Below are 115,343 nucleotides of genomic sequence, written 5' to 3' on the forward strand. Positions count from 1 at the left end.
TGGGCCGTGTCTCAGTCCCAGTGTGGCTGATCTTCCTCTCAGAACAGCTAGAGATCGTCGCCTTGGTGAGCCTTTACCTCACCAACTAGCTAATCTCGCTTGGGTTGCTCTTTGCGCGAGAGCCGAAGCCCCCTTTGGTCCGTAAACATTATGCGGTATTAGCTATCGTTTCCAATAGTTATCCCCCACGCAAAGGCACATCCCCAAGTATTACTCACCCGTCCGCCACTCGTCATCTTCTAGCAAGCTAGAAATGTTACCGTTCGACTTGCATGTGTTAGGCCTGCCGCCAGCGTTCAATCTGAGCCATGATCAAACTCTTCAATTGAATACTAATCGTGCTCTCAATCTCTTACGAGAAATCAAGCTAAATAAATTTTTGTCGTAGACACTCATAATGAGTACCTACACAGATTGTCTTGCTACTAATTGTTAAAGAACATTGCTAACCTGCGGTTAGCTGCTTTAGGCTACTGCCTGAAGCGGGATGCGAATAATACGCTGTTCACATCGTAAGTCAAGAAGTTTTTGATAAAAGTTGTAATTAATTTCTAAAACTAAACACAACATATATTTTGAACTTTTTCACGATACATTTCTCTAATTGAGGTTGTTACCATGAATTTCTTAACCCCTCTTTTCAGAGGAGGGCGCATTGTAAAGTTTAATACCGAAAGGTCAAGACAAATAAATACATTTTATTGTTATTTTTTTATAAAGCGCGTATGTTTATGTTTGAAGTTTATATAAACACTTAAATTTACCATTTATAGAAAACACGTTTAGGCCGATAACAAAAATATTAGTCTAATTAATCCTTAAGAGGATAAAGGCAAAACCATATGAAAATACAAAAACTTGTAGGTATTAGTATTGGCTTAACAGCCTTAATCTACGGGCAATCATTATTTGCAATTCAAAACACTGTAAATTTAGATGATAAACCTCCATTCACTCCAAGTGAACAAACGGTAAAATTCTTCAAGACACAAGTAGAAAGAGGTAGCAGTGTTCCTTCTGCGCTAAATAGTTTGTTAAATCGGTATCCGCAAAAAACAGCTGACTTTGTAGCCGTTGCATTAAGTGCGTACCCTGAAAAATATAAAGAAGTCATATCAACTAGTGTTTCAGCACAGCCCATGTTTGTTGATGAAATTATAATGGTTGCCTTGGAATACAAAGTAGCTAGTTCAGTAGAAATTGTTGAAATAGCAGTAAGCGCTGAACCTAGTTATGCTGGAATGGCTACAAGTGCTGCATGTAAATACAACCCAGAACAATTTATTGAGATTGTTAAAAGTGCCGTCACTGCAGAACCTGACTCAGCTGACCAAATCGCTCAGAAACTAGTAACTGCATACCCAACTAAAACCATGGAAATACTTATTACTACAATAAAGGAAGTCCCTTATGTAGGAAAATACGTTTTAGATGCTTTGTTAGCGACCGTTTCTGATGACCCAAGTAAGTCTGAAGACATGATTGTTATTACTGTAGAGCAGCTTGCGCAATATCCGGATGCAATGGATAGATTAGTACAGCTAGCGCAGCAACGTAATATTGCATCAGACAAAATTAGAGAAAGCGCTTTGAAAGGCGGCTTAAGTGAAGACGCTGTAGCGACAGTGCTTAGTGAACACTATAAAGACTAACTCTACAGGTAAAATAAAAAATACGTCTTATTTATAAGGCGTTTTTTTTTGCTTTAAATTTATTGAACAGCCCTTATCAAAAAGCAGGCATAAAAAAACCCGAGACTAAGCTCGGGTTTTTCAGTTTTTACCAATTACTCTTCTACAGTTTCAATTTCTTCAGCTGTTTCTTCAGTAACAGGGCGGCCAACTAATTCAACGTATGCCATTGGAGCATTGTCGCCAGCACGAAATCCACATTTAAGGATACGGCTGTAACCACCTGGACGTGCGTCGTAACGCGGACCAAGTTCATTGAATAATTTACCTACCACTTCTTTATCACCTGTACGTGCCATAGCTAGACGACGGTTTGCAACGCTGTCTTGCTTAGCTAGTGTGATTAATGGCTCTATAACTCGACGCAGTTCTTTCGCTTTTGGCAACGTAGTTTTAATAACTTCGTGTTTAACCAAAGAACTAGCCATGTTCTTAAACATAGCGGTTCTGTGGCTGCTGTTACGATTTAACTGTCTACCACTCTTACGATGGCGCATAGCTCTATCCTTCTTTACAAATCAGTTTGTGACAACCTGATTAATCTTTTTCAGCGATTGACTCTGGTGGCCAGTTCTCTAGGCGCATGCCCAAAGATAAACCACGAGAAGCAAGTACATCTTTAATTTCTGTAAGTGACTTCTTACCCAAGTTAGGGGTTTTAAGAAGTTCAACTTCAGTACGCTGTACCAGGTCACCAATATATTGGATAGCCTCGGCTTTCAAACAGTTAGCTGAACGAACCGTTAATTCTAAATCGTCAACTGGACGAAGTAGGATTGGATCAAATTCAGGCTTCTCTTCTTTTGCTTCCGGAACAGAAATGTCACGCAATTCTACGAATGCATCCATTTGTTCCACAAGAATAGTAGCCGAGCGACGAATGGCTTCTTCTGGATCTAAAGTTCCATTAGTTTCCATATCGATTATTAACTTATCTAAATCTGTGCGTTGTTCAACACGAGCAGACTCAACAGCATAAGAAATACGCTCTACTGGACTGAATGAAGCGTCAACTAATAAACGACCAATTGGTCGATCATCGTCTTCAGAGGTACGACGGGTAGATGCCGGAACGTATCCACGACCCATTTCTACCTTGATGCGCATACTTAATTCGGCTTCGCCGGTTAAAGTACAGATCACGTGCTCAGGATTAACGATTTCTACGTCGCCATCATGCTGGATGTCGCCGGCAAGAACTGGACCTGCACCAGACTTAACTAACGTTAAGGTAGCTTCGGTTTTGTTTTCTAAACTTACCGCTAAACCTTTAAGGTTAAGCAATATTTCTAGAACATCTTCTTGCACGCCTTCTTTAGCAGTGTACTCGTGTAACACGCCGTCAATCTCAACTTCTGTTACGGCACAACCCGGCATAGAAGATAATAAGATACGACGAAGTGCGTTGCCTAGAGTATGGCCAAAACCACGCTCTAACGGCTCTAGTGTTACTTTTGCACGAGTAGATGAAACGTTTTCAATTTCAACTAATCTTGGCTTTAGGAATTCGGTCACTGAACCCACAATGTATCCTCTTTAGTTAGTCTTTACTTAGAGTAAAGTTCGACAATCAACTGTTCGTTTATTTCCGCAGACAAATCAGTTCTTTCTGGAAGACGTTTAAACGTACCTTCCATTTTAGTGTTGTCAACTTCCAACCAGGTTGGCTTCTCGCGTTGTTCTGCTAATTCTAGTGCAGCTACAATACGAGCCTGTTTTTTCGCTTTTTCACGAACAGCAACCACATCTTCAGCTTTTACGTTGAAAGATGGAATGTTAACTACTTTACCGTTAACAACAATTGCTTTATGGCTTACAAGTTGACGCGCTTCAGCACGAGTACTTGCAAAACCCATACGGTAAACAACGTTATCAAGACGTTGTTCAAGAAGTTGCAACAAGTTTTCACCTGTATTGCCTTTAAGGCGAGCTGCTTCTTTGTAGTAGTTTCTAAATTGTTTTTCTAATACGCCATACATACGACGTACTTTTTGCTTTTCACGCAATTGAACACCGTAATCAGACAAACGGCCACGACGGGCACCATGCTGACCAGGAGCTGTTTCAATTTTACATTTTGTATCAATTGCTCTTACGCCGCTTTTAAGGAACAAGTCGGTTCCTTCACGACGACTAAGTTTGAGTTTGGGACCCAAATATCTTGCCATGATCTTTCTCCAACTGCTCGCTTATACGCGACGCTTTTTAGGTGGACGACAACCGTTGTGCGGTATAGGCGTCACGTCGGTAATGTTTGTGATTTTGTATCCAGTAGCATTTAATGCACGAATAGCAGATTCACGACCTGGACCTGGACCTTTAACGAACACTTCAATGTTCTTCAAGCCATAATCCTGTGCCGCTACGCCTGCTCTCTCTGCTGCAACCTGAGCTGCAAACGGAGTAGACTTACGTGAGCCACGGAAACCTGATCCACCAGAAGTAGCCCATGCTAGAGCGTTACCTTGACGGTCGGTAATAGTCACAATCGTATTGTTGAAAGATGCATGGATATGAGCCATACCATCAGCAACTTGACGTTTGGCGCGCTTACGCGCTTTAGTAGGTGTTTTAGCCATAACTTAACTGCCTCGCTTACTTTTTAATCGGTTTACGAGGACCTTTACGGGTACGCGCATTAGTTTTAGTGCGCTGACCACGTAGAGGTAAGCTGCGACGGTGGCGTATGCCACGGAAACAACCTAGGTCCATCAAACGTTTAATACTCATCGAAACTTCACGGCGAAGATCACCTTCAACCATAAATTTCGCAACTTCATCACGAAGTTTGTCGATTGTTGTCTCATCCAATTCTTTAATCTTGGTAGACTCTGACACACCTGCATTTACACAGATTTCTTTTGCACGGGTTGCCCCGATGCCATAAATGGCTTGCAATGCGATAACTGTATGCTTGTGCTCAGGAATGTTAATGCCAGCGATACGGGCCATTAACAGCACTCCTCTTAATTAGTGTTACTAGCCTAAAAAGCCCGATAGGATACTTACCCAGTAACAAAATTGCAAATAAAGGTTTTAGAGCTCGGGTGCTAGTACAGCTACCCGATATTAAAAACCATGTTCTAATCTCTTATTTCTAAGAGCGATTAACCTTGCCTTTGCTTATGCTTAGGCTCTGCTGAACAGATCACTCGAACAACACCGTTGCGCTTAATGATCTTACAGTTACGGCAAATCGTTTTAACGGATGCACGAACTTTCATAACATCACTCCGTAGTATGCTAAAAGAAGGGACTAGCCCTTCAGATTAGCCTTTTTAAGAACATCGCCATATTGATGTGACATCAAATGGGTCTGCACCTGAGCCATGAAATCCATAACCACTACACATATAATGAGCAGTGATGTACCACCAAAGTAAAACGGAACGTTAAACCATAATAGTAGGAATTCAGGCACTAAACAAACAAAGGTAATATAGAGAGCACCAGCTAGCGTTAACCTTGTCATCACCTTATCAATGTAACGTGATGTTTGTTCGCCAGGACGAATCCCAGGAACAAAAGCGCCAGATTTCTTCAAATTATCAGCTGTTTCGCGCGGATTAAATTGCAGTGCAGTATAGAAAAAGCAAAAGAATATAATCGTTACGGCGTAAAGCATTACGTATAAAGGTTGTCCAGGCGATAGCATCAGCGAGATATCAGTCAAAAATGAGAAAGTCTCATTTTGACCAACTAAGCCCGCTAATGTGCTTGGAAACAGAATAATACTTGATGCAAAGATAGGTGGAATAACACCCGCCATGTTTACCTTAAGAGGTAAATGTGAACTTTGCGCAGCAAATACTTTCCTGCCTTGTTGACGTTTTGCGTAGTTTACCACAATACGGCGCTGAGCGCGCTCAACAAATACTACCAAATACGTTAATCCAATAATAATGGCACCTAAAGCAAACAAGAAGAATATATTTACATCGCCTTGTCTGGCTTGTTCGGCTGTTTGCCCGATTGCTGTAGGTAAACCTGCAACAATACCAGCAAAAATCAGAATAGAAATACCATTACCAATTCCACGCTCGGTAATTTGTTCACCTAACCACATTAAAAACATGGTACCGGTGACCAAACTTACCACAGCTGTAAATGTGAAAGCTAAGCCAGGGTCAATCACTAAACCAGGGATCATGTTAGGTAAGCCAGTTGCAATTCCAATAGATTGGAAGGTTGCTAGTACTAGCGTTAAATAACGCGTGTACTGACTGATCTTACGCTGGCCAGACTGGCCTTCTTTTTTCAATTCCTTGAACGGCTCGTGTACAGCAGCCAACAATTGCATAATAATTGAAGCTGTAATGTAAGGCATAATGCCCAATGCTAGTACTGATGCACGTTCTAGTGCTCCACCAGAGAACATGTTAAACATGCCCACAATGGTTCCTGTTTGTTGTTCAAAAATTTGAGACAACACATTAGAATCAATACCTGGAATTGGCACATATGACCCAAGCCTAAACACAATGATTGCGCCAAGTACAAATAACAAGCGTGAACGTAATTCGCTCAAACCGCCACCTGCTCCTGGTCCCTGTCCTGGTTTCGCCATTTAGCTTATTCCTCTATTTTACCGCCAGCAGCGTTAATTGCTTCTAGTGCACCTTTGGTTACACGAAGGCCGCTAATAGTAACTGCACGGTCAATTGATCCGCTTAAAATTACTTTAACGTTTTGCATTTCTTTCTTAATAAGACCTGCTGCCTTTAAAGTTTCAAGTGATACTACATCACCTTCCACTTTAGCAATTTCGCTAAGAGTTACTTGGTCAGTCACAAAAGATGAACGCGACGTAAAACCGAACTTCGGTAAACGACGTTGAAGTGGCATTTGACCACCTTCAAATCCTGGCTTCACAGAACCGCCTGAACGACTCTTCTGACCTTTATGACCACGACCACCAGTTTTGCCTAAGCCTGAACCGATACCGCGACCAACACGTTTTCCTGAATTTTTAGCTCCAGGTGCAGGAGCAATAGTATTTAATTTCATTTCTTACTCCTCCACTATCTCAACCATGTAAAATACACGGTTGATCATGCCGCGAACGGCTGGTGTATCTTCAAGTTCACGAACATGACCGATTTTACGTAAACCTAAGCCTATAAGCGTTGCTTTGTGCTTTGGTAAACGACCAATCGAGCTTTTAGTCTGCTTTACTTTAATTGTTTTAGCCATGTCCAATTACCCCAAAATCTCGTTAACCGGCAATCCACGTTTAGCAGCAACTTTCTCCGGAGAGTTCATTTCTACTAGCGCGTTTATAGTTGCGCGAACAACATTGATTGGGTTGGTTGAGCCATAGCATTTTGAAAGAACGTTTTGTACACCAGCTACTTCAAGTACTGCACGCATCGCACCACCAGCAATAATACCGGTACCTTCTGATGCAGGCTGCATATATACTTTAGAACCTGAATGACGCCCTTTAATTGGGTGCTGTAGCGTATTACCGTTAAGGTCTACGTTAACTAGGTTGCGACGAGCTTTTTCCATTGCTTTTTGAATCGCAGCTGGAACTTCGCGCGCTTTACCATAGCCAAAACCTACACGGCCGTTGCCATCACCTACCACTGTTAATGCAGTAAAGCTAAAGATACGACCACCTTTAACTACTTTAGAAACACGGTTTACAGCGATTAGCTTTTCTAACAGGTCGCCCTGTTGTTGAACTTCTACTTTAGCCATTTTAAACTCCTAGAACTGAAGGCCCGCTTCACGAGCGGCATCAGCCAGTGCTTTCACACGACCGTGATATTTAAATCCACTTCTATCGAAAGCAACGGTGGTTACACCTTTTTCGATAGCACGTTCTGCGATCGCTTTACCAACTGCCGCGGCTGCTTCAACGTTACCTGAATATTTCAAAGAACCGTTAAGGTCTTTTTCAAGCGTTGATGCAGAAGCCAATACTTCAGAACCGCTTGGAGCGATTAACTGTGCGTATATGTGGCGCGGTGTACGGTTTACTACTAAGCGAGTTGCTTCTAGTTCACTGATCTTCTTACGAACGCGCGTTGCGCGACGTAAGCGAGCTGATTTCTTATCCATTACACCCACCTACTTTTTCTTAGCTTCTTTACGACGAACAGCTTCATCAGCGTAACGAACACCCTTACCTTTATAAGGCTCTGGCGGACGATATGCGCGAATATTTGCTGCAACCTGTCCTACAACCTGTTTATCAGAGCCAGTGACAATGATTTCAGTTTGAGTAGGAGTCTGTACGGTTATGCCTGCAGGCATTTCGTATACGACAGGGTGAGAAAAGCCCAACGTAAGGTTAAGTTTGCTACCTTGTGCTTGCGCACGGTAACCAACACCTAGTAGTTGTAGTTTCTTTTCAAAACCTTCACTAACACCTTTAACCATTGAGTTTAACAATGAGTTAGCTGTTCCCGCCTGAGCCCAACCATTAGCTGCACCTTCTTTCGGAGATGTAGTTAATGTGCCGTCTTCTTGTGCGATTGCAACTGCGTCGTTGAAAACACGAGTCAAAGTGCCGTTTTTACCTTTTACTGTAACTTCTTGTCCGGCAATAGATACTTCTACGCCTGATGCAATGGTTACAGCTGATTTTGCTATACGTGACATATTATATTCTCCGTTATGCTACATAACCGATGATCTCACCACCCATGCCTGCGTTACGCGCAGCACGGTCAGTCATCACACCTTTAGAGGTCGACACGATAGCAATACCAAGTCCGCCAAGTACCTTAGGTAACTCATCTTTTTTCTTATAGATGCGTAAACCAGGACGGCTAACTCTTTCGATTGTATCAATTACTTTTTTACCGTCGAAATATTTCAAAGTTACAGAAAGAACAGGTTTTGTGCCTTCTTCAACTGAGAAACCTTCTACATAACCTTCCGCTTGAAGTAAGTTTGCAATTGCAACTCTTAACTTAGACGAAGGCATAGAAACCGTAACTTTAGAAGCCTGTTGGCCGTTACGAATTCGGGTAAACATATCCGCGATAGGATCTTGCATGCTCATATGTGCTACTCCTTACCAGCTGGCTTTTTTAAGGCCAGGGACTTCACCACGCATTGCAGCTTCACGAAGCTTAATACGAGAAAGACCAAATTTGCGTAGGAAACCATGTGGACGGCCCGTTACACGACAGCGATTTTGCTTACGTGAACGTGACGAATCACGTGGAAGTTGTTGTAGCTTAAGAACAGCGTCCCAACGCTCTTCTTCAGAAGCATTAACATCACTGATGATTGCTTTTAATGCATCACGCTTTGCTGAATACTTCTTAACCAGCTTGGCACGTTTTACTTCGCGCGCCTTCATTGATTCTTTTGCCATAACCCTACACCCTATTTTCTAAACGGGAAGCTAAACGCGCTCAAAAGAGCATGTGCTTCGTCGTTAGTTTCAGCACTGGTAGTGATAGTAATATCCATACCGCGCACTTTATCCACTTTATCGAAATCGATTTCAGGGAAGATGATTTGCTCACGTACACCCATGCTATAGTTGCCTTTACCGTCAAATGATTTCGGGTTAAGACCACGGAAGTCACGGATACGAGGAATTGTAATTGAGATTAAACGCTCAAGGAATTCCCACATACGTTCGCCACGTAGGGTTACTTTACAGCCAATCGGATAACCTTCACGGATTTTAAAACCCGCTACTGATTTTCTAGCAACAGTGACAACTGGCTTTTGACCAGCGATAGCCGCCATGTCAGCTTGCGCTGACTCTAGCACTTTCTTGTCTGCTACTGCTTCACCTAAACCCATGTTTAAGGTGATTTTTTCAATCCGAGGGACTTGCATGACACTTTTGTATCCGAACTGCTTCGCAAGATCGGCTACTACGGTCTCTTTATAGAACTCATGCAGTTTCGCCATCGTACTCTCCAATAGTTAAACTAGGTCGCCGTTAGACTTAAAGAAACGTACTTTCTTTTCGTCTTCAACGCGGAAACCTACGCGATCTGCTTTACCCGTTGCTGGGTTAACAATCGCTATATTTGAAACATGAATAGAAGCTTCTTTATCAATGATGCCACCAGGCTCGCCCGCTTGAGGGTTTGGCTTTTGGTGTTTCTTGATAATATTTACGCCTTCTACATATACACGGTCTTCAGATGAAAGAACACGCAAAACTTTGCCTTGCTTGCCTTTGTCTTTACCCGCTAATACGACTACTTCATCATCACGACGAATTTTTCTAGCCATTATCGTGACTCCTTATAGTACTTCTGGGGCCAATGAGATAATCTTCATGAATGAATCACCACGAAGTTCTCTTGTCACCGGGCCAAAAATACGCGTGCCTATAGGTTGCTTGTTTGCATTAAGCAAAACAGCTGCGTTGTTATCAAAACGAATGGTTGAACCATCTGCTCTGCGAACGCCTTTCCTAGTACGCACCACCACTGCATTCAAAACGTCACCTTTTTTAACTTTACCGCGAGGAATTGCTTCTTTCACAGTAACTTTAATGATGTCGCCTATGTGTGCATAACGGCGATGCGAGCCACCTAGAACCTTAATACACTGAACCCTGCGAGCGCCCGAGTTATCGGCTACGTCCAGGTTAGTTTGCATTTGGATCATGTTAGTGCTCCGCTGTTAAATATTAATAACTCTTCCGAGTCGCTAAGCTGCTATTTTCTCAAGGCTTTTTATTTTAGCCGCTGAAAAAATAGACCATACCCCCACAAAAAGGGCGCGAAACTATAACAGAAAAGTAAGCTTAAGCATAGTCTAATTTAGATAAAAATTGATTATTTGTTGTGCAACACACTTTTCATCTTAAAAGCGTTATACGCGCGATGGCGTCTAATACGCGCAGGTATCTGTAAATCAATATAAATAGGGGATTCTAATTTATTACAGAGGAATAATTACACGAATAAAAAAGGGCAAGTTTACACCTGCCCCATTACTACTTTCTTTTCTGTTAGCTAACGATTATTCGTCATCTGTACCTGAAATTTGGTCTACAGAGCGTAAAGCGTATCCACTACTATTCACGTCAGAATGTTCAAGTATCAAAAACTGATCCGTACTGTCTTCATCCAATGTTAAGCTTAGCTCATCAAGAATAATCTCGTTGTTATCGATAGAGGCAACTACAAATACTTGGTAAGTATTGTTAAGTAAAATTAAACTAGACGCGTTTCCTTGGATCACATTTCTTGAGTTTTCAGCCGTCTCAATTATTTCGTCAGACTTAACAAAATAGAAGCTGACCACAGAGAAGTCATCGGAATTTACAAGGTTTAACAATAACAGTTCTTTGTCATACAAACGTGAACGATCACTGTTATCAACAACTAAGCTGGTAATGACAGGTCTAATCTCGTCTACAATACCGTCTTCGTCTTCATCAACAATACCGTCGTTGTCATCATCCACTTCTTCTTCTGTCCAGTAAAGGAATAAAGTTCTGTTGGTGTTTTGCGGCAAACTTAAGATTCTATTTTCTAAAAATATCTCATCGTTTGTATCATTTGCAACGCTGAAACGATAATCACCGCTATCTACCACATACGCTTCACTAAACGCTCCGTACTCTAAAGCGTCAATGTCAGGAATTGCCGTTACACCGTTTATAGTAATATCAATTTTTGCATCATAATCGGCCACTAAATCGTTGCTATTTAAGCCATTAAATATAGATACGTTCGCGGTTGATTCCAGTGCGTCATACTGCGTAATACTGCTATTTGAAATATTATCAACAACAAACGGAGAGCCGCCCACGCCTTGGTTTTCTCTAACGGCTAATAGATATTGACCTCCGAACGCGTAATTGATTTCATCCGAGGTAAACAATACTTCACTACTACCTGATAATGTAATGTAGATTTTATATTGGTCTTCATCAATTCTGAAGTTATCAGACAAACTATTCGTTTGTAAGCTATCTAGCAGTGTCGCTTCATTAAAGGTTTCATCACTTTCTGACATATATACATCAATGTCATTGATTGTAGGATGCAGGTTCACTAAACGTAAGTTGAAAATATCATCTTCACTATCTTCATCTTGTTGGTCTTCATCAAAGTTTGGAATGTCAAAAATGGTAACCGTTGGCGATTGAACTGAGTCACTCATTACTACCCAGTGAGTCACGTCTGACTCTACTTTGAACTGATCTTCATATACTATTTCTAAATCGCTGCGTACGCTTGATTCTTCGTCTTGCCATGCTAGCTCTATAAAGTAGTCTTGTGATTCCACCGATATACGACTACTTGCATTAGCATAAGCAATAGCAGAAAAAGTTTGCTCAAATTCATCATCGTCATCATTATCTAAATCTTCATCTAGCGTCATGTAAATGCTTGGTGAATCGTAAGATGCGTTGTAGAACTTTACGTAACCAACATCATCATCATCACTGCCGCTTCCGCCACAACCAGCAAGCACAGCTACACTCATCGCGATAAGGCTTAATTTGCTAAAGGCTTGCTTTTTTATTACTTCAACCACTTGTTTCTCCCAGTAAACACATTTTTCTCGTTCTTTTGAAGGCCAAACGAAAAGCCACTTGTTAGGCGTATTATGTAAGTAAGATTAAACATTCGTTCACGGTCTTTACATTGCTTTACAAAGCTTTACATAATCCTTGCAGTACCTTTGCTGATCTTTACCTAAATAAGGAGAAACAGTGCAATTTACGCTAATTTATACACCATATATTCACATTTGTGCATGTAGTATTCGCGTTAGTAGTTGGCTTACATGCTTGTTAACAGGCACAAAAAAAGGCCATTATTAAATGGCCTTTTTTATTCTATCGTTAGTTTACTACTTGCGGTCTTTTGAAGTGTTATTATTGGCTTCGCTGCCTTACAACATCAAATAAGCAAATGCCACTGGCAACTGATACATTCAAACTTGATACCGCCCCCGCCATTGGGAGTTTAACGAGTTCATCGCAGGTTTCCCGCGTCAAACGCCTCATGCCTTTGCCTTCGGCTCCCATAACTATCGCAACATTGCCTTTAAGGTCGCATTCGTAGATTAACTGTTCTGCTTCACCAGCGGTTCCTACCACCCACACACCTTCTTGCTGAATGTGCTTCAGTGTGCGTGATAAGTTTGTGACTTGAATCAAAGGTACCGTTTCAGCTGCACCCACAGCTACTTTTCGAACTACTGGGGTTAAGCCAGCTGAGTTGTCTTTGGGTACAATTACCGCATGCACACCCGCGGCGTCGGCATTGCGCAAGCAAGCACCTAAGTTATGTGGATCGGTTACACCGTCGAGTACCAAAAAGAACGGATGTTTTTGCTTAGCGAGAATCAAATCTAAATCAGCTTCATCAAGCACACGAGCTGGCTTGGCTCTGGCGATTATTCCTTGATTTTGTTCACCTTTGCTTTTTTCATCAAGGGTTTTTCGCAGCACGAACTGCACTGCAATATTATGTTTACGTGCCGCACTTACCAAGCTGTTCATGCGCTCGTCGTTACGGCCTTTAGCCACCATTATCTCTAATATTCGCTCAGGCTCATTATCAAGAGCCGAAGCAATTGAGTGAATGCCGTAAATAAATTCTGCTTGTGCCATATTTCTCAGCTTGTCCTATTGGCGCTTACTTGCCGCGCCGGGGTTTATTTCTTGAAGATTTTGTACGCTTAGACCCAGGTCCCGATTTACGTTTGCCTGTGTTTTGAGCATCTTTATTTTCTTTGGTTTGGGCTCGAGCACCACCTTTAGCTTTTCCATCTGATTTACCAGCGGCGCGTTGAGCAGGCCCATTCGATTTTTTAGATCGAGGCTTTTTACGGCTAGCTCTGTTCATTTGCTCTTGACCATCTATCATTAGATCAATTTTTCTATCGTCTAAATTCACCGCAACAACTTTAATATTGACTGGGTCACCTAGGCGATAACTTACACCAGATGCTTCACCTACTAAACATTGCTTGAGTTCATCATACCGATAATAGTCATTTCCTAACGAGGTTATGTGGACAAGGCCGTCAATTTGATATTCATTAATACGCACGAACAAGCCAAAATTAGTTACCGAAGCCACTACGCCCTCAAACACATCGCCTACGTGGTCTTGCATAAATTCACATTTAAGCCAATCTGACACATCACGAGTTGCGTCATCTGCGCGCCTTTCCGCCATGGAACATTGTTCACCAAGCTGCTCTATTTCCTGCTCACTGTAAAACTTAGCGCCTTTACAAATTTTTTGCCGCATCTGTTTATTGATTATCGCTTTGATAACACGATGTACCACTAAATCAGGATAACGCCTAATAGGAGAGGTAAAATGTGCATAAGCCTCAAGGGCCAGGCCGAAATGTCCAACATTAGCACCATCATAAACGGCTTGCTTCATAGACCGTAACAGCATTGTTTGAATCAGTTCTTTATCAACGCGATTTTGAATTTTGCTTGCTACCTGCGCAAAATCTTGTGGGCTAGGTGTATTAGACGCAGTAAATGGAATACCAACCTCTGATAAATACGACCTAAAGGTTAACAAGCGATCTTCATCAGGCTTATCATGCACCCTGAATAAAGCTTCAGCATCGTTTCCTTCAATATACTGAGCTGCACAAACGTTGGCCATGATCATGCATTCTTCAATGAGTTTATGCGCATCATTTCTGACCAAAGGTACAATATGTTCTATTTTACGCTGCGCGTTAAAAACAAAACGTGTTTCTTGAGATTCAAATTCAATAGCACCTCTGTTTTGACGCGCCTTTTTTAACACCTTGTACAGATCATATAGGTGGTTTAAATCATCAACTCTAGATTGATACCTTTCGATATGGGCTTCATCACCACTTAATATTTGCCAAACTTTGCTGTAAGTGAAGCGGGCATGAGAACGCATTACCGCCTCATAAAACTGATATTCATCAAGCTTGCCCTGCTTATCAATGGTCATTTCACATACCATACATAAGCGGTCAACATCAGGATTGAGTGAGCATAATCCGTTCGAAAGCGCTTCCGGTAGCATGGGGATCACTTGTTCTGGAAAGTACACCGATGTTGCTCTATTTTGTGCTTCAGCATCTAAAGCCGTGCCTAATTTAACATAAGAGCTTACATCAGCAATGGCTACCCACAATCGCCACCCGCCATTTTCCTCAGGCTGGCAATAAACGGCATCATCAAAATCTCGAGCATCTTCGCCATCAATCGTAACAAGGGGGAGCTGGCGTAAATCTACGCGTCCATTACTCGCCTCTTCTGGCACAGTCTCACTTAATGATGATAAACCTTTAGTAACGGATTGAGGCCATACATGAGGAATATCAAAATTGCGCAAGGCAGTTTCAATTTCCATCCCTGGTGCCATATGTTCGCCAAGTACTTCGGTAATTTTACCAATTGGATTCACTTTTCTTCGTGGACGCTGAGTAATCTCAACCACAACCACGTTGCCTTGACGAGCACCATTAACGTACTCTTTGGGAATTAAAATTTCATGGCAGATTCTATTGTCATCAGGAATAACTAAACTATTCCCCTGCTCTGAGAAAAAGCGGCCTACTATGGCGTCTTTACGGGGTTCTAGCACACGGTTTACTCTAAACTCGGTGCGCCCTTTGCGATCAGTTTGTCCTAAGGTTCCTTCAACAATATCATCGTGGATTAAAGTCGACATTTGACCAATAGTAATAAAGAGATCTTTTTCAGTTGGCGAATGTTTCAAGAAACCGAATCCATCCCGATGACCAATTACGCGCCCCTGAATCAATTCATCTTGTTTTTGAATTTCGTACTTTTTGTCTCGATTAAATAAGAGTTGGCCTTCACGTTCCATTGCTCTTAATCGGCGTTGAATGCCTATTCGGGCATCTTCATCTGTGGCATCAAGAATATGGCAAAACTCTATAAAAGAGAGCGCTTTTCCTTGTTCAGACAATATAGAGAGAAGATATTCGCGGCTTGCGACTGGATTTTCGTATTTGTTTTGTTCACGCTCAAAATGCGGGTCGTTACTCATATTAGTAACATAGTCTTTTTTTCATTTTCATAATCACTAGTATAAATGAATAAGAGCAACATAACACCCATTTGAATGAAAATTAATCTAATACAGTGTGTCGCTTTAATTAAGCTTTTACCTTTATAAGCATATTTACTAACTTGTGCACAAAAGGAGCGACTACAAAAATAATGGGAAAAGCGAAGGTAAATGCTACGCACCATGCCTTCAACCAAATAAAAAACAAGTCACTCACCATCCCAATGTTAAAAATAGTAATTAGTAGTGACATTATCCCTGACATGAACATACTCATGAATAAAGCGAAAACAACAGGACGATATTTCTCATCTATCATATTAAAAGCCTTGTGAAGATTAACTATAATTCAGTTTGTAAACTGGCTGCCATATATAAACCTTTTTCCATCGCGACTTCTAATGAGTCGTCACAAGCTAGGGCAACACCCATTCGCCGTTTTCCTTTTACTTCTGGTTTACCAAATAATCGTAAATCAGTGTTTGGTAAGCTCAATACTTCGTGTAAATTTTTGAAGCGTATATCGTTTGATTCACCTTCGACTAAAAGTGCAACTGATACGGATGGTAAGCGAAAACTTATAGCCGGAATAGGTAAGCCAAGAAAAGCTCTTACGTGTAAAGCAAACTCTGATAAATCTTGAGACATAAGCGTTACCATGCCCGTATCGTGCGGCCTAGGTGAAACTTCACTAAAGATCACATCGTCGCCTTTGATAAATAGCTCAACGCCAAAAAGACCAAAACCACCTAGTTCGTTAACGACTTTTTCTGCAATGTTTTGAGCGCGATGTAGTGCCAATCCAGACATTACTTGTGGCTGCCATGATTCCTGATAATCACCATTTTCTTGACGGTGCCCTATAGGTTCGCAGAAACTTATCCCGCCGCAATGTTGAACCGTCAATAAGGTAATTTCATAATCAAAGTCTACAAAACCTTCAACAATAACTTTACCTCCACCGGCACGGCCGCCCTCTTGCGCATAATTCCAAGCATTATTTAGATCAGTTGAACTTTTTACTAAGCTCTGCCCCTTACCAGAGGAACTCATGATAGGTTTGACCAAACAAGGATAAGCAATTTCCTCAACGGCTTGTTCAAATTCTTGCTTGGTTTGCGCGAATGCGTAAGAAGATGTGGGTAATGCTAATTTTTCAGCGACTAAGCGACGAATTCCCTCGCGGTTCATAGTTAAATGTGCCGCTCGTGCACTAGGAACAACCGTAAAACCCTCGGTCTCTAGTTCAATCAGACAATCTGTAGCAATAGCCTCTATTTCAGGCACAATAAAATTGGGTTTTTCTTTTACAGCGAGCTCACGCAGTGCATCTGCATCAAGCATCGAAATTACATAACTGCGATCTGCAATTTGCATTGCAGGTGCATTTTCGTAGCGGTCTAAGGCTATTACTTCACAACCTAAACGCTTGAGTTCAATGGCAACCTCTTTGCCTAATTCACCAGAACCAAGCAACATAACTTTGCATGCACCTGAAGAAAACGGAGTACCTAATTGAGACACAGCTGAGCTTCCTGTTTTGTTACGAAAGCCCACAGTATATTGAAGAGTTGCTTAATCTACCAATGGTTTTCGTGCATTGCGAACCGCACGAGGATGCATTAGAGATTCTAATTCCCCCATATAAATCGCAATTTTTTGATGCATGTTTTTGTCACTTGAAATGGCGTTGTACAGCCAGTGATATAGATCTTCAAAATCATACGGGCTGCCGTAACCATCTATAAATAATTCAGCAAGCTGAAGCTGCGCCTTTAAGTTTCCAAGTGCTGAAGCTTCGCGCAGGTACATCACGGCTCGTTTTTTGTCTTGTTGTACTAATTTCCCAGTAGCGTGATAGCGACCAAGTTGTTCAAGTGCCGCTGGCAATCCTTGATTTGCCGCTTGGCGCATGTAAAAAATACCCTGTACAGCGTTGCTTTCAACGCAAACTCCCCAAGCTAGCATATCTCCCCAAAGGAACTGGTAAGCTGGTATGCGCATGATGTCGGCGCGCGCTTCAATATCTTGTACTAATTGGCAGCGGTCTTCGACTACTCGCTCAAGATGCTGATTATTGTTGATCATCCTAATCAATTCGTCTTGCGAATAGAGTTGAACAGCCTCAAGTTCCTGCGCTTTAATATGCAAAGACGGTAGTATTGAGCAAAGAAAAACGAAGAATAATCCGTAATATCTCATGGTTGCCTAGCCTTATAGTTTGGTATATCGAAGAATAATTTCTATAAAGATATCGGCTATGAGAATATTTTATTGAGACCTGATTATATTTGTTTGTCAGAATCAAGTGCTAGGAATTATCTATCAAGTTAATCTCAATCAGCGATTTTACTGTATGATAGTATTCATAGAATAACAGTATTGATCACCCTCTTTTATAAGGTTCGCTCACACATATGAAGTACAACGACCTGCGCGATTTTATTGCTCAACTTGAAAAAATGGGACAGCTAAAACGTGTGTCACAAGAAATTGACACCGATTTAGAGATGACAGAAATTGCAGATAGAACCCTGAGAGCTGGGGGACCTGCAATTTTGTTCGAAAACCCTAAAGGGCATAGTATGCCGGTGCTAGCTAATTTATTTGGCACACCAGAGCGCGTTGCTTTAGGTATGGGGCAACCTTCGGTATCGGCTTTGCGTGAGGTTGGCAAATTATTAGCATTTTTAAAAGAACCTGAGCCGCCAAAAGGCTTAAAAGACTTGATGAGTAAAATACCTGTGTTTAAGCAGGTTTTAAACATGCCCGCTAAGGTAGTAAAACGAGCTGTTTGCCAACAGAACGTTATTGAGGGTGATGACGTAGACTTAAGCAAGCTGCCTATTCAGCGTTGTTGGCCCGGTGATGCAGCCCCTCTTATTACGTGGGGGTTAACAGTGACTAAAGGCCCACACAAGAAACGCCAAAATTTAGGTATTTATCGACAGCAAGTCATAGGTAAAAATAAAATCATTATGCGTTGGTTATCACATCGCGGTGGCGCACTTGATTTTCGAGAGTGGTGTCAGACCAACCCTGGCGAACCTTATCCGGTTTCAGTTGCCTTAGGAGCCGACCCTGCTACCATATTAGGTGCAGTTACTCCGGTGCCTGATACGCTATCGGAATATGCCTTTGCTGGTTTGTTACGTGGTGATAAAACCGAGGTGGTCAAGTCTATATCAAATGATTTACAAGTACCTGCAAGTGCTGAAATTATATTAGAAGGTTATATTGCACAGGATGAAATGGCACCAGAAGGTCCATACGGTGACCATACGGGGTATTACAATGAAGTTGATGACTTCCCCGTTATGACGGTTACCCATATCACGCATCGTGATAATCCTATTTATCATTCAACTTACACTGGCCGCCCACCTGATGAACCCGCTATTTTAGGCGTTGCGTTAAACGAAGTATTTGTGCCTATTTTACAAAAACAATTCCCTGAAATAGTCGATTTTTATTTACCGCCTGAAGGTTGCTCATACCGCATGGCAGTAGTCACTATGAAGAAACAATATCCTGGCCATGCTAAGCGCGTGATGATGGGAGTTTGGTCGTTCTTACGCCAATTTATGTACACAAAATTTGTGATAGTATGTGATGATGATGTAAATGCCCGTGATTGGAACGACGTTATTTGGGCTATAACGACACGAATGGATCCCGCACGTGACACAACGCTAATCGAAAATACGCCTATAGATTATTTAGATTTCGCTTCACCAGTTTCTGGCTTAGGTTCCAAAATGGGCCTGGATGCGACAAATAAAATGCCTGGTGAAACAGACCGTGAATGGGGAACTCCTATTGTAATGGATGAGGACGTTGTGAAAAAAGTAGATGATATTTGGGACGAATTAGGCCTACTTAAATAGCCAATGTAATATTACAAAATTAAACAAATAAGCACTTTTAGGATAATAATGACAAGCGTAGACACCAAAGTAGTTAGTATAGACTCACTTACCCCATATGTATTAAAAATAGTGCTTGATGCCGGAACCCCTGTAGCTTTTAAAGCGGGCCAATATTTACAAGTAGTAATGGGTGAAAAAGATAAACGCCCGTTTTCTATTGCAAATATGCCTGGAGATGATGGCTTAATTGAGCTACATGTTGGCGCAACGCCTGAAAACCCTTACGCATATGAAGTTGTGCAAAAAGCTAAAACTGAATCAGTATTGAAAGTTGAACTTGGATTAGGTGAAGCATACCTAAGGGAAAGCGACATGCCACTTATATTGATTGCAGGCGGCACAGGATACTCGTATACCAAATCCATTTTATTCGCATGTTTGCAGCACCAAGCTACACGTAAAGTTCACTTATATTGGGGAGCGAAATCCTCGGCCGATTTGTATGAAGCAGATATCCTTAGCCAACTAGCACGCGTACATGAAAACTTTTCATTTACCCCAGTTATTGAAAACTCTGAAAGTGAATGGATGGGCAAAAAAGGCCTAGTACATGAAGTACTTTTAGCTGAAATGTCAGATTTTAGCGCAGTTGAAGTGTATGTTGCAGGACGATTCGAAATGGCCGCGGTTGTGAGAGATGCATTAACACCACTTGGTTTACCCAAAGGACAATTGTTTGGCGACGCTTTTGCGTTTATTTAAAGTCTAAATGCGAGCCTGTAGAGTATAAAAACAAAAATATAAAAAGGTATAAATAGCAATGTTGACAGTAAAAGTAGCAAACAAAGCTTCTAAACTAATTGGTGCGTCAGTGCTAGCTTGGGGCGCTTTAGGCGCGGTGAGTTTCGCTCAGGATGAGAGCCAAGCGCAGTCATCTTCGCAAATGTCACATTTACATGACATTGCACAGCAAGTATCCCCCACTCGCATTGAACAAGATATTCAAACATTAGTGAACTTTGGTACTCGCCATACGTTGTCTGAAACTGAATCTGATACCCGCGGTATTGGTGCGGCTCGGCGCTGGATTAAATCAGAATTTGATAAAATTTCAGCCCAGTGCTCAGGATGCCTTGAGGTGTTTTATCAAACAGAAGTTATATCAGGTGAAAAACGTATTCCCAATGCTACCGAAGTGGTGAGTGTGATTGCTATTCAAAAAGGGACAAGTGATCCTAATAGATACGTTTTAATGAGCGGTGATATAGATTCACGCGTAACTGACGTAATGGATTTCACTTCTGACTCACCTGGTGCAAATGATAACGCTTCTGGTGTTGCAGGTACCTTAGAGGCAGCTAGAGTGTTAAGCAAGCACAAGTTTCATGGCAGTATTGTTTACGCTGCGTTAGCTGGAGAAGAGCAAGGCTTATTTGGCGGGCGCATACTAGCTGAATATGCTAAAGCTCAAAATTGGCAACTAAAAGCAGTATTAAACAATGACATGATTGGTAATATTGAAGGTGTAAATGGCGTTATAAACAACACCACTGCCCGTATATTTGCAGAAGGCACCCGCCAAATGGAAACAAGCGAGGAAGCGAGTTGGCGAAGATTTACTGGCGGTGAAGTTGACTCCCCCAGTCGAAACTTAGCACGCTATATTGACAAAATTGCCGACAACTACATCGAAAATCTCGACACAATGGTAATTTATCGGCTCGACCGTTTTCGTCGAGGCGGTCACCACCGCCCATTTAATGATTTAGGTTTTGCAGGTGTTCGTATTATGGAAACCAACGAAAACTATAATCGCCAGCATCAAGATTTACGCACTGAAAATGGTGTTGAGTATGGTGACACAATTGACGGTGTTGATTTTGACTATGCCGCTAAGCTCACCGCACTTAACGCGGTTTCGTTAGCAAGCATGAGCTGGGCACCTAAACCTCCTACCGATGTAAGTATAAGTGGTGCGGTTCAACCTTCTACTACACTTAAGTGGCTTGCTCTTGATGCTGACGAAAATCCGCAGCTAGCGGGCTACAAAATCTACTGGCGCTACACCGATGCTCCGCAGTGGCAATACAGCAGATACGTGGGCAATGTAAATGAATTTACACTGAAAAATGTTGTTATAGACAACTACTTTTTCGGCGTTGCTAGTGTAAGCAAATCAGGTATTGAAAGCCCTGTAGTGTTCCCAGGTCCAGCGGGTTCATTTAACCCATAATTCGCAATTTGGTGTGTCAACTAACAACAATGAATGTTAATTAAGAGGCTATAAATGAATCGAGCAGTTACCGTGATTTACAATTACTGCGTAATAGCAATTGTTTTATTAGGTGTTAGTAACATTACACATGCACAAACGAAACCAATTAGCTTAGCGGGTAATAAAGTCGCCAGCCTTATTGACGGGCCGGAGTCACCTGCACTTGCTATAGATATTGTTAAGGCAGTATTTAAAAGCCAAGATGTGACAGTTCAAGCGACCACGCAGGCATGGTTAGGTAGTGGCTTACGCAGTGGCAAATATATTGGCTTTATTGACCATTATTCTCTAAATGAGCCTAAAAATGGATATGTATATTCAAAGCCTTATTTGCAATTAAACCTGCACATAGCAGGGCGTGAAGCCAACGTGGTAAATATTACTCGCTTAGATAAAATTTATCGCCAACGCTTAGGGGTCGAAAACAGATTTGCCAACACCGATATGTTGCGCACTGAGCGCTCAGTTAGCTGGGCTAGGTCGCCTAGCTTTATTAGCAATATTCAGCAGCTTGCAGAGCAACGTGTTCGCTATATTATTGCTGATAAATACATGCTTGATGAATTTAACAAGCTGCTTATTGCAAATGGTGAAGCGCCACTGTACCTATCAGGCGCCTCTATTTATTCACCGTCACTGAGTGTCGCGTTGAGAAATGATGCTGACAATGCAAATACACTTATTGAGCAGTTTGATGCAAATTTAAGTGCTATGAAAGAAAGCGGCGAATATAGCAAATTGGTATCACTCGCAAGCGAACAACCCTCGGTTTTGGATGAAGCCTTGTACGCTGAAATTATTAGAAAATGGTAGCGTAAGCTAACAATAATAAATTGCGCATTGCTGAAATATTTTGTCATAACTCGAGGTCTAGTAAGATAAGGATCTTACAAAGAATTATCGGATAAAATGAACAAGTTGATTAAAAATGTTATTGCCATTGCTGCCATTGTGGCCATTGTTTTTTTTACAAACAAAGGCGTACAAAGCTATTTAGGTGAACAAGCTCTAGAGGATTTAGCCTTTGAGGTACATGAGTTTGATGCAGCAATGGAACTGGCTGAAAGTGAAGGAAAACTCGTCTTGGCTGACTATTCCGCTATTTGGTGCCCTAGTTGCCGTAAATTGGATAAAGAAGTCTTCGCCAACCCTGATGTAGCTAACTACATAAAGAATAATTATGTGTTTACTAGAGTAGATCACGATACTGCAAGCGGCGCTGAATTTGCGAGAAAGTATGCTGTAGTAGGATTTCCTCGGGTTTTGATTCTTAATGCCAAAGGTGACAAGCTAAGCGAGCTCCCCTTGAGCTTTGAATCAACGCAGTATAAGGCCAACTTAAGCAAAGCTTTTCATGCTTTCAGTTCTCGTAGTTATTAGTTGCTACACTCGAAAAATTCAGATTGTGCTAGTTCAAGAATACTGAGCTTTGGCTAAGCAGAATGCGCCATATCTGGCATTTTGCTTAGCCTCAAACATTGTTTTGTTTAACGCCTTTTGAAGCCTTTCCTTATAAATAAACGCTATGCCACCACCCAAGAATACCGGCAAATCAAATGCTTTTTGGGTGAGTATTTCCTGTAAATAGACACTACCTTCTTGAAGCCATGCGGCGACTTGCTTGCTAGATTCGGCATTCGCCAGTATACGAGGAGTTAAGCTCGCGAATTGTTTTGGACTTGCTTTCCCCCATTCAGTAATGACTTGATTAGTATCTGCTCCTAGCACGTCAAACATGCTTTCAAATAACGAAGCCTCGTTACTAATTCTGCCCACTGACAAGTCAAGCGCATGTAAATACCAGCGAATGGCTTTTTGCCCTAACCATGCGCCTGAAGCAGTATCGCCTAATAAAAAACCTTGCCCGCCATACTGCTGCATTTCTTTATGGCGATATTCTGCAACGCAAGAGCCCGTACCTAAGACCACAAAAGCACAATCTTCTCCCTCATTTGCGCCATAACATGCGGTTTCTAAATCAGTGAAAAGAAACGTGCGGTAGAATGAATGCTGCCAAGCAGTAAACCTCGCTTGTACACTTTCTATACCAGCTCCCGCGGCACCAATACTCACAATACAATCACTAGGCTTTATTTTGTTCTCAAGCGCTAGGCTGTGCGATAAAAGCCCTGTAATTCCTTGTTCAATTGACTGCATTGCCCCGGTGAAGTGGGTAAACAGATTACTTGATCCTGTTTGAACTTGCGCCATTTCATTACCCTTTTGGTCAAAAAGGCTTGCGCTACATTTGCTACCACCGGCATCAATCCCAATTATCCATTGCCGCATTATTTGTTTCCCTTGTTTTCAGGCGAGCCTGGATAAATATAATGCCGCGGTATTCGTTTAGAGACTCTTGTCATCAGTTCATAACCAATTGTTCCAATGTGTTCAGCCACATCGTTAATGGCAAGCTTATTTCCCCACAACTCAACAAGATCACCAATTTGAGGATCGTCTAAGCCACTTACATCGAAAGTCAGCATATCCATTGACACTCTGCCAACTAGAGGAATTATTTGATTGTTACACCAAGCTGGCGTGCCGGTAGGTGCATGCCTTGGGTAGCCATCTCCATAGCCTATCGCTACAGTAGCGATCACTGATTCTTTTGGTGCACGCCATGTACCGCCATACCCTACCGTATCGCCTTTTGGGATAGTACGAAGCGCTATAATCTGGGAGTGCAAACTCATTACGGGTGTTAGCTCAATAGGATTATCTGCAGCTTCAAACGGCGTAGAACCATACATAGCAATGCCTAAACGTACATAATTTTTATGCGCATGAGGAAAGCGAATACTGGTAGCAGAATTGGCAATACAAAGAGGGAATTCAGTTTTTTCTATCGCTTTTAAGAAAGATGCGATTTGCATGTTAACGTGGCTTTGATCAGGTTCATCTGACCTCGCTAAATGAGTAACGATAGCTGAATTTTCGTCAATTATGTCGCCATAATCATCAATTACGCGATTAAAATCGTTAATTGGAAAACCTAAGCGATGCATACCCGTATCAAATTTGATCCAAGCGCAGGGGGGCATTTTCGATCTTGAAAGGTACTCTCTGTATGCATCAAGTTGCCAATACGAATGCATTATCCATATAAATTGGTTATTTTCACCCTGGTCAAAATCATCTGCATGGTGAGCACCTTGAAGAATAAGTATAGTTTTATTAATACCGGCATTTCTTAGCGCTAAGGCTTCATCTAAAAATGCTACGGCAAGTAGGTCAACCTTATCTTCAAGAAGCTTTGCGACTTCAACAGCACCATTGCCATAAGCATCTGCTTTAACAACGGCAATTATTTTTGCGCCATTAGTCAAGGCAATGAGTTTTTGCAAATTGCTCTGTACAGATGATAAATTAATAATGGCATGGCTCGAACGGCTCAAAGTATCAATTCCTTTGGTATTTTATGGCATAAGTGTATGCTAGAAAAAACGCATTTTCACCTATATCGCTATAAATAATTGCGTCTAAGTCGTAAACTATATCGTGATTCTAATAATATGACACAATAACAATAAAAAGGTATGTTGTATGAAGCTTTTACGTAACACTCTGAGAACGTATGATTGATCAATTCTCATTTCTTGATTGGTCTTTTTTTGCCGCTTATTTACTGATACTTGTTGTTTCGGGGTTTTGGTTTAATACCAAGTCGCAATCAAGTAAAGATTACTTTTTGGCAGGTAATCAAATGCCTATTTGGTTAGTGGGTATTTCCGTATTGGCTACCTCGCAATCTGCTGCAACATTTTTGGGCGGCCCAGACCAAGGCTATAGAGGTGACCTAAGCTACCTAGCAACTAATTTAGCCGGATTTATAGCCGCTATATTTGTAGCTTATTTTTTGATGCCTAAGTTTTATAAGCAAAAAGTATTTACGGTTTATGAGTTATTAGAGCAACGATTTGGTGAACGTGCAAAATATCAAGCCGGAACGGTTTATTTAATTGGTCGCTTGTTCGCAAGTGGAGCAAGGCTATATATGGCGGCAATTGCAGTAGCCATGATCTTATTTGGAGACATACAAGCCAATCATGTTTTACTGTCAATAGCGCTAATTGCTAGCATTGGATTTGCTTATACTATGTACGGTGGCATTAAAAGCGTTATCTACAGTGATGCCATCCAAGCTTTAGTTTATATTTCGGCAGCTTTATTAGTACTAGGCTATTTACTCACCAGTATCCCTGCTGATTTATCCCAAATTGTAGCCACCTTGCAATCACCCGGAAATGACCAAGCATCCAAGCTTACCCTCTTTAACTTTGACTTAGACTTTACTGGCGCAGGAGTATTTAGCTTTTGGTCAGTGGTTACTGGTTTTGTACTACTTAATATAGCTGCATTTGGCCTAGATCAAGACGTTACCCAGCGTATGCTTACCTGCAAAGATGCAAAAAGTGCCAGTAAGGCACTGCTCAGCTCCATAATTATGGGAATTCCTGTAGTACTTATATTCGTGTGCATAGGTTTACTGTTGTATGTGTATTATCAACATCCTGAATTGATGCACAATGGCCTTGATGGCGCCCCTATTCCGGAGTTTTCTGGGCAAACTGTGACTATTTTTATGTACTATGTACTCACTGACTTACCAAATGGCATTAAAGCTATTGTAACCATTGGCATTATTGCGGCGGCTTTATCAACACTTAACTCGGGCTTAAATAGTATGTCATCAGTAGCGGTACAAGATTTATACCGTGGATTTTACTGCGGTATTATTAAGAAGCAGGAAGCAACAGAGCAGCAACTTATTATTGCTGGGCGAATAAGTATGGGGCTAGTGGCTATTTTATTAAGCGCAATGGCAGGTTTATGTTATTACTGGCAGCAGTATACCGATACACCCTTACTCGCCTTTGCCTTAAGTGTTATGGTTTTTTCCTATAGCGGCTTGCTTGGCGTCTATTTTACTGCTTTATTTACGAAACGAGGTTCACCCACTTCAATTGTTTGCGCGTTGTTAGTAGGCTTTAGTATTCCCGTGCTTATGCAGCCTTATATACAAACTTTGTATTTAGCTGAATCTATGCAGTTTGATCTTAATTTTTCATATCAATTACTAATTGCAACGACCGTGGCAACCTTAATTTGTTTAATGGGCAATACTAAAATACAGAGTGAGCAAACTACATGAGCAACACAAAACAGCTTCTTCAGCAGTTAGACACCATGGTATCTGAGGGGCGAAATCCAAACACAATGCGTTTAGATACTTTAAGTAATCATGAACTGCTGGCATGTATTAATAGTGAAGATCAAAAAGTGGCTGGCGCTGTTAGAGATGCCATTCCAAGTATTGCAGAGGCTTTAAAGTTTGCGCTAGAAAGCCTACAAACAGGTGGGCGCTTAATTTATATAGGCGCAGGCACAAGCGGCAGATTAGGTGTGTTGGATGCAGTTGAATGCCGCCCTACTTTTTCTGTGCCAGATGATTTAGTCATAGGTATCATTGCAGGGGGTGAAAGCGCACTTACCAACGCGGTTGAGGGAGCGGAAGATAACAGTGAACAAGGCAAGAATGACTTAACAGATATTGGCTTGTCATCTAAAGATACCCTTGTAGGTATTGCGGCTAGTGGCCGCACACCATATGTAATTGGCGCATTAAACTACGCGAATTCTATAGGCTGTAATACAGTGAGCGTGGTATGTAACCCCAACTCACCTATGTTAAGCCTTGCTAAAACCGGAATTTGTGCACACGTAGGGCCTGAATGTTTAAGCGGTTCAACTCGCATGAAATCAGGTACTGCACAAAAACTCATATTAAACATGCTGAGTACCGCAGTTATGGTTAAACTTGGTAAAGTGTATGAGAATCTAATGGTTGACGTAAACGCCACTAATGAAAAATTGCACGCGCGTGCTATTAGAATAGTAATGCAGGCAACTCAGTGCGAAATGGACGATGCCAAACTTGCTTTGGAAAAAGCCAACAATAGCGCTAAACTGGCTATTTTGATGCTCTTAACGGGGCAAGAAGCCTCACAAGCCAGCAAACTGCTTGAAGGTCAAAACGGCCATTTACGCCAAGCACTTAATCAAAGTAACGATTCTTAAACCAAATAAAAGAGTTTCAAGCCCCTATGCAATTTTTAACTATGCCCTGTAAATTTATAAGCTTCACGGTTTGGGCAATGCTTGTATCTAGCTGTGCTATAGATAACGGCCAAATAGAAACAGTTGATCTAAAATCACAAAACTCTAGCTATCGCGTAAAATCCTTAGTGATGCACTTTACGGCTGTAGATTATCAAAAGTCTGTATCTTACTTGGTGAATGAAGGGGGAGGCGTAAGCTCCCACTATCTCATCCCCATGAAAAATGACGCTACTTATCCCTATAACGATATTAAAGTATATAAATTAGTAGATGAGACCGAGCGCGCTTGGCATGCTGGCGTGAGTTATTGGCAAGGCCGTAGCGGCTTAAATGACTCATCTATTGGCATAGAAATAGTTAATGTGCCCGAATGCACAGAGCAAGACGTTCCGCTAGGTTTCATAAAACCTAAACCCAGCTGCATCTACCCGCATTTTGAAGATGCGCAAATTGACGCGCTGATTCAGCTGAGTCAGGAAATTTTAGCGCGTAATCCTGATATAACACCTACGGCTGTAGTTGGGCACTCTGATATAGCCCCCTCACGTAAGCACGATCCTGGTCCTAAATTCCCGTGGTATAAGCTTTATCAAGCCGGAATTGGTGCTTGGTTTGACATAGATACAGTGGCTAAATATCAAAAAATATTTAGCCAACAACAAGCCAACATTGGCCTTATACAGAAGGCCTTGCGTATTTACGGTTACGGCATTACGCAAACGGGAGTGTTTGATCAACAAACACAAGACACATTGGGTGCGTTTCAAATGCACTTTCTTCCCACAAATGTGAATTATCAAGCCGACACGAATACAGTAGCAACCTTATTCGCCTTACTCGAAAAATATTATGAATTAGCATCAGTAGAGCTATTACAAGAGTTTTACGATGCCGGCTCTGATTCAGTGAGTGCATCGCGCAATCATCATCAGCAGTTAAGTATGTTGTTCGCTTTTGAAGGTTCAAAAGCTAAGGACCATGCGGTTGTACGCTCACAATTTGTAGCCCAAAAGGGCAGCGGCACTCTTCGCCTCTCAAGTAAGCAAATTATTGACGCAAACATATATGTTAACGGCCATTTATTAAGTCTTACCGATGCTTGGGGCACAAGCGAAAATAACCGTGCAAGGCCTGCGGAATACGCTATTGCAAGATACACGCGAAACGGTGTTAACAGTTTAAAAATAGACCAAGTTAAAACCGCAAGCGCTAGCCAAGATGACCTACCATTTATTGAAGTAAGCATCCCGTACCCAATCTTAAAAGCGCCATCAAAAATTACCCAGCAATACGACTTCAGCGCCCTAGACTCTTTAATTGAACGCGATGTAGCAAATGGATTCCCAGGCGCCAGTATTATTGTTATTCATAAAGGCAAAATAATTAAACGCAGTGCTTATGGTTACGCAAGCAAATATAGCGCTGGCGGCACTTTGCTAGCCTACCCACAGAAAATGTCAGAAAACACTTTATTTGATTTAGGAGCTAACACCAAAGTATTTGCTACCACTATTGCTATAATGAAGCTAATAGACGAAGGTAAATTATCGTTATACGCACCCATTAGTGCTTACTTAAAAGAATATAATGGAGATGGCAGGAGCACTCGCACAATTGCAGATTTACTTTCCCACGCATCTGGCTATAGTAACGACCTAGCCTTATTCAGTGACAAAAATGCCTTAGGCGAGGGGTTTTTCACCCAAGAGCGCGAACTTACGCAAAAGCTATTGCTAAATAACCTCCCCTTTAGTGCGTCAAGACGAAGTGACCAAGCTTATTCTGATACTAACTTTATGATTTTAGGTTTGTTAATTGAGCGCATAAGCCATATGCCTTTAGACAGCTACCTTGAAAACAAAATATACAAACCATTAAAATTAAATAACACCTTGTTTAAGCCTTTGGACAAAGGCCGTTTACCCATAGAGTTCGCCGCCAGTGAAATTTTTGGTGATACTCGAAACGGTGAACTTTCTTTCCCGAATATTCGAGAAAACGTGCTGCAAGGAGAAGTGAGTGATGAAACTGCGTATTACTCTATGCAGGGCGTATCAGGCCATGCGGGTTTATTTTCAAACATAGATGAACTAGCAGTTTTAGCGCAGCTGTTCTTAAATGGCGGTGGATACAATGATACACAGGTTTTTTCGCCCTATACACTGATGCGATTTGTGCACCCTGAATTTGTTAAAGACTCAATAGGTTTAGGCTGGCGCTTAGCGTCTGACGAAACAAAGTGGCATTTTGGTGCTTATGCAAGTGCGGGAGCATACGGGCATACTGGGGAAACCGGTACCGCAAGTGTCATAGACCCAAACTTAGATTTAGCCATTATTTATTTGAGTAACAAAAATCATTCATTACCCACTGAAAATGGCACATTCGCGGCTGATAGTTACCAGAGCGCCGACTACGAAACGATTATGAATTTAGTATATGAAACGGTTTTAGCGAATACCACTGAGCAATAAGCGCGAGTTAATATGTTTTTACACAATAAGCAGTATCATTAGGAGAACCACATTTGGATTGGTTAAGTATTATCCCCCCATTGGTAGCCATTACGGTTGTACTATGGAAAAAAGAAGTGATTTTAGCTCTGCTTTTGGCAATTGTAAGCTCTGAGGCCTTATTACTGTTAAATGCCAGTAACAATATTCTACTTACTCCTATTAATACTATAGAGCGTATGGTCAGCACCATTGCAAGTGCAGGTACATCACGGATACTGCTTTTTTCTTTGTTGGTAGGTGCGTTGCTTGCTTTTATGCGAGACTCTGGCGGGGTTGCAGCCTTTGTTAACAAACTTGTGAATTCAGGCATAGCCAAAACGAAAAGGCGCGCTGGCGGTATTACCATGCTTACTGGTATTGCGGTATTTATTGAATCAAATTTAAGCGTACTTACCGCTGGCATTATGGCTAGAGGCCTTTTTGACCGCTTCAAAATGAGCCGCGCTCGCTTAGCCTACATAATTGATAGCACAAGCGCGCCGGTGTGCATATTAATACTGCTAAATGGCTGGGGCGCATATGTACTGGGTTTGCTTGATGCGTATGAACTAAATGACAATTCCTTCATTATTTTATGGAGCACCATACCTTATAATATTTACGCGTGGTTAACCTTAGCCATTGTTGCCTACACAATTATAAGTGACAAAGTTCATGGCCCGTTGAAAGAGGCTGAGCAAAAGCTTGAGCGTTTAGATAGCCATATTGAAATCCCCGCTCCTACTAAGTCACGTTATATGTTGCTACCCTTGGCAACTATGATTATAAGCATGTTTGCCTTTATGGTGTGGACGGGCGATGGAAAACTGACTGAAGGCAGTGGCAGTAAATCGGTGCTTTACGCAACATTTTTGGCTTGCATAGTGGGGTTCTCGCTTATTATTTTGAGTAAACGTAGTAACACTCAAGGCGCATTTAAAATTGGTTTTTCCGGTATGAATGAACTATTGCCCCTAGTGACTATTGTTATGCTGTCTATCGCCTTGGGCGCCAGTCTAAAAGTATTAGGGACAGGTTTGTTTGTATCAGGCTTGGTGGGTGAATATTTACCGTTTATCTTAGTTGTTCCCGCCTTATTTGTTGCTGGTGCGATTATTTCTTTCACCACCGGCACATCATGGGGAACATTTGCAATACTTATCCCCATTGGCATGCCCTTAGTTAGCGCTTTAGGTTTACCACCTGAGTTGGTATTGGCAGCCATATTAGGCGGCGGCATATTTGGTGACCACTGTTCACCCATATCCGATACTACCGCGGTATCTTCATTAGCTGCAGGCGTTGACTTACTCACTCACGTTAAAACACAGTTACCGTATGCCTTGGCTACCGGTGCGGTTACTATAGTGGCTTATATAGTTATTAGTATGGCGCTAATTTAGCGCTTATACGCCCACATCGTTGTTCCAGTTAACATCGTTGTTATAGCCCATATCGACACTCTCGTCACATCGTCATTCCCGCTCGCATCGTCATTCCCGCTCGCATCGTCATTCCCGCGAAGGCGGGAACCTCATAACCCCCTCTCAAGATGAAAATAATGTTTGCTTATCAGCACATTGTGACTTTTGACACATGCACATATCTTGCCCGCTTAATATCCTAGTGATATCTTAATAATTGTAAAACACAGACAAGGAAAAAAGTCATGGAGCATTCTCCCAGTATTTTGTGCTGCAATACTTTAAGTAAAAGTTATGGCAGTATTAGTGCGGTCAACCAACTTAGCTTTGAAATAAACGAACCCGGTGTTTACGCAATTTTAGGTAAAAATGGCGCCGGCAAAACGAGCCTGATAAAGTGTGCCCTGGGGCTAGAACCATGCAGTAGCGGTTCAATTAAGATATTTGGGCATGCGGCGGGTTCAATACACGCTAAATTACGTACAGGCGTTATTCTACAAGACTCCGACCTACCAGACTTACTTACCATTCGCGAACAACTCACCTTGTTTAGTAGTTACTATCCTAAGCCTTTAGACATTAACAGCACCATCGAAAAATGTGACTTAGGTGACTTTGTTGACCGCAGATACAAACAATTAAGTGGCGGCCAGAAACGCAGAGCTCAATTTGCACTAGCGGTAATTGGTAACCCCGACCTAATTTTTTTAGATGAGCCTACAACCGGGCTTGATGTGGATGCAAGACGAACGCTGTGGAACGTTATTCGTGAATTCGCGCGTAAAGGCAAAACTATTGTACTCACAACACACTACTTAGAAGAAGCCGAGAACCTAGCTGACAATATTATGGTAATGGCTGGCGGTACAATGGTAGCAAACGCAACCGCTGACAAACTAAAGGCGCAAGCTCAAGGCTCTATTATAAAATGCGATACGATGCTTAGTGAATCTGAGCTACAAACTCTCCCGCAGGTTATAGATGTTTCGGTATCGGGAAGATTTACGCATATTCAAACAAGCCAAGCTAATATTAGCCTAATCGCATTGCTTCAAGCCGACCCTAACTTAACTGATTTAAGCGTTAACCAACCAAAGCTAGAAGACTTATTTGAGCAGCTCAGCACGCAAGGAGAGCAAGTATGAGGCATTCTACAAACGTATTTTTCCTAGAAACGGGCGCTGAAATTCTTAAAGCCTTCCGCGCCCTAGACTTTATTATTCCTACATTAGGCATGCCCGCTGCATTTTACTCCTTATTCGCCATTATGTTACCCGGCGGGAGCAATAATGCGGCTTATTTGCTAGCCACCTACGGTGTTTTTGGTGTTATGGCCCCAGCTATTTTTGGCTTTGGAATAAGTGTGGCCAATGAGCGCGACCGAGGATGGTTAGACCTTAAACGTGCCTCGCCAAGCAGCGCAGTCACATACATTGGCGCTAAAATATGTAGCACCTTACTATTTGCTAGTATGTCTTTGATTATTATATACGCCATTGCAGGCTTTGCTGCAGGCGTGCGCCTACCAACAGCCACTTGGTCACTGATGCTGTTCGTTCATATTTTAGCCACTTTCCCATTCATATTAGTTGGGTTATCGATTGGTTTTTTGTGCAGCAATAACGCAGCGGTTGCCATATCTAACGTTTTCTTTTTAGCCTTAGCGGCGCTAGGTGGTTTATGGATACCCATAACTATATTTCCTGATGCCATGAAAATGTTCGCAATGTTACTCCCTAGTTTCCACTTGAGTGAAATAGCACTATATGTATTAGGTGCGCCTGGTGAACGTAATATTATGATGAATATTATGGCCATTGTTATTATTACACTTGCACTACTTGGGTTTACTCGTTTTGCATGGTCGCGCCAGCGCAACTAAGCAACAATTAAAGGAATAAATAATGATAAAACATGTATTTGCATACACGACCGCAGGCCTAGCACTCGTCATCATTGTTCTTTTGATGGTGTTACCTACCCCCATTGAGCAAGTTCGCGATGTGAATAAAACACCCAATAACGCGAATATTAGTCATAACATAGAGTTTGTTACGAATGTGACAGTGTTTAACGGCGAAGCTTTTATTCCAGAGATGAGTGTTGAACTTGAGAATGGATTGATAAAAAAGATTGATAGCGCCGATGCGATGTCTGCTGATATAAACGATAGTGTAAATGTGCTAGATGCCACCGGGCTTACAATGTTGCCAGGCTTAATAGATGCGCATACCCATACGTGGGGCAATGGTTTAGCCGATACCTTACGTTTTGGTGTAAGCACCCATCTTGATATGTTTACCAATGAATCACTATTAGTGAACACACGGAGTGACAGAGAGAATCTGCAGGAGTTCAAACGCGCTGATCTCTTCAGTTCTGGCACCTTAGCAACCGTGGATAAGGGGCATGGCACACAATTTGGTTTCGCAATAGATACCATTGCAACTATCAGTGATATTGCGCCATTTGTTGCCAAGCGCAAAGCACAAGGCGCTGATTATATTAAGCTTGTTTACATGCCCTATCAGAATCATATGCCTAGCTTATCATTAGCATTGGCTGAAGAGCTTGTTAAACAAGCTCACGCACATGACATGTTGGCCTTAGCGCATATATCGTCACAACAAGCGGCCCTTGACATGATCAACGCCAACATTGATGGCTTAGTACATATCTTTGCCGATAGCATTGCTGGCCCAGAAATAATAGCACTAGCGAAAAACAAAGGCGTTTTTATTATACCTACCCTGTCGGTAATAGATGGAGTTGATAAGGCCGCTACGGCAAAGCAAGTACTGGCTAACCCTAGCGTAAGAAAGATGATGTCGTCGGCGCAGTTAGGCACTTTACAAACAAGCTACCCATATGCGGGTAGCGCCTTTAGCATCGCCAAAGCACAACAGAATGTAGCATTGTTTCACGAAGCTGGTGTAGCTATTCTAAGCGGCTCTGATGCGCCTAATCCCTCTACCGCTTATGGCGTAAGTGCTCATACCGAAATGCAGCTCCTTCATGCCAGCGGCCTGAGTATAGTTGAAGCTATTAATGCAGCCAGTTTATTGCCAGCAAAGTTATTTGCATTAGATGACCGCGGCAGTATAGAAATTGGCAAGCGTGCCGACTTTATGTTAGTGCCTAACAGCATTTCAACTAACATTAAAAGCAGCTTAGCGCTCAAACATGTGTTCAAAAATGGGCATAGGCTAAATATTCAGGTTCCTGTAGCGAATGACGCTCCTACTGCTCAATCGGATGTACTTGGCAACTTTGAGCAAGATAGCTTAGAAAATGTGGAGACACTACCTGATTTTATATGGAGTGAGTCAAACGATAAGATGGCGGGCGGTAATTCAAGCGCGGCACTTTCACTCTCATCAGGCGGTGCAAACAATACAAACCAATCACTCCACGTTACAGGAGCCATTGAAGCTGGCTTCGCTTTTCCATGGGCAGGTGCGGCAGTTGGAGATTTCATTGCGCCCGTTTCTGGCTTGAATATAAGCGCCTATACCCACTTAGAGTTTTGGATAAAGGGCACGCCTGGCAAATATCAAGTGATGGCCTTTGATGCAGGTTTTGCATCGGGCAATGCTAGAATACCTGCCAATCAACACTTTACTATTACGCAAACATGGCAAAAAGTGAGCCTCCCCTTGGATAATTTTGACAACTTCAACCTAAAAGCCTTTGCAGGTTTGGCGTTTGTAGCCGGCTCTGAATTAAGTGAATTTGAGTTTTATATAGATGAAATTACGCTGAAATAAGGGTTTAAATGGAATATTTGGTAATAGCATTTATAGGTTTATTGTTTTTAATATATTCAATGTCTATTAGGCAATTAGATCGCACAGAAATAACGGGCCCTATGTTTTTTGTTATTGGCGGAATGCTTTTAGCGTTAATGATGCCAAGCGAGGGAAAAGAACTTAAAATAGGCATCAATTATTTACTTCCATTTATAGAGCTTACATTAAGCATATTTTTATTTTCTGATGCGGCAAAATCAAAATTATCGGTACTGAAGCATAGTTTTCAATATCCAAGCTTATTGTTATTTGTTGCCCTGCCCTTAACCCTATTACTCGGCATTGGAGCTGGTTTATTTTTCTTTGCTGATTTTTCGTTAGTTCAATCGGCATTGTTAGCCATAATTTTAACGCCAACAGATGCCGCGCTCAGTAAAGGTTTGCTTGAAAGTACGCAAGTACCTGAGAAAATTAGAGAAGGGATAAATACTGAAAGCGGTTTGAACGATGGCTTGTGCGTTCCTATTTTTTTAATTTTTATGCTATTGGCAAAACATCCAGATACGGCAATTACTGCCAGTAATACATTAATGGTATTTTCTCGTGAGTTAGGTTTAGCAGTTTTTGTTGCTGTTGCGGCAATAGCCACTTTTATACCCTTAGTTAACTTTGCCATGAAGCGGCATTATTTCGCACAAAATACGAGTCCATTTTTGTTGTTAGGTTTCGCTATGGCTGTGTTTTCTATTACGCAATATTTGCATGGAAGTGGGTTTATAGCTGTGTTTATTGCGGGTCTATTGTTCGACCGTTTCTCAAGCCCTAAAGTTAGTGCTGAACTCATAAATGACTCTGAGCACATTGCTGATTTCACATCGCTTATGACGTGGTGTTTATTTGGCTTTGTTTGTATCTATTTAGTGATACCGGCTATTACAGGGCCTATTGTTATTTACGCGTTACTGAGTGCGACTTTAATTAGAATCATTCCGGTTATGTTGTCGTTACAATTTACCGCGTTAAACTTAAAAGAGCGCCTCACATTTGCTTGGTTCGGCCCCCGCGGATTAGCATCAATTGTGTTTACATTAATGGTTATCGATACAGAAATAGAAAATAAATACGACATTGCAACGATTGCAATGACCACCATTTTATTTAGCGTATTTATTCATGGTGTAAGTACAAAACCCATAGCAGATAGCTTTGTTGAAGATGCTAAATAGCCTTATCTATTACGCAATAAAATAAGTGTATAGCCCGTGCAACCACACTAGCAACGCGAACAACAAGGCTGTAAATACCGCGGCTGAACCTAAATCTTTTGCTCGCCCTACCAGCTCATTGTATTCAGGCATAACTGCATCCGCTAACGCTTCTAAAGCAGAGTTTACAATTTCGGCAAACAGCAAAAAGACCAACGTTCCTATTAACAAAAAGAAATGCTCAAAAGACTTCGCAAGCAAATAAGCTACAGGAAATAGTGTCAGTGAAACCACCGTATACTGGCGAAAGCCTGACTCGTAAATCCAAGCGGCTTTGTATCCTTTTAATGAACACAAAGTAGCACGGGGTAGCCGCTTGAAGCCGCTGGTGTTTTTTTCAATATTTGGCAATTTTGTTGCTCTTCTTAATAATACTAGCGCTTGAATAAACTTATTTTATGAAACGTTTAAGCACCCACATTTTAAAGCTATTTAGTGGCATGTAACGCATACTATTTTCCATACTAAAGCTGCGTCTGAGAACCGATTTTTGATGAGAAAAAGTATCAAAGCCATACTTACCATGATACTGCCCCATACCACTTGTTCCTACGCCGCCAAACGGCAACTCAGGATTTAGCATGAACATGCTGGTATCATTTATACACATTGAACCTGCACTTATGCGCTGTACGCATTTTTGTTCAAACTCTTTATCTTCAGTAAATACATAAGCCGCAAGAGGTTTAGGGCGCGAACGAATAAACTGCAACATGTCACTTCTACCGCTCATGCTGATAATAGGAATAATTGGACCAAATATTTCTTCTTGCATCAGCGGGCTATCGAGTGAGGGATTAAGCACTATCGTGGGTGCAAGATACTTATCCTCAATATCATGTTCACCGCCATGAATTACATTTTGATTTTCTAAATAACTCACTAAACGAGCGCAATGCCTTTGATTTACAATGCGCCCATAAAAACGATTGGTTTTTGGATCTTTTTTGTATTGCGCTAATATGACTTTTTTAAGCGCAGCCACTACATTATCTAAATTGCTGTGATGCACAAGCAAGTAATCAGGCGCAATACACGTTTGCCCTGCATTCATCAACTTTCCCCACACCATGCGTGATAAGGCAGTCTCAAGGTCAATATCTTTGTCAATGATACAAGGGCTTTTTCCACCCAGCTCGAGCGTAACTGGGGTTAAATGCTTAGCAGCTGCTTCCATGACTATTTTGCCAACATGCTCACCACCTGTATAAAATATTTTATCAAAGGGAAGTTTTAATAGCGCGCTTGTAGGTTCTTTACCCCCTTCAACTACGCCTATTGCATTCATATCTAGATATTTAGGAAGCAATTGCGCAATAAGCGCGGAAGTAGCAGGTGCTAGTTCTGAGGGCTTTACAATAACGCAGTTACCCGCGCTAATTGCCGCTAGCATAGGGCTTAATGTAAGCTGAAACGGATAATTCCACGCCCCAATCACCAAACAAGTGCCCAGTGGCTCAGGCCTAGTATAGCTTTTAGCTGGCATAGCTAACATAGGCGTGCTTTTTGAGCTTGGCTTCATCCATTTTTCAAGATTATTGAGCAAATGTTTCACGTCTTTTACGAGGTAGCCTATTTCGGTTATGTAGGCCTCTTCACCAGATTTGTGTAAGTCTTGGTGTAAAGCCTCAGATATTGCCTGTTCCTCAGCCTTAAGTAACTTCAAAAAGGCACTGAGTTGACGCTTTCGCCAACTTAGTGATTCTGTGGCGCCTGTTGCGAAATATTCGTCTAGTGTTTGTTTTACGTTTTCGATTTCTTTTACATGAGCATCGTCATGCGTATTTGGAGAATCTGGTAACTGGGTAATAGAAGCGACATTTTCTGTCATGGCGTGTACTCCGAAAAACTTCCCTGATAAGGGCTTATTAACACTAGAGTAACAGAAACAATTACGACTTGCTAAGAAGTGTGCGCCTAAAAACAATAAAGCCAGCATTACGCTGGCTTTACAATTTCATATAAGACTGTGTGTAAAAAGCACTATCTATTTATACTGAGTAAGGGTTTCTCAATACCATAGTGTGCGCTCGGTCAGGGCCGGTTGATATAATATCAACGGGTACACCGGTAATTTCTTCAATGCGTGCTATGTAGTCTTTGGCCGCCTTTGGCAAACCTTCAACTGAAGTTACCCCAAAGGTGTTATCACTCCAGCCTGGCATTTCTTCGTAAACTGGGGTAACCAACTCATAGCCTTCTGCTGCAAGTGGCGGCACAGTACTTATGCTGCCATCAGCTTGCTTATAACCGGTGCATATTTTAAGTGTTTCTAGACCATCTAATACGTCCAGTTTGGTTAAGCAAAAGCCGGTAATTGAGTTAAGCTGAACAGCACGTTTCATAGCTACCGCGTCAAACCAACCTGTGCGGCGCTTACGTCCGGTAGTAGCACCAAACTCATGGCCTTTCACGCCTAGGTGCTGGCCAACATCGCAATCTAGCTCTGTTGGGAAAGGGCCTGAACCTACACGAGTGGTGTAAGCTTTAACAATGCCTAATACGTAATCTATATTTAGAGGGCCGAAACCCGCTCCCGTTGCTACGCCGCCTACCGTGGTATTTGATGAAGTCACATATGGGTAGGTGCCGTGGTCAATATCAAGCAGTGTTCCCTGCGCACCTTCAAACATGATTGGCTTACCTTCAGCGCGGGCTGTTTCAAGCAAGTCAGTCACATCAACTATCATTGACTTAAGTAAATCAGCTACCGACAAAGCATCTGCTAACACCGTATCAAAATCCAAAGCTTCTGCTTTATAATATTCAGTTAGCATGAAGTTATGGTATTCCATTACTTCTTTTAACTTAGTCGCGAACAACTCTGGATTGAACAAATCACCTACGCGTAATCCGCGGCGAGACACTTTATCTTCGTACGCAGGCCCAATTCCACGGCCAGTTGTACCAATTGCTTTATTTCCGCGTGCAGTTTCACGCGCTAAATCAAGTGCAACGTGGAAGGGTAAAATAAGTGGGCAAGCTTCACTTATTTTCAAGCGTTCTTTAACCGGAATGCCCTTGTCTTCAAGCATTTTCATTTCAGTTAGTAGCGCTTCTGGGCTTAAAACCACACCATTACCAATAACACAGGTAACGTTATCTCTTAACACGCCAGAGGGAATTAAGTGCAAAACGGTTTTTTCGCCGTCAATTACTAGGGTGTGACCAGCATTATGCCCACCTTGATAACGCACCACATACGAAACCTGCTCTGTTAGCAAGTCAACTACTTTACCTTTACCTTCGTCACCCCATTGGGTGCCAAGCACAACAACGTTTTTAGCCATGAATAGAAACTGTTAATAAATTAGGCGGCGATTTTAGCAAAAAAAAACCTACTTGTTGACCATAAAATAGCCCAATAAGTAGGTTTTTAGTAATTAAGCTGTTTAAAGCGCTTCTAAATGCGAATTATTAATACAATAAGCTATAAATTTTTCGGCGATACTGTGATTTAAGCGCGTCACCATCAGCCAGTGCGTTGATCATGTCTAGCATGATTTTCTTTGCATCTTTGTAGTTAATATCTTTTTTCACAATATCAAACATTAATGCAAGCGCTTCGTCTGCTTTATGCGCCTGTTGCAATTGAATTGCTAGCTCAATTTGAATGTCTTGATCATCGGGTTGCTGTGCATGTTTTTTCTGTAGTTCTAACAGTTCGGGTGACTCAGACGCTTTTTCCGCCAGCTCAATTTTCCCCACCACCGCATGATATTCAGCCTGTTGATCAACTAAACCTATTTTTTCAATCAATGATTTACTTAATTCCACATTACCGGTTTCAACACTGGCATCAGCGTATGCAATAGTAATAAGCGCGTGCTCTGGATTAATTTCGTGCGCTTGTTTAAGTAAGCCAAAAGCTTGCGAGTAGTCTTCCTGAGCGATGTATTCTTGCGCTTGTGCTAGCAATTCTTCTTCTGGCTTAGGTAAAAAATTAGCAAAGGTTTGCTCTAATTGCTGCTCATCTTGGGGACCAGCGAAGCCATCTACAGGTTGTCCATCTTTTACAATAATTGTGGTGGGTAAGCCTTTCACGCCAAATTGGCCTACAATTTCCTGTTGCTCATCACAGTTCACGGTGGCAAGTAGCATGGTATCAGGGTATTTGCTAACAAAGCCTTGAATTACATTCATTTGGGCTAGTGATGGCTCGTCCCATTGCGCCCAAAAATAAACAACAACTAATTTTTGCGCTGATTCCTCCAGCATAACAGGGCGAAAGTTTTCAAGTGTTAACGCTACGATGTTTTGGCTCATATATCCCACTACTTTATTCTGATGTGTCAATAATTATGGTGCCTACAAATTGATTTGCAATAGCTCTTTTGGCTTTTATTGTTTCAAGGTATGATGCAACATAAATGTTTAAAAAATGTAAATGCAAAGTAGTCACTTACACGAGGTTAAAAAACAATGAGTACTCAAAAATATACAAGTTTCCGCGAGTTTTATCCGTATTATTTAAGTGAGCATGAAAATACCACTTGCCGCCTATTGCATTTTATTGGCTCAAGCTTAATTATCGCGCTTATTGCATTTGTTCTAATTACAAATCAATACGTGTATTTATGGTTTATCCCCCTTCTTGGCTACGGTTTTGCTTGGGTAGGGCACTTCTTCTTTGAACACAACAAGCCAGCAACTTTTCAGTATCCTTTGTATAGCTTAATGGGTGACTGGGTAATGTTTAAAGACATATTAGTTGGTAATATTAAGATTAAAACGCCGTCTAATGCGTAAGGGTTAATATAAGATTTAAGCCGAGGTGGATTTTGCAGCATAAAGTAGCTTGTTAATCATGCATGTAATAAAGCTCTGCTAGTGCACAGTAACAGAGCTTTACATTACTTATTTACTAGGGGCTATTTTTAGAATTTTACCTTTCACGTTATCTACCAGTACATAAAGGTTCCCATCGGGGCCCTGTACTACATCGCGAATGCGTTCATTTCTATCTTTCAGTAACTCGTGCTGCGCTACAACGGTATTATTTTCGTCAAGTTCAATTCGGCGTAAATGCCTAAACTTCAATGATCCTACAAAAAGATCCCCCTTCCATTCAGCAAAGGCATCACCTGTATAGAACGTCATGCCGCTAGGAGCTATTGAAGGATCCCAATACGTTAATGGTTGGCGCATACCTTCCATTTTGGTTTCATTAGTAATTGTGCTGCCGTCGTAATTAATGCCGTAGGTTATTTTAGGCCAGCCGTAATTATCACCCGATGACAAAATGTTAATCTCATCACCGCCGCGAGGGCCGTGCTCGTGAGTCCACATTTCGCCAGTTTGTGGGTGCTTAGTCATGCCTTGAACATTTCGATGCCCGTAAGTGAATACATCATCAGCCCCGCTTTTCCCTACAAAAGGGTTATCATCGGGAATACTTCCATCAGCATTCACCCGAATGACTTTGCCAAAATGAACAGTAGGATCTTGTGCTTGCTCTTTACCTACCCCTCTATCACCTAAAGAAATATACATTAACTTGTTGTTGTCAAAACTAATTCGGCAACCAAAATGATATCCAGTATCTACTTTAGGCTTGGCAACGAAGATTTCTTTAACATCAACTAATTGCTGGCCTTGTAAAACCCCCCTATGCACTTCACTTCCCGCACCTCCATCACCGGCAACATTTACACACACATAAACTTGTTTGTTCTGCGCAAAATCTGGGTGCAAGGCAATACCCAACATACCGCCTTGCCCAACCGCTTTTACGCTTGGCAGGCCTGTTACTGGGCCTATTTTCTTGCCATCTTCAGCTAACAACATTAGTTCACCAGCACGCTGCGTTACCAATGATTTACCATCAGGTAAAAACGCAAGCCCCCAAGGGCTGCTAAGTTCAGTAGTAAATTCGCTTACGGTATACGGTAAATCTGCATCTTGTGCATTCACTACAAAAGTATTTAGAAGCAATGCGGTGCTAATTATATATGAGCGTTTCATAGAAGGGGCAACCTTAAAGTTCGTTCATGGGGGATATATGTAGCAAAAGATAAACTCGAGTTTGGATTAACTGAGCTTATCTTTTTTAGGCGGTTTTTAAATATTATTGTTACAGGGTTGCGCGAAGCATCCAAGCTGTTTTCTCATGCACGCCCATGCGATCGCCTACTAATGATGCGGTAGATTCGTCATCAGCTTCTTGCGCTAAAGAAAGCGCTTCACGACAAGTTTTAATTACTGCTTCGTGGCCTTGTAAAAGCAGCTGAACCATTTCACTTGCCGCTGGCACGCCGTCAACTTCCTCAATACTACCTAAAGCAGCAAAAGCACGGTAAGTACCCGGGGCAGCAACGCCCAATGTACGAATACGCTCTGCAATATCGTCAACAGCAGTGGCTAATTCAGTGTAGTGTTCTTCAAACATTAAGTGTAGTTCACGAAATTGTGGCCCGGTAACGTTCCAATGGAAATTGTGCGTTTGCAAATAAAGCGTATAAGAGTCAGCTAATAATTTTTTAAGACCTTCAGCTATTGCTAAGCGATTACTTTCGTTTATACCAATGTCAATTTTAGTCATGGTTCATCTCCATTTGTTGGTTCATTTTTGAATGCGCTTGCTTGGCTTTTTTACGTAAATCTTTAACAAGCACTTGAGTTATATGTGAGGATTTATCTGCAAAATACAAGCGTAATTCGAAGCTTTCTTTTTCTTTTAACGGGCCTTGCAAGCCCATTAACATTATGTGAACGCCACCAGGAGACAAACTAACACTGGATGCCTTTGGAATCACTAAGCCCTCGCTCAATTCTTGCATAGCCATCATGTCATTTTCCATTACCGTATGATGAATTTGCACAACAGAAGCGATAGATTTATCAACACTCGCGCTTAGCAGGGTAATGTCAGAGTTAGATTGGTTTTCAATGGTTAAATACGCTGCACCCGTTTTAGCTAAAGCAAAGGTTGCACGCGCCCACGCATCACTCACGTTAACTTGGTTAGCCATAGTGTCTGCTTGGCTATTTGGTGTAAGTGCAATACCCGTGGGTACATAAAATGATAAGATTAGGATAGTAAGAATCGCTAGTTTTTGCATATTTAGCCCAAATCGTAAAGTGTGTATAAACTCTACCCCACTCTACTTGATATAAGCAAGCAGAATGGGTGAACAAACGAATTATTTAACTAACGATTGATCTACATCTTAACTAACTATAACTCAGCTATTCGTTTTGCTTCATCTGTTAGTAAGGGGAAAGATTCACTGGGGATAAAACTCAATAAATTAAGTAACTTACTGCTTAATTCACTGTAGTTTTCGGCAACCACATTAATATGACCCATTTTTCGCTTGTCGCGTAAGCTCTTACCGTACCAATGCAAGTGACAACCTTCAATTCCAATTAGATCTCGGCTAAAACTAGTACAGCCAATGATATTCACCATAGCCGTCACGCTATGGGCTTTTGGGCTACCAAGCGGAAAACCAAGAACAGCACGAATATGTTGCTCAAATTGACTTGTATCTGCACCTTGCTGTGTCCAGTGGCCTGAATTGTGAACGCGCGGTGCAATTTCATTTACCAGCAATTCATCACCAGTTTGAAACAGCTCAACCGCTAACACGCCCACATAATCTAAGCCTTGCGCTAGTTGTGTGAAAATAGTCTTAGCTTTATTTTGAACCTCTAGCGAAACATTAGGTGCAGGGGCTATCGAAACATGCAACTGGCCTTGATAATGCAAGTTCTCTGCAATCTCAAAACAGCTTATATTCCCCTGCAAGTCACGTGCTCCAACAATCGATATTTCTCGGTCGAAATGCGACATTTTTTCGGCAATAAGTGGCACTGCTTGTAAGTCGAGTTTTTCAAACTCCATTTTCAACAGCGCTAACTGATTTGAATCTTTTAAACGCCACTGACCATACCCATCGTAGCCATCACGGCTGGCTTTAAAGATTATTTGCTCACCCAATAACTCACAAATGCCTTCTAAGTCGTCTACGTGGCGAATTATTTTGTGTTCGCAGTTTGCAATATTATGTTGATTTAGAAGCTGTTTTTCCCGGACTCTATCGGCACCAGCCATAATTGAGGCTATGTTAGGAAAAAGCTTACCGCTTAAATCTACCTGCGCTAACAAATCTTCAGGAATATGTTCAAACTCAACGGTTATAGCATTGGCGTCATTTATAGCCGTTGTTAAGTCTATATCAGTCAGCTGCTTACTTAATGGATGTACAACGGTATTTTTACTTACATCAACGGCGAGCACCTCAACGCCTAAAGGCGCCGCGGCTAAATACATCATTTGAGCAAGTTGGCCAGCTCCTAATACTAAAACTTTCATTCTAGCTCCAAGCTTTGGTTTTCTAACACGGTTTGCGTTTGCTTTTCTCTAAATGCAATGATGTTATTACGTACATCATCATTATTTAGTGCAATTATTTGCGCAGCTAGCAAACCGGCGTTAGCGGCACCCGCTTCACCTATTGCTAAAGTGCCTACTGCTACACCTTTTGGCATCTGCACAATGGATAAAAGCGAATCCAAGCCGCTTAATTGACTAGAGCGAACAGGGCAGCCTAGCACCGGAATATGTGTATGCGCTGCAATCATGCCTGGCAAGTGAGCTGCGCCACCCGCGCCAGCAATAATCACTTGGATACCATTATCACCGGCTCCTTCTGCAAACTCTACTAACAAATTGGGTGTGCGGTGCGCTGACACAACCTGAGCTTTAAAACTAACACCTAATTCTTTCAACATAATGGCTGCTTTTTGCATGGTGGGCCAATCAGATTGTGAACCCATTACAATGGCTACTTGCGTCATGTTTTATCCTATCATCGAGTCATATTTGTTACAGGTTTTCGAAATTGCAACCGCATTACTTTGGTCAATAAACAACGCCGAACGCCGGAAAAGCGCGCAATTATACGAGAATGCATAAAAAAGAGCGACCTTTGTCGCCCCTTTTATTATTTGTATTGTAAAAATATCGCTTTATTTGTGCGCTTGCATATAGTCCATGGTCATATTAGTTAACAAGCTAACGCCTAATTTCATGCCAGAATCATCTACAAAAAATTCCGGCGTATGATGTGCCGGTGAATCTTCTTCACTCACGTTTAACGGTTTACCGCCTAGCCATAAAAATATTCCAGGTACGTTTTCTTGGTAAAAAGAAAAATCTTCGGCCCCTGTTACCGCTTTTGAATTTATGACATTTTCTTGCCCTGCCGTACGCACGAGTGTAGGTAGCATTTCATCCATAAGTGCATGGTCATTAAAGGTAATAGGATAATTGTAATCAAGCGGAAGGATGACCTCAGCTTCTGCTCGCATACTATCAGCAATCCCCTTTACCTTGCGCGGAACAGCTTCATACATATGTTCACGAGCGGCTTTATCGAGTGTTCTTATAGTGCCCACCAAGGTGACCTCTTGAGGAATAATATTCGAGCGATTTCCCCCGTGTATTGAACCTACCGTAACAACAGCCGCGTCATCTATTACTTTGATCTCACGGCTAACTATTGTTTGCAAAGCCATAATGACTTGTGCTGAGGTTGTTATAGGATCAACACTCTTCCACGGATATGCACCGTGAGCTTGTTTACCTTTTATGATAATTTTAAATGGGTCTACAGCAGCCATTATGCCGCCGTGCTTATAACGAACGGTACCTACATCAGTATTGGAACTAATGTGTAAGCCAAATATAACGTCTACATCTGGGCTCTTAAGCACTCCCTCTTCCACCATCACTTCCGCACCGCCACGCTCTCCCGCAGGCGCACCTTCTTCAGCCGGCTGAAATATAAATTTCACTTTGCCATTCAACTGAGCTTTCATGCTACTTAGCACGCTAGCTGCGCCCATTAGCATAGCAACATGAGTATCATGACCACAAGCATGCATAACCGGCACTTCATTACCTTCGAACATACTGGTTTGTGTAGACTTAAAAGGCAAATCATTTTGCTCAAGCACTGGCAAGGCGTCCATATCGGCACGCAGTGCTACTGTGGGCCCGGGCTTACCTGAATCTAGTACAGCGACTATCCCCGTTTTAGCAACGCCTGTTTCCACATCTAGGCCTAGTGAGCGTAAATGCTTTTCTATATATTTTGCCGTTTCGAATTCCCTGTTTGAAAGCTCGGGATATTGGTGTAAGTGATGACGCCATTGAATAACACTGGGCTCAATTTCGTCCACTTTTTCGCTTACCATCGAAGGGTTCGCGAAAAGTGTGTTGCTTGAGCCAATAAGTAAAATAGAAATAATGAGTGAGCGCATTGAGCCTTTCCTTGTGTATGGGTTCAACATACACCATACCCTCAAGTGTTATTTGTTGTCACTATATAGTGGACTTAAAAATTAAAACAATGTTGCTCTATAGATATCAGAGTAACAAAGGTTTGCGAGAAACCGCCCGAAGGTCAGTAGTTTACGTGCCTAATTTTTTTTACAGTAAGCTCGTGCTTTGGCACTTATACATTAACAAAATATAAAAGGAATTAAGATGAACACAATCTTCAAAAAATCAAATAATGTTGAGCTTGAGGCTGGCGAGTTAAAGCAAGTAAGCGGTGGCAATGATGTGAGTATGTTATGTGGCCAATCAGGCCTGGATGAAATGTATGAAATAATAGCGTTTAACAAAGCTGCTAATAGAGGCCGTTTAGACCCTGTGCCATTTCCTTTACCTCCTATCTTTTAAGCTAAGGCACACATTAAAAAGCGCCGACAAACATTGTTTGTCAGCGCTTTTATTTATTAGGGAATAACTTATTAAGTAAAAGCTAACCTTTTTGACGTTTCATTGAATCAAAGAATTCATCATTGGTTTTGGTCATAGAAAGACGGCTAATCATAAATTCCATAGAGTCTATTTCTGACATTTCATGAACTATTTTACGCAAAATCCACATTTTCTGTAGCTCTTCTTGCGTAGTTAATAGCTCTTCACGTCGCGTACCTGAACGATTAATATCAATAGCAGGGAACACGCGTTTTTCTGCAATCTTACGATTAAGATGAAGCTCCATGTTACCGGTACCTTTAAACTCTTCGTAAATAACTTCATCCATTTTTGAGCCGGTATCAATAAGTGCAGTGGCGATGATAGTTAAGCTACCACCCTCTTCTACATTTCTTGCCGCACCAAAGAAGCGTTTAGGCTTATGCAGCGCGTTAGCATCAACACCACCCGTAAGCACCTTACCAGATGAAGGTATCACCGTATTGTACGCACGCGCTAAACGAGTAATTGAATCAAGAAGTATAACAACGTCTTTTTTGTGCTCGACTAAACGCTTGGCCTTTTCAATTACCATTTCGGCAACTTGAACATGGCGACTTGCTGGCTCATCAAAGGTAGATGCAACCACTTCGCCTTGAACCAAACGCTGCATTTCAGTTACTTCTTCTGGGCGCTCATCGATTAGAAGAACAATCAAATGACACTCAGGATGGTTTGCCGCAATCGATTGCGCAATGTTTTGTAATAATAACGTTTTACCTGCTTTGGGCGGCGCTACAATCAAACCACGCTGACCACAACCAATAGGTGATGCTAAGTCAAGCACGCGAGCAGTAATATCTTCGGTACTGCCGTTACCTCTTTCCATGCGTAAACGCTCATTAGCGTGCAATGGTGTAAGGTTTTCGAACAATATTTTATTACGAGAGTTTTCTGGTTTGTCGAAGTTTACTTCACGTATTTTAAGTAAAGCAAAATAACGCTCACTGTCTTTTGGTGGGCGAATCTTGCCTGAAATAGTATCGCCAGTACGCAAGTTAAAACGACGAATTTGGCTAGGCGATACATAAATATCATCAGGGCCAGCTAGGTAAGAAGAGTCACCAGAACGCAAGAAGCCAAAGCCGTCTTGCAAAATTTCCAATACACCATCACCGAAAATGTCTTCGCCGCCTTTGGCGTGAGATTTTAGTATAGAAAAGATGATGTCTTGTTTACGTGCGCGGGCAAGGTTTTCTAAGCCCATTGTTTCTGCTAATGCAACAAGTTCGCTAATGGGTTTGCTTTTTAAATCTGTTAAATTCATATTGGTGGGTCTGTTTTTTAGTAACAACTAGTTAATTGTGAACAATGGATTAATTATTCGGTTTGACTGTAAGCAAAAGCTCGTAAATTTGTCATTAAGTGCTCAAAATGAACAATAAAGACACGCGCTGTAAGTGAAGAAAAATTTTTTACGTACGGGGCGTGAAAGAGTCAACATTGTTGAATCACTATATGTCAAATACTGAAAATAGGCTTTTACTTTCGGTGAGTAGTGTAAAAGTACCACTTAAATTAATTATCGTCCAGTTTTTCGAATATATTAATTATTTGTTAAAGGAAATTTTATATAAATGACGGGAAAACTATACTTTAGACGCAAGGCGACGTGTAAGGGGAAGGTCGCCAAAGCTCAGATAACACTAAACTTTGGCGAAAAGACATTTAAACGTGCTCGTCTAGAAAATCTTTTAATTGTGTCTTAGAAAGTGCTCCAACCTTAGTTGCAGCAAGCGCTCCATCTTTAAAAAGTAATAAAGTTGGAATGCTACGAATACCATATTTTGGTGGCGTTTCATTATTTTCTTCGACATTTAGCTTACCAACTGTTAATTTGCCCTCGTATTCGCTGGCAATTTCTTCTAGAATTGGAGCGATCATTTTACAGGGGCCGCACCATTCTGCCCAGAAATCAACTAACACAGGACCTGATGCATTGATAACATCGGCTTCGAATTTTTCGTCAGATAGTACGAGAATATTGTCGCTCATTCTTTTCTCCAGTTTAGGGATTTTAGCTGTTAATTTCAGCCTTACCCCTATAGTGTTATATAGAAGTTGTTTTTATTGCAAGCATCGATAAGCTATAAGCTATGCCACAAACACATTTAACCGATACTTTATTTTCATCTCTTTCGATTCATCCGCAAGTACAAGCGGGTTTAGACGCTGCTGGTTTTACCCAGTGTACTGACATTCAATCGATGAGCCTACCACAATTACTTGCCGGTAGTGACGTTGCAGGCCAAGCCCAAACAGGAACTGGCAAAACCATTGCCTTTTTGGTCGCGACCTTTCATCACCTGCTAACAAACCCTAGTGACCAACACGGCACTAATCCACGTGCAATTATAATGGCACCCACCAGAGAGCTGGCGGTACAAATTTATAATGACGCTGAAATGCTGAGTAAACACACAGGATTATCAGTTGCAGCTATATATGGAGGCGAAGGTTATGAAACTCAACGCCAACAACTCGAAAAAGGTGTAGATATTTTAATTGGCACCACCGGGCGCATCATAGATTATTATAAACAAAAAGTGTTTAACCTTAATCATATCCAAGCCGCTGTGCTTGATGAAGCCGACCGTATGTTCGATTTAGGCTTTATTAAAGACATCCGTTATTTGTTTAACGGCATGCCAGCTGCAAGTGAACGTTTAAATATGCTGTTTTCAGCAACCTTAAGCTACCGAGTAAAAGAACTTGCCTACGTTCATATGAACGATCCCATTGATATTATTGTGGGTTCTGAAAGCAAAACCGGTGTGCGTATCTCAGAAGAGTTGTTCTATCCTAGCAATGAAGATAAACCTTTGCTGTTGCTAACGCTTATGGAAGAAGAATGGCCTGATAAAGCGATTGTATTTGCCAACATGAAACATGATTGCGAAAAAGTGTCAGCATGGTTGCAAGCAGATGGCCACAGAGTTGGTTTATTAAGCGGTGATGTTCATCAGAAGAAACGCTTAAGTATATTGGAAGACTTTACCGCAGGTAAGTTAGATGTATTAGTCGCTACAGACGTAGCAGCACGAGGCATTCATATAGATAAAGTCACCCACGTATTTAACTATGATTTACCTGACGACGCCGAAGATTATGTACACCGAATTGGCAGAACTGGCCGTGCTGGTGAGAAAGGCATAGCGATAAGTTTCGCTTGTGAACGCTATGCACAAAACTTACCGGCCATTGAGGTCTATATTGGTCATGACATTCCTGTGACTGATTATAACCCGCTTAACTTATTGGAAGACGTTAAACCACCTAAAATGCAAAGCCGCAGCCGTGGACGCAACAACACGCGTTCGTCAGGGCCACGCAAAGATAACAGACAAGGTGGTCGCCCACAGCGCGGCGGTCCAAGAAGAAAGCCTCAATAAGCGATGCTAGGCGAAACAAGCAAAATACCCGACTTAGGCGCGGTTAGTATTCAAGACGAATACTACGCCGCGATTGATTTGGGATCTAACAGCTTTCACATGGTAATTATTCGTGTGTTGGCTGGTAGCGTGCAAATTGTAAGTAAAAATAAGCATAAAGTACGTTTAGCCGCAGGCCTCAATGATGACAATTTACTTAGCCAAGAAGCCATAGATCGCGGCCTCGCCTGCATAAGAAATTTTGCTGAAAAACTGCAAGACATCCCCTTTGATAACGTAAAAATAGTCGCTACCGCAACCTTGCGTCTTGCCACAAATGCTGAAGAATTTGTTGAGCCCGCACAGTCGATATTGAATCATAAAATTCATGTGATAAGCGGCGAAGAGGAAGCGCGCCAAATTTATTTAGGGGTGGCTTACACTTCGGCTAACCAAGGTAATACCTTAGTAATTGATATTGGTGGCGCAAGCACCGAGGTTATTTTAGGTCGCGATTTACAAGCGGTGCATTTAAATAGCTTTAATATGGGCTGTGTAACCTACATGGAACGCTATTTTCAAGACGGCGAGCTTTCAAGTGATAACTTTGATGCAGCTTATCAGGCAGCTAAAGCAACGATTGCCGAGCATATTGACACCTTCTTATGTTTTGATTGGCAACAATGCTTAGGGGCATCTGGTACGCCGCAAGCCGTCACGCAAATTCTCGTAAAACAGGGCATAAACGATGCTATTCGTTTGCGTTATCTTTACGACTTACGTGAACAGTGTATTACTCAAAAGCATGTATCTCGGCTTGAAATAGATGGCTTACCTGCTGCTCGCCAAGCAATTTTCCCAAGCGGCTTGGCGATACTAATTGCTTTGTTTGAAAGTTTACATATACATAATATGCAAGTTGCAGGCGGTGCTCTGCGCGAAGGTATCATTTATGGCATGCTTGAAAATTACCAAAAGTCTGACCGCCGAACTCAGGGCTTAAACCAACTTATTTCTCGATTTCATATTGACCCAAGCCAAAGCCAACGTGCACAAAAACTTGCATTGGAGCTATGCCAGCAAATGTGCAGCCAAGCAAACATATGTGACTACGACACCCATAGCTTGACCTCAGCGGCAGCTGCGCTGCACGAGTTAGGCTTGCATATTGGATATAAGCAATACCATGAACACGGCGCTTACATTTTAAATCATGTAGAAATTACGGGCTTTACCAGTTTACAGCGTATGATGATCCGCGATTTAGTGCTCTTACATCGCTCTCCTATAGATAACGCGGCGTTGAGTAATTACAGCGACGAATTAAAGGCGATGCTGATATGCTGTCTCAGAGTGTTGCGCATTACCATTATTTTAGTTAGCCGCCGCAAAGACGCAGCCATACCCAAAATTCAGTTAGCCATTGATAATGACCAATGGACCTTGCATCTTGCGCAGGATATCAAAATTAAGCATCCTTTAATTTACACTGAACTTGTGCACGAGTGCTATCTACAACACCGAGCTGGTTGGAAGCTTGCACTTAAATAAGCGTATAAAGAATACAAAAGGGCGTACATAAGTACGCCCTTTTAATTACTGTGGTAAAGCCTCAAAATAAGGCCCTGTTTAGCTGTCTAAACGCAAGAAGGTAAAAATCCATGCCATTCCTGCTCCGCAAGCTGCAGCTAGCGTGAAACCCCAATGCTGCTCAAATACATGCAATATTGCCGTGGTTACTGTAAGTGTTATCGCAAGTTTGCCAAGCATTCTCGCTTTTTGAATATTGGTTTGAAGCGCTATTTGCGTTTGATGCTGCTTTTCAAGTTGCTGCGGTAACTGGCGCATTTGGCGCATAGCATCGTAGAGAAGGTCGGGCATTTCGGGCAGTTTCTCAGACCAAAACGGCAAACTCTCTTTGACTCTATCAAATAATGCCTTAGGCCCTATTTGTTCTTTCATCCAGTTTTCTAAAAACGGCTTGGCTGTTTTCCATAAATCAAGCTGTGGATATAAGGTACGACCTAAGCCTTCTACATATAATAGTGTTTTTTGCAACAACACCAATTGCGGTTGTACTTGCATGTTAAAGCGCCGCGCCGTATTAAAGAGTTGCAGTAGCACATTACCAAACGAAATATCAGCTAGAGGCTTTTGGAAAATTGGCTCACAAACAGTACGAATAGCCATTTCAAAATCATCAATATTGGTATCAGCTGGGACCCAGCCAGAATCCACATGAAGCTCAGCGACTTTGCGGTAATCTCGGTTGAAAAAAGCAATGAAATTTTCAGCTAAATAGCGTTTATCTTGTTTGTTAAGCGTTCCTACTATGCCGTAATCTATGCCAATGTATTTCGGGTTTTCTGGATGCTCATACGACACAAATATGTTGCCTGGGTGCATATCAGCATGAAAAAAACTATCACGGAAAACTTGCGTAAAAAAGACTTCTACGCCGCGTTCGGCCAGCCGTTTAAAGTGAGTGTTTTGTGCACGCAATGCCGCCATATCAGAAACAGGAATGCCGTATATGCGCTCCATCACAATGATGTTTTGGCGGCAGTGGTCGCTATATACATGGGGAACATATAAGCTATCAGAGCCCTCGAAGTTTCGCTTAATTTGAATGCCGTTTGCCGCTTCACGCAGCAAATCAAGTTCATCCAATATGGTACGCTTATATTCTTTGACAACTTCAACAGGGCGTAAACGTTTGCCATCTGCTAGCCACTTTTGCACTAGTTGAGCAACAGTAATAAGAATATCAACATCAGCCTCAATCGTACTTTTTATATCGGGACGTAGCACTTTTACCACCACGTCTTTATTATCAAGCTTCAACTTTGCGGCATGAACTTGTGCTACCGAAGCGGACGCTAAAGGTGCTTTATCAAACTCACTGAATAACTCATTTAAATCTTGTAAACCCAGGGCATTTTTTATAAGTATCACGGCTTGTTCTGAATCAAAAGGTGGCACTTTATCTTGCAGTAAACTCAGCTCTTCAATCATATCTGGCGGCAGCAAATCACGACGCGTCGAAAGCATTTGCCCAAATTTAATAAATACTGGGCCAAGCTCTTGTAAAGCAAGCCTTAGCCTGCGCCCTTTGCTTTCATTCTTATGCTTATTAGGCCACCAAAATAGAGCGTTTCTAGCCAGGCTTAAATACCAAGGACGAAAACGCTTAGGAATAAGCTCGTCTAAGCCATGATTAAGTAACACCCCACCTATTCGAGCAAAACGACGGTACTTCATTACTCACTTCCCTTAATGGTGTTTTGCTTATCAAGCATGAGTTTGCTTTCCAAGCGCTTCAGTTTTGCCTCGAATCTTTCTGCATCTACACTTAATTGCAGCACATCATCGCTGAAGTTAACAAGCATAATAGGCCTAACACCCAACGGTTTTTCATCCAAAGCTGCGTCGCTTAATGTTTGACTTAATTGCGCGAGTTGACTACTCGCAATTTCTTTTAGTTTTTTGGCCGAAGAATTGACTTTATAAGCAGCAACATCACCAATGTAACGAGACAAAACTTCTTCAAAGTCAATTTCCAGCTCACTGAATAAGCCACTTAGCCCCTGCAAAATAGACAAATTGCCAGTGAAATCTAGTTGCCCGGCTTTAATTAATTTGGTTAGCTGATTGTGCTGTTTAAGCTTATCTAAGGCAAACAAAGATACACTCACCCAACAAATTTCGTCTGGGAGTTCATCAGGCGCATCACAATATTGCTTTTGTTCGTCAGCGACTACATCAATTTTGCTTGTTGAGAAATGAAAACAGAAGGCATGATCAAGCTCTTGCAAATAAATGATACAGGTATTCCCTGCCAACTTTTGCAAAGCTTGCTCGCCATTATTTGACCAGCTAAGCGCTTGGTTAAGTGCACTTTCAACAAGCGCATTGAGAACTTGAGGCGCCGGCATTAAAACTTAAAGCCACGGTGCAGCGCAACAATGCCGCCAGTTAAGTTAGTATATGATGTCTGTTCAAATCCTACGTCTTTCATCATTTGCTCTAGGGTGTCTTGATCAGGATGCATGCGGATTGACTCGGCCAAATAGCGGTAACTTTCAGAGTCATTCGCGACAAGTTTACCCATTTGCGGAAGTAAATAAAACGAATACGCATCATACACTTTACTGAGTGCTTGAGTGGTTGGCTTTGAAAACTCTAACACCAATAGTCGTCCACCGGGTTTTAGTACTCTATACATTGAAGCAAGCGCTTTACTTTTATCGGTGACGTTACGTAAACCAAATGCAATAGTAATTAAATCAAAATGATTATCAGGAAATGGCAGTGCTTCAGCATTGGCTTGAACATAATGTAAGTTACCCAAAATCCCCATATTTAGCAGCTTTTCTTTACCCACATTAAGCATTGAGTGATTAATATCGGCAAGAATCACTTGGCCTTTGTTGCCCACTATACGACTAAACTTCGCGGCTAAGTCACCCGTACCACCGGCTAAATCTAATACTTTTTGCCCTGCTCTAACACCACTACAATCTATGGTGTAGCGCTTCCATAAGCGGTGTACGCCCATTGACATTAAGTCATTCATTACGTCATATTTAGCGGCTACCGAATGAAAAACATCCGCCACCATATCAGCCTTTTGCGAAGCATCTACTTGGCTGAAGCCAAAGTCTGTTTTATGACTTGCTTGTTCTGGGTTTGATGACGCAAGTACAGCTTCTTGTGGAGTGTCTTGGTCGTGTTGGGTATTTGTTGACATGTTGGCTCAAATCACTGTAAAACATCGCTAAAGTTTATCCTAAACTCCAGTGAACTGCTAATATAACTACAAATTACAATCTTATTCAGTACATACCAAATTACGGCCTCTTTCTTTTGCTTTATATAAGCGTTTATCTGCTTCACTTATGCAATTGTCTAGGCTTTCGTTCGCTAGTATTTCACACACCCCTGCCGAAAAGCTTACACTAATGACTTCATCGAAAGACCCAAAGTTAAACTCTATTACTTTGGCGCGTACTTTATCAGACATTTCTGCTGCTCCTTTGACGTTTGTATCAGGCAGCAAAACAATAAATTCCTCGCCGCCCCAGCGCGCCAATATATCGACCGAACGCAAGCTACTTTTTAATAAATTGGCGACTTCAATTAACACTTCGTCACCAAAATCATGGCCGTAGTTGTCATTAATTTCTTTAAAATGGTCTATATCTAGTAAAACAATTGAAAAATTTTGCTTATCTCGAACAAACTTTAAATACTCACGCTCAGCGAGTTGAGTAAACCCCCTTCTGTTTAACAGCTGCGTTAATGGGTCACGAATCGATAATTGCCGTAATTTTTCATTTGCGGTTTCTAAATCAGCGGTTTTCTCATTCACTAAGTTTGTTAATTTTCGTTCACGCTGATAAATAGTAAACATACGCCATTTATAAGCGCTATATGCAAAAAAGCACAATATACTTAGCCAAATAAAAATAGCTAAATCTGTTTCCCACCATGGAGTAGGCACAGTAATGCTCAAGCTTATTGGCTTGTTATACCAATTTTGATATCGGTCTGTTGATTTCACTTTAAAGGTATATTTACCCGGTAATAAATGAGTGAATGTAGCTATACGAGAACGGCTTGGCGCGTATTGCCAAGTATTATGAAACCCTTCTAATTTATACGCATACTCAATATTTTCTGCATTTTTGTATTCGTTTGCCGCAAACTCAATGCTTAACATTAAATTATTTGGCGATAATATTAATTTACCCTGCTGGCTGTTTTGCAGTAAGGGATATTCATTCATTTGTTCTTGATGGCTATTTAAGGTTTTCACCACAGTAAACTGAAGCTTAGGAGGATTTGCTTTCGCAAGAATTTCTTCAGGCTTAAAATGAGTTAAGCCATCGGCGCCGGCAAAATAAGTATAGCCCTTGCTATCTTGCGCAAATGAACTAATGAAATACCCTGAGGAATTAACCCCGTCACTTTCGCCGAAAAACGTAATTTCGTTTAAATTGCCACTAAGTTTTGCGATGCTTTGCGTGGTCGTAACCCAATAATTATTGTTCGCATCTGGCACCACCGCCCCTATCGATAAACGTCCCAAATCAGAGTGGGGTAAAATAGGTCTAAAGCTAGGCGGTTGTCCGTTGTTTTCATATTCCATGAGTTGTAAGCCCTTACTTTGAGTGCCCACAAAGTATTCATTTTCTTTGTACTTGGAGACCCAAGTCACAACATTATAAGGCAAAGAATCAGGCTCATCTTCGTTATGCTTGAAAACTTCATAGTCAAAACTTACTAAATCAATTTTATAAAGGCCGTTTGTAGTAGGCACTAAAATGGTTTGAGGATTGATAAAATGCGCGTTAAACGATAAAGGCATGTCCCAGTGGTGAATAATTGATTCATTGCGAGGGTCGTACAAATAGAAGCCCATAGAACGCGTACTTAGCAGCAGCAAACCTTCGGGTGTTTCAGAAATGGAGTACAACAAGGCCTTTGGAAACGCCATGTTTTCTATTTCTAAGGTAGTATAATTAAATCGCTTTAAGCCAATGCGTGATGCTAAATAAATTTCGTCATTAATACTTGAGTAATGGGCATCTTGCATAATATTAGAAATAAGCGGTGAGTCACCATTTAAGGTCTTATTGAAAGGACCTTCCACTTTATATTTATCACTAAACTTATACACGCCGTTTTCAGAAGAAACCCATGCTAAGTCATCTTTTTGCACAGTGACTGAATATGAAATAATCCCTTTATCTAGCACAACTGAATTAAATAAGGGCTCAGCATAATCAGCTACAAAGAAACCTTTCCCAATTGTGCCAGCGAAAACGAGTTCTTCAGAATGCATATGTAATGATAATACATTTGAAATAGAGGCATTTTTAGAGCTTGGATCAAAACTTTGTACCGTTTCAAATGAATATGGCGCAAGGTGTTTGGTACTTTCCTTTATTGGGCTAGCAATTGAAATTCCGTCAACGGTTGCTATCCATATATTAGACTGAGCATCCTGTTTAATATCATTCACGATAGGATTAACTAAGCCCTCGTTTAAGCTAAATTGCAGAGGCTCGTTATACCCCTCATTTTTTGCAGACTCAAACCAGAAGACCCCATTGCCTGAAGTGCCAAGCCATGCATTTCCATTGGTATCGAAATATATAATGCTAGCCATTTCTGAGGGTAACAGGCGCTCAAGCCAGGTTTGTTCTTGTGTATCAAATTGCATCACGCCATCATTCGTAGCCACCCAAAGTACATTGTTAGGCGACAAGGCTAAATCAAACACCCCAATAGTATTGGATTTGCTCCATAATATTTCTAATGACGCTCGGCCTTTGTATAGCACGTAAACGCCGCGCATCGTGCCCACCCAAATATTGCCAAAATCATCGGCATGAATAGCCATTACTTCTAAGTCATCTTCTTCCAGTAACACTTTAGAGACGGATTCAAATTTGGTGTTACCCGAGCGCAAAACATATAAACCATCTCGTGATGCAAACCATAAATCGCCAGTTGACTCATCAAGTTCAATATCTTGCACCATGCCTTTAGGCATCCAGCCGCTGCTATTAATTAGCCCATCACTGTTAACAAATTGGTAGCCATCAAAACGGTCAAGTCCAGCTTGAGTAGCTATCCAAATATATCCATTTTGGTCTTGCTCTATATCTTGAACACTTACTTGTGAAAGGCCATCAGAAATTGAAAATAATTGGTAGGAGGAAAAGCGCGTGGTATTAGTTAACGAACAGGCAGAGCTAGTGAAGCACAGGATGAAAACCAATGTCAGGGCACATAACAAGTGATGCATAAAAACAACCGCCCGAGCGCTCAAAAAAACACTCAACTTAATACTAAAGACTATGTTTGTCTATGCTTGTATCGGCTTTTCACCCGAAATTTGGGTGTGTTATTGTATACGCTAGTATGCTTAAAACTTAACTAAAGTCTATATTTCCTTATGTTGAGATGAAATCTACCCATGGCTTGCCGTACTTATATTGATTAAGCAGTAATTTGACGCATACGAACAAAGGAACCGCAATAAGCAAGCCCACTAGCCCCCACATCCAACCGCAAAGTAACAGCCAAAGTACAATCAGGAAGGGATTTATACGTAAGTTCGCCGCTAACACGAGCGGCGTCATAAATTGAGATTCTATAATATTAAGTACAATTACACCGCCTACCGCTATAACAACATTAATATCTAAACCCCATTGCACTAAGCCCCCTATTGTAATTAGACCTAATGCCAACATAGGACCTACATAAGGGATAAAGTTGAGTAAGCCCATTATTGTCCCTAGTAAGAGCGCGTCGTTGTAGGAAACCGCATAAAGAAAAAGAACACTCGCTAAGCCTAGTAAAAAGTTCATAGCACTTACTGTAAGAATGTACCTAGAGAGCTCTTGCTGCGCGGTGATTGCAAACGAGTTAAATGTATCGCGGTTATCAGGCGCAACAAACAGTTCAACATAATGCCTAAAAAGCTTTGGCGCAAATACCAAGCTAAACAAAATGAGCACTAACATGGTTAAAAACTGAATTAACATGGAAGGCGCTGATACCAGTACGTCACTTGCAAAACTAAATAGCGTTTCTTTAAGCCGCGTCTTTATTATACTGCCATCTTCAGGATTTGCTGGCTCTTCAACTTCATCATTCCCAAACCATGAAAACCACGAACGTTTTTGCTGGGATTGTTCTTCTAGCTGAGTTGCCGAACCTATCGCGTTATCTATTTCGGCAATACTACTTGTTACATGCGCTGATAACTCGGGTAGCAGTTTAGCCCATTTGGTAAGCGGCGCTTCTAACTGCGCCACAAAAGCAGACGTAGGCACCACCAACAAGCTAATAAGTAAAGCAGCCCCAATTACGCGGGGGATAAACAATTTCTCAAGCACTTTTACGCCCGGCGCTAAAAGCAAAGATACAAGAGCGGTAACTAATAGCAACAGCAATATGTTTTGCGCTAGGTAAGCGGTGTATACTATGGCTAAGCCAGTTAAAATAGGTAAGCAATACACCGATATTGCAGCCAAGGTACCTGTTCGAATGGGTGGCGTAGACATATTATTTTTTTACCTAATAAAATATAAACAAAACTCTTATGCGTTTGATTCGTATACATAAGAGAATAAAACTGCGCGATTAATTAAATCATAGCACATATAAATTTAATTTAGTGCGCGTGAAGTGTTAACCAATGTACAAGGTAACTAAATGGAGAAGTTTGAGCGAATTTTGGATCGCGCGATTAAACGAAAAGGGTCGCGCGAGGCACTAAATCAATTACTGAGGCGGCCAAAAACAGCGCAGTCTATAGCAAAAATTAAGGATAGTACCGTGCTGGCTGAATTTACCAAAAAGGTATTTCAGTCGGGTTTCGTTTGGCGTGTGGTTGAGAATAAATGGCCGCAATTTGAAGAAGTATTTTGGCAATTTGATATAGATAAAATTCTAATGATGCCTGATGAAATGCTAGAAAAGAAGGCGACTGACCCTGCCATAATTAGAAATTTGAACAAAGTTCGAACTATTCGCACTAACGCTGTGATGATTGAAGACATCATATCGAAACATGGCAGCGCGGGAACTTGGCTTGCAAACTGGCCTAAAGATAACACTATTGGCCTGTGGAGCTACTTAAAAAAGAACGGCGCCCGATTAGGTGGAAATACAGGCCCATATGCCTTGCGCACTTTGGGAGTAGATACTTTTTTGCTCACGCGTGATATTGAAGCTTACTTTAGAGCACATAAACTGATTGACGGAGGGCTTCAATCTAAACGAAGCTTAGATGCGATTCAAAGCGCATTTAATACTTGGCATGAGCAGTCAGGTTTATCGATGCAAGAAATTAGTATGACAATCGCTTATGCAACGGGTGATAATGCAGCAGGTCAGCCCTAAGGCTGACCTTTTCTTTTTATGCAGAGGCCTCTATCCCAGAGTGGCGTAGCAAGGCATCAGTATTGGGCTCTCTTCCTCTAAACGCCTTAAACAATTCCATGGGTTCTTTAGAACCGCCTTTTTCAAGAATATTGTTCAAAAAGTCTTGCCCTGTTTGGTGGTTGAAAATACCCTCTTCCTCAAAGCGAGAAAAGGCGTCAGACGATAAAACTTCTGCCCACTTGTAGCTGTAATAACCCGCTGCGTAGCCACCTGCAAAAATATGGCCAAAGCTATTTTGGAATTTATTAAAGCTTGGCGGAATGATTACCGCCACTTGTTGGCGCACTTCATCAAGTAAGGCCTGAACACTCTTTTCAGGCTGAGCTTGTTGGTGTAATTTAAAATCAAACAAGCTAAATTCAAGCTGCCTAAGCATTTGCATGGCTGACTGAAAGTTACGCGCAGCTAGCATTTTATCAAGTAAATCTTGTGGCAGTGGTTCGCTAGTTTCATAATGCCCTGAAATAAAAGATAAAGCTTCCGGTTGCCAGCACCAGTTTTCTAAGAACTGACTAGGCAGCTCTACCGCGTCCCAGGCTACACCGTTAATACCCGACACACCAGCTACGTTAACTTGGGTCAACATGTGGTGAATGCCATGACCAAACTCATGGAATAAGGTAATGACTTCGTCATGGGTAAATAAAGCGGGTTTGTTACCCACCGGCCCAGAAAAATTACATGTTAAATAGGCTACCGGAGATTGCAGTTCGCCATCTTCTAGTACACGGCGTACGCGGCATTCATCCATCCACGCCCCGCCGCGTTTTTTAGCTCGCGCGTATAAGTCTAAGTAAAATGATCCTCGCAGGCGGCCTATGCTGTCATGAATTTCAAAAAACCTAACATCTTTGTGCCATGTATCTACATTTTCAACTTCTACAATACTTAAACCATACAGGCGCGACACCACTTCAAACAAACCGCTTAATACACGTTGCTCAGGAAAATATGGGCGAAGCTCTTCATCCGAAACGGAATACTTATCTTGTTTGAGTTTTTCAGCATAGTAAGCATAGTCCCATGCTTCTAGCTCAGCTTGATTAAAATGACTATCTGCAAACTCCGTTAACTCTTGCTTTTCCAATTCACCTTGCGGCTTTGAGCGCTTAGCTAAATCTTCTAAAAAGTCGACAACTTGATCAACATCCGCGGCCATTTTAGTTGCTAAGGAATATTCGGCGTAATTATCAAACCCTAATAACTGCGCAACTTGCTGGCGAAGTTTGAGTGTTTCATCAATTATTGCAGCGTTATCAAACTTACCTTCTTGGCTCAAGTTAGATGCTCGTGTTACATATGCACGATACATTTCTTCGCGCAATTCACGATTGTCAGCATACATCATTACTGGCAAATAGCTGGGAATATCAAGGGTAAATAAATAACCCTGCAAGTCTTTTTCGTGCGCCGCTTGGCTAGCAGCATCCAGCGCTGATTGCGGTAAGCCTGCAAGTTCGCTTTCATCGGTAATGTGCTTTGTGAATGCAAGGGTGGCGTCCATCACATTATTAGAAAATTGCGATGACAAATCAGATAAACGCGCAACCATTTCTGCATATTGTGCTTTTTTCTCATCAGGCAACGCAACGCCCGATAATTCAAAATCTCGCACGGCATTCGTCACCACTTTTTGCTGTGCTTCACTCAAGTCGTCAAACTCATCTGACTGCGCAAGGGCTTTGTATAAATCACATAAGCCTTGGTGCTGACCAACAAATGTGGAATATTCTGATAAATGCGGTAAACAGGCATCATGAGCGCTGCGAAGCTCGTCACTGCTTACAACCGAGTTCATATGGCTAATAGGTGAAAATAGCTTGCCTAAGGCGTCGTCAGCTTCTTCTAACTTAAGCACCACGTTGTCATACGATACTTCTTTTGATGCCACAAGTTCAGCAATAACCGCTTTGCAATGTTCTATTGCATCTTTGATATCAGCTTCGACCGTATCGGGACTAATAGCTGAGAAAACAGGATTATTTGCCAAATTGCTAAGGGCTTTGTTACTTGATACTTTAGTGATATTCATAATTTTGGGCACTCGTGGCAGTTAATATCGTACTTGTTTAATCTAGTGTATATTGTTGGGGGGAATTCCTAAAACACAAGATCCACTTACAAAAATCAAACGTATTTTCCTGTGTTACCTGTAATTTTTATGCAAGCAAAACTTGAAAAACGCGGTCTAGTCGTCATAGTAGTTCTATTCGCAAGCTACGCGTAGCTTTTTAACATTCTCACAAAGTTGGAATTTATATTGGATATCACAACAAATACTCATTTTGATTATATTTGCATTGGCGGCGGGAGTGGTGGTATTGCCTCAGCTAACCGCGCCTCACGCTATGGTAAAAAAGCGGCAATTATTGAAGCGAAAGATATAGGCGGCACATGCGTGAACGTTGGCTGTGTGCCTAAAAAAGCAATGTGGTACGGCGCCCAAGTAGCTGAAGCGATTCATAAATACGCGCCCGATTATGGGTTTGATGTGACGGTAAATAATTTCAGTTGGGAAAAGCTAATTGAAAGCCGCGAAGCTTACATTGACCGTATACACCAATCGTATGACCGAGTTTTAGGCGGTAATGGCGTTACCTTGATCAAAGGCTTTGCTACCTTTGTTGATAACAATACAATTGAAGTGAACGGTGTTACTTATACCGCCGATCATATTACCATTGCTACGGGCGGTCGCCCAATTAAACCCAATATTCCAGGGGCTGAGTTAGGTTTAGATTCTGATGGCTTCTTTGCTTTAAAAGAACAACCTAAACGCGTAGTAGTAGTTGGCGCTGGATACATAGCGGTAGAATTAGCAGGTGTTCTGCATTCTCTTGGCAGTGAAACCCATTTGTTGGTAAGACGCGCTAAAGCCTTGCGCGGTTTCGATGACATGCTTTCAGATACTTTGAACGACATAATGAAAGAAGAAGGTGTTAACCTGCATCCCTTCTCAGAAGTGGAAAAAGTTGAAAAGCAAGAAGATGGTAGCTTATTGTTGCACATTAATGGTGAACGCAGCATTGAAGCTGACTGCCTAATTTGGGCAATTGGCCGTGAACCTGCCAACGACAAAATTAACATTGAAAATACCAGTGTTGAGTTAGACGAACGCGGCTACATCAAAGTAGACAAATTTCAGAACACGACTGCCAACAACATTTATGCAGTAGGTGACAATATTGGCAAGGTTGACTTAACGCCAGTAGCAGTAAAAGCCGGAAGATTATTATCTGAGCGCTTATTCAATGGCAAAACCGATGCTCATATGGACTATGACTTAATTCCTACTGTAGTTTTCAGCCACCCTACCATTGGCACTATTGGTTTAACTGAAGATGAAGCGAAAGAAAAGTACGGTGATGATTTAACCATTTACAATTCAAGTTTTGCGGCTATGTATACTGCTGTTACAAGCCATCGCCAAGCCACTAAGATGAAATTGATTTGTGCAGGGAAAGAAGAAAAAGTGGTTGGTTTGCACGGAATTGGGTATGCTATGGATGAAATTCTTCAAGGCTTTGGTGTTGCGATGAAAATGGGCGCAACAAAAGCTGATTTTGATGCGTGTGTTGCTATCCATCCTACCTCTGCAGAGGAATTTGTAACACTTTAAGCTTTCGCTTGATGTATGTATGTTTTAGCGGCAACTCTAAGTTGTCGCTATGTTGTATCTATCCACATCCTTACAATTAATTTTTGTAGCGGCGTCTTGCCTTTGTACTACGTTTTGTAAAATTTACACAAGCGAATGCAAAATATTACTGCATAATATTTGAGCTCAATAAAAAACCATAATTATCAGTCGCTTAAAATTAAATTCAATGGCGCGATTTATGCATTTCGCCGAATATAAATAGCTTTTTACCACAGAGAATAAATTCATGTTACGGACAATCTTATTTTTCACCAGTTTAACTCTCAGCTCCCAAGCATCATCGCTCCAAGCACAAACTTTATCATTACCCACAAGTCAAAGCCCCTTTTTGAGCCAGTTAGTTAATGAAGCAAAGGCGGCAGCAAAAGCCGATTACGAGCCATTGCAGGCAATTGAAAATGAGACCTTACAAAACTTAAGTTATCAACAATACCGTGCGATACGTTTTAAAGGGGAAGAAAGCATATGGCGAGGTCTTTACCCCTACGAAGCGCAGTTTTTTCACACCGGTTTTTTATACCAGCACCCTGTAAACATTCATTTAATCGATTATAAAAACAGAGTAAGCAATCTCCCTTTTAGCTCACAGTATTTTAACTATGACTCTCCAGCTGAGCATGTTGGAAATGAGATTAAGACTGACGTAGGCTTTGCAGGTTTTAGAGTGCATTACCCCTTAAACACAAAGAAATACAAAGACGAATTGGTCGCTTTTTTAGGTGCAACCTATTTTCGTTTAGTGGGTAAACATCAAAAATACGGAATTTCTGCCCGCGCACTGGCAATAGATACCGCGATGCCCGAGGGGGAAGAGTTTCCTTACTTTACAGACTTTTGGTTACTTGAACCCGCCAACGGAAAATCTTTAATTATTTATGCAAAAATGGACAGCCCTTCAATGACCGGCGTGTATAAGTTCACCTTGAGCGCTGAAAAAAACACCCAAATGGATGTTAAAGCGTGGCTATTCGCTCGTGAAGATATTGAAAAACTTGGCTTAGCCCCTGTTACTAGTATGTTTTTATACGGTGAAAATACCGTGTCAAAACCTGATGATTTCAGACCTGAAGTGCATGACAGTGACGGCATGATGTTACTTACTAATGCAAATGAACAGCTTTGGCGCCCGTTAAACAACCCAAACCGATTACGCATTACCTCATTAAGCGATTCGCAGCCAAAGGGCTTTGGTATGATTCAGCGTGATATTCAGTACGGGAATTATTTAGATTCTGAAGCAGAGTACCATCAGCGCCCGGGCTTATGGATAACCCCTCACGAAGGCTTTAATGACGGGCGCTTAGAGTTAGTAGAAATTCCCGCTAATTCGGAAACTCACGATAACATTGTTGCGTATTGGGTGAACAATAAGCCCTTAGCTGAAAATGACGGCCTATACCTACATTACGAAATAGCCGCAGTAAGTGCTGACCCACATAACTACAAGCAGGCAACCGTACTTAGAACGCTTCAAGGTGCTGACATCCTTCCCGGCGAAGAAATAGATGAAGATAACTTAACGCGCCGCTTTATTGTTGATTTTACGATGCCTGACAACCTAACAGTATCAGCCGAAGAATTGTCGGCACAAGTCACATCTACTGCGGGAAGTATTTCGCAAGTACGTGCCTTTACGAGTAACTTTGGCAACGAAATACGCGCCACCTTTTTATTCACCCCTGAAAACGAAGATAGCGTTAATGATATGCGCCTAATGCTAACCCACAAAAATGAAGTGATTAGCGAAGTGTGGACCTACGTTTATGAGCGATAATACTGCTTTTAAAATTCGAGGCCGCGGCTTTAGATTATTCCTTATGGGGATATTGGTTTTACCCACTGCATTTTGGGCTATGTCTCAGGTGTATATTATTTTTCAGCCCAACGAATTTAGAACCCTTGAGTGGATTCAGCTAGGCTTAAGTTCCGTTTTATTTTTGTGGCTGGCAATGTCTTTTTGGACCTCTATCATCGGTTTCTTACTTAAGCTGTTTAAACGCGATCCGCTGTCCTTTTCAAGGGAAATGCATGCGCCTGTGAGCGCCAAGGCTTTAGCGCAAAAGCACGCGATTATTATGCCCGTTTACAACGAGGATACGCTGCGAATTATGGCTGGGTTTGAAGCCACAGTTAAGGAGATTGCAAAAACCCATTCATCTGAAAAATTCGACTTTTACATGCTAAGCGATACACAAGACCAAGACATATTAAAAGCCGAGTATTGCGCATGGGCAAGTTTGTTAAAGGGCTTGCCTGAAAACTTAAGTTCTCGCTGTTATTACCGCAACAGAAAAGACAATACAGGACGCAAGGTAGGTAACGTCAAAGATTTTTGCCAGCGATGGGGTAAGCAGTACGAAAGTATGGTAGTGCTAGATGCTGATAGTATTATGACGGGCGAAAAGCTTTTAGAACTAGCGCAGCGCATCGAAGATAACCCCAATGTGGGCTTAATCCAAACCATTCCTATGCCTGTTAGGCAAGACACGTTCTTTGGTAGATTTGTGCAGTATGCCGCGCAAGTTTATAGCCCCATGCTAGCAACGGGATTGTCATTTTGGCAGGGTGACTGCGCCAACTATTGGGGCCACAACGCCATTATTAGAGTACAAGCATTTATAGATACCTGCGGCTTGCCGCCATTAAAAGGTAAGCAGCCTTTTGGTGGTGATATTCTAAGCCATGATTTTGTTGAAGCGGCGCTTCTTAGGCGCGCAAATTGGCAAGTATTTTTACTTACCGATTCTCAAGGTAGTTACGAAGAAGTGCCCAGTAATATTATTGACTACGCCACTCGTGATAGACGCTGGGTACAGGGCAACATGCAACATTTAGCTCTGCTAGCATCAAAAGGCCTGCGCTTGTCTAATCGCCTGCACTTCGGATTTGGCGCCTTTGCTTATGCCTCATCAATTTTGTTGTTAGGAATGTTGTTGGCAGGCACGGCTGATGCGCTGATCCAAGCGAATACTCCGCCTGTTTACTTTACCAAAGCCTATCAATTATTTCCCACATGGCTTATTACAAAACAGAACGTGATGCTTATTACCCTTTGGGTTACTATCGCATTGTTGTTTTTACCTAAAGCTTTGGGGATTTTACTGACATTTATTCAGCGTCGTCATGAATTTGGTGGTGGATTTAACTTTCTTAAAAGCACGGTAATCGAGTTTTTCTTTGCGGTATTAATTGCTCCAATCATGATGATGTTTCACAGCTACTTTGTGATAAACGTACTCATGGGCAAAAGCGTGAAGTGGGAAGCACAAGCGCGAGAGGGCCGCATGATTCCCTGGTTGCAGGCCTTACGATTCTCTTACTTACTGACTTTGGTAGGGCTAGTATGGGCAGGCCTGACCTATGTATATACACCCACATTGTTTATATGGTTAATACCTGTTTATTCCGGTTTAATTTTAGCTGCGCCAATTATCCGCTTATCAAGCAGTGTTAAGTTTGGACGTTGGTGTTTGCGTAAGGGTATTTTCTTGACCAACACTGAAAGGCAAACGCCCAGTGCAATTAGGCAAGTTGACAGAAACCAGCAAAAAATAGCGACTGTTATGCAGCAAAACGAGCATCTGTTCGATGAGCATTTTCATGCCACAATTGAAAATGAGGTAAATAATAAAATGCCCCTTGAAGCTTGGAGTGATATGCCGCTACAGAAACTTTCAAGAGGCCTTTACCCTCAAGCAGAAAAAAACATGCCCGCTAGCGCTGAGTTGTAATAGCCTTGCAGAAACGCTTATAAAACTAAGTGCTTTATTTGTAAGCTGCGAAGCGATTACCCTTCGCAGCTTAGTTGTTTTTATAGTAAGTATGAGCCCATAAGCAACAGGGTCAGTTACTACCGTTTAACCCACAAAATAAACGGCAATATCCACCGCAATCAATACAATAATAATCCATTCCAAAAATGCAGAGTGTTTATGGTGCTGTTCATTTGCAAGCATATCTAATAGCTCAGTGATTGTGCTTAACTTTAAGTTTAATAGCTCAACTCTTGGTTTAATTTCAAGGTACTTACTCAAGGCCGTATAAATATGCTCCTGCTCAGGGTAGTGCCAAAAAAACTCAGGCGTATCTAACAAGTTAAAGTGCAATAAAATATCAGACTTTGTTTGAAATAGTTGGCCCCGCTCTTTTGACAAGCCATTTCGTGTTAAAGGTATGGTCCCTTTAGTGGCTAATGAGCGAGTTAAATGACTATGTTGCGCTATAGTGTGCTGCGCTTTTATTTCAAAATACTCTAATATTCTAGATTGCGCCAAAGCATGGCTCACGGCCAAAAGTGTTAAAGCCTCTTTGTTTGGAATATGAATAAAATCATCGCGAATACTTAAAGGCTCATTCGCTTTTACCGCATACTGCCATGACTCCGCAGCAATAGGATGCTCAACAGCGCTAACACTAGCTTTAATGCTATTGCGAATGTCTATAAGCTTGGCCGGTAATACTGACCACGTTAATATAAAGCCATAATCAAAAATAAAAACATGGCCTCGCGGTAAGCTTACATATAACGCATCTTTATATTGTTGGCAGAAATAATGATGGCTAAGTTTGCTTTGCGCCTCTTTCAGTTCAATATGCTCTCCTAGCTGCTCTATTTGAATCAGCCCAGTACTTTTTGTGTCAACATTGTTATTTTGAGCACCTTGTTGCGCGCCTTTTTCTATTGATGTAGAAACCAGTTTGCTGGTGCTAGGGGTGACGGAACTTGTCATTTTAATCTCGCTCTATGTAACTTGATGCAATTGCAAAAAGAAAGCTAGGCAAACGCACTTTAGCATTTGCACTAACGATGTATAACAATAGCGGTTCGTAAACCCGCTTTGCCAAATTTGGTGTATCTTTCAAAACTGTTTAAGCTCACCGGAATGTGCTGTAGCGTTAAAGTTTCTTGTGCCACTTCGCTTTCCTCACTCGCTTGGCTTTGCGTAGCCTCAGCATCGGGATCATGAATGTACATATAGTGGCTATCAATATGCGTAACCGCGACCCAATGCGGGCCTTTGAAGCCGTCAAACTGGTAGGTACTGATTAAACACAAAACCGCGGCCCCAGCTTCAAGCGCATCAGTAATGGTTTGCACGCTGTAATCTTCATAATGTGTGATTACATTAGCTTGCTCTGCCTTGTGCACGAAATCGTGTTCAACCTTACTCAGCACATCTTTTTTATGCTCGTTACGCACACCCGCTAAAAAAATTGGCACCGGCATATTTAAATACACCTGGGCCTTAAAGCCTTGCTCAACGGCCGCTATCGCTAAGCCCAAAGGATGAGTGCCGCCATGTCCTGATGTCATAAAAATGGTGGTCGCTTTACGCCAAATATCAAACTCAGTGGTTTGATTTAGCTGCACTTCAGCTTGTAACTTCGCCATTGCCATCATCAGTGAGGCCGGTCCGCAACTAAATTCCGTGGTTTGCGCATAATAGGGATAAGGCGAAAACCGACGGCTATTATGGTTTTGTAATATGGCTTTTTGCATACGCAGCGCGTTGGAATCATCAGCATAGTAATGCTCAAAAAAACCAAACTCTTTGTATGATAATGACTTATACAGCGCAATAGCCGCTTTATTATTCTGCGACACCTCTAAGCGCAAATACGCTTTGTTTTGTTCAATACATGCCTTTTCGAGTAGTAAAATTAGGCTTATAGCAATCCCATTACCGCGGACTTCATTTAATACAGCAAGTGAATAAAGCCGAGCCAAACTTGTGCCCTTTCGCAAAATAACTAAGCCATATGCCACTATTTTTTCATTAACAATGGCCACTTGAATAAGTTTATTGTGCGCTTTTAGCCAATGACGAAGCTGCCTTCTTGATAATTTGTCAACGGTAAAGCAAGCGTTTTCAAGCTGCTCTAAGGCATCTAAATCAGCCAAGCAGGCGCTTCTGTATTCCACAGAAAATGACGGTTTAACTGCAGCGGTATTTGCTGACATCAATTGCGCCCTCTTGCTTCTAAGCGATTGACAAACTCCTGCATAATTTGCATATAAAGTTCTGTACCTAAGTATTTGTCTTCTACTTCGGTTTCAATGCTTGGGTTGTCATTCACTTCTATTACATAGGCTTTATCGCCCAATTCTTTAATATCTACCCCATACAAGCCATTACCGATAAATCGGCAAGCTTTTAAGGCACTACTAAGTACATGTTTAGGCACTTCAAAAGTGGCGAGTGTTTGTGCACCGCCCGATTCACTATCATTGCTGTGGTTGTATATTTGCCAATGATTCGGCGCCATGTAGTACCTACACGCATACAAAGGCTTATTGTTTAACACACCAATGCGCCAATCATATTCGGTGTATAAGTACTCTTGCACCAACACAACCGCAGATACCACTAGCATTTCCTGTAGTTTATTCACTAAACTTTGCTCGTCTTTTACTTTGTAAACGCCTAGTGAAAAAGCGCTTTCAGGTAGTTTTAGCACCATAGGAAAATCGTATTGTGCTAGTAAGTTGTGAACAGTTTGCGCACTAGCATCTGTCACAAATTGCGTGCGCGGCGCATCTATGCCGTGATAGCTGAACGCATCTTGAAGAAACACCTTATTACAACACCGCAATATTGAACTTGGGTCATCAATTACCACTAAGCCAGCATTCTCTGCAGCTCTTGCCAATTCATAGGTATGACTTTTTATAGCGGTTGTTTCACGAATAAACAGTGCGTCAAATCGAGCTAAGAAGCTTTGGTAGTCAACGCTTTTATCGTACTGAACAAGTTCTGCATTTATGCCCAACTGCGATGCCGCCTTTACAAACAACTTAAGCGCTTTTTTATCACTAGGAGGCGTGGCTTCTTTATCATTGACCAATATGGCCATGTCCCAACGATGCTTTTTAGCCTTACCGCGCGTGCGCCATACTTGTTGAGTAAATGTATTAAGTTGCTTATAAAATTGTGCAAATTCAGCTTCGTTCAAGCTATTTAGCGAGCCTTTGTGCAAGCTAACTTGCCAATGTTGTTTATGCTGCACAAATGTAGCCTTCACCAAAGGAAAGCGGCATTTTTGAAATACAAAACTGGCCAAGCGCTCACAGTCTTTATCTTGCGTTTTACCAAAATACACATTGAATTCAACGGCCTGCGTGACTGCATTTATATTTGCTTTTGCAGCAAGTAAAGCCTTACTTAAGTATTCGGGAACAATAAATGTGCTCGCTTTTTCTTGTGATAAATCGCTAGCGCTTTCACTTTTTTCAATAATGGCTTGAACACTAGGCAGTACTTCGTGCTGGCGAGCTTCAGCGAGTAACGAGCAATAGTAGCCCTCACTCAAATATTGCTCAGTGTCACAAAGGTTAATAACGCGTGTAGTTGGCTCATTCTTTTTTGGATATTGCGCCAAATATTCATGAAAACTAAGTACCTCAGCACTTAAGCCGCTTAGTTTTTCACCGCTATCGCTTACTATCAGCGTTTTAGACATGTCTTATTTTCCTGCCCGTTTAATAAAAAGATGTAAAGTATTTATCTTGCTGGGCTTTAGATGAAAAATAAGAATGAAAAGTCACAGTTACCATGACTTATTTTTATTTATTTATTTTTTACAACATATGTGACTTTTAGCAAATGGTATTTATCTAATCAGTAAGCAGTACATAGAATCGCTATGCCCTGCTTACTGATTAAATAACCACCTTTATTTTGACTGATTGAAGATACTTATGAAAAAACAAAAATTGCATAAAGCTAGCCGTTGGGACGATTTTGACCAAAATGAATTTGCCGAGCAAATACTAGCAGGCAAGCATGACCACGTTCGTATTAGCCAAGATGTAAAGCGCATCCTAGCAAAAACCACTTCAGATGAAGTGAAGAAGCTGCGCAAAGAATGGGAAGAAAATGCGAGCAATAGGCGAATTGAGCGCCGCAATAAATTGCATTAAACATATTGCATGGCACACAAACATTTTGTTTGTGCCATGCTATCAAGCAAGCCTGCAACAAGCTTACACCTGTTTGTATACTTGTTGCAGTTTACTGAGGGCTCTATAGTAATTCATTTTAACTGCGCTTAATGATAAGCCTAAACCCAGCGCAATATCGTTTAAGGGTAATTCATCTACAAAACGCATACGTAGCACATCACGCTGCACTTGTGACAACAGCATAAGCGAAGCAGCAAGCTCTGGATTTTCTTCATCTTTTAGCGTTTCTTCAATGAAATACACGCTTTCATCAAAACCTTCAAATTGCGCTTGCTGTCGCTTGTTTTTTCTGTAGTAAGCGGTACAGGCATTTTGCGCAATTTTAAGCACCCATGTTTGCAAACTGGCACGTTGAGCAAAGTTATGAATAGCTTTTAGTGCGTTATACATGGTTTCTTGGCAAGCTTCTTCTGCATCATCATTGTGATGTAAATACGCTAAGCAATAGTTAAACACTTTTGGCCGAAGCTGTTCTAGCTGTATGAGCAAGTTAGGCTTAAGGGTAAGCAATGCCTCGTCTGTAATAGGGGCGGATACAAGCTCGGGCAAAACGAAGTGGCTAGCAGAATTGGCTACATTTGATTGCGCTGAACAATGCAGAATTGGAATAGGTGAAGAAGCTTGCATAATGATCTCGAAAGTGGAAGCAAACAACGGTTGAATTTCACGCGAATATAGGCCTAATTTTGCACATACACAAGCTTTATTTTAGCGTTTCCACACAATTTATTTTCGCCGCATATTCGAAAATACTCACGTACAAAAAAAGGCGCTTAAAGCGCCTTTCTAACTAACCTCATTTCTTTTTTTCGTGTTTAAAAACGAAGCCTTACACCTAACTCAAGGGAGCGACCTGGTAATGGTGCCAAATCTTTTAAAAACGAAGTGTGTACCCTGGCTTCTTCGTTCGTTAAATTGCGTCCGCGCATATACCATTCAGTATCAAGGCTTTGAATTTGCGTATAATAAGATGCGTTTACATCGACTAAGGTGTAGGCGTCAGTTTGCGTTTCATACTGAGCAATATCGCTTTGTTCGAACATATGAGTCAGCTGCGCAGACAAACTCATATTATTGGTTTTATAGTCAGCGCCTAGTAATACTTTCATGGGGGGTATTCGTGGCAGGTTTTGTTTTGAATCTTGCGTTATTTTAGCGCGAATATAGTCACCCTGAGCGGTCAGCGTTAATTCACTCGTAGCTCGCCAAGTCACTTGTACCTCGGCTCCATATAACTGGGCATCAGCGGCTGTGTAAGCATATACAGGTAAGGTGCTTTCTTCCTCTTCATGTTCTTCTTCTAAAGAAGACTCATCTTCCTCGTGGGCATGTTCAAACGCAGCTTCTAAGCCAGTATTGGCTGCATAATAATAGTCATCAACTTGGTTATAGAAGACATTCACTACCGCACCAAAATCCCCACCAAATTTGCGCCAAGACAAATCAATATTGTTTGAGGTTTCAAGTGACGGTTGTTCACGTGTGAACTCCACATCACTATGGCCATCTTCTTCCTCTGAGTGAATTTCATATAAATAGCCAATTTCATATGACTGAGTACCTATATGCGGACCAAATGCAAAGAGTTCGGCTGCTGATGGCGCACGTTTAGCGTGTACAAAAGATGCGGCCATATTATAGCCTTTCGCAATATCCCACACCAAACCCGCTGAAACAGAAACCGGCGTAAAGTCATAGCTTACAGGCGCTATTTCTTCATCGTGGTCGTGGTCTTCGTCATGTTCCTCTTCATGCTCGTGGTCTGTGTCTATAAACTCTATTTCAGGGTGAAATACATCATTTACATCAATATTAACGCGCTCAACACGAGCCCCTAACTGCACTAACACATCACCAAAATGGCGCTCTTCAATTAAGCCAATGCCGAAAGAATTTGTATCCGATGGCGGTGTATAAGCTTCTTCACCTTCTGCTGAAAATTCTGCTAACTTGGCATGTAAGCTAAGGCCGCCGCGCCAACCATGAAAATCTTGATGTAGAAGTTCAACTCTTGTTTCAAACAAATTATTTTCAAAAGTTGTGCCCGGCTCACCGTTTTCTAGTTCTGTATGCTGATAGTCGGTATACGACATACCAAAGTTAACCGCATTAAATATTGAAGAATTTAATTGAAACTCACCTGCAAGCTGATAACGATTCTGACGCATATTCGCTTTTACAATTTCCTCAGCCTCATCATGGAGTTCATCGTCTTCGTGCTCATCTTCGTCGTGCTCTTCATGCTCTTCATCACTGTGTGCGTGGCCCGGCACGCCGTATAGGCTAGTCATGTGTTCAACTGAAAATCCAAGGTGCCCTTCGTCAAATAAATAGCTTATGCCCGCTGTTGCACCTTTGCTTGTAGCGCCAGTGTTTTCAACAACACCTACGCTACCCTCTTCATGCTCATCCTCGTTAGCATGCTCTTCTTCCTCGTGTTCATCATGCGCGCTTTCACTTTCAGCCGCTCCTGGGATACCATAATCTTCGCTATCACGATAAAAGCCTTGGAATTGAACGGCAATATTGTCAGATCCAGTTTTATATAAACCTGAAAATGCTTCTTCGCTATTATTCGTATTGCGCGACAAACTTAATTCACCTTCAGATAAAGTATCAGTAGGAATCCGATTGTCTACCAAGTTAACGACGCCCCCTATGGCGCCACTGCCATAAAACAAGGTAGCAGGGCCTCGTAACACTTCGATTTGCTCAACGGTAGAGGACTCTGTTGAAACGAGGTGGTCAGGCCCTACACGTGAGGCATCAGCTGCATCCATTCCGTTTTGCGTAATCAATACTCGTGGGCCATCAAGGCCTCGTATAATAGGCGAACTTGTTACGCCCCCATAAAAGCTAGAATGCACACCCACCTGATTTTTTAAGGTTTCCCCTAGGGTCGTCGCTTGTTGCTGCTTTAGTTTTTCACCCGCCAATATGCTCACGGGCGCAGCCGATTCAATGTTCGAGGCATGAAAAGCACTTGCCGTTACATCAAAAACTTCAATGCTAGCATCTTCAACCTCAATACGAACGATTTGGTCTTGCTGGTTATTTAAGGTTATTTTTTCACTTGAATGAATATATTGAGGTGAAGAAACATGCAGTTCAAATGTACCGTCATTGAGATCAGAAAATACGAAAGTCCCTTCAGAGGAAATAGTTGCGCGCTTATTACTGCCCATAATTTGGACACTACCTACACTTAAAGGTTTACCTTTAGTATCAACCACTTGGCCACTTATTTGGCCTGCGAGTACCAAAGATGAGGTAAACGTGCTTACTAAAGTGACCGTTGATAAAGAAATTGCTTTTGCGAGAATGTTGAGTTTCATAGAAATAGAACGCCAAATACGTGATGTTATTACAACCAATAAATGTAATAGTATAACATTTTGGGGTAATATCAAGTATAGACTATGAAACTATACCAAACTTACTCGTATAATCGCGTTCGCTCACTAAGTAGAAAGTGTAATTTTACTCGAAAGTATCTGAGAGTTCATAAGACGCTAAAACTTGGTTCCTACCTGCCTCTTTAGCCTTATATAGACTGGTGTCGGCCCTTTCAATAAAGACTTTAGCATCTATATTCTCTTTATGATCTGCGGTAATGTGGGAAACGCCAATACTAACGGTCAATTTGTCATCTATTGCACCTTCATTTTTAATATTAGCTTTCTCTACCGATTTTCTTACTTTCTCAGCTACCCAATAACCTTCTTCAGGAGTGGCATCAAGCAATAAAATTGCAAATTCCTCACCGCCGTATCGGGCTACAAAATCTAATGGCCTACTGGCACCTTTACGTAGAATTTTTGCCACTGCCTTAAGTGCAGAGTCCCCTTGTACGTGGCCGTATTTATCGTTGTATTGCTTGAAAAAATCAATGTCAATTATAAGTATGCTTAAACCACGATGGTTTCTATCAATGTAACGCAAAGACTCTTCCAACTTAATGTCAAATTGCCTTCGATTTGCAATGCCAGTTAAACCATCAATTGATGATAAGTGCTCAAGCATGTCAGTTTTTTGCTTTAGCTCAATTTGCTTGCGCACGCGCAAGCGCATTAGGGGGATTGAAAATGGTTTGGTGAAATAATCAACAGCGCCTAGCTCTAAACCAACAAGTTCATCTTCAAGCGCATCTTGCGCTGTAACAAATATTACTGGGATGTCTTTAGTGATGATGTCGTCTTTAAGCGCTACGCAGACTTCATGTCCACTAACATCGCCTAAATTTATATCCAATAATATAAGATCAGGTTGTTGCTCACGCGCAATTTTCAAACCGTCAACACCGTTGGATGCAGCTAAAATACTGTAAGTATCACTTAGCGCTTGAAACAGTAACTGGACATTAAGACGTTCGTCATCAATAACTAATATTTTTGAGACCTGTTCAACCATAGGTTCCTTATAATTCTTTTTCTGCAAATTCGGCTAATCGACTTCTCACCACGCCATCTAGGCTAATAGTTGCGCTGCCGGAGAAGTTCTTAAACTTCTCGACTATGTAGGTTAATCCAGATGTCAGCGCGTTAAGGTAATTACTGTCTATTTGAGACAAATTTCCTGCGCATATTAATTTAGTCCCTTCCCCACAGCGTGTAATTATAGTCTTTAATTGTGATGCTGTCAGGTTTTGTGATTCGTCTAATATAACAATCGCATTCTGTAAAGACCTGCCTCGCATAAAGTTAACGGACTTAAATTGAATATTCGCCTTCTCCATAATATAACTCATAGAGCCTTTGGTGTTTTCGTCATTTTTGTGCAGTACTTCTAATGAATCGGTAATGGCTGCCAACCAAGGTGCCATTTTTTCTTCTTCTGTTCCAGGTAAAAACCCAATTGACTCCGCAATTTCGGGAGTGGAGCGCGTTACAATAATTTTGTCGTACATATTTGACTCAACTACCATTTCAAGTGCAGCAGCTAGAGCCAGCAGGGTTTTGCCACTGCCTGCTGGGCCTGTTAGTACGACTAAATCAATATGAGGGTCTAAAAGCGTATGCAATGCCATGGCTTGGCCAATATTTTTAGGCGTGATTCCCCAAGCACGTCTTGACATTAAACGCTCATAACCAAGATCCAGTACCTCTAGGCTATCGCCCGTCATGCCTTCAATGATGCCCGCAAATGATTTAGCTTCATCTATCAAAAACTCGTTGATGTAAGGTTCGTGGTTCAAGTCTTTTTGAATGGTATGAACGGTATCACGTCCTTCTGTTACACTTTCGACCGTTTTAACGGTGTCCCAAAAATTCCCACTGTATTCATAATAACCACGCGTTAAAAATTTAATATCACTAATAAGCTGGTCATTTCTGTAATCTTGCACCAAGGTTTGTCCTGCGCCCTTAGCTTTCAAACGCATATTAATATCTTTAGTTACCAATACGACTTCACGGGGAGCGAGCTTAGCTTGCAAATGCAAGGCAACATTTATAATACGATTGTCATTCTCATTGCTAGTAAACGCCTGCTCTTGCTGTGCCATCCCTAAATCGGCAAAAATAGATAAACGCCCGCTAGGGGCTGAATCACCCGAGCCAAGGCCCTTCATACTTACACCCTCAAGCATTTGCTCGGGGCTCGCATCATGCAATAGATCTTCCATTGCTCTGATAGATACGCGAGCATCGCGCGCAACGTCTTTCTTGCTATCTTTTATGTGATCAAGTTCTTCTAGCACCGTCATAGGAACAAGCACGTCATGCTCTTTAAATGACATAAACGCAAACGGTTCATGTAAAAGAATATTGGTATCAAGCACAAATAATTTTGAAGAAGGTGACTCTGAAGAACTCACGGATAAGGGCATAGCGGTCTGGTATTCGGGCATTTACAGCTTCCTTTATGCTTACGTTAGCACTGATTAAACTCAACCGTTCAATCTATGAATAGTCAATGCACCACCTAATATGTCACCAATAGTTAGAACATTGCAGGCATATGAAGCGATATACACTAAGCAGACTATTTAAATTGAACGTTATTAAGATACGTATCACAACCATAATAGAGTTTGCTTTGTAAATCACCTACTTTGTAAGAGTATTTTCAATTACTTTGCTGATTCAAATAATTTAACTATATAAAAGAAAAACTCACGCGGCTTTACAAGCGTTATGGCATACCAAATTTCAGTCAATCGTATCTAAATCGGTAATATCTTCCACTACAGTCTGTAAAAGTTTCTTAACTTATGCATGCAAACTTATTAAAAAAACAAAAACCCCATTAAAATCAACGTTATAACTAATGGCATCAAATTCGCAATAGTGTGAGTGAACGCAATCAAATATATCAAAACGTTGAGGAGAATAGCCATGTTAGGTTGGGCAATTACATTTTTTATTATCGCAATAATCGCAGCTGTTTTTGGATTCGGTGGCATCGCTGGCGCAGCTTCAGGAATTGCACAAATACTATTTTTTGTATTTTTAGCACTACTTGTAATTTCGTTAGTAGCGAATGCATTAAGAGGTAAAGGCCCCTCGGTATAAATTCCGGCGGTCTAATACCAAAAGCATATACATACAATTATTAAATAAGGAAATACCATGAAAAATTCATCAAAATTATCACTAAAGAAATTGAGTACACTTTTATTAAGCGCCATGTTCGTATTTACAGTAGCGGCTTGTTCAGACGGTCCAGCTGAAGATGCAGGCGAAGAGTTTGACCAAGTTGTTGAAGATGCTGGTAATGCAGTGGAAGACGCTTGTGAAGATGTGAAAGAAGGCGCAAACGCTGAAGATCAAGACTGTTAGTCGTGAGGAGCCGCATCTCTAATCCCTGGATGCGGCTCTTTTTTTTCATCTACGAGCCTCTAAATTAGCAGTATAAGAAGTAGGAAATCTCATGAATAAGAAAACCACGATTTTACAGAGCGCAATGTGCGTATTTTTAATTACTTTAGCTGCAGGATGCGCAACCATCGAAGGCGCAGGTAAAGATATAGAAACAGCTGGTGAAGCAGTACAAGATGCTGCTGACGGCGAATAAGTGAAAGTTTTTATAGTTTAATCAGTCAAACTATCTAATGTGTAAATAGGAAAGATTTTGGAATTCGAAGCAGTCAATAACTTTTGGACGCTCATTCACGACAAAATTGAATCGTGGGTGGAGATGGGCATAAAGCATTTACCTAACATGGTAGTTGCGCTAATAATCTTATTAGTATTTGCCCTTATAGCACGGATCGCGTCTCGATTAATGTCGAGACTACTGCATAGAGTGTTCGAGTCTAAACAAATAGCAGACCTACTAGCCGCTATTTTTAAAGTGCTAGTGTTTGTTACCGGCTTATTTATCGCATTGGAGTTCTTGGGCCTAACTGGGACAGTTACATCATTACTTGCAGGTGCAGGTATTGTAGGGCTGGCAATCGGATTTGCCTTCCAAGATATGACTGAAAATTTAATTGCCGGTATTGCAATGGGGATAAGAAAACCCTTTGAAATTGGCGACGTAGTTGAAGCAGATGATGTGTTCGGAAATGTTAAAACTATTAATCTACGAAATACAATAGTTGAAACCTTTTCAGGCCAACTAGAAATTATTCCGAACAAAATATTGTTTAGAAATATTGTAACCAACTACACCACTACAGGTTTACGTAGGATTGAAGTTAAAGTTGGTATTTCTTACGCTGACGACATACTCAAAGCCAGTGAGTTAATTGAATCTAAATTAAACGAACAAAAGTTTGTTATAAGGCAAGACGACACACGTGTTTTTGCCGAAGGTTTCGGTGGCAGCAGTGTAGATTTGCTTGTATGGTTTTGGATTAAATATCCTGGTGAAGTAGGCTTTATGCAGGCTAGGCACGAGGCGATACATTTAATTCACACCACACTAGCTGAAAACGACATCCTTATTCCGTTCCCTATACGCACCTTAGATTTTGGAGCAAAAGGCGGTGAAAAATTAAATAGTATGTTGTCAGAAGTATCAAACAAAGCGGGTGAATATGCAAAAGATTCATCTTCTGAAAAATGATAAACCATCGTTGAAAACAAGCAGGAGCATTACCATGAAATTACCCTTAAAAAGTATCACATGCACAGCCCTACTAAGTGCATCATTGTTATCACCCATTGCAGCAGCTTTGGAAGCTGACGAAATGCAAACGGTAGACAAAAATACACCCGACAGTGTACTGTTAGAAGGCAAAGACACAGAAACAATGTTTAAAGTGTTACAGCCTAGTGAGCGTTTTAGCTTTTCCATTGAAGGTATTGATAACAAAATTCACGTTAGCGAAAGTAACGGTGAAGTTGTGCTACATGCCATTGATGTTGACCAAGAAGACATCACCAAAATTAAGAGAACCTACGAGATGATCAGTGACAACACGAATTATACTGTGAAGCAACATTATTCAAGCTCGGAGTTTGAAGAATTTATGACTTCTCAGGCTACGACTATGCCCCAAAAGGTATTAAGTGACGCTGAATCGTGAGTGAAAGTGCTGCCGCCCAGTCTAAGTTAAATATTAGATACTGGGTGGTAAAATTGCGCAAAGCAATAAGAAGCTTGAGTGAAAGTTTTTGGTTCACCCCACTAGTAATGATTATAGCCTCAATAGTAAGTGCTTACCTTCTGCCAACTATATCATCCACCAGTATTGATTCCTTTTTTTCCAGTTCACGCTTAGCGGTTAGTGATAAAGATGCCGCCATGCAAATTGTGCAAGGCATTGCTAGTGCGGTCATCACAATTACGAGTATTGCGTTTTCCATGACAATTGTTGCCCTTGTGATGGCTTCTAATCAATTTGGCCCCAGACTACTTAAAAACTTTATGCAAAATAAAATGACGCAATTTGCATTAGGCATTTTTACCTCAACATTCGTTTTTTGTTTAATGGTGCAAAGCCAAATAAAAACAGAATCATCAACGGTTACCGTTGTTCATCCGCAATTATCCGTATTCATAAGTATTATTCTGGCCTTAATGTGCGTGATGGTTTTAATTGTTTTCATTCATCATGTTGCCACTTCCATTCGCGCTGATACCGTCGTGAAAAATACCGCCTATTCTTTGATGCTAGATATGCAAAAACTTAAAGCGCAAAGTGAACGTGTTGGCATGTTTCCCAACCTATTAAGCCAGTCGCAATTGAAAAGCGAAGCACATATTACCAGCGACTGTGATGGTTACATTCAGGCTATTGAGTATCAGTATGTGACTGATTTAGCCATGAAATACGATGGTCTGATTGTAATGGAGGCCAGAGCCGGTGATTACATCGTGCAGGGCGCGAAAGTAGCTTCTTTGCATAGCAACGCCCCCTTACCTAAAAAAATAAGTATAGATGAAGCGTTAGTAGTGGGCGAAGAACGTACTTCATTGCAAGACCCATTATTTGGTATTAACCAATTAGTTGAAATGGCAATAAGAGCGCTATCTCCAAGCTTAGATGACCCATTCACAGCTTGTAACTGCATAGACCGCCTTGCGTCCGCTTTAAACACCTTTTCGCCGCATGACTTACCCCAACCCTTAATAACGGTGAACAATAAACCAGCAGTTTTAACGAGCGATCCAGATTACCGTGAACTTTTTGATGGTGCCTTTACTCAAATAAGGCAGAGCTGTTACGCACATCCATTTGTGCTGAGCCATCTATTAGATACCTTCGCCATGATGGCACAAGCTAACAATAACGCAAAGCATGTACAATACGCTATTAAGCCACACTTCACTAGTATTCAAGAACACGTTAGTGACGGAAAGGCCGGCTTTAGTTCGCAAGACCAACGGTCATATGAGTCACGCGAGAGCAAATTAGAAGAACGATTAAAATAGCGTTTGGTCTTCGCTTGCTGGCAATACCCACAAAGGGTAAACAGATTTGTGATACCAAGCATTATTCTATTGTGCAATAATCATTACAATAATTGCTATATTAATAATAATGCCACGCATTCTTACATAAAAGGATATTAAGTGAAGTCAGTTCTATTAATCGATGACGATCCCGAATTTACCGAAGTCGCAACCCATATAATTGAACACTTAGGGCATATTGTATCTGTTGCAGATAGTGTGTCTGAAGCCAAACAGTGGTTACAGAACAATGAGTTTGATCACTTGTTAATTGACTTCATGCTACCAGATGGCAGCGGCCTACATGTGTACGAGTTTTTGCAGTCAAAGTCTCGTAAGCCTCGTGTTACTTTTATAACAGGCAACCCTAAAATTAAGTCAGCTATTAATCATATTGCTGGCCCCTCTGTTAATTATTTAATGAAGCCTATTGAAAGGGAAGACTTAGAGTCAGTTCTTAATAATAAAAAGGCCATTGCTAGCGCGAAACCTAGCAGCAATACTAAAAAACAAAAGCACGCGCTAGCTGATGCACATTTTTCTTGCCTGATTGGTGAGTCAGCGCCCATGCAAAAGTTATATAAAATGATTGAGCGCGTAGCAAGCAGTAGCGCCAATGTTATGCTAATGGGCGAAAGTGGCGTAGGTAAAGAGTTAGTTGCCCAAGCTATACACAACGCCAGCAATGCTGAGGGTGATTTAATTGCTACCAACTGCGGTGGTTTGTCAAAAGAGCTAATTGGTAGTGAGTTGTTTGGCCACGAAAAAGGTGCATTTACCGGTGCAGTTGGCCAAAAGAAAGGCGTGTTTGAACGCGCACTCAATGGCACATTGTTTCTAGACGAAGTCACTGAAATGCCATTAGATATGCAGCCTAACTTACTTCGCGTATTAGAAACAAAACAGGTAAATAGAGTGGGCGGCACGCAAGAATTACCGGTGAATTGCCGTGTAATAAGTGCCACTAACCGAACCTTGGAGCAAATAGCGGGTGAAAATATTCTACGAGAAGATATTTACTTTCGTTTAGCCGTGTTCCCTATTCAAATTCCGCCACTTCGTGATAGAAAAGATGATATTCCGCTGTTAGTAAATACATTTTTGAATCAGTTAAATAGCGAGCATGGCGAGTCGTATGAAATAAGTGATGCTCAGCTTGAAAAGTTAAAACAGCATGATTGGCCTGGCAACGTACGCGAATTGCGTCACACTTTGCACCGTGCATTTATTATGAGCGAGCCTGGTGAAAGTAACATTGAATTACCTCATTCATTCGAATCACCATTTTCGAAAAAAGAACAAGGTGCCTCGAGTATGACCGCAGGTAAAACAATTGAAGAAGTAGAAAAGGCGTTAATTTACGCTACGTTAGATGAAGTAGATGGTAATAAAACGACCGCCGCAGACATGCTCGGTATTTCTACAAAAACCTTATATAACCGTTTACATGCTTATGGTGAGAAAATATGAGTTCATTGCAGCAGCAAGTCCACGACATTCGAAAGCCGCTTAATACAATAAGTATGCAAGCGGAATTGATTAAAATGTTGATTGAGTCTAGCGACGTATCACCTAAGGTGGAAGCCGCTGCAAATAAGATTATTCAAAATAGTAAAGACTGCAGCGAGCTTTTACAGCAGTTATATGAAAGCCTTGGATCATCTCCTGATGAATAAACCTCTTTTAAAGCGAGCAACTAGGCCTTTATGAAAATCTTATCAACTCACGCTACAGGCACCTGGGTGCTTATATCGAGTATGCTACTGTTAATTATTTCGGTAAATACGTATATTAGCAGAAGCACCGTGACTGACTTAAAAGACCTTCAAGAAGACATTACCCATACAGTCAAAATAGTGAGAGTTTTGGAAGAAACTCACGTAAGTCTGCTTAAGGCTGAGTCAGGGCAGCGTGGATTTTTACTCACCCAAGATGAAAACTATTTAACGCATTATAAAAATGCAGTTAAAACTATTGAAAGTTTGCTCGTTGAATCTGAGAAATTATCTCCTAAAATTAATGAGCAAGTAAACGCTATATCTAAATTAAGAGTGTTAATTACCGCTAAATTGCTAGAGCTAGATTTTACCGTTAAGCAAGCGCAAAACGAACAATTTACACAAGCAATTAGGCGTGTTGAGACTGATCAAGGGCGCATGCTGTATGATGAAATTCACACCTTATTTGAGCAAATAAAAAGTGCAGAAAATAAGATAGCCGATGAACAGGTGCGAACCTTACAAGTTGCTACGCAAGTGTCAGGAAGAAACTTAGCCATCTCATTTTTTACCAGTATATTGCTAGTACTGGGCTTATTTTTCCTCGCCAAACTAAATATTCGTAATCAGCAGATGCGCGAATTGGAAATGGCATCGCAAAATGAAAAGCTTAGCCTAGCCGTGGAAGAGCGAACCAAAGAACTATCATTGTTTTCTGACGAACTTAGCCGCAGTAACCGTGAGTTGGAAGACTTCGCGTTTGTAGCCTCTCATGATTTACAAGAGCCCTTGCGTAAAATTATGGCATTTGGTGACCGTTTAGAAACCCAGTCAGATAATCTAAGTGAAAAACAGCGTGACTTCCTTCAGCGTATGAGAAGTGCCGCCAATAGAATGAGTGTGCTAATTAGTGATTTATTGGAGTTCTCACGCGTTACAACAAGAGGCAAAGATTTCCAAGAAGTTGATTTAAATCTTATAGTGGCTAACTGCGTTGAAGACCTAAACGTATTGATTGAAGAAACCAAGGTAAGTTTAGACATTGCGCCCCTGCCCACAATAACGGCTGACCCTACTCAAATGCAGCAACTTTTATTTAACTTGCTGGCAAATGCGATCAAATTTTCTAAAAAAGAAGTAAACCCAATTGTACACATTTCCGTACAAAACGTGAGTCAGCCAGATTCGGTTGAAGTTGAAGGACTCGACGATTGGCAATGTATAAGTATTACTGACAACGGCATTGGATTTGAGCAAGAATACGCTGAAAAAATCTTTGCACCGTTTCAACGTTTACATAGTCGTGACAGTTTTAAAGGTACTGGTATTGGATTAGCAATATGTAGGCGAATTGTTGAAAGACATAATGGTATAATTAAAGCTGAAGGAAAGGTGGATGAAGGCGCAACATTTACTGTGTCACTACCCGCACAAAACTACTTAATAAGTATTAAGCAGTAACAGAGGACGAATGTTATGAAAAACCGTAATACCATACAAACTCCGTTTACCATTATTATGGCAGATGACGACGAAGACGACAGATTGTTAGCACAAGATGCTATGGAAGCCGCAGGCGCAAATTATTTATGTCACACCGTTGCCGACGGCCAAGAATTACTTGATTTTTTACGCTGCGAAGGCAAATACGAATCAAATGCAATAAATGATGTGCCAAGCGTAATTCTACTTGATTTAAACATGCCAATATTAGACGGCCGTGAAACGCTCAAGCAATTGAAAAAAGATGATAAGTTGTCGAGCATTCCCGTCGTTATTTTATCTACCAGCTCGGCAGATGAAGATGTACATGAAGGTTATTTATTGGGCGCTTCCTCTTATATGGTTAAGCCAACAGATTTTGGTTCTTTAGTTAATATGATGAAATCATTTAACAACTATTGGTTTGAATGCGCTGCTATCCCTCACTTTAGTGCACGAGAGTTAGCCACCAATTAACATATTTTAAAGAATTACGTTTCACACAAGGATGCGCAATGGACTCAGTCAAATCTGTTTTAATTATTGACGATGATGAAGATGACTTGTTTTTAATTGAAGATAGACTGAGCCAAATTGTTGCATCGGGCTGTGAATTTGTAAGTTGTTCCTTACGTCATGATGCAATTACCTTGCTAAAAGAACGCACTTTTGATTTGTGCATCTTAGATTATAGGCTTGCTGGTTATGAAGGTATTGAAATTTTAGAGGCGGTTTCTGAAGCCGAATTAGCAACTCCTATAATTATGCTAACAGGCCAAGATGACAACGAAGTTGCCAAGCAGGCTATAAAAAGCGGTGCTCAAGATTTTGTAATGAAATCAAGCATTGATGAAGAAATATTCGAAAAATCAGTGCAATACGCAATAGCTCGAAAAGAGCTTGAGTTTGCACGCGTACTGAGTAAACGCAATGAAGCGGAAAATACCGCCAAAGATAAATTCATTGCCCACTTAAGCCATGAGCTTAGAACCCCCCTAACATCTATTTTGGGCTATACTTCTTTATTACTTGAAAAAGAATCTACTTCTGAATTTCATAATGAATTGGGCGTAATTTCCAATAATGGAAAGCACTTACTGAATTTACTTAATGACGTGCTTGATTTATCAAAAATTGCCGCAGATAAATTTGAGTTAAAAATAAGCCCTACCGATCTTCAAGAATTACTGATTGACGTTAACTCCTTACTATCGGTTAATGCCGTTGATAAGGGTCTGTATCTTGAGTTTAGCGCTGATACACCTTTACCCGTCAATATAGAGCTTGATGGAGTTCGGTTTAAGCAAGTTATGGTCAATGTTATTGGCAACGCCATAAAGTTTACTGATAAAGGCGGCATTCGCGTCACCTTAGAGTTAGAAGAATTCAAACAAGACATAGCCGGTTCTAGCGCCCCTACCTACCAGTTGAATATTTACATCCAAGATACCGGCATAGGGATGGAAGAAAAAGAAATTGAGCAGATTTTCGCGCCATTTACCCAAATAGAAGATGTAACAAATAGAAAGGCCGGTGGTGCAGGCCTTGGACTTTCTATAACCGCAGAAATTGTGAAGCAAATGCAGGGCACCTTAGAAGTGGAATCAGTCATGGGTAAAGGTTCGTTATTTACTTTATCATTTCCTTGCAAACCCACCTCGAGCGAAACCGCTGTTTACGAGTTTAATCGCCAATATAGAAGCAAAAAAGCCAGCATTATCCCAAGCCTTAATGGGCATGTATTAATTGTGGATGATGTATTTGAAATTCGCCAGTTGGCGGGATATTTTGTAAAAGAAACGGGTGTTAAAGTAACTTTTGCGAGTAATGGCGAACAAGCGCTAGCAAAAGTAAAAGAAGCTAACGAGACAGGCACGCCTATTGAACTGATCTTAATGGACTTACACATGCCAGCGCTCACTGGCTCTGAAACAGTTCGCGCACTTCGTGCACAAGGAAATACCTGCCATATTATTGCGATGACCGCTGCCGTAAATAAAGGCCTATTTGATGAACTTAAAAAAGACGGTTTTGATCAGTTAATCTCCAAGCCCCTTGATAAAATCGAACTATGGGGGCTACTAGAAAAAGCGCTTATAGAAGAAAGCATTGCCGGTAAGCATAATGGTTCTCCTGTAGTACATTTAATAGAAGATGATGAAGACAGCGCTACCATTATGACCTTAATGATTGAACAACTCGGCTTTGAAGTAGTCCAGTCATTTACGGGAGAGCAGGCCATTAGCCAAGCGCATTCAAATACCAATATTGCGCTGCACCTGCTAGATTTAGGCTTACCCGATGTGTCGGGCGACACCTTAGTTGAACAATTTTTTGCAAAGCCAGTTAAGGGTAATGTCATTATATTGAGCGGTAATCAACCCGACCCAGCGATTTTGCAGCAACATCAAATTTGTGATCATCTTATAAAGCCCATCGACAAAGAAATTTTAAAAAACTGCTTAGCTCACTACGCGTAGTGCTTATAATTTACGGGCCTGTAATTTTTGCATCACAGGCTTGTATATATTTCATTTATACCCCTCACCATAAATCACCTCAAAAATTAAAATCATATTAATCATAGTGTTAACTATATATTTTTACTGGCACGCAACTTGAAACAGTAGTCAGTAATTCCCAAAAATAATAGTGAAAATAAGTATGAAAATTTTTGAAGCTCTACGCAAAGACCATGATAAGCAACGCGCTCTTATCAAGCTTTTACTTGAAACAAGTGGTGACACCTCGGTAAGAGATGAATATTTCACCCAGTTAAAAGAAGAGCTCGAAAGCCATGCGATTGCAGAAGAGAGACACTTCTACGCTCCGCTGATGCAAGCAGACGATACCATTGAGCTATCACGCCACGGCATTGCTGAGCATCATGAAATTGACGAATTTATTGCCACTTTAGAAGATACAGAAAAGAGCTCTCCTGCCTGGTTGAGTACATTCAAAAAGCTTGCTGAAAAAGTTGAGCATCATTTGGCGGAAGAAGAGAGAGAGTTTTTTCAACAAGCTGGAAAAACCTTAAGCGAGCAAGACAAAAGCAAATTAGCGTCAAAATATATCGCGGAAATGGACGCTTAGTGATAAGCCGCGAATAAGTTTACACAGATTAATCAACCATATTTTTAGCAAAAAGAGGAAAGGAAGATGGCACAAGCAAAAGCAACTACCAATACTACAAATACAAAAACTGCAAACAGTGAACATCCTGTGATTGATAAAGTGCGCGACACATTACATGAATCAGTAGATACGCTTGCTCAAAAAGCCGCTAGCACGGAAGAAAGCTTGCGCAGTGGCGCACAAAACGGCACGCAAAGTATTCAAGAAGCCCAAGCGAAGGCGCAGGCTAAATGGGAAGAGTCGGGTGTGAAAAAGTACGCGACTGAAAACCCAATTGCCACAGCAGGTATTGCCTTTGCTGCAGGTATGTTATTTAGCGCAGTATTAAGAAGAAAATAGAACGTCTTCTTCAGAAGGTAAGCGCAAATGAATCAAGCAAATGCAGAATCGGCCACTACCGGACATCAGTCCGGTGGTGCTGGCACCAACAAAACCGACCTTAACAACGAAGCGTCTTTTAGAGCAAGCTATGAAAGCATCGATGCATTCGTAAAATCTAAATTGCAACGCTATGAAGCTTTAGCCCAATTAGCGGGTGAGGAGGCGAAGTTAAGCTTTAACGCACTGCTTGTGGCTATGTTAGGTGGCATTATGCTAATAGGTGTAGTGGGTATGTTTTGGTTTTTACTTAACGTACTGGCTGGAATAGCACTACATTATATAATGCAGCCACTTCTAGTTGTGATTGTGCTGTTAGCTGTTAACGCCCTTTGCGGATTCGGCTTACTGAGATACTTAAGAAAAGTGAGAGGGCTAATTGGCTTTACTAAAAGCCTTGCACGCTTCAAAGAATAAGACATTTCGGTATAAGCTCAGCACTGGGGGAAGCATGGATTTATTTTTAAAAAAACAACGAAAAGACGTAAACACTGCTGAAAAGAAATGCGTAGCAGCAAACGCGCTATCGAATCACTGCTCAGCAGAAGCAAAACGACAAACAACCATGTTGTTGAGCTCAGCCAAAGGCATTAGCACCGCATTTGCTGCAGGTGCCGTCAAAGGCTCAATCGACAACGACGTATCGTCATCGAAGCAGGTGTCGAGCATTGTTACAAGGCTACTATTTACGCTGTAAATAACAAGTAGCTTATAAATAAAGTAAAGAAAGCTTGGGATTTGATGTAAACCATTGCTCTTTCTTTTTAAAGCGAGGAAATAACCATGACCGCCATTATGAATAATACGTTTGATGAGCGCATTGCTGCGACTTATTCTTCAGTAGATAAAGTCAAACAAGCAAAAGCCGTTCTTGCACGAAAATTAGGTTTGAAAGACAGCAAAATCAAGATAATTGAACCTACTGATGCAGCCACCGGCCAAAAGCTTGAAGGCAACAGCCGAGCAATTGGTGCAAATATGCTTAACTTGCACGTCAAATATGCAGCTATTGGTTTAGGCATAGGTTTACTCATCGCTTTACTGTTAGTGCTATTTGGCCCGACTTTAACGCAAAGTAATCCCACATTTACGTTTATTGCATTAATCAGTCCAGGCATCTTCATAGGTACATTTTATGCTGGGCTTCGTTCATTAAAGCCTGAGCATGACATCATTAACCAGCAAACTGTTGCTGCTAAGCAAAACGACTATTGGACCTTACTGATTGATACAGACAATTTGCCAGTTACTAAAGAAGCCGTATGCGAAGAAATTGAGCGCACTGATTGTGTAGAAGTTAAAGAAAGCTAGGCTTTATTAGTTAATTATTATTAAAAAAGGTTCCCGCTTGTTGCGGGAACTTTGCGTTTGATTGAAAAATCATACTAAGAGCTTATTCACATAACGCTCGTTCGTAGTAATTGCGAAATTGAATACTGACTAATTGCTATGATTTGTTACACTTACGCCATTGTTTTTTAGTCAAGTTTTCTTTCTATGCCTTTATTAACACTTCAAGATTGCCATGTGATTTTTAGAAAGCACTATCATTTAAAAGTGAGTTCTGTGCAGATTCAAGCGCTGCAGCATTGCGTGATTTTAGGAGCTAATGGCAGTGGCAAATCGGCCTTAGCGGCTTTAATGGCCGGTGAGGGTGATTTAAAAAGCGGTGAAAGAGATGCGACAAGTAGCATTGCTTGGGTATCAGTTGAACAGCAACAAGCCTTAATTGAAGCTGAAGATCAAAAAGACTGCGCTGACATTCTTGATGTTATTCCTGAACCCACTTTGGTAAAAGAAATACTATTTCAAAACATAAAGCAAAATGATATTGCCCCACCTTTTGTAACAGCTGTTCTTGACGCATTGAGCCTTCAAGCCAAGTTAGAACACCCTTTTAGAGGGCTTTCTACCGGTGAAACACGCAAGCTGCTGTTAGCAAATGCTATTCTACAACAGCCGAAAATGCTTATATTGGATGAGCCTTGGGACGGCTTAGATACGCAATCAAGCGAAAAGTTGAACAACCTTTTGCAGCATTTATCCGCAAGCACAACAATAGTTTTTGTGTTAAATCGTTTAAGCGAAATTCCAGCTTACATAAAACACCTTATACTGATGCAGTCGGCAGCTATTCACTGGCAAATTGCCGATCCACACGGCATTTCGGCCCATATTTCACATATAAAACAAGTTTTGCATCTACAACAAAGTAGTCTTGAACTTCCAGGTAAAGATGCTGACAGTTTTGCTCCTCCTCTCTTAAATGAGAGTGGCCCTTTAGTAAAGTTGAATAAAGTTAAAGTAGCTTATCAAGATAACCTTATATTTGAGGACCTTGACTGGACCATTGAGCCACAGCAACATTGGCGATTAAGCGGGCCAAATGGTTCTGGTAAAACCTGTTTGTTGAACCTAATTACAGGTGACCATCCCCAATGCTATGTGAATGATATTTACGTATTTGGCTATCAGCGTGGAAATGGTGAAAGTATCTGGCAAATAAAACAGTATATTGGCTACATATCTAACGCTTTGCACCTATCTTACAAAGTTGGATGCTCTTTGCTAAACGTAATTTTATCTGGCTTTTACGACAGTATTGGGCTGTATAAGCAAGCTACGGAATACCAAGTTCAGCTCGCTCAGAAGTGGCTAAGCGTTATGGGCTTAAGTCATAAAGCAAATGACGCTTTTCATGATTTATCCTTTGGTGATCAACGTGTAGCGTTAATTGCTCGCGCTATGGTTAAACACCCCGCCTTACTTATACTAGATGAGCCTTGTAATGGCTTAGACGATATCAACCGAATCAAAGTCTTAGCATTAATTGAGTTACTGGCGCGGGAAGGAAATACAACAATTTTGTATGTAAATCATCACTTAGATGACCAAATTCCTAGTATCCAAAACCATTTTTCATTGCCTCATAAATAGCGCTTAAGCCAATTGACTATGCGCGCACAAAAAAACCGAAAGCTGACTCTCGGCTTTTTTAACTGTTTTGCTATGATGCTTTGATTAGAAGTAAGCTATCATTTCGCAAGATACAGTTTGATGCAGATACAATGATTATTCAGCTTCGTTTTCAATCATTAACTCATCATTTACTGATGATACATCATTGGTATTTTTAGCGATTGCAATGGCTAAATCGCGCTCTGCTTCAGAATCTACTGTACCATTTAAGGTCACTTCACGGTTATCAACATCTACATCAATATCTAAACCCGATACCTCAGAATCAAACAATAAACGGCTTGTAATTACCGTGCTAATTTTCGCATCGGTAAATTGAGACGCTTCTTCTGACTCAGCGTCCATCTCTTCATTTACAACAACTAAACGGTTATCAACGCCTTTTACACCATCAATTCCCATTACGAGTTCTTCCGCTAATTCTTTTTCGATTTTATTTTCAACTTTACCTGTTAGGGTAAGCTTACCCATTGATACGTCAGTGTTAATGTCAAATGAATCAAGGTTGCCGTTGAACAATAAGGTTGCTTCGGCTTTTCCGTCAATCCAAGCATCCATGGCTTCTTTTTCCCACGTATTAGTGCCTGCCATTGCTGAAGTACTTAAACCTGTTACAAGTGCTAAAGATAATAATGTGCGTTTCATAATGACTCTCCTTTGTATTAGTTCACTTACTTTATTGCTAATAGCGTGCCGGAAATTAAATCATTGATTTAATTGATATAATTATATTTACCCTAGTTTTTTAATGAAAAATGTACAAAAAATTTTGTACTATTTTCAGTACTCCTTAGGGCATAGCATCATTAATGAACCGGCCTGAACCTCAACGCTCAGCTTTTTATCTTCGCGCACTTCACCATCTACTACATACTGCAAAGTATCGTCACTTACATTTTCTACCACAATTTTATTTACCTGCTTATGTTCAATACCATTCACTACGTTATTGCTATCATCATTGAATACCAGGCCAGTAAGGCTTTGAATACTGAGCGCGGTGAGCGGGATAAGCCTATCGTCTTTCGTATTTAGCAAAGTTAGGTCAAGTAAGCCGTCAAAAGGACTTGGCTGCTCTCCCCCTTGAGCCAAAATACTAGAGAAAGGCGCCGCATTGGCAATGACTAGGCTTGAAGCACTTACCTCTTCTTGCGGCCCATCATTTATTGCGATTTTATAGCTAGCACTATGATTATCTTTAATCGCATTACCTAGCGCGTTGATATAAGCCATTTCGCCAGATTCATTTTTATTGTCTCTATCGGCGTCTTTAATCATGCGCTGCTCAAAGCCCAAACCGGTCACTAGCACCATGGTTTCACCATTACATTTTGCAGTGTCCATAAACCGTGGCTGACCTTCTGTAATCACCTCTAGTGCTCTTTCAATAGGAATAATTTTTGATCTATTGCCAAACAGAACATGACTTAGCGCATTAGTCGTGCCCAAAGGAATAATTCCAATACACTGCTGGCTACCGGCATACACATCAGCAAGTTCGTTTACCGTTCCGTCACCACCACCGGCTATAATAACGTCAAAAGCCCCTTCTTTGTGAGCCAAGGCAATTTCTTTTGCTCCACGTTCTTTAGTGGTTTCTTCAATACTTAATTCATAGTGTTGGCTCAACACTTGTATAACTTCGGCCTTGTTTTCTCCCCACTTACCGCCCCCTGAAACTGGGTTTACAATAAGCAAGGCCTGTCTGCTTTTTTGTAGAACCCCCGCCTCATGCATTTTCTTTAGTTTGCCGTACTGTAAATTATTCAACCTTGCAGTGGCACGGGAGTCAGTAATATGGGCTAAGGCTTCATCTATATCGGTGAACGCTTTAGATGCGAGTAAATAAGCAGCAACTATTAATACTGAGCGGCCGCGACCCATAGCACAATGCACCACTACCCCTTTATTATTATCAATATGATTGGCTATCCATTTAACCGCATGAACTAAGTCATCTTTATGTGGGCTAGTATGATCAAGAATAGGAACATTGAGGTAATCGAGGTTTTTATCTTCCGCACTCCAATTAAGACCATCAAATTCAGCCGTCGCATCAAGTATTGCATGCACGCCCTCATCTTTTAAAAAATCAGTATCAGATGGAAACAACCTACAGGCCAAATATAAGTGCGGGCCTACTTTTTGAATGGCGGGTACCGAATCATTTTTACGAGACCAAGCGTTATATGCTTGCGCACCTAAAAAGAATGGAAAAAACATCCATTTTATATAAAAAGGAATAGAGCCATCGCTTCGCTTGCGAAATATTGCCGGCTTATCTGATAAATAAGCAATGCAAACCAAGCTTAGGGATATTGCTATCCATAAAAAAATTAGGGCAAAATAACTTGCCTGTACAAAATATGCTGCTAAAAAAAGCCCTATAGCACCTGCTAAATAGTATTTAACAATAAACATGGTCCATCTCCTCGAAAGTCCATTACAATAATCCATGATGTAGATAGCAATAAATTAGCCAACATGAGTGGGGATGCTAAATCCAACGAAAACAAGCAATTAAGTAAAACCGCTTGGTCATATTTTCAATTTAATGCGATATGCCAATGAACTCTGTGAAAATTTTACACAAAAAATCGGCTCAAATATTGAAAAATACGTAGGTATATAGCGTAACAATTTCGATTAATGGCTGACTTCTAGCGCCTTGAGGTTTACAATTAAGCCATAATTTTTGCAACGTCTTCGGTAGTAATGAGCGATACAAATACTTTTCATGTAGGTCAGCGGTTTATTAGTAATAGCGAGTCCAATTTAGGGCTCGGTGTAGTAATGTCATCAGATGCAAGAAGCGTCACGGTTTTATTCCCTGCGGTAAGCGATGAAAGGATTTACGCTAAATCAAATGCTCATGTTACTCGGCTTGTACTCAGTGCTGGCGAAAAAGTAAAGCATGTAGACGGTTGGGAAATTGTGATTGATGATGTAGTTGAGCAAGATAATTTGCTGACGTACTCAGGCTTACGTACTGACACAAACGAACTAGCACATATTGTAGAAGTAGCACTTGATCCACAAGTAAAGCTTAATCAACCAGAAAAACGCTTACTGCATGGCCAGTTTGATGACCCTAACTGGTTTGATACACGTTACCAATGCTGGCAAAAACAGAATGAATTCGCGAATTCTGGGGTGGTAGGGCTAGTAGGCGCAAGAGTTGACTTAATACCCCATCAAATTCATATAGCGAACCAAGTAGGTAATAGATTTGCACCGCGCATATTATTAGCTGATGAAGTAGGTTTAGGGAAAACCATCGAAGCTGCGCTGATTATCCACATGCAAATTATTACAGGACGTGCCCAGCGCGTGCTTATTGTGGTGCCTGATTCGCTGGTACACCAATGGCTAGTGGAAATGCTAAGACGCATAAATCTCGCTTTTTCTGTATTTGACGATGAACGTTTAGAAGCAGTGAAAGAAAGCGGCGAAAACCCTTTTGAACAAGAACAATTAGTGTTGTGTAGCCAAAACTTCATAAGCCAAAATAAGGTGCTTGAGCAAGCTTGCGCCACGCCATGGGATATTTTAGTGGTGGATGAAGCTCACCATTTGCATTGGTCAGAAGATGAAGTGTCAAGCTCATACGCAGCCATAGAGTTATTAAGCCAAATTGCTAAGTCAGTGCTTTTGCTAACTGCAACGCCTGACCAACTTGGTCATCAAAGTCACTTTGCCCGCTTGCGTTTACTCGACCCGGCTCGCTTTTACGACTACAACGAATTTTTAGAACAAGAGAAACATTACAGCGAATTAGCACAGGCTGTTACTCCGCTTATTGAAAATAAAACCCCTAGCTCTGTTGAACTTGAGATTTTAAAACAAACCTTACCCAGCGTAGATTTTGATAGCCTTGATTTGAGCAGTGAATATGAACGCAGTCATTTAGTGACCCGTTTAATTGACCAGCATGGTACAGGGCGCTTATTGTTTAGAAATCGTCGCGCCGCAATCACGGGCTTTCCCGAACGCATCACCCACCCTATTCCCTTAAGACTACCTAAAGAATACGCCTTAAGTTTGTTAGAGCAAGATGACGTGAGCCATGCCTTACATCCTGAACGCACTTTAATGCTAGATGAAAGCTGGCCCAGCTATGACCCACGTGTTAGTCATTTGCTTGAATGGCTAGAAGCCAACAAAGACGAGAAAGTATTAGTGATTTGCGCGTTTGCTAGTACCGCTTTGCAAATAGCATCATACATGCGCAGTAAAACCAGTATACGCCACACGGTATTTCACGAAGGCATGAGTATTATAGAACGCGACAAAGCCGCGCACTTCTTTGCTGAAAACGAGAAAGGCGCACAAGTAATGCTGTGTAGTGAAATTGGTAGTGAGGGCAGGAACTTTCAGTTTTCACGCCATTTGGTCTTGTTTGATTTGCCCCTTAACCCCGATTTATTAGAGCAGCGCATTGGACGTTTAGATCGTATTGGTCAAAAACACGACATCAACATACATGTGCCTTATTTTGAAGAAACCGCACAAGAAGTACTATTTAATTGGTACAAAGATGGATTAAGCGCATTTGACGCTACCTGTCCAGTAGGTTCTGATGTATTTAAGCGCTTACAGGGTGATTTAATGCACGCGCTTGCTACACCTAATGACAAAGAAAACTGGCAAGACGTAGTATTCCAAGCGTCTGAAGTTACTACCAAGCTTAAAGCGCGTATTGAAGAAGGCCGTGATAAATTATTGGAAATTAATGCCAGCGGTAACGATGAAAACGAAAATGTACTAGAGCAAATTGTACACGCTGAAAACCCGATAGCCATGATGCAGTTTATGTCGCGCTTATTTGATGCCATCGGTATTAATCAGGAAGAGAAAGATGCTCATAGTTTCATTCTTAAGCAATCTGAAAATGCCTTGTTTCCTATTAATGCTATTTCTGACGACGGCATTGAAGTAACCTACAAACGTGAAGTCGCTACACAACTTGAACACCTAACCTTTTTAACACCTGATAACAGCATTGTGACCCAATGTATTGACTCAGTTTTAACCGATGTTATTGGCAAAAGCAGTATGTGCTTTGTTAACCAAGCCGGTGCGCCTGTTGGCGCTTATTGGGTTGAAATAATTGCAGTATTAAACCAAGTGGCGCCGCCATCATTGCAGTTGTTTAGATACTTACCTGCTACACCTGTGCGTGTATGCCTAGACGCCAAGTTAAACGTGGTAGAACATGGTTTCTCGCCCATTTTCAAAGTAAAAACAAAAATGGCAAGCCAGTTAACGAGTGCCCTTGCACAACCTATAAGTGCAACGATAGAAGAAGCGCTTAAGGTTGCCAAGAAAGACCTAGAAAACGTTAAAAATGCTTCGCTTATTAATATGCAATACGAGCTAGATGAAGAAATTGAGCGCTTAACAGAACTGCGTGAACACAATCCATCTATTCGACAAGAAGAAATTGATTATTTGCATGCGCAGCGCGAACAATTGACCCAAGTGATTGAACAAGCTGAACCAATACTCGACAGTGTGCGTGTTGTTGTTAATAATCCTAAGTAGATACTAAATGGCTTTATTGCACTATGCACCGCCGCAATTTCCGGCCTTTGAGATTCTTTATCAAGATGACGACTTACTGGTACTTAATAAGCCTAGTGGCTTATTAAGTGTGCCAGGTAAAGCGCTTGAGCATAAAGATAGCCTACAAGTTAGAGTGCAGCGCGTTTGGCCCACAGCTACAATTGTACACAGGCTTGATATGGCAACCTCTGGCTTAATGATAATGGCCTTAAATAAACCTAGCCACCGGCATATTTCCAAGCAATTTGAAACACGCTTAGTAGATAAAACATACTACGCTAGGGTATTTGGACATTTGGAAGTACTCAGTGGGAAAGTAGAATTACCATTGATTTGCGATTGGCCCAATAGACCAAAGCAAATGGTAAGTTTTGAGCATGGTAAAGCGGCTTGTACTCATTATGAAGTTGTGAGCACTAGCCATAATACTTCTTTGGTCAAACTTACTCCCATCACTGGGCGCTCTCATCAGTTGCGAGTACATATGTTATCACTGGGCCACCCAATTTTAGGCGACAGGCTATATGCCCACGACCAAGCAAAAGCGCTGTCTGACAGATTATGCTTACATGCTAATAAAATTAGCTTTACCCACCCAAGCACTGGAGAACCATTAAACTTCACCTCTGCCTTTTCCTTTTAACTAATTATATGCCTGACAATTAGTTAGCTATTGCCCCCAAGTTTATGCTGAATTGGCCGATATCAGTGTATTATCTTTAAACGTCTATATATCTTGTAGCCACTAATTTTAGTGCATTCTAGCTTAGATATTTATTGCAGGTGTTATTGGTGAGTCACAACTTTATCCGCCTCTTATACATGAGTATGCTTATTTGCTCGCTACTAAGCGCTAGCTTAAGGCCTGCCTACGCGAGTGATTTCACCTATTTTTTACCCAGTTCCGATGTAAAAGAATTGGCGCTTAGTGTGAACGAACAAACGGTTCCGGTTGCCTTGCTAAGTTTTCCATCTGAGCAAGCCTTGAGTAAAGGTGTTGTGGTAGTAGTAACCGATGCACAGGCAAGCGGCGACGCTCAAAATAGTTTGTATCATGTGGCTAAATCATTACCTAAATGGGGCTGGAATACAGTTTTCGTAAACCCTAGCACTGCATATTTAGGCGCTCAACAAAACAAGCTAGATGATAGCGAAAATAGCAATGAAGCAGATGCAGAGTCTGATCAACAAGAAACACTTGATGATGAAACAGCCGAGCCTGAAGCACAAAGTGCGACAGATGAACTAAATGAGTCAAGCGACGATGTTTCGGATGTTCCCACAGTGCCGCAAGAAGCGGTGCAAACAGGGCTAAAATCTATTGAAATGCAGGCACCGCAACTTACATACACATTTGATGAACACCAAGCGTTTATTCGTGTTTTACTCGAGGAAGTAAATGCGCAATACATGCAAAGCCCCGGCTATAAAATATTGCTCATGCAAGGCAAGAGTGCAGCCAGTAGTTTACGATTATTACAAAGCACTGATACCCAAGGTCCTATTTTAGATATTGAAGTAAATGCTTTAGTGATAAGTAACGTTTATTGGCCTGAACCCGAACTTAACAGTACGCTTAGCCTTAGCCTAGCAAAAGTGCAGTTACCAGTATTAGATCTTAGATCCCTCTCTGACAATTACTGGGCCAAAGAAACCTTTGAAAACAGGTTAATTCAATCAAGAGTCGCCCTAAAGCCCTTTTATCGACAAAGAGAGATTTTAGGCGTACAAATGAGCCGTAATCAAAGTGAGTATTTTACGAAAGAGGTGGTGGGGTGGATGCGTTATTTAGGCTGGTAAATCTAGTGCCGACTTAATACAGTTTCTACCGCTTGTTTTCGCTAAGTACAAGGCTTGATCTGCCGCTTCTATCCATAAATTAGGTCGAAGGTAATCAGCGCTAATTTCCGCAAGCCCTACACTGCAGGTATATTTCAGTTCGTTGCTTTCATACTCAATCACACTTTGCTCAACATATGTTCGAATACGCTCAGCCACGGTATACGCGCTCGCTAGCTTCGTATCTGGCAGTAAAATTACAAATTCCTCGCCACCATAGCGCCCCGCCACATCAGTTTCACGAGTAGCCTTTGCAATCACTGTGGCTAAATGCCGTATGACTTCGTCTCCCGTTTGATGCCCATAGTTGTCATTCACCGATTTGAAATGATCAATATCAAGCATGAGTAAACTGTGGGTTGATTGATTACGTTTACTTAATTTAAATTCTCGGTCAAATCTTTCCTGCCAATAGCGCCTATTGTATAAACCAGTTAAGCCATCTACCCTGCTAATCGTTTTTAAGCGCTGATTAAGGTTTTCTATACGCATTTTAGCAAGCGCTTGGTCAGTAACGTCGTAAATCATTAAACACAATTTACTGACCTTTCCATGCTCGTCTAACATAGGGGTGATAGTCACGTTCTGATACATAAAATCTGAATCTGAGGTAACAGGCCTACTCGCTTCAAATTTAAATAAATAAGGATGTTGTTCCCATATGATGAAAACAGGTGCTGCTAAAGCAAAAACAGGTTCGCACTTGCGTTTCAACCATGTGCTTTGAAGCTCTCTAAAATGCACAAATAGCAAAGTACCCACAATATCATTGCTAGCAATTTGGCTATGATTTTCCATGAACTGATTCCACACTTCCACGCGAAAATCTCTATCAAGGATAACAACACCTATTTCTAATGAGGCTAATACAGCATTTAACCTTGAAGCAGAGTCTTGGCTATGCAATGCGCTCTCCTTGCTTTGTTAATATTGAGAAGGCAGCATCCATACTTGAAACAGGTAAAAGCAGAAGTAATTCAAAATTCACATCAGCCTTTGATACCGAGTATGCAATTTCCACCATTACTACTTCATCCCAGCGCCCGGTATTTTTGCTTACCATGTCTTCTAGGCCGCAGTGCATACCCAGTATTATTGGAGTGGTGTGTGTAAGCTCTAAGTTTAACTGTTTGGCTATACCGCTTAAGCAAGCGCCCACAATAATGTTAGAGATATCCATTAGTACCTCAAGATCAGAGGTATCTCCGTTCTTCTCATATCCTAGCAAGCCTTGTAAACTTTTCACTTGCGTATCGTTGTACAAAATAATCGCTTCGCCTCGCACACCTAGGCTTACAAAGCCCTTTGATACTGCGGATACATTTGAGTTTTTGTCTACTTCGGCAATGGCCATTGAAAGTTCATTGCTGTTAATAATATCAATATTAGGCACGGGTAAATCAATAAATGTACCTAAAATAGTGGCTAAATTTTTACCCGCTCGCCCCATAGCAATATTGCACATTTCACGAAACACATCGAGCTTGTCAATTCGGCTAGACCCTGTTTGCATTTGAGTTTGGCGATTAGAGCTTGAAGCATCACCCTCAAAAATACCGTATTTCGTTAAAATGGACGTGAGTTTAGCGTTATCTACTGGCTTTTCAATAAAATCGATTGCGCCTAAACCAAGCACGCGTTTTCTAGCTTCAGCTTGTACGTCACCTGATACCACAATTACCATTGTTTGAAGATCATATTCACGGATAAGTTCTAGGGTCTCGTATCCGTCCATAATTGGCATGTTTAGGTCTAGAAATAAGACATGGCCTAAACCCTTTTCGATTTTATCAATGGCTTGTTGCCCATTGCTAGCATAGGTAATATCTACATCCCAATCGTCAGGCAAAGAACGCGCCATAGACTTTTGAGCAAAGGTAGAATCATCACAAATTACAATAGGTAAAGACATTGAGTTCCTCGTTCTATCATTTATACAGCGAAGGGATAAGCAATCGCATCATGATGTTCATAAGCACTAATTGAAAAGTCGTCAGTGCTTACCCATGTTTCTATATCTTCAAGCGTTTTAATTTCAGGATTAATGTGAAGTTGTGGCATAGGGAATGGCTCTCTTTTTAACTGCACATTTTTCATTAATTCAAACTGATTCTCATATATATGCGCATTGACGATTTTATGGAATACCTTACCCGCTTTCAAGCCCGTAATTTGAGCCATTAGTGCTAGTAAAACGAAGCATTGCGGCATATTAAAGGTTAAACCTAGGGGCACGTCGCAGCTACGCATATAACTCGTTAAATAAAGCGTGCCATCGAGTATTGAAAAGGTATGCGTGTGCATGCACGGGCGCAAGCAGCCTAAACTAAATTCCCCAGGGTTGTAAAATGTTAAAATCTCACCCCTGTCATCAATACCTTTGCTTAGATTTTTTACAATCTTCGCTAGTTGATCAAGCTTTGTTCCATCTGGTTTTTGCCACTGCCTACCTTGGACTCCATACACTCGGCCCATATCATCAAGGCCTTTTCGTGCAGGGTTGGAAAGCCATGCTTGGTTTTCGTTAGCATTTGCATCCCACGTTTTACAGCCAATAGCTCTAAATTGCTCGGCACTGTCGTAGCCACGCAAATATCCCAAAAGTTCTGCAATAGCAGATTTAAAATAACATTTGCGCGTTGTGACTAATGGAAATTGATTATTCGCAACATCATATTCTAAATCTGCATTAATTACGGTTAAACAACCCACATTAGTGCGTTCATTTGCAATCCATTTGCCTTGTTCAACAATGCGCTTACACAGGTTTTCATATTGATTTATCATATTTTATCCCTTTGCCTGTTTAGGGCCGCGGGTACCGTCCGGTGTGCTACTCGCAACAACAGGCCGATATTTATAAGCAAACACGATTAAGCCAGCGCCAGCAAGCATCATGGGAATACAGAGCAGCTGCCCTTGGCTTAAACCTATATCATATAAACCAAGATGCGCATCAGGCTCTCTGAAGTATTCAACAATAAAACGAAATACGCCATACCCAAGTAAAAACAAACCGCCTACCGAACCCGTTGGCCTAGGCTTGGCTGAAAACAACCATAAAATAATAAACAGTACAGCCCCTTCTAAGAAAAACTCATAGAGCTGAGAGGGATGGCGTGCTTCTGGCCCTGCATCCGGAAATACAAACGCCCACGATACGTCTGATTCTCGGCCCCACAACTCACCATTTATGAAATTTCCTATGCGACCAGCGCCTAAGCCAATAGGAACTAATGGCGAAATAAAATCACCTACTGCCAAGAACGACCATTTCTGTATTTTAGCATACGCCCAAGCCGCAAATATAACGCCTAAGCAACCACCGTGGAATGACATTCCACCTTCCCAAATCTTAAACAAGTATAATGGGTTCTCAAGAAAAGAAGAAAAGCTATAAAATAATACATAACCAAAGCGCCCACCTAAAATAACCCCTAGAAAACAATAAAACAGCAGATCGCTAAGCTGCTCTGATGTCCAAGGGGTGCGAGGTAAACGCCGTGAAGCCAACCAATATGCGGCAACAAACCCAACTAAATACATTAAGCCGTACCAACGAAGAGCAATGGGGCCTATGCCGAAAAAGGGACCGATTTCGAAAATAATGGGGTCAATACTGGGAAGCGTGAGTGCAGCAATTTCTAGCATTTTTTATTCTAATCCTATGATCATTCGAATACTCACTATTACTAGGAATATCGCAAAAATTCGTTTGAGTTTTTTTGTATCTAATTTGGCACTTAGTTTAGCACCTATTCGTGCGCTTATCATAGAGGTTATAACAATCCCTATAGTGGCTGGCAAGTAAATGTAACCCAATGAATACTCGGGTAAATAACTCGCATTCCAACCATTAACAATAAAACTTGCTGAGCCAACAATGGCAATTATTACACCACATAATGCGGCGCTGCCAATTGCTTTTTTTATATGTACTTGAAACCACACCAAGGCAGGGACAATAAGTGCACCGCCGCCAATCCCCATAAGTGCAGATATGCAACCGGTGCTCAGTCCAATAAGCGCTAAGCTAGGGTATGCTAGATTTGTCTTTGATACACGTGTACTGCCCAGTAGCATTTGCAAGGCGAGCAAAATAACTAAGGCGGCGAATATACGTTGCAATGTAATACCTGATATTTGAGTAGCAAAATAGGCACCAAAACTTGCACCAAGAATGATTCCTACAGCACAAAACATTACTATTTTAGTGTCAACATTCCCTAAAGTATGATGTGTACGAGCAGATGATAAGCCGGTGAATATGACCGTAGATAATGACGTCGCAATGGCAATGGGCATTCCATCTTCAATACCTATACCTAAAAAGTACTGCAGCATGAAAATAAGCACCGGCACAATAATTACGCCGCCTCCAATACCCAATAGGCCAGCCAACATGCCAACTACAGCACCGAGTACCAAGCAGCATAAAAATAAAATTGAAATTGGCTCCAATTATCCACCAGCCCGAACTAGTCCGCCTAAATGCTGGCTTTCAAGATATTGATTTAAAATTGCTTTTACCTGTTCAGGGCTTGCTTGATTCAAAATGGCTGGAAGAAGTTCTTTTGCATCTTGTACACTCACGTTGCGAATAACCCAGTTTATTTTACGCAAACTATGCGCGTTCATACTAAGCTTTCGATATCCCATTGCAAGAAGTACAAGCGCACCTGCTGGTTCGCCCGCTAATTCGCCGCAAACAGTTACCGGGATATTAAATTCACTGGCACAATCAACTATTTGCTGCAAAGCATTAAGTACAGAGGGGTGATAACTTGAGTACAACGTTGACACCCTAGGGTTATTTCTGTCTACAGCCAATAAGTACTGAGTAAGGTCATTGGTTCCCACCGAAAAGAAATCAACATGCTGGGCCAGTTGTGGCAACTGAAATACTACAGCGGGCACTTCAAGCATAATGCCAATAGCAGGTTTAACCAAGGTTTCGCCCTGCTTTTCAGCGTCTTCTGAAACTTCTAAGAATGCTTGGTTTATCAAGCGTTTTGACTCTACGACCTCACTAATATTCGAAATCATCGGCAGCAGAATATGTAAGTTTGATAAACCAATACTCGCGCGTAACATCGCTCGTATTTGCACTAAAAAAATATCAGGATGATCAAGGGTTAATCGTATGCCGCGCCAACCTAAAAATGGATTCTCTTCAATAATTGGAAAATAGGATAATGGTTTGTCACCGCCTACATCCAGCGTACGCATTGTAATTTCTTTACTGGGATGGGCACTTAATAAGCTGTGGTATAAGTCGCGTTGTTCTTGTTCAGACGGAAAACGCTCTCGCATCATAAATGGGATTTCTGTGCGATACAGACCCACACCATCCCCTTGAAGAAATTGATCCATTTCAAGATTTGCCGATAAGCCAGTATTCACCAACAATGACACGGGAATGCCATCTACACTAACACTAGGGTTGTTGGCTTCTAAGGCTATTTTGGCTTGCAGTGCTTCTTCTTGCGTTATTAATGCTGTGTAATCTTGGCGAGCTTGGTCAGTTAAATTTAATGTGACTTCACCCGAATATCCATCAATAAACAACTCTTTTTGGTTGAGTAAGTTAATAGATACTTTGTGCAAACCCATTACCGCTGGCACGCCTAAAGCTCTCGCTAAAATGGCAGCATGGCTATTATTAGAGCCTTTAATTGAAATGATACCGGCAAGCTTTTCACGCGGAAACTCAGCCAACATGGGAGCGCTTACTTCATTCGCAATCAATATATATTGAATATCATCTGTAGAAGAAAAATCTAGCTGATTATCGCCCAATATATTCGTTAAAATTCGGTTCGATAAGTCAATAATATCAACCGCACGCTCTCGCATGTAAGGGTCATCCATCCTTTCAAAGCGATGCGCGTAATCTTCAACAATAAATTTTAGCGATGAGGCGGCGTCCCAGCCCTCATGAATTTTAGCTTCAACTTCGCGTCCTAAACTATTGGCATCGAGCAATTGATGATACAGCTGAAAAATAGCGCTCACGTCTTCGGGAATATTGTCTTTTATACGCCCTGATAACTCGCCTACCTGCACACGCGTTTGCTCTACCGCTTTTCGGTATAAGTCAACTTGAGCTTTATGTTCGGAACTTTTTTTGGCCACCCAATGTTTGAGTTCGTGTTTAGAGTTATACGCTATCCCTTGGCCTATCGCTAAGCCAGAAGAGCCAGGAATACCGTTTACTGTACGAAGATCTAAACCTAAGTTACCATTATCTAAATCAAGCGTTCCTAGCATTTCTGCATTTACTATTTCCAATGCAACTTGTGCAGCTAGCGTCACTAAAAACGCTTCATCATCTTCACTAAAACGGCGAATTTCTTGTTGCTGCATAGAAATAACACCCAACACTTTGCGCTGATGAATGATTGGCGTGCCAATAAAGGCATGGTAATTATCTTCTTTAACTTCAGGATAGTGTTTAAAACGGGGATGGGCTGGGGCGTTTTCAATATTAATAGGTTCTTCGCGGTCACCAATTAGGCCTATTAAGCCCTCGTAGAATCCTATTTCGACCACCCCAACAGCTGATTTATCTAAACCATCGGTGGCCGCCAATAACATCTTTTGAGTCGCATAATTAGCCAAGTAAATTGAGCATGAATCCACGCCCATGGTATCTTTTACCATGGTGGCAAGCCGCGCTAGCGCAGAAGGAAAATCAGGTATTTTACTGAATTCCTGAACAATTTTTTTAAGGCTTGTTAGCATTTAGTCAATCCTAAATATACGGTCAAATACTTTGCTAAATATACAGGATAAACCAAGCTTAAAAAACCTCAACTAAAATGGGCTTACTTTGTCCTTGGCTTGCGCTTTTTATTTCGTCTTGGTTGTGAGCCCGATACGCGGTTGGCAGGCATTGCTGCTTGAACAAATTCTTTCATAGCACGGCGATACACGTCACGTTTAAACGAAACAACATTGCGTATAGGATACCAGTAGCTTACCCAGCGCCAGTCGTCAAACTCAGGATGACCGGTACATTGCAAGTCTATGTCTTTTTCATTACAGCTAAGTGACAGTAAAAACCATTTCTGTTTTTGACCAATACAAACAGGATCAGCTCCTTTTCGGACTAATCTTTTAGGCAATTTGTATCTAAGCCAATTGCGTGAAACAGCTACAATTTTTACATCTTGTGGTTTCAAGCCAACTTCTTCGTTGAGCTCTCTAAACATAGCCTCTTCGGCTGTTTCGCCTTGGTCAATCCCGCCTTGTGGGAATTGCCATGAATGTTGGCCGTATCTTCTAGCCCAGAATACTTGTCCTGATTTATTGCATATAATTATGCCAACATTCGCGCGATAGCCTTCGGCATCAATCATCAGTATTAATCACTCTGATTACCTGGCGCGGTTATTTTTTGATATACTTGCATTCTTTCATACTCTTAGGTTTATTCAAAGTGTTTGTTGCAGTTTTGTGAAAATACAATCTCCACCAATTAATCAACAGGAACTTATGGATCGCGCTCATACCTTGGCCGGTCTCTCGTTTGCTGATGTTGCAAAAGAGCTTGGCGTGCGCGTCCCAGCTAATTTTAAGCGCCATAAAGGCTGGACTGGGCAACTTATTGAAACGTATTTAGGTGCAACGGCGGGAAGTAAGCCACAACAAGACTTCGTACATTTGGGGATTGAACTTAAAACACTCCCGCTTTCACATCAGCATCTTCCTCTTGAAACAACCTATGTTTGTTATGCACCACTTACCAATATCACGGGTCTTAACTGGCAAAACTGTAATGTGCGCAATAAACTGCAAAAGGTGCTTTGGGTGCCCATAGAAGGCGAACGTGATATTCCGCCTGCGCAAAGAATTATTGGCACACCTTTTTTATGGACGCCCACACCAGAAGAAGATATGGCCCTTAAACAAGATTGGGAAGAACTAATGGATTTAATTGCCCTTGGCAAAATTGAATCTGTGACCGCGCGCATTGGCGAGGTAATGCAGCTTCGCCCGAAAGCCGCAAATGGCAAAGCTTTAACCAGCGCCATAGGATTAAACGGAGAAATTATTCAAACGCGCCCACGCGGGTTTTACTTGCGTAAAGAGTTTACGCGCCAACTATTGGCATCGGCTTTTCGTTAAGCCCCTCACACCAAGCAATTGCTTGCAAATTGACCAAGATCAAAGCGCCAAACTACGCCCTAGTTTACAGTTGAATCATCGTAAATAGAATCTAACTATAGGTGTGAGCATGGCTTTGCAAATAACAGAAGAATGTATTAATTGTGATTTATGTCCCGTTGAGTGTCCTAACGAAGCAATTTCAATGGGTGCTGAAATTTACGAAATAAATGCAGATTTGTGTACTGAATGTATTGGGCACTATGACCAACCTAGCTGTGTTGAAATATGTCCTGTTGAATGCATAGAGCTCAACCCAAACAAAAAAGAAACATTAGATCAGCTAGCCGCCAAGTATACGCAATTACATAGCTAACACATCTGTTTTAAATACTCGCGTACCTACACGATGCTTTTACTTTTTCTCAGTGTTTTGTTCAATAAAAGCATCGTTATCTTGCGACGGGTCATGTGAGTGCGCCTCACTCAAGGTACTCTTCACTTCTTTGTTTGCATCACATTTTGTTTGTTGTTGCGCAATTCCTATGCGCTCAATAGTCATGGTTATGCTATAGGTAAAAACAGCCCCCATTAATACCACTATCCACGATAGATACACCCAAACGAACAAAATAGGGATGACCGACAGCGCACCATAAATAACTTCATATGAGGGAAAGCTTGCAATATAAAGGGCAAACCCTTTTTTAGTGAGTTCAAACAATATGGCAGCAAATAAGGCGCCTAAAAAGGCATATTTCGCTTTAACAGGCCTATTTGGAACTATCATGTACAAAATGAGGAACGCGCCAATAGCGGCTCCCCATGGCACTAATTTCAGTGCTGCGGTACCTAAGCCCGGCGTATAATCATCAGCGAAAGTGGCTAAGCCACTTAAATATGAGCTTACTGCGATACTTAGGCCTATAAGCAAGGGGCCTAATGTTATTACCATCCAGTAAATAGCGAAGGTATAAATAAGGGGCCGCTCCATTTGTGTTTTCCACAAATGATTGAACGTTTTATCTATATTTGAAATGAGCAAAAGTGCAACTATGAGCAGCGTAAAAATGCTTGCCGCCCCCATACCTGATGCATTCCCCACAAATTCGGTAATGTACTGCTCTACTACATCGCCGGCATGAGGTACAAAGTTTCTAAAAATAAAAGCTTCGAATTCGCCGCGCACTTCCCCAAACGCAGGAAACGCCGACATAATCATAAAGAACACCATAATAACAGGTACCAACGACAACAAGCTCACATAAGCTAAATGCCCAGCTGTAACGGTAATGCGCTCGCCGCGTAAGTCATGGAAGAAGTTAACAGCAATGCTTTTCATAAGCGGAATTTGCTCTACGGCATATTGTTTTACTTTATCTGTGCGCCGCATCTGAGTCTTCATGATTGTCATGCTCTTTTAGTCATTTACACTGTTTTATACACTTTTATAAGTGCTTAAGCTAAAAGTTTAGCAAACAAGCACTGCATTAGAAACACAGTACTTCTTAAATACGCTTTGTTATGAACGACGCAAACCGAGCATGTGGCAAATTGCAAAACTTAATTCGCTTCTGTTCAAGGTGTAAAAATGAAAATGCTTCACCCCTTCTTTAGCAAGTACTTTTACCATATCCATGGCAATGTTAGCGCCTAGTAGATTGCGCGTTGCTTGGTCATCTTGTTCTAGTCCGTCGTACATTTTATGCAGCCAACCGGGCACATGAACATTTGTCATACCCGCGAAGCGAACCAATGTTTGATAATTTGTAACAGGCAAAATACCCGGCACTATATCTGCATCTATACCCGCCGCGGCTGCTCGGTCTCGAAAACGTAAAAACACACTGGTATCAAAGAAAAACTGAGTAATCGCTTCGTTTGCCCCTGCTTCTACTTTGCGTTTAAGATTAAGCAAGTCAAATTGGTCATTAGGTGCGTCGGGATGTTTCTCCGGATATGCCGCTACGGAAATATCAAAATCGGCAACATCTTTTAAAATTCCAACCAAATCAGATGCGTATAAATCAGGTTTATCCATCCCTTCAGGTAAATCACCACGTAGCGCTACAATACGTTTAATACCCGAATCCCAATAGTCTTTTGCAATGGCTCTTAATTCAGCTTCATTGGCATCTACGCAGGTTAAATGCGGTGCAGTTGGTACGCCTGTTTCACCCTGTATACGTTTAACCACTGAATGTGTGCGATCACGCTCGCCACTGTTTGCACCATATGTAACTGACATATATTTGGGTTTCAAAGGCGCTAAGCGTTCAACTGATTTCCATAAGGTTTCTTCCATAGTAGGCGTTTGCGGTGGAAAAAATTCGAACGAAACATCTATGTCTCGTAACTCACTTAACGACTGATTAAGGGCGTCGATACCCTGTGCATAAGAAACCATATTTAACCTGACTGGACGTTTAGACGTCTAAATTACGTAAATATGCTATAGACGTCAAGCAATTTAGACGTCTAGATTGATCTTTTCGCTATAACAGTTAGAATTTTAAATAACGACATAACTAAAATGAAAATAATAATGGCAAAATGGAACGGCAACTACATACACCCTTACGCGGAACACGGAAAGAAAAGCGAGCAAGTTAAAAAAGTAACGGTCTCAATTCCTATAAATGTTTTAAAGGTTCTGACTGACGAAAGAACTCGTCGGCAAGTTAATAATTTACGGCACGCAACCAACTCTGAATTGTTATGCGAAGCGTTTTTGCATGCATTTACCGGGCAACCATTACCGAACGATGCTGATTTAACGAAAGATAACGAATTTAGAATCCCGCAAGAAGCTCGCGATATTATGGAGAGTATGGGAATTGATGTTGCTAAGATTGAAGCTGAAGACTAAACACGTAACCAGCGTTGGCAGAAAACCAACGCTGGTGTTTATTGCTTAAATATTATTGTGCTTGAAGTGTTTCAATAAATTCATCAGATTGCGTAATGGCAGTATTCATTTCTTGCAAAAGATTATTAACGTCTTTCTTAATAGTTGAAAACTCACCTTGTAGCGCACCAATAGCATTCGCATTTAAGTTGTGTTTTAAGTATAAAACGTTGTCTTGAAGCGCTAGCAAAACAGGCTCCATACTACTTTCAACTTTTCTCATTGATTTTAACAAACCTGAATATTTACGCTGAGTATCAGATAACTTGCGTTGGCTATCACGTTTGAGATTTTGGTTGGTAATTAACTCAAGTTCTGCTTCCCACTCACGAAACAAAGACTCAGCAACACTTTGTACTTTATCAATGCGCGTACTGACATCTTCTGCGCTGCTTTTACTTGCTTCAAATTGGTCGTTTAAGTTTTCATAAACGTCTTCTAGTTCACCGCCATCAAAAGATATAAGTGCACTAAACTCTTCTAAAGCGCTGGCAAATTGTTCTTGTGCATCTTGCTGCGTTTCTTGTGCAGCTTCCACTCTATCCACTAAAATTTCACGTTTTTCAACGCCCACCTTTTCCCACAAGTCAAAGTAAGTGTCTTGAATTGCGGCGGTACAGGCAGTTAATGTAGTCACTATAGCCAATAATATAAATATACGCTTATTCATAGCGGCGTCTCCTTTCGAATTTAGCGGCATCAATAATACTCCATATGTGTGCTATCGCGCCAATAATGGCAGGGAAAACAAGGAAGAACAATGAGTAACCACCATAGGTAAAAATAAAAAACAATATCGCGGCTAATATTCTGCCTTGCACTAGCTGCCCTAATCCCGCAATAAAAATATTGCATAAAGCCGCTATAACATTACCGCCTGAGCCCTGACCCGCCATTTAATTTCCTTTTTTGTTGTTTTTAATGCGTCAAGTATATACATGACATAAAAATAGTGTAGCGTAGTATTTGATAAAATTCAGCAAAGGTTTTAAACAAAAAGTTGCAGTAGTAAATGGACTAAACTATGTGAAGCAAGTTTTTGAGTTGTAATTGCTTACATCAAACCACAAGGTAACCGTGATTTGGACAGCTTTAAAAGAATTAAATCATATAAAATTGCGACAACAGATTCGCAAGTACTTCACGTTGAAGAATCAGGAATGCCTGACGGTATACCCGCGTTATTTCTTCATGGCGGTCCCGGCGCTGGGATAGGCCACAACTACCATTGGCCATTTAATGGCTTAAATTACAGACTCATTGCATTTGACCAACGAGGCTGCGGCAGGTCACAACCTTTTGGTTGTTTAGAAAACAACACCATAGGCAAACTTATTGATGATATTGAACATCTACGAAAGCATTTTGGCGTTGAAAAATGGTTATTATTTGGGGGTTCGTGGGGCACAACCTTAGCCTTGAGCTACGCAATAAAGCATCCCAACAGAGTGAGCGGCATGGTACTTCGAGGGGTATTTTTAGGCCGTGACCAAGATGCCGACTGGTTTATTTCTGCACAAGGTGGCGCGGCTCAGGTATTTTACGAAGAATACAAACGCTTTATAGGCAATTACAAGGGGCAAAACAGTAAAGAAGTGTGTGAAGCCTTTTATGCTGATCTTACCCATGCAGATAAGAGTGTTAGGCTAGAGGCCGCTGCTCGATGGTTTGACTGGGAAGGCAAGATATCTCGATTACTGGAAGGCCAAGAAAAAGCAAGTGATTTTGCCTCTACCCAACAAGTATACACCTTGGCACTTTTTGAGTGTCACTACATCCTCAACCATTGCTTTTTTGATAGTGATTTTATAATCAAAAATTGCGATGTATTACAGCATATTCCAGTTGAAATTGTGCATGGTCGTTACGATATGGTGTGTAAATGTGAAAGTGCGATGTTATTAAATAATAATTTACCGCTTTCCAATATGACCATTGTTGAAGACGCAGGCCACAGTATGACCGAGAACGGCATTGGTTTAGCGCTTGTTGGAGCACTTAGAAAAATGGAAACTCAACTCAATAATAAGTAGTAGGTAGCAAAATTGATTGGATTGATACAAAGAGTAACTCACGCTCACGTAAGTGTTGATGAACAAATAATAGGGCAAATAAACAAAGGCACAGTACTTTTACTCGGTGTTGAGAAACTTGATACCACTGAAAACATGAAACTATTAGCTAAAAAAGTCGCTAATTTTAGAATGTTCGAAGATGAAAACGGCAAAATGAACAAAAGCTTGCTAGATATTGAAGGTCAATTACTAGTGGTATCACAATTTACCTTAGTGGCCGACACGCACAAAGGCAACCGGCCTGGCTTTTCTAATGGAGCCTCTCCCGAACATGGCTTAGCCATGTATGAGTCATTCATCGCACATTTTGAAGCAGAATATCTCCCCTGCCAAAGCGGGCGCTTTGGTGCTAATATGCAGGTTGCTTTAGTCAACGATGGTCCCGCCACCTTTACAATTAAGGTATGAAACTAGGGATGCATCTAAAAAAAGGATGATATGTGTTCAGTGTTGCGACTCCACAAAGCGAAGAAGAGCTAAGTAGTTATTTTGAATGCCGATGGCGCTGGCTTAGAGAGCCATGGGGCTTTCCATTAGGCTCAGAAAAAGACGAATATGAAGGGGTGAGTGAGCATCGCGTAGTTAAAAACGCTCGAGGTGAAATTGTTGCTATTGGGCGAGTACACCTAAACACCTCAGAAGAAGCACAAATTCGCCATATAGCGGTTTCTGACAACTATCGCCGCAAAGGTGTTGGACACGTTATAATGTCGGCGCTAGAGCAAGTAGCGCGCGATTTGGGCGCTGAGCGCGCCGTAACCAATTCTAGAGAAACCTCTATTGAATTTTTTACTGCTTGTGGTTTTGAAATTCTGGACGACGCTCCTACCGAATTAGGTAAATTGAAGCGTAAGCAAATGGTGAAAAATTTAGTCGACAACAGTATTTTGATGCTGCACCCGAAGTGGTGTAAAGAACTTCAAAATACTTGGCACGAACAAATCCCTATTTCAGAACACATGGGAATTAAACTGTATCGTTATACAGAAAGCACCATTGAAACTCGTGCATCACTTAATAAAAACATTAACATGCACGGCACTATGTTTGCTGGCAGTATTTATTCATTGGCAACACTCACAGGCTGGGGCATGATTTTCTTGCAGCTTAAACAAAAGGGCTTAAAAGGTGAGATAGTGCTTGGCGACGCTAATATACACTATAATAAACCCGTTACTATGCGCCCTAGAGGGGTATGTAATATTGAAAGTGTTAGCGCGAAGTTTGAATTACTACAAAAAAATAAGAAGTGTCCTATTTCACTGACCGTGGATATTTTTGACGAAAACAATCCTGTTGCATCTTTTACGGGCCAATACTGGGTAATTCCCGCAGCTGAATAATAAGCTACAATATTCTCACCCAATAAAAAAGCTCTGTTAAACTTTCGTTTATCAGAGCTTTATTCTTTTAGCTAAGTGGCATTTAGGCGTTAATTTACGCAGCCATTGCAGCTTGAAGTTTTTTCATAGCGTTCTTTTCAATTTGTCTTACACGCTCAGCTGATACTTCGTATTCATCAGCTAAGTCTTGCAGTGTCAATTTGTCATCCGCTAACCAGCGAGTTTCAATAATATGCTGGCTGCGTTGATCAAGTGTACGAATGGCTGCATGTAAGCGGCGAGTCGCAGTCGCATCATGGTCAGAATTAATTACCGACATCTCAACGTCAGTTGATTTATCTTCTAAGTATTGTGCCGGGCTAAAGGTACTAGACTCATCATCATCAGCGCCCAAATCAAATGCAGTGTCTTGGCTTGCCATCCGCGATTCCATTTGTAGCACTTCTTTAGTACTTACGTTCAACTCTTCAGCTACTTTTTGCACTTCTTCATGAGTAAACCAACCTAAACGCTTTTTCGCTTTGCGTAGGTTAAAAAATAATTTTCGCTGCGCTTTAGTGGTCGCCACTTTTACTATGCGCCAGTTTTTCAGCACAAACTCGTGAATTTCAGCTTTTATCCAATGTACTGCAAAAGACACTAGGCGTACACCCACGTTAGGGTCAAAACGCTTAACGGCTTTCATTAAGCCAATGTTGCCTTCTTGAATAAGATCCGCTTGCGGTAAGCCGTAACCAGCATAAGATTTCGCAATATGCACAACAAAACGCAAGTGCGACATCACCAATGCGCGCGCAGCTTCTAGATCTTCGTTCTCAAACAAACGCGTTGCCAATGATTTTTCTTGCTCGGCGGTTAACATCTCAATGCTAGATACAGCTTGCATATAACTTTCTATGCTACCGCCTTGAGAAACCGCTAATGCTAAAGATGAAATATCTTGTTTCATTGTTACCTCGTATTACGCAGACTTTAAATCAGTCGAAAAAATTAATAAGAGCTGTGTGTTTGCTGCACTGCTTTGCTTGTATCGGCATTGAAACGGCCATAATAAATGACTTTTACCGAAAAGCGCTATGTGCAAAGTGAAAATTTGCGTACAAACTATTGCACGGCCTTATTCTTATTCACAACTATGACACTAGAAAAGACCGTAAGTTCTGCGCGAATCTTTCAAAATTTGTATCAGCCTAAGAATATAAGGCCAAACGAATAAAACTCAAGTGAATTATACAATAAATTATAATTAATTTAAGCGTAGTTAGATCAATCTTTATTTAATATTTCGGCACTTTGACCGTTAACTATTAAGAATAAATAAGTAAATCCATTTTTTGTAGGCTGGG

The 115,343-nt window shown here is 41.3% G+C and carries 113 protein-coding genes and 1 rRNA gene; 49 read left to right on the plus strand and 65 right to left on the minus strand.

Annotation, left to right across the window (positions count from 1 at the left end; genetic code table 11):
* Positions 1–328, minus strand: a 16S ribosomal RNA gene (locus tag ACOI22_RS12040); the annotation flags it as partial.
* 514 nt (positions 329–842) lie between these two features.
* Between ACOI22_RS12040 and ACOI22_RS12045 the strand changes: the two genes are divergently transcribed.
* Complete coding sequence (locus ACOI22_RS12045) at positions 843–1,652, plus strand: hypothetical protein (RefSeq protein ID WP_420672366.1); 810 nt, start codon at positions 843–845, stop codon at positions 1,650–1,652.
* Positions 1,653–1,786: 134 nt separating this feature from the next.
* On the opposite strand, the gene rplQ is transcribed toward ACOI22_RS12045, so the two are convergent.
* From rplQ to ACOI22_RS12160, 23 genes are all read right to left on the minus strand, one after another.
* Positions 1,787–2,188, minus strand: coding sequence for a 50S ribosomal protein L17 (gene rplQ / locus ACOI22_RS12050; RefSeq protein ID WP_420672367.1), 402 nt, complete (start codon positions 2,186–2,188; stop codon positions 1,787–1,789).
* Between the two features lie 40 nt (positions 2,189–2,228).
* Entirely contained in the window at positions 2,229–3,218 is a 990-nt protein-coding gene (locus tag ACOI22_RS12055) for a DNA-directed RNA polymerase subunit alpha (protein WP_420672974.1), read from the minus strand.
* Between the two features lie 20 nt (positions 3,219–3,238).
* Positions 3,239–3,859 carry a 30S ribosomal protein S4 gene (gene rpsD / locus ACOI22_RS12060; protein ID WP_420672368.1) on the minus strand — a complete coding sequence of 207 codons (621 nt, stop codon included), beginning with the start codon at positions 3,857–3,859 and terminating at the stop codon, positions 3,239–3,241.
* A gap of 21 nt (positions 3,860–3,880) precedes the next feature.
* Positions 3,881–4,270 (minus strand): 30S ribosomal protein S11, encoded by a 390-nt coding sequence (rpsK, locus tag ACOI22_RS12065; RefSeq protein ID WP_311368849.1) that lies wholly within the window; start codon positions 4,268–4,270, stop codon positions 3,881–3,883.
* A 16-nt stretch (positions 4,271–4,286) separates the two neighbouring features.
* Positions 4,287–4,643 carry a 30S ribosomal protein S13 gene (gene rpsM, locus ACOI22_RS12070; protein WP_420672369.1) on the minus strand — a complete coding sequence of 119 codons (357 nt, stop codon included), beginning with the start codon at positions 4,641–4,643 and terminating at the stop codon, positions 4,287–4,289.
* Between the two features lie 155 nt (positions 4,644–4,798).
* Entirely contained in the window at positions 4,799–4,915 is a 117-nt protein-coding gene (rpmJ, locus tag ACOI22_RS12075) for a 50S ribosomal protein L36 (protein ID WP_420672370.1), read from the minus strand.
* Between the two features lie 32 nt (positions 4,916–4,947).
* The gene (secY, locus tag ACOI22_RS12080; RefSeq protein WP_420672371.1) at positions 4,948–6,258 is read right to left on the minus strand and encodes a preprotein translocase subunit SecY; all 1,311 of its coding nucleotides are present in this window, start codon (positions 6,256–6,258) and stop codon (positions 4,948–4,950) included.
* Between the two features lie 5 nt (positions 6,259–6,263).
* Positions 6,264–6,698: a 50S ribosomal protein L15 gene (rplO, locus tag ACOI22_RS12085; protein ID WP_420672372.1), complete on the minus strand. Its 435-nt coding sequence runs from the start codon at positions 6,696–6,698 to the stop codon at positions 6,264–6,266.
* Positions 6,699–6,701: 3 nt separating this feature from the next.
* Positions 6,702–6,884, minus strand: coding sequence for a 50S ribosomal protein L30 (gene rpmD, locus ACOI22_RS12090; protein WP_420672373.1), 183 nt, complete (start codon positions 6,882–6,884; stop codon positions 6,702–6,704).
* A gap of 6 nt (positions 6,885–6,890) precedes the next feature.
* Entirely contained in the window at positions 6,891–7,394 is a 504-nt protein-coding gene (rpsE, locus tag ACOI22_RS12095) for a 30S ribosomal protein S5 (protein ID WP_420672374.1), read from the minus strand.
* 9 nt (positions 7,395–7,403) lie between these two features.
* Positions 7,404–7,757 (minus strand): 50S ribosomal protein L18, encoded by a 354-nt coding sequence (rplR, locus tag ACOI22_RS12100; protein WP_420672375.1) that lies wholly within the window; start codon positions 7,755–7,757, stop codon positions 7,404–7,406.
* Positions 7,758–7,766: 9 nt separating this feature from the next.
* Positions 7,767–8,300, minus strand: coding sequence for a 50S ribosomal protein L6 (gene rplF, locus ACOI22_RS12105; RefSeq protein ID WP_420672376.1), 534 nt, complete (start codon positions 8,298–8,300; stop codon positions 7,767–7,769).
* A 13-nt stretch (positions 8,301–8,313) separates the two neighbouring features.
* On the minus strand, positions 8,314–8,706 hold the full coding sequence (gene rpsH / locus ACOI22_RS12110; protein WP_420672377.1) for a 30S ribosomal protein S8: 393 nt from the start codon (positions 8,704–8,706) through the stop codon (positions 8,314–8,316).
* A gap of 12 nt (positions 8,707–8,718) precedes the next feature.
* Positions 8,719–9,024: a 30S ribosomal protein S14 gene (gene rpsN, locus ACOI22_RS12115; protein WP_420672378.1), complete on the minus strand. Its 306-nt coding sequence runs from the start codon at positions 9,022–9,024 to the stop codon at positions 8,719–8,721.
* Between the two features lie 11 nt (positions 9,025–9,035).
* On the minus strand, positions 9,036–9,575 hold the full coding sequence (gene rplE, locus ACOI22_RS12120) for a 50S ribosomal protein L5 (RefSeq protein ID WP_420672379.1): 540 nt from the start codon (positions 9,573–9,575) through the stop codon (positions 9,036–9,038).
* A gap of 15 nt (positions 9,576–9,590) precedes the next feature.
* Complete coding sequence (rplX, locus tag ACOI22_RS12125; protein ID WP_420672380.1) at positions 9,591–9,905, minus strand: 50S ribosomal protein L24; 315 nt, start codon at positions 9,903–9,905, stop codon at positions 9,591–9,593.
* A gap of 12 nt (positions 9,906–9,917) precedes the next feature.
* Positions 9,918–10,286, minus strand: coding sequence for a 50S ribosomal protein L14 (gene rplN / locus ACOI22_RS12130; protein ID WP_008846203.1), 369 nt, complete (start codon positions 10,284–10,286; stop codon positions 9,918–9,920).
* A gap of 357 nt (positions 10,287–10,643) precedes the next feature.
* A complete protein-coding gene (locus ACOI22_RS12135) occupies positions 10,644–12,170 on the minus strand; it encodes a hypothetical protein (protein WP_420672381.1) in 1,527 nt (508 codons plus the stop codon).
* 343 nt (positions 12,171–12,513) lie between these two features.
* Positions 12,514–13,254: a 23S rRNA (guanosine(2251)-2'-O)-methyltransferase RlmB gene (gene rlmB, locus ACOI22_RS12140; protein ID WP_420672382.1), complete on the minus strand. Its 741-nt coding sequence runs from the start codon at positions 13,252–13,254 to the stop codon at positions 12,514–12,516.
* Positions 13,255–13,279: 25 nt separating this feature from the next.
* Positions 13,280–15,667 carry a ribonuclease R gene (gene rnr, locus ACOI22_RS12145; protein ID WP_420672383.1) on the minus strand — a complete coding sequence of 796 codons (2,388 nt, stop codon included), beginning with the start codon at positions 15,665–15,667 and terminating at the stop codon, positions 13,280–13,282.
* Between the two features lie 109 nt (positions 15,668–15,776).
* The gene (locus tag ACOI22_RS12150) at positions 15,777–16,007 is read right to left on the minus strand and encodes a DUF2798 domain-containing protein (protein WP_420672384.1); all 231 of its coding nucleotides are present in this window, start codon (positions 16,005–16,007) and stop codon (positions 15,777–15,779) included.
* 23 nt (positions 16,008–16,030) lie between these two features.
* Positions 16,031–17,212 carry a formate-dependent phosphoribosylglycinamide formyltransferase gene (gene purT, locus ACOI22_RS12155; protein ID WP_420672385.1) on the minus strand — a complete coding sequence of 394 codons (1,182 nt, stop codon included), beginning with the start codon at positions 17,210–17,212 and terminating at the stop codon, positions 16,031–16,033.
* A 51-nt stretch (positions 17,213–17,263) separates the two neighbouring features.
* Positions 17,264–17,890, minus strand: coding sequence for a tetratricopeptide repeat protein (locus ACOI22_RS12160; protein WP_420672386.1), 627 nt, complete (start codon positions 17,888–17,890; stop codon positions 17,264–17,266).
* A 215-nt stretch (positions 17,891–18,105) separates the two neighbouring features.
* Between ACOI22_RS12160 and ubiD the strand changes: the two genes are divergently transcribed.
* The 5 genes from ubiD (at position 18,106) to ACOI22_RS12185 (ending at position 23,212) form a co-directional block, all read left to right on the plus strand.
* On the plus strand, positions 18,106–19,575 hold the full coding sequence (gene ubiD, locus ACOI22_RS12165) for a 4-hydroxy-3-polyprenylbenzoate decarboxylase (RefSeq protein ID WP_420672387.1): 1,470 nt from the start codon (positions 18,106–18,108) through the stop codon (positions 19,573–19,575).
* A 48-nt stretch (positions 19,576–19,623) separates the two neighbouring features.
* Positions 19,624–20,319, plus strand: a complete 696-nt coding sequence (fre, locus tag ACOI22_RS12170; protein WP_420672388.1) for an NAD(P)H-flavin reductase — start codon at positions 19,624–19,626, stop codon at positions 20,317–20,319.
* A gap of 58 nt (positions 20,320–20,377) precedes the next feature.
* Positions 20,378–21,790: a M28 family metallopeptidase gene (locus tag ACOI22_RS12175; protein WP_420672389.1), complete on the plus strand. Its 1,413-nt coding sequence runs from the start codon at positions 20,378–20,380 to the stop codon at positions 21,788–21,790.
* Between the two features lie 54 nt (positions 21,791–21,844).
* Entirely contained in the window at positions 21,845–22,645 is an 801-nt protein-coding gene (locus tag ACOI22_RS12180) for a substrate-binding periplasmic protein (RefSeq protein WP_420672390.1), read from the plus strand.
* A 96-nt stretch (positions 22,646–22,741) separates the two neighbouring features.
* Positions 22,742–23,212 carry a thioredoxin family protein gene (locus ACOI22_RS12185; protein ID WP_420672391.1) on the plus strand — a complete coding sequence of 157 codons (471 nt, stop codon included), beginning with the start codon at positions 22,742–22,744 and terminating at the stop codon, positions 23,210–23,212.
* A 33-nt stretch (positions 23,213–23,245) separates the two neighbouring features.
* Here ACOI22_RS12185 and ACOI22_RS12190 read toward each other — a convergent pair whose 3' ends face one another.
* Positions 23,246–24,121, minus strand: a complete 876-nt coding sequence (locus ACOI22_RS12190) for a BadF/BadG/BcrA/BcrD ATPase family protein (protein WP_420672392.1) — start codon at positions 24,119–24,121, stop codon at positions 23,246–23,248.
* On the minus strand, positions 24,121–25,230 hold the full coding sequence (gene alr, locus ACOI22_RS12195; protein ID WP_420672393.1) for an alanine racemase: 1,110 nt from the start codon (positions 25,228–25,230) through the stop codon (positions 24,121–24,123). Before alr ends, ACOI22_RS12190 begins: the two co-directional genes overlap by 1 nt.
* Positions 25,231–25,409: 179 nt before the next feature.
* On the opposite strand from alr, the gene ACOI22_RS12200 reads away from it, so the two are divergent.
* The 8 genes from ACOI22_RS12200 to ACOI22_RS12235 all read left to right on the plus strand — a co-directional run bounded on the left by ACOI22_RS12200 (position 25,410) and on the right by ACOI22_RS12235 (position 36,849).
* Positions 25,410–26,987, plus strand: a complete 1,578-nt coding sequence (locus tag ACOI22_RS12200; protein ID WP_420672394.1) for a sodium:solute symporter — start codon at positions 25,410–25,412, stop codon at positions 26,985–26,987.
* Positions 26,984–27,913: an N-acetylmuramic acid 6-phosphate etherase gene (murQ, locus tag ACOI22_RS12205; protein WP_420672395.1), complete on the plus strand. Its 930-nt coding sequence runs from the start codon at positions 26,984–26,986 to the stop codon at positions 27,911–27,913. The genes ACOI22_RS12200 and murQ overlap by 4 nt, the downstream gene beginning before the upstream one ends.
* 77 nt (positions 27,914–27,990) lie before the next feature.
* Positions 27,991–30,429 carry a penicillin binding protein PBP4B gene (pbp4b, locus tag ACOI22_RS12210; RefSeq protein ID WP_420672396.1) on the plus strand — a complete coding sequence of 813 codons (2,439 nt, stop codon included), beginning with the start codon at positions 27,991–27,993 and terminating at the stop codon, positions 30,427–30,429.
* 53 nt (positions 30,430–30,482) lie between these two features.
* Positions 30,483–31,853, plus strand: a complete 1,371-nt coding sequence (locus ACOI22_RS12215) for a Na+/H+ antiporter NhaC family protein (protein WP_420672397.1) — start codon at positions 30,483–30,485, stop codon at positions 31,851–31,853.
* 266 nt (positions 31,854–32,119) lie between these two features.
* Positions 32,120–33,019, plus strand: coding sequence for an ABC transporter ATP-binding protein (locus tag ACOI22_RS12220; RefSeq protein ID WP_420672398.1), 900 nt, complete (start codon positions 32,120–32,122; stop codon positions 33,017–33,019).
* Positions 33,016–33,756: an ABC transporter permease gene (locus ACOI22_RS12225; RefSeq protein WP_420672399.1), complete on the plus strand. Its 741-nt coding sequence runs from the start codon at positions 33,016–33,018 to the stop codon at positions 33,754–33,756. The genes ACOI22_RS12220 and ACOI22_RS12225 overlap by 4 nt, the downstream gene beginning before the upstream one ends.
* Before the next feature lie 22 nt (positions 33,757–33,778).
* Positions 33,779–35,641, plus strand: a complete 1,863-nt coding sequence (locus tag ACOI22_RS12230; protein WP_420672400.1) for an amidohydrolase family protein — start codon at positions 33,779–33,781, stop codon at positions 35,639–35,641.
* A gap of 8 nt (positions 35,642–35,649) precedes the next feature.
* Positions 35,650–36,849 carry a cation:proton antiporter gene (locus tag ACOI22_RS12235; RefSeq protein ID WP_420672401.1) on the plus strand — a complete coding sequence of 400 codons (1,200 nt, stop codon included), beginning with the start codon at positions 35,650–35,652 and terminating at the stop codon, positions 36,847–36,849.
* A gap of 9 nt (positions 36,850–36,858) precedes the next feature.
* Here ACOI22_RS12235 and ACOI22_RS12240 read toward each other — a convergent pair whose 3' ends face one another.
* From ACOI22_RS12240 to ACOI22_RS12255, 4 genes are all read right to left on the minus strand, one after another.
* A complete protein-coding gene (locus ACOI22_RS12240; RefSeq protein ID WP_420672402.1) occupies positions 36,859–37,239 on the minus strand; it encodes a diacylglycerol kinase in 381 nt (126 codons plus the stop codon).
* A 40-nt stretch (positions 37,240–37,279) separates the two neighbouring features.
* Positions 37,280–38,719, minus strand: coding sequence for an aldehyde dehydrogenase family protein (locus tag ACOI22_RS12245; RefSeq protein ID WP_420672403.1), 1,440 nt, complete (start codon positions 38,717–38,719; stop codon positions 37,280–37,282).
* Between the two features lie 160 nt (positions 38,720–38,879).
* The gene (locus ACOI22_RS12250; RefSeq protein WP_420672404.1) at positions 38,880–40,178 is read right to left on the minus strand and encodes an adenylosuccinate synthase; all 1,299 of its coding nucleotides are present in this window, start codon (positions 40,176–40,178) and stop codon (positions 38,880–38,882) included.
* 127 nt (positions 40,179–40,305) lie between these two features.
* Positions 40,306–41,154 (minus strand): tetratricopeptide repeat protein, encoded by an 849-nt coding sequence (locus tag ACOI22_RS12255; RefSeq protein ID WP_420672405.1) that lies wholly within the window; start codon positions 41,152–41,154, stop codon positions 40,306–40,308.
* Between the two features lie 156 nt (positions 41,155–41,310).
* Here ACOI22_RS12255 and ACOI22_RS12260 point away from each other — a divergent pair, with 156 nt between their 5' ends.
* Entirely contained in the window at positions 41,311–41,637 is a 327-nt protein-coding gene (locus ACOI22_RS12260; RefSeq protein ID WP_420672406.1) for an Mpo1-like protein, read from the plus strand.
* A 108-nt stretch (positions 41,638–41,745) separates the two neighbouring features.
* Here ACOI22_RS12260 and ACOI22_RS12265 read toward each other — a convergent pair whose 3' ends face one another.
* The 6 genes from ACOI22_RS12265 to ACOI22_RS12290 form a co-directional block, all read right to left on the minus strand.
* Positions 41,746–42,852 (minus strand): PQQ-dependent sugar dehydrogenase, encoded by a 1,107-nt coding sequence (locus ACOI22_RS12265; RefSeq protein ID WP_420672407.1) that lies wholly within the window; start codon positions 42,850–42,852, stop codon positions 41,746–41,748.
* A 109-nt stretch (positions 42,853–42,961) separates the two neighbouring features.
* The gene (locus ACOI22_RS12270) at positions 42,962–43,429 is read right to left on the minus strand and encodes a Dps family protein (RefSeq protein ID WP_420672408.1); all 468 of its coding nucleotides are present in this window, start codon (positions 43,427–43,429) and stop codon (positions 42,962–42,964) included.
* On the minus strand, positions 43,422–43,949 hold the full coding sequence (locus ACOI22_RS12275; RefSeq protein ID WP_420672409.1) for a copper chaperone PCu(A)C: 528 nt from the start codon (positions 43,947–43,949) through the stop codon (positions 43,422–43,424). Before ACOI22_RS12275 ends, ACOI22_RS12270 begins: the two co-directional genes overlap by 8 nt.
* 116 nt (positions 43,950–44,065) lie before the next feature.
* The gene (locus ACOI22_RS12280; RefSeq protein WP_420672410.1) at positions 44,066–45,205 is read right to left on the minus strand and encodes a 5-(carboxyamino)imidazole ribonucleotide synthase; all 1,140 of its coding nucleotides are present in this window, start codon (positions 45,203–45,205) and stop codon (positions 44,066–44,068) included.
* A complete protein-coding gene (gene purE, locus ACOI22_RS12285) occupies positions 45,202–45,690 on the minus strand; it encodes a 5-(carboxyamino)imidazole ribonucleotide mutase (RefSeq protein WP_420672411.1) in 489 nt (162 codons plus the stop codon). The genes ACOI22_RS12280 and purE overlap by 4 nt, the downstream gene beginning before the upstream one ends.
* Before the next feature lie 171 nt (positions 45,691–45,861).
* Entirely contained in the window at positions 45,862–47,091 is a 1,230-nt protein-coding gene (locus ACOI22_RS12290; RefSeq protein ID WP_420672975.1) for an amidohydrolase, read from the minus strand.
* Between the two features lie 292 nt (positions 47,092–47,383).
* Between ACOI22_RS12290 and ACOI22_RS12295 the strand changes: the two genes are divergently transcribed.
* Positions 47,384–47,581 (plus strand): hypothetical protein, encoded by a 198-nt coding sequence (locus ACOI22_RS12295; protein ID WP_420672412.1) that lies wholly within the window; start codon positions 47,384–47,386, stop codon positions 47,579–47,581.
* A gap of 82 nt (positions 47,582–47,663) precedes the next feature.
* Here the strand turns inward: ACOI22_RS12295 and rho are convergent, their stop codons facing one another.
* Together rho and trxA are read right to left on the minus strand one after the other, a co-directional pair.
* Positions 47,664–48,929 carry a transcription termination factor Rho gene (gene rho / locus ACOI22_RS12300; protein ID WP_420672413.1) on the minus strand — a complete coding sequence of 422 codons (1,266 nt, stop codon included), beginning with the start codon at positions 48,927–48,929 and terminating at the stop codon, positions 47,664–47,666.
* Between the two features lie 401 nt (positions 48,930–49,330).
* On the minus strand, positions 49,331–49,657 hold the full coding sequence (trxA, locus tag ACOI22_RS12305) for a thioredoxin TrxA (protein ID WP_420672414.1): 327 nt from the start codon (positions 49,655–49,657) through the stop codon (positions 49,331–49,333).
* 101 nt (positions 49,658–49,758) lie between these two features.
* Between trxA and rhlB the strand changes: the two genes are divergently transcribed.
* Positions 49,759–51,054, plus strand: coding sequence for an ATP-dependent RNA helicase RhlB (rhlB, locus tag ACOI22_RS12310; RefSeq protein ID WP_420672415.1), 1,296 nt, complete (start codon positions 49,759–49,761; stop codon positions 51,052–51,054).
* A 3-nt stretch (positions 51,055–51,057) separates the two neighbouring features.
* Complete coding sequence (locus ACOI22_RS12315) at positions 51,058–52,584, plus strand: guanosine-5'-triphosphate,3'-diphosphate pyrophosphatase (protein ID WP_420672416.1); 1,527 nt, start codon at positions 51,058–51,060, stop codon at positions 52,582–52,584.
* 78 nt (positions 52,585–52,662) lie between these two features.
* On the opposite strand, the gene ubiB is transcribed toward ACOI22_RS12315, so the two are convergent.
* From ubiB to ACOI22_RS12340, 5 genes are all read right to left on the minus strand, one after another.
* Positions 52,663–54,294 carry a ubiquinone biosynthesis regulatory protein kinase UbiB gene (gene ubiB, locus ACOI22_RS12320; protein ID WP_420672417.1) on the minus strand — a complete coding sequence of 544 codons (1,632 nt, stop codon included), beginning with the start codon at positions 54,292–54,294 and terminating at the stop codon, positions 52,663–52,665.
* Positions 54,294–54,968: a ubiquinone biosynthesis accessory factor UbiJ gene (locus tag ACOI22_RS12325; protein ID WP_420672418.1), complete on the minus strand. Its 675-nt coding sequence runs from the start codon at positions 54,966–54,968 to the stop codon at positions 54,294–54,296. The genes ubiB and ACOI22_RS12325 overlap by 1 nt, the downstream gene beginning before the upstream one ends.
* The gene (gene ubiE / locus ACOI22_RS12330) at positions 54,968–55,783 is read right to left on the minus strand and encodes a bifunctional demethylmenaquinone methyltransferase/2-methoxy-6-polyprenyl-1,4-benzoquinol methylase UbiE (protein ID WP_420672419.1); all 816 of its coding nucleotides are present in this window, start codon (positions 55,781–55,783) and stop codon (positions 54,968–54,970) included. The genes ACOI22_RS12325 and ubiE overlap by 1 nt, the downstream gene beginning before the upstream one ends.
* A gap of 81 nt (positions 55,784–55,864) precedes the next feature.
* Positions 55,865–58,849 (minus strand): diguanylate cyclase, encoded by a 2,985-nt coding sequence (locus ACOI22_RS12335; RefSeq protein WP_420672420.1) that lies wholly within the window; start codon positions 58,847–58,849, stop codon positions 55,865–55,867.
* A 148-nt stretch (positions 58,850–58,997) separates the two neighbouring features.
* The gene (locus ACOI22_RS12340; protein ID WP_420672421.1) at positions 58,998–60,116 is read right to left on the minus strand and encodes an AI-2E family transporter; all 1,119 of its coding nucleotides are present in this window, start codon (positions 60,114–60,116) and stop codon (positions 58,998–59,000) included.
* A gap of 151 nt (positions 60,117–60,267) precedes the next feature.
* Here ACOI22_RS12340 and ACOI22_RS12345 point away from each other — a divergent pair, with 151 nt between their 5' ends.
* Positions 60,268–60,957, plus strand: a complete 690-nt coding sequence (locus ACOI22_RS12345) for a DNA-3-methyladenine glycosylase I (RefSeq protein ID WP_420672422.1) — start codon at positions 60,268–60,270, stop codon at positions 60,955–60,957.
* 16 nt (positions 60,958–60,973) lie between these two features.
* Here ACOI22_RS12345 and prlC read toward each other — a convergent pair whose 3' ends face one another.
* Positions 60,974–63,031, minus strand: a complete 2,058-nt coding sequence (prlC, locus tag ACOI22_RS12350; RefSeq protein ID WP_420672423.1) for an oligopeptidase A — start codon at positions 63,029–63,031, stop codon at positions 60,974–60,976.
* 234 nt (positions 63,032–63,265) lie between these two features.
* Here prlC and gorA point away from each other — a divergent pair, with 234 nt between their 5' ends.
* The 3 genes from gorA (at position 63,266) to mdoH (ending at position 68,391) form a co-directional block, all read left to right on the plus strand.
* Positions 63,266–64,618: a glutathione-disulfide reductase gene (gene gorA, locus ACOI22_RS12355; protein ID WP_420672976.1), complete on the plus strand. Its 1,353-nt coding sequence runs from the start codon at positions 63,266–63,268 to the stop codon at positions 64,616–64,618.
* Positions 64,619–64,988: 370 nt separating this feature from the next.
* Complete coding sequence (locus ACOI22_RS12360; protein ID WP_420672424.1) at positions 64,989–66,434, plus strand: glucan biosynthesis protein; 1,446 nt, start codon at positions 64,989–64,991, stop codon at positions 66,432–66,434.
* On the plus strand, positions 66,424–68,391 hold the full coding sequence (gene mdoH, locus ACOI22_RS12365; RefSeq protein WP_420672425.1) for a glucans biosynthesis glucosyltransferase MdoH: 1,968 nt from the start codon (positions 66,424–66,426) through the stop codon (positions 68,389–68,391). The genes ACOI22_RS12360 and mdoH overlap by 11 nt, the downstream gene beginning before the upstream one ends.
* 126 nt (positions 68,392–68,517) lie before the next feature.
* Here mdoH and ACOI22_RS12370 read toward each other — a convergent pair whose 3' ends face one another.
* The 3 genes from ACOI22_RS12370 to ACOI22_RS12380 all read right to left on the minus strand — a co-directional run bounded on the left by ACOI22_RS12370 (position 68,518) and on the right by ACOI22_RS12380 (position 72,121).
* Positions 68,518–69,390 (minus strand): RMD1 family protein, encoded by an 873-nt coding sequence (locus ACOI22_RS12370; RefSeq protein ID WP_420672426.1) that lies wholly within the window; start codon positions 69,388–69,390, stop codon positions 68,518–68,520.
* Positions 69,391–69,461: 71 nt separating this feature from the next.
* Positions 69,462–70,622, minus strand: coding sequence for a peptidase C39 family protein (locus ACOI22_RS12375; protein ID WP_420672427.1), 1,161 nt, complete (start codon positions 70,620–70,622; stop codon positions 69,462–69,464).
* On the minus strand, positions 70,622–72,121 hold the full coding sequence (locus ACOI22_RS12380; RefSeq protein ID WP_420672428.1) for a RimK family protein: 1,500 nt from the start codon (positions 72,119–72,121) through the stop codon (positions 70,622–70,624). The genes ACOI22_RS12375 and ACOI22_RS12380 overlap by 1 nt, the downstream gene beginning before the upstream one ends.
* 238 nt (positions 72,122–72,359) lie before the next feature.
* Here ACOI22_RS12380 and ACOI22_RS12385 point away from each other — a divergent pair, with 238 nt between their 5' ends.
* The gene (locus tag ACOI22_RS12385) at positions 72,360–72,581 is read left to right on the plus strand and encodes a hypothetical protein (protein ID WP_420672429.1); all 222 of its coding nucleotides are present in this window, start codon (positions 72,360–72,362) and stop codon (positions 72,579–72,581) included.
* A 63-nt stretch (positions 72,582–72,644) separates the two neighbouring features.
* Here ACOI22_RS12385 and ACOI22_RS12390 read toward each other — a convergent pair whose 3' ends face one another.
* The 4 genes from ACOI22_RS12390 to ACOI22_RS12405 all read right to left on the minus strand — a co-directional run bounded on the left by ACOI22_RS12390 (position 72,645) and on the right by ACOI22_RS12405 (position 78,471).
* Entirely contained in the window at positions 72,645–73,250 is a 606-nt protein-coding gene (locus tag ACOI22_RS12390) for an RNA polymerase sigma factor (RefSeq protein WP_420672430.1), read from the minus strand.
* 188 nt (positions 73,251–73,438) lie between these two features.
* Positions 73,439–75,958: a TonB-dependent receptor gene (locus ACOI22_RS12395; protein ID WP_420672431.1), complete on the minus strand. Its 2,520-nt coding sequence runs from the start codon at positions 75,956–75,958 to the stop codon at positions 73,439–73,441.
* Positions 75,959–76,103: 145 nt separating this feature from the next.
* The gene (locus ACOI22_RS12400; RefSeq protein WP_420672432.1) at positions 76,104–77,033 is read right to left on the minus strand and encodes a diguanylate cyclase; all 930 of its coding nucleotides are present in this window, start codon (positions 77,031–77,033) and stop codon (positions 76,104–76,106) included.
* Positions 77,034–77,040: 7 nt separating this feature from the next.
* Positions 77,041–78,471: a PhoH family protein gene (locus ACOI22_RS12405; protein WP_420672433.1), complete on the minus strand. Its 1,431-nt coding sequence runs from the start codon at positions 78,469–78,471 to the stop codon at positions 77,041–77,043.
* A gap of 487 nt (positions 78,472–78,958) precedes the next feature.
* Between ACOI22_RS12405 and ACOI22_RS12410 the strand changes: the two genes are divergently transcribed.
* From ACOI22_RS12410 to ACOI22_RS12490, 17 genes are all read left to right on the plus strand, one after another.
* Positions 78,959–79,135 carry a DUF1328 domain-containing protein gene (locus ACOI22_RS12410; protein WP_420672434.1) on the plus strand — a complete coding sequence of 59 codons (177 nt, stop codon included), beginning with the start codon at positions 78,959–78,961 and terminating at the stop codon, positions 79,133–79,135.
* 57 nt (positions 79,136–79,192) lie between these two features.
* Positions 79,193–79,402, plus strand: coding sequence for a hypothetical protein (locus tag ACOI22_RS12415; RefSeq protein ID WP_420672435.1), 210 nt, complete (start codon positions 79,193–79,195; stop codon positions 79,400–79,402).
* A gap of 91 nt (positions 79,403–79,493) precedes the next feature.
* Positions 79,494–79,637, plus strand: coding sequence for an entericidin A/B family lipoprotein (locus tag ACOI22_RS12420; protein ID WP_420672436.1), 144 nt, complete (start codon positions 79,494–79,496; stop codon positions 79,635–79,637).
* Positions 79,638–79,694: 57 nt separating this feature from the next.
* Complete coding sequence (locus tag ACOI22_RS12425) at positions 79,695–80,633, plus strand: mechanosensitive ion channel family protein (RefSeq protein WP_420672437.1); 939 nt, start codon at positions 79,695–79,697, stop codon at positions 80,631–80,633.
* 34 nt (positions 80,634–80,667) lie between these two features.
* Positions 80,668–81,096 carry a hypothetical protein gene (locus ACOI22_RS12430; RefSeq protein ID WP_420672438.1) on the plus strand — a complete coding sequence of 143 codons (429 nt, stop codon included), beginning with the start codon at positions 80,668–80,670 and terminating at the stop codon, positions 81,094–81,096.
* Entirely contained in the window at positions 81,093–82,445 is a 1,353-nt protein-coding gene (locus tag ACOI22_RS12435) for a DUF2254 domain-containing protein (protein WP_420672439.1), read from the plus strand. Before ACOI22_RS12430 ends, ACOI22_RS12435 begins: the two co-directional genes overlap by 4 nt.
* A 141-nt stretch (positions 82,446–82,586) precedes the next feature.
* Positions 82,587–83,936, plus strand: a complete 1,350-nt coding sequence (locus tag ACOI22_RS12440) for a sigma-54-dependent transcriptional regulator (protein ID WP_420672440.1) — start codon at positions 82,587–82,589, stop codon at positions 83,934–83,936.
* Positions 83,933–84,142, plus strand: a complete 210-nt coding sequence (locus ACOI22_RS12445; RefSeq protein WP_420672441.1) for a histidine kinase dimerization/phospho-acceptor domain-containing protein — start codon at positions 83,933–83,935, stop codon at positions 84,140–84,142. The genes ACOI22_RS12440 and ACOI22_RS12445 overlap by 4 nt, the downstream gene beginning before the upstream one ends.
* Before the next feature lie 30 nt (positions 84,143–84,172).
* A complete protein-coding gene (locus ACOI22_RS12450) occupies positions 84,173–85,645 on the plus strand; it encodes a sensor histidine kinase (protein WP_420672442.1) in 1,473 nt (490 codons plus the stop codon).
* A 15-nt stretch (positions 85,646–85,660) separates the two neighbouring features.
* Positions 85,661–86,143 carry a response regulator gene (locus ACOI22_RS12455; protein WP_420672443.1) on the plus strand — a complete coding sequence of 161 codons (483 nt, stop codon included), beginning with the start codon at positions 85,661–85,663 and terminating at the stop codon, positions 86,141–86,143.
* Between the two features lie 38 nt (positions 86,144–86,181).
* Positions 86,182–88,146 carry a response regulator gene (locus ACOI22_RS12460; RefSeq protein WP_420672444.1) on the plus strand — a complete coding sequence of 655 codons (1,965 nt, stop codon included), beginning with the start codon at positions 86,182–86,184 and terminating at the stop codon, positions 88,144–88,146.
* Positions 88,147–88,330: 184 nt separating this feature from the next.
* Positions 88,331–88,759: a hemerythrin domain-containing protein gene (locus ACOI22_RS12465; RefSeq protein WP_420672445.1), complete on the plus strand. Its 429-nt coding sequence runs from the start codon at positions 88,331–88,333 to the stop codon at positions 88,757–88,759.
* A gap of 66 nt (positions 88,760–88,825) precedes the next feature.
* Positions 88,826–89,140: a DUF883 domain-containing protein gene (locus tag ACOI22_RS12470; RefSeq protein ID WP_420672446.1), complete on the plus strand. Its 315-nt coding sequence runs from the start codon at positions 88,826–88,828 to the stop codon at positions 89,138–89,140.
* Positions 89,141–89,167: 27 nt separating this feature from the next.
* A complete protein-coding gene (locus ACOI22_RS12475) occupies positions 89,168–89,596 on the plus strand; it encodes a hypothetical protein (RefSeq protein ID WP_420672447.1) in 429 nt (142 codons plus the stop codon).
* Between the two features lie 34 nt (positions 89,597–89,630).
* Entirely contained in the window at positions 89,631–89,876 is a 246-nt protein-coding gene (locus tag ACOI22_RS12480; RefSeq protein WP_420672448.1) for a hypothetical protein, read from the plus strand.
* Between the two features lie 86 nt (positions 89,877–89,962).
* Positions 89,963–90,490 carry a hypothetical protein gene (locus tag ACOI22_RS12485; RefSeq protein WP_420672449.1) on the plus strand — a complete coding sequence of 176 codons (528 nt, stop codon included), beginning with the start codon at positions 89,963–89,965 and terminating at the stop codon, positions 90,488–90,490.
* A gap of 186 nt (positions 90,491–90,676) precedes the next feature.
* Positions 90,677–92,116, plus strand: coding sequence for an ATP-binding cassette domain-containing protein (locus ACOI22_RS12490; protein WP_420672450.1), 1,440 nt, complete (start codon positions 90,677–90,679; stop codon positions 92,114–92,116).
* 135 nt (positions 92,117–92,251) lie between these two features.
* Here ACOI22_RS12490 and ACOI22_RS12495 read toward each other — a convergent pair whose 3' ends face one another.
* Both ACOI22_RS12495 and ACOI22_RS12500 read right to left on the minus strand, forming a co-directional pair.
* Positions 92,252–92,803 carry a BON domain-containing protein gene (locus ACOI22_RS12495; RefSeq protein ID WP_420672451.1) on the minus strand — a complete coding sequence of 184 codons (552 nt, stop codon included), beginning with the start codon at positions 92,801–92,803 and terminating at the stop codon, positions 92,252–92,254.
* A gap of 135 nt (positions 92,804–92,938) precedes the next feature.
* Entirely contained in the window at positions 92,939–94,579 is a 1,641-nt protein-coding gene (locus ACOI22_RS12500; RefSeq protein ID WP_420672452.1) for a diacylglycerol kinase family protein, read from the minus strand.
* A gap of 294 nt (positions 94,580–94,873) precedes the next feature.
* Between ACOI22_RS12500 and rapA the strand changes: the two genes are divergently transcribed.
* The 3 genes from rapA (at position 94,874) to ACOI22_RS12515 (ending at position 99,523) form a co-directional block, all read left to right on the plus strand.
* The gene (gene rapA / locus ACOI22_RS12505; protein WP_420672453.1) at positions 94,874–97,702 is read left to right on the plus strand and encodes an RNA polymerase-associated protein RapA; all 2,829 of its coding nucleotides are present in this window, start codon (positions 94,874–94,876) and stop codon (positions 97,700–97,702) included.
* 7 nt (positions 97,703–97,709) lie between these two features.
* Positions 97,710–98,366 (plus strand): bifunctional tRNA pseudouridine(32) synthase/23S rRNA pseudouridine(746) synthase RluA, encoded by a 657-nt coding sequence (gene rluA / locus ACOI22_RS12510; protein WP_420672454.1) that lies wholly within the window; start codon positions 97,710–97,712, stop codon positions 98,364–98,366.
* Between the two features lie 149 nt (positions 98,367–98,515).
* The gene (locus ACOI22_RS12515; RefSeq protein ID WP_420672455.1) at positions 98,516–99,523 is read left to right on the plus strand and encodes a DUF3530 family protein; all 1,008 of its coding nucleotides are present in this window, start codon (positions 98,516–98,518) and stop codon (positions 99,521–99,523) included.
* Here the strand turns inward: ACOI22_RS12515 and ACOI22_RS12520 are convergent.
* The 7 genes from ACOI22_RS12520 to rppH form a co-directional block, all read right to left on the minus strand.
* Positions 99,512–100,468, minus strand: coding sequence for a diguanylate cyclase (locus tag ACOI22_RS12520; protein ID WP_420672456.1), 957 nt, complete (start codon positions 100,466–100,468; stop codon positions 99,512–99,514). The genes ACOI22_RS12515 and ACOI22_RS12520 overlap by 12 nt on opposite strands.
* Positions 100,461–101,474: a response regulator gene (locus ACOI22_RS12525; protein ID WP_420672457.1), complete on the minus strand. Its 1,014-nt coding sequence runs from the start codon at positions 101,472–101,474 to the stop codon at positions 100,461–100,463. Before ACOI22_RS12525 ends, ACOI22_RS12520 begins: the two co-directional genes overlap by 8 nt.
* 20 nt (positions 101,475–101,494) lie before the next feature.
* Positions 101,495–102,346 carry a thymidylate synthase gene (locus tag ACOI22_RS12530; protein ID WP_420672977.1) on the minus strand — a complete coding sequence of 284 codons (852 nt, stop codon included), beginning with the start codon at positions 102,344–102,346 and terminating at the stop codon, positions 101,495–101,497.
* Between the two features lie 6 nt (positions 102,347–102,352).
* Positions 102,353–103,213, minus strand: coding sequence for a prolipoprotein diacylglyceryl transferase (gene lgt, locus ACOI22_RS12535; protein WP_420672458.1), 861 nt, complete (start codon positions 103,211–103,213; stop codon positions 102,353–102,355).
* Between the two features lie 3 nt (positions 103,214–103,216).
* Entirely contained in the window at positions 103,217–104,023 is an 807-nt protein-coding gene (locus ACOI22_RS12540; protein ID WP_420672459.1) for a sulfite exporter TauE/SafE family protein, read from the minus strand.
* A complete protein-coding gene (ptsP, locus tag ACOI22_RS12545; protein ID WP_420672460.1) occupies positions 104,024–106,306 on the minus strand; it encodes a phosphoenolpyruvate--protein phosphotransferase in 2,283 nt (760 codons plus the stop codon).
* 83 nt (positions 106,307–106,389) lie between these two features.
* Positions 106,390–106,923, minus strand: a complete 534-nt coding sequence (rppH, locus tag ACOI22_RS12550; protein WP_420672461.1) for an RNA pyrophosphohydrolase — start codon at positions 106,921–106,923, stop codon at positions 106,390–106,392.
* A 97-nt stretch (positions 106,924–107,020) separates the two neighbouring features.
* Between rppH and mutH the strand changes: the two genes are divergently transcribed.
* The gene (gene mutH / locus ACOI22_RS12555) at positions 107,021–107,692 is read left to right on the plus strand and encodes a DNA mismatch repair endonuclease MutH (RefSeq protein WP_420672462.1); all 672 of its coding nucleotides are present in this window, start codon (positions 107,021–107,023) and stop codon (positions 107,690–107,692) included.
* Positions 107,693–107,801: 109 nt separating this feature from the next.
* On the plus strand, positions 107,802–108,047 hold the full coding sequence (locus ACOI22_RS12560; protein WP_420672463.1) for a YfhL family 4Fe-4S dicluster ferredoxin: 246 nt from the start codon (positions 107,802–107,804) through the stop codon (positions 108,045–108,047).
* A 39-nt stretch (positions 108,048–108,086) separates the two neighbouring features.
* Here ACOI22_RS12560 and ACOI22_RS12565 read toward each other — a convergent pair whose 3' ends face one another.
* Entirely contained in the window at positions 108,087–109,076 is a 990-nt protein-coding gene (locus ACOI22_RS12565; RefSeq protein WP_420672464.1) for a virulence factor BrkB family protein, read from the minus strand.
* A gap of 117 nt (positions 109,077–109,193) precedes the next feature.
* A complete protein-coding gene (metF, locus tag ACOI22_RS12570; protein WP_420672465.1) occupies positions 109,194–110,078 on the minus strand; it encodes a methylenetetrahydrofolate reductase in 885 nt (294 codons plus the stop codon).
* Between the two features lie 138 nt (positions 110,079–110,216).
* Here metF and metJ point away from each other — a divergent pair, with 138 nt between their 5' ends.
* Positions 110,217–110,540 carry a met regulon transcriptional regulator MetJ gene (gene metJ / locus ACOI22_RS12575; RefSeq protein WP_420672466.1) on the plus strand — a complete coding sequence of 108 codons (324 nt, stop codon included), beginning with the start codon at positions 110,217–110,219 and terminating at the stop codon, positions 110,538–110,540.
* A gap of 52 nt (positions 110,541–110,592) precedes the next feature.
* Here the strand turns inward: metJ and ACOI22_RS12580 are convergent, their stop codons facing one another.
* Both ACOI22_RS12580 and ACOI22_RS12585 read right to left on the minus strand, forming a co-directional pair.
* Positions 110,593–111,249 (minus strand): DUF2959 domain-containing protein, encoded by a 657-nt coding sequence (locus ACOI22_RS12580; RefSeq protein ID WP_420672467.1) that lies wholly within the window; start codon positions 111,247–111,249, stop codon positions 110,593–110,595.
* Positions 111,242–111,475: a hypothetical protein gene (locus tag ACOI22_RS12585; RefSeq protein ID WP_420672468.1), complete on the minus strand. Its 234-nt coding sequence runs from the start codon at positions 111,473–111,475 to the stop codon at positions 111,242–111,244. The genes ACOI22_RS12580 and ACOI22_RS12585 overlap by 8 nt, the downstream gene beginning before the upstream one ends.
* A 186-nt stretch (positions 111,476–111,661) precedes the next feature.
* Here ACOI22_RS12585 and pip point away from each other — a divergent pair, with 186 nt between their 5' ends.
* The 3 genes from pip to ACOI22_RS12600 are packed head-to-tail and all read left to right on the plus strand — an operon-like array spanning position 111,662 to position 113,997.
* Positions 111,662–112,612, plus strand: a complete 951-nt coding sequence (pip, locus tag ACOI22_RS12590; protein WP_420672469.1) for a prolyl aminopeptidase — start codon at positions 111,662–111,664, stop codon at positions 112,610–112,612.
* Between the two features lie 12 nt (positions 112,613–112,624).
* The gene (gene dtd / locus ACOI22_RS12595) at positions 112,625–113,062 is read left to right on the plus strand and encodes a D-aminoacyl-tRNA deacylase (RefSeq protein WP_420672470.1); all 438 of its coding nucleotides are present in this window, start codon (positions 112,625–112,627) and stop codon (positions 113,060–113,062) included.
* A gap of 32 nt (positions 113,063–113,094) precedes the next feature.
* Positions 113,095–113,997 carry a YiiD C-terminal domain-containing protein gene (locus ACOI22_RS12600; RefSeq protein WP_420672471.1) on the plus strand — a complete coding sequence of 301 codons (903 nt, stop codon included), beginning with the start codon at positions 113,095–113,097 and terminating at the stop codon, positions 113,995–113,997.
* 94 nt (positions 113,998–114,091) lie between these two features.
* Here the strand turns inward: ACOI22_RS12600 and rpoH are convergent, their stop codons facing one another.
* The gene (gene rpoH, locus ACOI22_RS12605) at positions 114,092–114,946 is read right to left on the minus strand and encodes an RNA polymerase sigma factor RpoH (protein WP_420672472.1); all 855 of its coding nucleotides are present in this window, start codon (positions 114,944–114,946) and stop codon (positions 114,092–114,094) included.
* Positions 114,947–115,343 lie beyond the last annotated feature (397 nt).

The organism is Glaciecola sp. 2405UD65-10, from assembly GCF_048820975.1.
In the GTDB taxonomy this organism is placed as follows: domain Bacteria; phylum Pseudomonadota; class Gammaproteobacteria; order Enterobacterales; family Alteromonadaceae; genus Glaciecola.

Coding starts and splice junctions, on each gene's coding strand:
- ACOI22_RS12045 (WP_420672366.1), top strand. CDS start 843: ATGAAAATACAAAAACTTGTAGGTATTAGTATTGGCTTAACAGCCTTA.
- rplQ (WP_420672367.1), bottom strand. CDS start 2,188: ATGCGCCATCGTAAGAGTGGTAGACAGTTAAATCGTAACAGCAGCCAC.
- rpsD (WP_420672368.1), bottom strand. CDS start 3,859: ATGGCAAGATATTTGGGTCCCAAACTCAAACTTAGTCGTCGTGAAGGA.
- rpsK (WP_311368849.1), bottom strand. CDS start 4,270: ATGGCTAAAACACCTACTAAAGCGCGTAAGCGCGCCAAACGTCAAGTT.
- rpsM (WP_420672369.1), bottom strand. CDS start 4,643: ATGGCCCGTATCGCTGGCATTAACATTCCTGAGCACAAGCATACAGTT.
- rpmJ (WP_420672370.1), bottom strand. CDS start 4,915: ATGAAAGTTCGTGCATCCGTTAAAACGATTTGCCGTAACTGTAAGATC.
- secY (WP_420672371.1), bottom strand. CDS start 6,258: ATGGCGAAACCAGGACAGGGACCAGGAGCAGGTGGCGGTTTGAGCGAA.
- rplO (WP_420672372.1), bottom strand. CDS start 6,698: ATGAAATTAAATACTATTGCTCCTGCACCTGGAGCTAAAAATTCAGGA.
- rpmD (WP_420672373.1), bottom strand. CDS start 6,884: ATGGCTAAAACAATTAAAGTAAAGCAGACTAAAAGCTCGATTGGTCGT.
- rpsE (WP_420672374.1), bottom strand. CDS start 7,394: ATGGCTAAAGTAGAAGTTCAACAACAGGGCGACCTGTTAGAAAAGCTA.
- rplR (WP_420672375.1), bottom strand. CDS start 7,757: ATGGATAAGAAATCAGCTCGCTTACGTCGCGCAACGCGCGTTCGTAAG.
- rplF (WP_420672376.1), bottom strand. CDS start 8,300: ATGTCACGTATAGCAAAATCAGCTGTAACCATTGCATCAGGCGTAGAA.
- rpsH (WP_420672377.1), bottom strand. CDS start 8,706: ATGAGCATGCAAGATCCTATCGCGGATATGTTTACCCGAATTCGTAAC.
- rpsN (WP_420672378.1), bottom strand. CDS start 9,024: ATGGCAAAAGAATCAATGAAGGCGCGCGAAGTAAAACGTGCCAAGCTG.
- rplE (WP_420672379.1), bottom strand. CDS start 9,575: ATGGCGAAACTGCATGAGTTCTATAAAGAGACCGTAGTAGCCGATCTT.
- rplX (WP_420672380.1), bottom strand. CDS start 9,905: ATGGCTAGAAAAATTCGTCGTGATGATGAAGTAGTCGTATTAGCGGGT.
- rplN (WP_008846203.1), bottom strand. CDS start 10,286: ATGATCCAAATGCAAACTAACCTGGACGTAGCCGATAACTCGGGCGCT.
- rlmB (WP_420672382.1), bottom strand. CDS start 13,254: ATGGCACAAGCAGAATTTATTTACGGCATTCACTCAATTGCTTCGGCT.
- rnr (WP_420672383.1), bottom strand. CDS start 15,667: ATGAGTAACGACCCGCATTTTGAGCGTGAACAAAACAAATACGAAAAT.
- ACOI22_RS12150 (WP_420672384.1), bottom strand. CDS start 16,007: ATGATAGATGAGAAATATCGTCCTGTTGTTTTCGCTTTATTCATGAGT.
- ACOI22_RS12160 (WP_420672386.1), bottom strand. CDS start 17,890: ATGAGATATTACGGATTATTCTTCGTTTTTCTTTGCTCAATACTACCG.
- ubiD (WP_420672387.1), top strand. CDS start 18,106: ATGAAGTACAACGACCTGCGCGATTTTATTGCTCAACTTGAAAAAATG.
- fre (WP_420672388.1), top strand. CDS start 19,624: ATGACAAGCGTAGACACCAAAGTAGTTAGTATAGACTCACTTACCCCA.
- ACOI22_RS12175 (WP_420672389.1), top strand. CDS start 20,378: ATGTTGACAGTAAAAGTAGCAAACAAAGCTTCTAAACTAATTGGTGCG.
- ACOI22_RS12180 (WP_420672390.1), top strand. CDS start 21,845: ATGAATCGAGCAGTTACCGTGATTTACAATTACTGCGTAATAGCAATT.
- ACOI22_RS12185 (WP_420672391.1), top strand. CDS start 22,742: ATGAACAAGTTGATTAAAAATGTTATTGCCATTGCTGCCATTGTGGCC.
- ACOI22_RS12190 (WP_420672392.1), bottom strand. CDS start 24,121: ATGCGGCAATGGATAATTGGGATTGATGCCGGTGGTAGCAAATGTAGC.
- ACOI22_RS12200 (WP_420672394.1), top strand. CDS start 25,410: ATGATTGATCAATTCTCATTTCTTGATTGGTCTTTTTTTGCCGCTTAT.
- murQ (WP_420672395.1), top strand. CDS start 26,984: ATGAGCAACACAAAACAGCTTCTTCAGCAGTTAGACACCATGGTATCT.
- pbp4b (WP_420672396.1), top strand. CDS start 27,991: ATGCTTGTATCTAGCTGTGCTATAGATAACGGCCAAATAGAAACAGTT.
- ACOI22_RS12220 (WP_420672398.1), top strand. CDS start 32,120: ATGGAGCATTCTCCCAGTATTTTGTGCTGCAATACTTTAAGTAAAAGT.
- ACOI22_RS12225 (WP_420672399.1), top strand. CDS start 33,016: ATGAGGCATTCTACAAACGTATTTTTCCTAGAAACGGGCGCTGAAATT.
- ACOI22_RS12230 (WP_420672400.1), top strand. CDS start 33,779: ATGATAAAACATGTATTTGCATACACGACCGCAGGCCTAGCACTCGTC.
- ACOI22_RS12235 (WP_420672401.1), top strand. CDS start 35,650: ATGGAATATTTGGTAATAGCATTTATAGGTTTATTGTTTTTAATATAT.
- ACOI22_RS12245 (WP_420672403.1), bottom strand. CDS start 38,719: ATGACAGAAAATGTCGCTTCTATTACCCAGTTACCAGATTCTCCAAAT.
- ACOI22_RS12250 (WP_420672404.1), bottom strand. CDS start 40,178: ATGGCTAAAAACGTTGTTGTGCTTGGCACCCAATGGGGTGACGAAGGT.
- ACOI22_RS12255 (WP_420672405.1), bottom strand. CDS start 41,154: ATGAGCCAAAACATCGTAGCGTTAACACTTGAAAACTTTCGCCCTGTT.
- ACOI22_RS12260 (WP_420672406.1), top strand. CDS start 41,311: ATGAGTACTCAAAAATATACAAGTTTCCGCGAGTTTTATCCGTATTAT.
- ACOI22_RS12265 (WP_420672407.1), bottom strand. CDS start 42,852: ATGAAACGCTCATATATAATTAGCACCGCATTGCTTCTAAATACTTTT.
- ACOI22_RS12270 (WP_420672408.1), bottom strand. CDS start 43,429: ATGACTAAAATTGACATTGGTATAAACGAAAGTAATCGCTTAGCAATA.
- ACOI22_RS12275 (WP_420672409.1), bottom strand. CDS start 43,949: ATGCAAAAACTAGCGATTCTTACTATCCTAATCTTATCATTTTATGTA.
- ACOI22_RS12280 (WP_420672410.1), bottom strand. CDS start 45,205: ATGAAAGTTTTAGTATTAGGAGCTGGCCAACTTGCTCAAATGATGTAT.
- purE (WP_420672411.1), bottom strand. CDS start 45,690: ATGACGCAAGTAGCCATTGTAATGGGTTCACAATCTGATTGGCCCACC.
- ACOI22_RS12290 (WP_420672975.1), bottom strand. CDS start 47,091: ATGGTAAGCGAAAAAGTGGACGAAATTGAGCCCAGTGTTATTCAATGG.
- ACOI22_RS12295 (WP_420672412.1), top strand. CDS start 47,384: ATGAACACAATCTTCAAAAAATCAAATAATGTTGAGCTTGAGGCTGGC.
- rho (WP_420672413.1), bottom strand. CDS start 48,929: ATGAATTTAACAGATTTAAAAAGCAAACCCATTAGCGAACTTGTTGCA.
- trxA (WP_420672414.1), bottom strand. CDS start 49,657: ATGAGCGACAATATTCTCGTACTATCTGACGAAAAATTCGAAGCCGAT.
- rhlB (WP_420672415.1), top strand. CDS start 49,759: ATGCCACAAACACATTTAACCGATACTTTATTTTCATCTCTTTCGATT.
- ACOI22_RS12315 (WP_420672416.1), top strand. CDS start 51,058: ATGCTAGGCGAAACAAGCAAAATACCCGACTTAGGCGCGGTTAGTATT.
- ubiB (WP_420672417.1), bottom strand. CDS start 54,294: ATGAAGTACCGTCGTTTTGCTCGAATAGGTGGGGTGTTACTTAATCAT.
- ACOI22_RS12325 (WP_420672418.1), bottom strand. CDS start 54,968: ATGCCGGCGCCTCAAGTTCTCAATGCGCTTGTTGAAAGTGCACTTAAC.
- ubiE (WP_420672419.1), bottom strand. CDS start 55,783: ATGTCAACAAATACCCAACACGACCAAGACACTCCACAAGAAGCTGTA.
- ACOI22_RS12335 (WP_420672420.1), bottom strand. CDS start 58,849: ATGCATCACTTGTTATGTGCCCTGACATTGGTTTTCATCCTGTGCTTC.
- ACOI22_RS12340 (WP_420672421.1), bottom strand. CDS start 60,116: ATGTCTACGCCACCCATTCGAACAGGTACCTTGGCTGCAATATCGGTG.
- ACOI22_RS12345 (WP_420672422.1), top strand. CDS start 60,268: ATGGAGAAGTTTGAGCGAATTTTGGATCGCGCGATTAAACGAAAAGGG.
- prlC (WP_420672423.1), bottom strand. CDS start 63,031: ATGAATATCACTAAAGTATCAAGTAACAAAGCCCTTAGCAATTTGGCA.
- mdoH (WP_420672425.1), top strand. CDS start 66,424: ATGAGCGATAATACTGCTTTTAAAATTCGAGGCCGCGGCTTTAGATTA.
- ACOI22_RS12370 (WP_420672426.1), bottom strand. CDS start 69,390: ATGACAAGTTCCGTCACCCCTAGCACCAGCAAACTGGTTTCTACATCA.
- ACOI22_RS12375 (WP_420672427.1), bottom strand. CDS start 70,622: ATGTCAGCAAATACCGCTGCAGTTAAACCGTCATTTTCTGTGGAATAC.
- ACOI22_RS12380 (WP_420672428.1), bottom strand. CDS start 72,121: ATGTCTAAAACGCTGATAGTAAGCGATAGCGGTGAAAAACTAAGCGGC.
- ACOI22_RS12385 (WP_420672429.1), top strand. CDS start 72,360: ATGAAAAAACAAAAATTGCATAAAGCTAGCCGTTGGGACGATTTTGAC.
- ACOI22_RS12390 (WP_420672430.1), bottom strand. CDS start 73,250: ATGCAAGCTTCTTCACCTATTCCAATTCTGCATTGTTCAGCGCAATCA.
- ACOI22_RS12395 (WP_420672431.1), bottom strand. CDS start 75,958: ATGAAACTCAACATTCTCGCAAAAGCAATTTCTTTATCAACGGTCACT.
- ACOI22_RS12400 (WP_420672432.1), bottom strand. CDS start 77,033: ATGGTTGAACAGGTCTCAAAAATATTAGTTATTGATGACGAACGTCTT.
- ACOI22_RS12405 (WP_420672433.1), bottom strand. CDS start 78,471: ATGCCCGAATACCAGACCGCTATGCCCTTATCCGTGAGTTCTTCAGAG.
- ACOI22_RS12410 (WP_420672434.1), top strand. CDS start 78,959: ATGTTAGGTTGGGCAATTACATTTTTTATTATCGCAATAATCGCAGCT.
- ACOI22_RS12415 (WP_420672435.1), top strand. CDS start 79,193: ATGAAAAATTCATCAAAATTATCACTAAAGAAATTGAGTACACTTTTA.
- ACOI22_RS12420 (WP_420672436.1), top strand. CDS start 79,494: ATGAATAAGAAAACCACGATTTTACAGAGCGCAATGTGCGTATTTTTA.
- ACOI22_RS12430 (WP_420672438.1), top strand. CDS start 80,668: ATGAAATTACCCTTAAAAAGTATCACATGCACAGCCCTACTAAGTGCA.
- ACOI22_RS12445 (WP_420672441.1), top strand. CDS start 83,933: ATGAGTTCATTGCAGCAGCAAGTCCACGACATTCGAAAGCCGCTTAAT.
- ACOI22_RS12450 (WP_420672442.1), top strand. CDS start 84,173: ATGAAAATCTTATCAACTCACGCTACAGGCACCTGGGTGCTTATATCG.
- ACOI22_RS12455 (WP_420672443.1), top strand. CDS start 85,661: ATGAAAAACCGTAATACCATACAAACTCCGTTTACCATTATTATGGCA.
- ACOI22_RS12460 (WP_420672444.1), top strand. CDS start 86,182: ATGGACTCAGTCAAATCTGTTTTAATTATTGACGATGATGAAGATGAC.
- ACOI22_RS12465 (WP_420672445.1), top strand. CDS start 88,331: ATGAAAATTTTTGAAGCTCTACGCAAAGACCATGATAAGCAACGCGCT.
- ACOI22_RS12470 (WP_420672446.1), top strand. CDS start 88,826: ATGGCACAAGCAAAAGCAACTACCAATACTACAAATACAAAAACTGCA.
- ACOI22_RS12475 (WP_420672447.1), top strand. CDS start 89,168: ATGAATCAAGCAAATGCAGAATCGGCCACTACCGGACATCAGTCCGGT.
- ACOI22_RS12480 (WP_420672448.1), top strand. CDS start 89,631: ATGGATTTATTTTTAAAAAAACAACGAAAAGACGTAAACACTGCTGAA.
- ACOI22_RS12485 (WP_420672449.1), top strand. CDS start 89,963: ATGACCGCCATTATGAATAATACGTTTGATGAGCGCATTGCTGCGACT.
- ACOI22_RS12490 (WP_420672450.1), top strand. CDS start 90,677: ATGCCTTTATTAACACTTCAAGATTGCCATGTGATTTTTAGAAAGCAC.
- ACOI22_RS12495 (WP_420672451.1), bottom strand. CDS start 92,803: ATGAAACGCACATTATTATCTTTAGCACTTGTAACAGGTTTAAGTACT.
- ACOI22_RS12500 (WP_420672452.1), bottom strand. CDS start 94,579: ATGTTTATTGTTAAATACTATTTAGCAGGTGCTATAGGGCTTTTTTTA.
- rapA (WP_420672453.1), top strand. CDS start 94,874: ATGAGCGATACAAATACTTTTCATGTAGGTCAGCGGTTTATTAGTAAT.
- rluA (WP_420672454.1), top strand. CDS start 97,710: ATGGCTTTATTGCACTATGCACCGCCGCAATTTCCGGCCTTTGAGATT.
- ACOI22_RS12525 (WP_420672457.1), bottom strand. CDS start 101,474: ATGTCTTTACCTATTGTAATTTGTGATGATTCTACCTTTGCTCAAAAG.
- lgt (WP_420672458.1), bottom strand. CDS start 103,213: ATGCTAGAAATTGCTGCACTCACGCTTCCCAGTATTGACCCCATTATT.
- ptsP (WP_420672460.1), bottom strand. CDS start 106,306: ATGCTAACAAGCCTTAAAAAAATTGTTCAGGAATTCAGTAAAATACCT.
- rppH (WP_420672461.1), bottom strand. CDS start 106,923: ATGATTGATGCCGAAGGCTATCGCGCGAATGTTGGCATAATTATATGC.
- ACOI22_RS12560 (WP_420672463.1), top strand. CDS start 107,802: ATGGCTTTGCAAATAACAGAAGAATGTATTAATTGTGATTTATGTCCC.
- ACOI22_RS12565 (WP_420672464.1), bottom strand. CDS start 109,076: ATGAAGACTCAGATGCGGCGCACAGATAAAGTAAAACAATATGCCGTA.
- metF (WP_420672465.1), bottom strand. CDS start 110,078: ATGGTTTCTTATGCACAGGGTATCGACGCCCTTAATCAGTCGTTAAGT.
- metJ (WP_420672466.1), top strand. CDS start 110,217: ATGGCAAAATGGAACGGCAACTACATACACCCTTACGCGGAACACGGA.
- ACOI22_RS12580 (WP_420672467.1), bottom strand. CDS start 111,249: ATGAATAAGCGTATATTTATATTATTGGCTATAGTGACTACATTAACT.
- ACOI22_RS12585 (WP_420672468.1), bottom strand. CDS start 111,475: ATGGCGGGTCAGGGCTCAGGCGGTAATGTTATAGCGGCTTTATGCAAT.
- rpoH (WP_420672472.1), bottom strand. CDS start 114,946: ATGAAACAAGATATTTCATCTTTAGCATTAGCGGTTTCTCAAGGCGGT.